The following is a 115,343-nucleotide window of genomic DNA, read 5'->3' as shown; positions in this document are numbered from 1 at the left end:
TGGACTCGACAGCTTGAGCCTGGTGACCTGTTTTGGCTGGACCGAAGCTGAATTTCAGCAAAAAATGGCGGGGAGCGCGATCTACCGCATAGGCTACACGCAGTGGTTGCGCAATATTGCCGTCGGCTTGGGTAATGCGCCGACGTCGATGGCGGTGATTGCAGCACTGAAGCCACGGGCACAAGACGAAAATGCCTTGGTGCGGGAGCATGTAGCCTGGGCACTGGCGCAACACCAGGCGCACGCGCATGAAGGGTTATGCTGAGCGGGTGGTGGACTCGGCCAGCAAGGCAGCACCCAACATGCCCGCAATATCGCCAGAACGAGATAGATGAACCACGATCTTGCCTCTGAGTACCGGGATCAAGTCAGCTTCTAGCCGTTGATAAAACGCCTCAGACATCAGCGACCATGCGGCAACCACGCCACCGCCAATCAAAACGGTGCCAACATCAACCACCTTGAGTACACTCGCCAGCATTTGCGCCAGTTTGCGACCAACATCCGCGTAGACTGCGCGCGCATGTTCATCGCCCTGCTCCGCAGCCAGCGCAATCTCCAAAGCACTCCTTGTCTGGCCAGTCAACTCGGCATAGCCTTTGCTGATGCCGGTGGCAGAAGCATATTGCTCGACGCAGCCGTGGTTACCACAGCCACACAAGCGGCCTTGATGCTCGACAATAATATGCCCAGCCTCGAGCGCATAACCATGCTGCCCGGCCCAAACATGACCATTCACGACCAAGCCGGCACCCACTCCGGTGCCCAGGCCCAGATAAAGCAAGCCACCAGCAGGCTGACCAAGCAGGCTAAATTCCCCAAAGGCTGCAGCATTGGCATCGTTCTCGACCCGGATATTGAAACCAAGCCGGGCACCCAGATCGTGGCCCAGATTCACGTTCAACAAGCCCGGTAAATTGGGCGATTGCGCCAGGATGCCCGTGTGCGGATCAATAAAGCCGGGAAAACCAATGCCTATACTCTGAATCGCCGGATATTTTTCAAGCAATGGCTGGATGGCTTCTGCCGTAACCGCAATAATCTTTTGCCAGGCCTGTGCTGGCGAGTGCTGCTTGCAAATGGCAGAATAGTTTGCCTCAAAACGCGTTTCTTCAATCAGGCGCAGATCAGAAAACACTCCTAAACGCAGATTGGTCCCGCCCACATCCAGACCCAAACGATAAACCGGAGTCACATCACGCATGGAAGCGGCCACTTTCTTCAACACTGTGTCTAAAAGACAATAATTTCTCTTCACTCAGTTGCGACCATTGCATGCGCCAACACCAGTTACCTTCTATGGTGCCTGGTGTGTTCATGCGCGCCTGGCTATCCAGCGCGAGAATGTCTTGCATGGGGATAATTGCCAGCTTGGCCTGGCTCTCCAGGGTCAGTTTAATCAGGGCGGCGGGCATTTGCGGAGGATGTTGATTCAGGTAATCATGTAAATGATTACGCACATGCTCTGGCGCGGTGAGGTACCAGCCCAGGGTGGTATCGTTATCATGCGTGCCGGTATAAGCGACGCTGTTTTGTTCTATGTTTTCTGGCAAGTAAGGATTATCCTCACCGCCACCAAACGCAAACTGTAAAATTTTCATGCCAGGCAAGTCGAATCCATGGCGCAAGGCATCCACTTCTGCGGTGATAATGCCCAAGTCCTCAGCCACCAGACTCAGCTCCGGGAAGGTCTCGGTGATGGCGTTTAACAGCGCTTCACCTGGTGCCTCTTGCCAAGTCCCGTTAATGGCAGTAGGCTCTTCTGCGGGGATTTCCCAAGCGGCCTGCAAGCCCCTGAAGTGATCAATCCGTAGCACATCAAACAGCTGTGCCTGCGTATCGATACGCCCCAGCCACCATGAAAACCCATCTTTTTGCATGGCCAGCCAGTCGTAATGCGGATTCCCCCAGCGTTGTCCGGTTTCAGAGAAATAGTCTGGCGGCACACCCGCTACTACGGTCATGTTGAGGGTGTCATCCAGCTTGAACCATGCGGGATGCGCCCAGACATCGGCACTGTCGTAAGCGACAAAAATCGGGATATCGCCAAACAAGCGAATGCCGCGCTGATTGGCGTAACGCTTGAGCTGCGCCCATTGCTGAAAAAACACATACTGCGTAAATTTAATCAGCGTCAACGGCTCCTGGTGCGTGGTCCGATAAGCTTGCAAGGCTTGTGGATCATGCTTGCGGTAAGCTTGTGGCCATTGCTGCCAGCTTTGATTATGGTGCTGCTCACGCAAGCAGCCAAACAAGGCAAAATCTTCCAGCCAGTATTGCTGCGTCTGACAGAATCTCGCAAACCCTGACCACGACAGACCATGGCCTTCGCCATGTGTGGGGGCGCTGCCTGACTGCACGCGCGCCATGACTTTGGCCATCAATGCAGGCAAACTCAGCGTGAGCTCATTGGGCAGACACCAGCCATCAAGCTGTAATTGCTGCGCGCTGATCATGCCGCTATGTCCGGCATGCGCGGAGACACTTTGATAGGGCGACTGGTCTCCATGTGGCTGGTTGACCGGCAAGGTCTGCCACACCGATACGCCCATTTTGACCAGGGTGTCTACAAAACGATAGGCCTCTGGGCCGAGATTGCCCTCAGGCAATGAAGTGATGTGCATCAGCACACCCGCTTGTCTATGTTGCGTCATGGATTGGCATTCAAATCAGTTGAAAGAATCAGGCGTTGCCCCGGCGCATTGTGCCTGCATTTTCGGCATCGCCACCGCCCAGACTGATGGGTTGTAACAAATGTGCAGGGGCTGTCAGGCCAAGTAATTTGTAGAGGTTGCTCAAATTACGGCGATAGAGTTGGTCAAAACTTTGTACGCTTTGGGCGCTGTTGTAATCGCCAAACCACCAGAACCAGTCCGAGCCTTCGCACAGGGCCAATTGCTGCTGGCATTTTTGTTTCTGTTCGGCTGAAAGTTGGTGTATCTGTTGATCATAATGCCGCTTGGCTTCGCACAACAGATCCCAGGCACGGTTTTTGGCCGGTTCCCCAATCCAGGTACTAAAGGTGCCATAGACCCAACTCCCGGCGCAAATATCATCCAGCAAGCGTGGCGCTGGCAATGCTTGTTTCTGCTGCAAGGCGAGAATATCGCTAAAAGTCGTCATCTGGATATCCGGATGCTGCGCCAGCGCCTGATAGAGCTCGTGCAAGAAATAATAACCGTTGTATGGATAGTATTCCCAGGCATTCTCGCCATCCAGAATCACGCTAACCACCGGCGTCTCTTCACTGTTGGCCAGGATATGCTCCAGCGACTGAATAAAGTCATGCACCGCTTCGCTTGCGTATTGCTTGGAATACTCAAAGCCGATTTTGTCAGACAGATGATCGTCACGGAAAAAGCACACAATATCCTGCTGACCATTGGTGATTTTATAAGGCTGATACAGGTATTGCGATGGCGTGTCGTGCGGCAGACCGAGTTTACGCAAGCTGTTGGCCAGCACACCCTGGCCAGTGGCCGCCCAGGCCACGCCCTGCTCTGCCAGCAACGATAGTGCAGGATGTGAGACCGCGCCTTCAGCAGGCCACATGCCATTGGCGGGCTGACCAAATATTTTTTCATGATAGCGCTGTGCCGCCTGCACATGAGCAATCGCACGCGGATAACCGTCTGGATAGGTGGCTGACTGCGGCAACGGCGCATCGGGCATGGCGTCACGCGCACTTTCCAAATCAATGAGCAATGGCAAGATGGGATGGTAGTAAGGCGTGGTGGTCATTTCAATGCGGCCTTTTTTCAGCAAGGCCTGATAGCGCGGCAAAATGCCTTGCAAGGTCTCGCTGATCACGTCTAATAGCGCTTGCCTGTCTTCCAGGGTAAACAGCACGCCTTTTTGCATCAGGGTTTGCACAGTTTTGTTTTTGCGGCGCAAGCTCTCCCCCGTCCATGCCAGGTGGTACCAGACCAGCAAGTCCGCTTTATATTGCGCCGAGAGATAATGAAACTGGCCGTTTTGCATGATAGGCGCCACCAGTTCATACAGCTTGAGCAAGCGCTGATAATGCGGAAAAGGACTCAACATTTTTTCATGGTGTGCCTTAAAACAGCTGTCCACAATCAGGCGACACTCTTCATCCGTGATGTTTTCCAGATTGGGATTTGCCAGCAAACGCAGTAATGGGTCGCGCCACTGTCCGGACCGTGACTGCTCAGCATAATCTTCGAGCTGCTCCACCAGAATAGGTACAAAATTGAAGGTTACCCTGGCGTTTGGATTTTGCTCCAGGTGAAAGGCCATATCACTGTAATCCTTGAGCGCATGCAAATACGTCCATGGCAGCACAAACTCGCCTGTCACCAGATCACGGTAATCCGGTTGGTGCATGTGCCAATATAAATTTAAGAGCAACTTTTTATCGGACATCCTTCAACCTCTTTCACTCACTCAAAGACTTTTAAACTACTTCACACGGTATAAATCTTGGCCCAGCATGTCGGGTGTGACCAGTACGATGCCTTTTTCAGAGACATGAAAGCGCTTTCTATCGCGCTCCAGATCGACACCGATCTGCATGCCAGCAGGAATCTCGCAGCCGCGGTCTATCACTGCGTTGCGCATGATGACCCCCTCGTTAATTTTGACCTTGGGCAGCACTACAGCGCCATCCAGATCGGAATAATCCGCTACATGCACGCCGGAAAAAAGCACTGAGTTAGACACGCAAGAACCACTGATCAGGCAGCCCCCTGACACCAGCGAGTCTGTCGCCTTGCCCGTACGGCCTTCATCCTTGAATACAAATTTGGCCGGCGGCAGTTGTTCCTGATAAGTCCAGATCGGCCATTCACTGTCATACAGATTGAGCTCTGGAATCACCTTGGTCAGCTCCATATTGGCTTCCCAGTAGGCATCTATGGTTCCCACATCCCGCCAGTAAAAGTTGTTGCCTTGTGCACCGACGCAACTATCGGTAAATCGGTGCGCCTGTACCCGGTATTTTTTGATGATGTAAGGAATAATGTCCTGCCCAAAGTCGTGGTGTGACTTGCGGTCATAAGCATCCCGGATCAATTGTTCGTACAAAAACTTGGCATTGAAGATATAAATACCCATGCTGGCAAAAGCCACCTCGGGATTGTTCGGGCTAGGCTTGGGATGCGCTGGCTTTTCATCAAAGGCGATCACGCGGTCGGTGGCGTCCACCTCTAATACCCCAAACCCTTTGGCGTCTTCGAGCGGCACATTGATGCAGGCAATGGTCATATCGGCATTGCTGCGCGCATGCGTCGCCAGCATTTTGCCGTAGTCCATTTTATAGATATGGTCGCCGGCCAAGACCAGAATATATTCGCCGCCATTCTCTCGCAGCAAATCAATATTCTGATAGACCGCATCAGCCGTGCCTTTGTACCACTCCTCGCCCAGACGCTGCTGGGCAGGAATAATGTTGACGTATTCGTTAAACTCCCCACGCAAAAAGCCCCAGCCGCGCTGAACATGCTGAATCAGGCTTTGCGCTTTGTATTGGGTCGCCACATTAATGCGGCGGATGCCAGAGTTAATGCAATTAGACAAGGGGAAGTCGATAATGCGGAATTTGCCACCAAACTGTACAGCCGGTTTGGCCCGCCAGTCTGTGAGGTTTTTTAACCGGCTGCCACGACCACCCGCCAGGATAATGGCAACGGTATTTTTCGTCAGGTTACTGATAAACCGGTCGGAGGGACGTTCTTGCCGCCGGTTGGCTTTACGACGTTCAACAAACTCTGCTACTTGAGACATGATGCTATTCCTGTTTTTCCTGATCCTGGGAACCAGCCTACAGTCATTATTGTCAGCGTTGCGCGTTTCAGCAGAGACGACACAAGGCTTTGCATCTGCAGGTCTGACATCCACAGTCTGCATGATAATTGGGGTAAAGACAACGAAATTCCGGGGGCGAATGACGTAAATCTTAACTTTTTTTGATAGCATGGAATCTGCTTAACCGGATACCGACAGCATGACTGCCAAAGCTTCTCATCAAATTGCCACCGACAATCATCATTTGCAACGGATTTTAGACGCTACCCATCATAATCCCTTTGAATATTTGGGGTCGCATCAGAATGCGAAAACCAAACGCTGGCAGGTGCGTGTGTTCATACCAACGGCAGAACAAGTATGGCTCAACAATGGCAAAAATTGGCAGCCCATGCAGCAGGCGCATGCCCAGGGCTTGTTTATTTACGAGTCAGACAGTCCTGTTTCAACCCCTGCCCCACTGCAAATTCAGCCCAAGGGGCAAGCTAGCCGTTACGAAACCCTGGATGTCTATGGTTTTGACAGCACCGTGTCTGCCGATGACCTGTATCTGTTTGCTGAAGGTCGTTTTTACCAGGCCTACAATACCCTGGGCGCGGTCCCCATGCAGGTGAATGGGGTGGCGGGCGTCCGGTTTGCTGTCTGGGCGCCCAATGCGTCACGGGTCAGTGTGGTCGGCAACTTTAACCAGTGGGATGGCCGTATCCATGCCATGCGTGTCATTGGTAGCACCGGTGTTTGGGAGTTATTTATTCCCCACCTGACCGAACATGATTTATACAAATTTGAGATCCGCAACCGAGAGCATGGCTATGTCATGCTCAAGGCCGACCCCTATGGCAGAGCCTTTGAGCCTAGACCCGGCACGGCCAATCGCATCTGCCATAGCGAGTACACCTGGCAAGATGATGGCTGGTTGCAGCAACGCCAGCAGCATGACTGGCTGCATGCACCCTTTAACTGTTATGAAGTGCATTTAGGCAGTTGGCAACGAGACCCAAACGGCCACTTTATGGGCTATCGCGCCATGGCAGAGGCACTGATTCCACATTTGTTAGAGATGGGCTATACCCATATCGAGCTGTTACCAATTGCCGAACATCCGCTGAATGAATCCTGGGGTTATCAGGTGACGGGCTACTTTGCCCCCACCCAGCGCTATGGCAGTCCGGATGATCTTAAGTATTTTATTGACCGCTGTCATGCCGCCAATATCGGCGTCATTCTGGACTGGGTCCCTGGTCACTTCCCCAAAGATGACTGGGCGCTGGCGCGTTTTGATGGCACGGCGCTGTATGAACATGCAGACCCCCGCCTGGGCGAACATATGGACTGGGGCACCTATATCTTCAATTATGGCCGCAATGAAGTGCGCAGCTTTTTACTCAGCAATGCTTATTACTGGCTGCAAGAGTTTCACATTGACGGCTTGCGTGTGGATGCCGTGGCGTCCATGCTTTACCTGGATTACTCGCGCAAAGATGGAGAATGGTTGCCTAATGTCTATGGCGGACGTGAAAACCTGGACGTGATCGAGTTTCTCAAGCAACTGAACGTGATGGTGGGCGAACGCTTCCCCGGCGCATTGACGATAGCCGAGGAATCAACGGCCTGGCCCGCCGTTTCGCGACCGGTCTATGCCGGGGGCCTGGGGTTCAGTATGAAATGGAATATGGGCTGGATGAATGATGTCCTGACCTACATGCAACTGGATCCGGTCTACCGCCAATACCACCATAATCGCCTGACCTTTGGTCAGATGTACGCTTATTCCGAGAACTTTGTCCTGCCGTTCTCGCACGACGAAGTGGTCCACGGCAAAAAGTCCTTACTCGAAAAAATGCCTGGGGATGATTGGCAAAAATTCGCCAACTTGCGTCTGTTGATGACCTTGCAAATGACCATGCCAGGTAAAAAGCTCAACTTTATGGGCAATGAAATTGCCCAGCGCCGTGAGTGGCGTGTCAACCAAAGCCTGGACTGGCATTTACTTGAAGACACTGCTGCTGACCATGACCTGCATCGAGGTATACAGCGCGTTTGCAAGGACCTCAACTGGCTCTATCGCCATCAAAGCGCACTCCATGCCCATGACTTTGATGCACAGGGCTTTCAATGGATAGACTGCGAAGATGCCGCGCAATCAATATTAAGCTACGTCAGACGCGGCAAAGACCATAGTTTTGTTATAATCCTACTTAATTTCACACCGGTACCGCGCCATCAATACCGTTTGGGCGTACCACAATCGGGTTACTATCAGGAATTGTTTAACAGTGACGCCGCTTGTTATGGTGGCAGCAATGTTGGTAATGGTTCCGGCTGTCCTAGTGACCCCGTGCCATGGATGAACCAGCCAGCCTCCATCAGCCTAAACTTGCCGCCACTTGGGGGTGTCATACTTCAGTTACAATAACTGGTTACACTGACTATATGATGTAGCCTGGCAGTAAAGATTTTTGGCCAGACAAGAAAATTCAGAGATTGCCTTGTCTGGCCCCGTAAATTTAATTGACTTGAAAAACGATAGTAACAACACGACATGGCAAAACTAACCACACATCCGAGCTGGCATGCGCTGAACCAGCATCAAATTGAAATGCGCGATGTTCAAATGCGCGATCTGTTTAACCAAAACCCCAAACGCTTCGAAGAATTCAGTTTAACGGTGGACGACATCCTGCTGGACTACTCCAAGCACCGTATCACTAAAGAAACCCTGTCCCAGTTATTCCAGTTAGCGCGCGACTCAAATATTGAGCAATGGCGCAGCCGCATGTTCAGCGGCGAAAAAATCAACATTACCGAAAAGCGTGCAGTGCTGCACACCGCCCTGCGTAACCGCAGTAATACACCGGTGTATGTGGATGGCAAGGATGTGATGCCAGAAGTGAACGCCGTACTGGCGCAAATGCGGGCCTTTACCGAGCAAGTACGCAACGGCCAATGGACAGGATTCACCGGCAAACGGATTACCGATATCGTAAATATCGGTATTGGTGGCTCAGACCTCGGTCCAGTCATGGCATGTGATGCGTTAAAACCCTACGCCAGCCCCAACTTGAAAGCCCACTTTGTTTCCAACATTGATGGCGCGCACTTGATGCGTGTGCTGGAAGTCTGCGACCCTGAAACCACCCTGTTCATCGTTGCCTCCAAAACCTTTACCACCCAGGAAACCATGACCAACGCGCACTCAGCGCGCCGCTGGTTCCTGCAAGCAGCTAAACAAGATCAGCATGTGGCCAAACATTTTGTCGCGCTGTCCACCAATGCCAAGGCCGTGCAGGCATTCGGCATAGACACCAACAACATGTTTGCTTTCTGGGACTGGGTAGGTGGTCGTTACTCCCTGTGGTCAGCCATCGGTCTGTCCATTGCGCTCTATGTCGGCATGGACAACTTTGAACAGTTGCTGGCAGGCGGTCACGCCATGGATCAGCACTTCTTGTCGGCGCCACTGGAACAGAACATGCCTGTCATCATGGCCTTGCTGGGTGTCTGGTACAACAATTTCTTCCATGTTGATACGCACGCGATTTTGCCTTATGACCAGGGCATGTCTCGCTTTGCGGCCTATCTGCAACAAGCAGACATGGAAAGTAATGGCAAATTTATTTGCCGTGACGGTAGCCGCGTCAGCTACAAAACGGGCCCGGTCATCTGGGGCGAAGCTGGCACCAATGGCCAGCATGCGTTTTACCAGTTGATTCACCAGGGCACACAAATGGTTCCGGCAGACTTTTTGATGCCAGCCAACAGCCATTACAAAGTGGGTAGCCCAGACGATCAGCACCATAAAATCCTGCTGGCTAACTTCCTGGCACAAACCCAAGCCTTGATGTTGGGCAAAACCCGTGAAGAAGCACGTGCCGAACTGGAAGCACAAGGCATGAGCGGCCAGGCACTGGAAGATCTGCTGCCGCATAAAGTGTTTGAAGGCAACCGCCCAACCACGTCTATCCTGTTTAAACAGCTCACACCCTTTACCTTGGGTAAACTGATTGCGCTTTATGAGCACAAGATTTTTGTGCAAGGCATGATCTGGGACATTAACAGCTATGACCAGTGGGGTGTGGAATATGGTAAGCAGATTGCGAGCCAAATTCTGCCACAGCTGAATACCAACGAGCCGGTAAACAGCTTTGATAGCTCAACCAACGGCTTAATCAATTACGCGAAGAAAATTTCATAGCATATTGATTAATATTAAAAAAGGCCTCTATTGAGGCCTTTTTTTATTGTGCGGTGCTATCTCAAGCGCCCCTAAACCAATTGGTTCTTGATGGCGTAATGGGTGATATCGGCATTATGTTTAAGATGCATTTTTTCGAGCAGCCGCGTCCGGTACATGCTGACCGTTTTCACCGACAATGCGAGTTTATCTGCAATCTCACTGACTGACTGCCCGGAAGCAATCATGCGCATGACCTGAAACTCGCGATCTGAAAGGGTTTCGTGCAAGGCCACCGCATAATCATTCCCCACCTGCTCGGCCAGAATCTCTGCCACGTTGGGGGTAATGTATTTTTTGCCTTTGGCCAGCGTGTGTATGGCGGTGAGCAATTCTTCTGACGCCGTATGCTTGCACAGGTAGCCAGAAGCGCCAGAACGAATGGAGCGCACGGCATACTGCTCTTCCATGTACATGGAAAGCATCAAGATGTTGAGCGCAGCATTTTCTCGCTTGATGAGCTTTAAGGCTTCTATGCCAGTTTTATCCGGCAACGAAATGTCCAGTAGCATGACATCGGCAGCCACTTCACGTACACATTTAATCGCCTGCGCAACATTCTCCGCCTCACCGACGACATCAATATCCCCACTCGCAAGCAATATTTGCTTGATGCCAGAACGTAAGATGGCATGGTCATCTACGATAATGACTTTTATTTTTTGTATATCCAACCTGACCCCTCTGTTTTGCTGGTTGCACCATGGCTAATCCAGAAACTGCGCTGTTGATTGTAAATCGGATCAGCCATTCTGTCACGACTCTGCGGGCTTGAACGGTGCTTGCACCCGGATACAAGTGCCAGACGCGGCGCTGGAAGATTCAATCTGGCACTCGCCCCCCAGTGCCGCGGCCCTTTCCTGCATACCTCTCAGGCCAAATGCGTTCGATTTGATCTTGTCGGCAGGGGCAATGCCGATGCCATTATCCGTGATGTTCATGAATAACAGCTGATCCTTGAGGCTGAGCTCCACTTCGACCGCATTGGCCTGCGCATATTTGGCGATGTTCGAGAGCGCCTCCTGACAAATCCGGAACAACGCCATGGATTGGTCGGGATCACACTCCAAATCATGACAATTGGTGAGAAATTTTGCCGAGATGCCTAATTGTTTTTTGAACTGGCTCACCTGCCACTCCAGCGCATCCACCAGCCCCAGATCGAGAATGTTGGGTCGCAAATTGCCAGAAATACGATGTACGGAATCAAACGTCTGGTTGATGATCCCTTGCAACAAATGCGCTTGCTCGAGGTTGACCGGCTCACCGGCCTCAATTTGCTGGATGATGGTCGACAAGCCCAGCTTCATCGCGGTCAGGTTGCCGCCGAGGTCATCATGAATTTCACGCGCAATCGACACGCGCTCCTGCTCTTTGACCTGGTTCAAGTGCGCCGTCAGTGCCTGCAGATCTTGCCTGGCTTGCTCGATCTCCTGTTTTTCATGCTTGCTCTGGCTAATATTGAGCATAATGCCATCCCATTGCACCGCGCCCTGCCCCAAGTCTTGCACGGTAGCCCGGATATTGACCCATTTCATGTCTTGCCAGTCGGCAATCCAGATTTGTCCTTCCCAATCCAGGCGCTTGTGTTGCCGGGCGGATTTTTGCAAGTTTTGCTTGAACAGATGGGCGGAAGGTTGATCCATGGCATCAAACAGGGTGTTGGCATCCTTGAGCAATGCTGCGGCCGGGATACCCAGCAAGGCTTCGCAGCCCTCACTCACATAAGTAAAAACCACTTGAGCATCTGCAGTCATATGCATCTGGAACACGAGTCCAGGAATGCTGGAAACAATGGCGGAGAATCTGCGCTCGCTTTCATGCAAGGCGTGTTGGACACTATCAATAGGAAAATGGCTGGCTGGCGTAGACACATGGCACCTCAATCAAGATGCCAGCTAGCATATCATGCCAACCCACGGCTGGATATGACAGTCAGTGATCCCGGATAAAACCGCTGTCGATCAACAAAGTGCTGACCAAGCGCACAAGCTAGGGATTGACGCTGCCAACTAGATCAGTTTCAGTCATCACCCGGTTTTTACCGCTTTTTTTGGCCAGGTACATGGCCTGATCTGCGCGCAACAAAATGGCACTGACATCGTCCTCTTTCTGGAACAAGGCGACGCCTGCACTAAAGGTGATGAGCAGCTTTTGGTTATTACCCATGAAGTACTCTTTGGTCAGTGATCGCTGCAAGCGCGACATAATGATCACCGCCTCTTGCAAGTCGGTCTTGGGCAGAATGACAACAAACTCTTCGCCGCCCATTCTGGTCACAATATCCGTCGGCCTCACCGCACGTTTAACCACTGAAGCCAGATGTTTGAGCGCAGCATCCCCGGCGGCATGCCCATGCTGGTCATTAAGCGATTTAAAATTATCGATGTCGAGCAAAGCCACACTAAATGACTCACCGCTACGCTGAAAACGCGCAATCTCGGCCTGGAAGGCATCGTCCATACCGCGGCGATTGAGCACGCCGGTGAGTTGGTCAATTCTGACGACCTCACTCAACTGCTGCAACTCCAGTTGCAATTGATCAATACGGTCTTGCGTATCCGTTGCCTTGCGCTGTTGGATAAGCAAGTCATCGCGCGAACGCAGGATGTCGGTCTGCATGACAGAAGTATCGCGCATCAACTGGTTGACCAGCTCATTAATTTTAATCAAATCATCAGTTTGAGAGAGCTCTTTGGCATAGGTCTCGATTTTGCCACTGTAGAGTTCGCTGGCTTCACCCATATATTTGAGCTTATCAATAAAAGTACTGATTAAGGTTTTAAATGAGTTCCTCGCCTCAATCAGACTGTGCTTGACCAGTCCTTGCTTGTAAATAACCTCTTTGAGGCTTTTTTCGGCTTGTTTAAGCTTGGTTCTATCCAGCGGACCGGTAATAATCGACTGTACAGCATAGACCTGACCACTCAGCCAGCTATCTTCAGCCACCAGTTCACCGATATTTTCCAGTAGCAAATGCAACAAGTCGATAATGTCGCCGCGCACGTCATCTTCTTGCGCGCCAATCACCTCGACCCGCATCAATAACGCTTTGAGTGACTTGGCCAAAGCCTCCCACTCTTTCAGCTTTTTGGCGCGCTCGGCAGATTCCTGCAAGGCCACCGCTTCCGCCTGCAAGTCTGGATACCCTTGCAAACGGGGAATCAAGCCCAGGTAAAGTGTTTGCTTCAACAAGGTCTGCAAAATGGTAAAAGCGCCATGGAACTGCTGTACTTCAGAGGGCAAACCTTGTTCACTGGATATATCCAAGACAGGTTGCGACGTCGATGCTGTGGCCGCGTCAGCCGCATCAGTCAAGGCAATCCCCTCAACCCGGGCTTCAGAAGGCAACCACATATTCGCCATGCCGATCAACTTGTCGGACAGGCTCTCGTCATCACCAAAATTAATGAGCACACGTTCCAGCGTCTCACGCTTTCTGGCAGTATCTATGCCACTGCGCTTGTCGTCCCAGGCTTGCAATAAAACACGAATCGCCTTGGGCCATTTGGTGGAATGACTAAGCTGCTGTTGCATGGCCTCAGTCAGCAATTCCCCCAATCCTTGCCAGTTATCCTGTTTCAGGACTTTTTCCCAGCGGTTAATCCAGTTGGTTTGCTCCAGGGTGTCGTGGGGCAACTGCTTCAGTGCCTTGCGCAACGCACTGGCAGCATCCTCCTTCACCGGTTTACCTGCAATCTCATAGTAAATTTGCATGTAATTGTCCGGTGTCGGTTCGACACGCCTGACAGCCATTTGCTTGATGGTTTCACGTGCAACTTCTGAAGCTGTCATGGATGATCCGTTTGCTGCCATCGTTTTCTGCCAAATCACACTAAAATTAATAGGATGCAAATATTATGCGGGGCGATGATTGGAATTTATTGGTGTATAAGAAGGTAAATAATTGTTTATTTCAGAAGCTTTACCTCTGCAGGTGAAATGGGGCACGGCGAAAATAAGGCGGTAAAAAAACGTTTTTGCGTTACAATAGCGTCCGCGGGCCTCCCCGCATTGTAAGGTAGCCAACCTGGTCAGGTGCGGAAGCAAGCAGCCACAACTATCGAGCAAGTGCCGGGGGTTGGGCTCGCCCCTTCTCTCCAGCCCTTCTGTTTGTCATGCCAGCGTTGATCTCAATGTTATGGTTTGTGGCAAGCATGAGTCGGCAAATTAGGCTAAAGTACAGGTTTGCCTTATTGCTTTTAATCAGTAGAGTGCGCGATGTCTTACCAAGTGTTGGCGCGTAAATGGCGCCCCAAATCTTTTGCCAGTCTGGTGGGCCAGGACCATGTAGTCCAGGCCCTGAGCAATGCTCTGAGCCAACAGCGCCTGCATCATGCTTACCTGTTTACCGGCACCCGTGGCGTCGGCAAGACCACCCTATCCCGTATTCTGGCAAAATCGCTGAACTGTGCGACCGGCATCACCGCAACGCCTTGCGGCGAATGCGAAGCATGCCGTGCGATTGATATCGGCCGTTATGTAGATTATGTGGAAATGGATGCAGCCTCTAACCGTGGCATCGCAGACATGGTGAGCTTGCTGGAGCAGGCGATCTACGCACCGTCTTCCGGCCGTTTCAAGGTCTACATGATAGACGAAGTGCATATGCTGACCAAAGAGGCGTTTAATGCCATGCTGAAAACGCTGGAGGAGCCGCCTGCCCACGTCAAATTCATTCTGGCGACCACAGATCCACAAAAAGTCCCGGTCACCATTTTGTCGCGCTGCCTGCAATTCAATCTGCGCCAAATGGCCAGCAGTACCATTACCGCCCATTTGCAAGACATTCTGAGCCAGGAGCAAATTCCATTTGAGGCGCCCGCATTACAGCTGATAGCGCGTGCGGCCAATGGCAGTATGCGTGACGCGCTCTCACTGACCGACCAGGCAATTGCTTATGGCAACCAGTCCGTCCGTGAAAGCGATGTGCGTAGCATGCTGGGGGCGATTGACCAGAGCTACCTGTATGATTTGTTGCGGGCGTTGATCGCACAAGATGCAGCCAGCCTGCTCAATATCGCACAGCAAATGGAGTCGCGCAGCATTGGCTTTGAAAGTGCCCTGAACGACCTTGCAGCTTTGTTGCATGTGCTAGCTGTCGCGCAATACGCGCCGCAATCGATTGCGGACGATCACCCCGAGCGGCAGAACTTGCTGGAACTTGCTGCAGCCTTGCCCGCAGAAACGCTGCAGCTGTATTATCAGATTGCTATTTTAGGTCACCGCGATATTGGCCTGGCCCCGGATGCTTATGCAGGCTTTACCATGACGCTGTTGCGTATGCTGGCATTTAAAGCCGATGCAACGGCTACCACACCCGCGCCCCCGTCAAGCACAGAAGGTCATGGCCGTGGCAGCGCTCCGAGTATTGGCAGCGCGCGCGCCGCCTTGGCGCAAAGTTATCAAGCCAGCAGCGCAACCAACCCTGCAACAGCGGATCATGCGATGCGCAAGCGTGCGGTGGAACAGGCTCCCGAAAGTGCTACTGAACCAGGCGCATCTTTCACCACTGCCCCCCTGGCAGAAATGTCGCAGCCAGCGCTTTCGGCCCCAGCACCGACAGCCGTTGCCAGTGAAGCAGTACATGTTGCAATGCCTGAGACGCAAGAAACAAGCGCTGCATTGGACTGGGATGGCAACTGGCGCGCGCTGGTAGAGAACCATTTGAGCAAATTGGGCCTGGTACGCGCACTGGCACAAAATTGCGAGCTGGTCCAGTTTGAGGACGATGCCATGACATTGCGGATTAGCGAGTCACATAAACACCTGGCCAGTGCCAATTATCTCGAAAAACTCAATGCTGCTTTAAACAGCCATTTTGGCCGCCGCTTGCAACTGATCATCACCACCAGCCAGGAAGCCAATACGCCCGCCAGACAGCTGGCCGTCGAAAAAGCAGAATTACAGGATCAGGCTACACAAGCGATTATGAGTGACCGCTTTGTGCAAGGCCTGATGCAGGAAATGGGCGCAACGATAGTGCCAAATTCCATTAAACCCTTACATTAACCACACGTAACTTCAGGAGCAGACAATGATGAAAGGTGGCATGGGCAATATGATGAAACAGGCCCAAATGATGCAAGCCAATATGCAAAAAGCCCAGGCAGAACTGGCAAACACTGAGGTGGAAGGTATTGCCAGCAATGGCATGGTCAAAGTGACCATGACCTGTAGCAATGATGTGAAACGCGTACAGATTGATGACGCGGCCATGGATGACAAAGAAACACTGGAAGACTTGCTTATGATTGCGTTGAAAGATGCGAAAGCGAAAGCCGAAGCGACCAGTTCAGCGAAAATGAGTGGCCTGATGCCACCAGGCTTCAAGTTGCCGTTCTAGTGCCTGACGCCCACCCATATTATCGTCGACGCGGAGACCAGGCGTGAATCACCCGGCAGTTCTGGATCAGCTGATCAGTGCCCTGCGCTGTCTGCCGGGCGTGGGGCCTAAATCCTCCACGCGGATGGCCTATCACTTGCTGCAACGTGACCGTGAAGGTGCACAAAAGCTGGCAGCCAGTCTACAACAGGCGCTGGATAAGCTGGCGCATTGCGATTATTGCAACAACTTCAGCGAGCATCGCGTATGCAGCGTGTGCCAGGATACCCACAGAGACAAATCCACGCTATGTGTGGTGGAGATGCCGACCGACCTCATGATGCTGGAGAATACGCGTAGCTATCAGGGCCAATATTTTGTATTAATGGGAAAACTCTCGCCCATGGATGGCATTGGGCCCAAAGACATTCACCTGGATAAACTGCTCAAACGTGCACAGGACAGCGCGATAAACGAAGTGATTATTGCCACCAACTTTACCTCCGAGGGTGAAGCCACTGCACACTATATTGGGCAGATGCTCAAATCGCGTGGCATTCGCGTCAGCCGGATTGCGCGTGGGCTGCCGATGGGTGGTGAGATTGAGTATGTGGACAGTGGCACGCTGTCTACCGCGTTGCTGGAAAGAAAAGCCGTCACTTAACAGCAAAGCAATCGTCAAGCAGTCAAGATGACTGCCAGATTTGATGCCCTTGTGCCAAGACCTTAACAAGTTTTTAAGCAGACTTGTCTTTTATCTTCGTTTTCTCTCTTCATAAACACGCTGTCCTGTCGTTATACAAATGACGCCCTCCCGGTTGTTAATCAGGCGAGTCGTCATTATCGTGAGCTAATAAAAATAAAAGCAAGGTCGTATTCCATGGAATTATTTCTGCATACTTTTGACGCCAATAGTCATACCAACTCTGAAAGTCCGCATTTTTCAGGCATCAACACCGCATCTTTCAGTTATGAGACTGAAGCAGAACTACTGCAGATTTTAGACCGTATCATTGCCGAGGAGCCTGCACATACACTCAGAGATACCTGGGTGCTGGTGTCACAGGACAAGCAGGCCATGCATCCAATGGAAGCCTTGCAGGCCACCATGCCATTCAATACCTTTTATGCTAGGCATAAATACCCGTGGCTGCTGTCTGAGCTGACGCCACATGTGCAAATGCATTATCAACCGATTGTCGACTTTGGCCAGAGTGGCAAAGTGTTTGGCTTTGAAGCCTTGTGCAGACTGAAAACACCAGAAGGCAAGTGGCTCAACGGCATGGAGGCTTTCGCCCTTGCCACTGAGGTTAAACGCAGCCACGAGTTAGACCTGGCCTGCCAACAGTTGGCGCTGATGGGCAAGTCACAATCAATTTCTGTGGACAAGCCCCTCTTTATTAATGTGCTGCCACAAACAATCATGAGTCCGGGCTGGCTCAATTTTATTTTAAACCTCTTGAACCAGCAGCAGATTGATCGACGGGATATCGTCATCGAAATTGTTGAGAGTGAAAAAACCAATCCCGAAGTACTGGCGCGTTACTGTGATGAAATCCGTATGCATGGTCTGCGCATCGCACTAGATGACATGGGTTCCGGTTTTAACGGTTTGCGCATCCTGGCTGAGGTACGGGCTGACTTTATCAAGATAGACCGTGCCATTGTGCATGAAGCACAAGGCAGCCGTGTGAGGACAGTGTTACTTGAGGCGATTATTTCGATGGCGCAACGACTGGGATGCACCATTATCGCTGAAGGGCTGGAGCGCGTAGAGGATATTACCTATTGCCAGGATTTAGGCCTGCATTATGCCCAGGGCCATTATTTTGCCCAGCCACAAAGCACGCCGAGCGACAAGGTGGCGGCACTGCCCGTACGGGATGAAGCCCACCGTTCGCATATTCCTGATGATTTTCATATTGGTGAATATATTAGTCACGGCTTGACAATTGATGTCAGCAGCACGCTGGCTGAAGCCAGACGCTTGTTTAACGCGCATGCCGATATTGCAACGGCGGTGGTGCTGGACGGGCAAAAACCGCTGGGGGTATTGCGGCGGGGCAAAGTATTCTCCAAGAAACCCACAGGCCTGGGTGCTTGTTGCGACCCCTTGCCCAAGGTCATCAACCATAAACTGCCCTCTTCGGTGTTGGCGCGCATTTTTTATCTGGAGCGTGGCAATATCGACATCTGGATCACCGTCAATGACGAAGGCGGCTATGTCGGTATCTTGCAGCCGATGGAAATCATGGCTCAGTTGATCAGCCGCAAAACTGCTACCGGCAATCTTCACCCCTTAAGCCATCTGACGACAGGCCCGACACTCCGGCAAACCCTGGATAACAGCTTGCGTAACAATCCCAATACGCAACTGATCTACATAGATCTGGATCATTTCAAGGCCTATAACGACCGCTACGGTTTTATCCGTGGCGATGCCATGATACGACTCCTCTCCGAAATCATCCGACAGGAGTTTCAGGATAAAGCGGGCGTGATGGTAGGCCATATTGGTGGCGATGACTTTGTGCTGATCTATGATCATAAGGTGCCTACCCTTAATGACACCTTATTGCATATCATTAGCCAGTGTCAGGCCCTGGCCGTGCATCTGTATGACGCAACAGATCTGGAACGAGGATTTTTCACCACTGAAGATGGTAAGGATCACCCGGTCGCCAGTGTCTCGATTGCGGTGGTGAATGGCAAACAAGGCAAGCTCGAAAACAGCGTCATTGCCGCGGAACGCGCAGCGCTGCTTAAAAAGATAGGCAAAGCCAATATTGGCAGCATTGTGGTTGTAGAAGATACGCCGCCACAAACCATCCTGCCAAAAAAAGAATTTTATTCAGACTGGCAGCAAAAAGCACTGTCCGCCTTACAGTCGCTGCTACACACGCAACGCTCGACAGGCGCCCATGATTTGGACAGCTGCTTTGCCGAATTCCCCTTCTTTGAGGTGATCTTTGAGTTAGAGCCAAACGGTGTACAGCGCTATGCCAACTGGATAAATCCCAACATGTATGGAAAAATCAAGGCTGGCGGTGCAGGCATAGACCGGAGCCAACAAGCCTATTATCGTCGCGTGGCAGAAACTCAGGCGCCTTATATTTCAAGCATTTATCTGTCTACCGCAACCGAAGACTTCTGCCTCACGGTCTCTTTGCCTATTTTGGGTGAGGACGGCCAGCTGGCTAGTATTTTAGTCGCAGATATTAATATTGCGGCGATGGCGGTACTCAGCAGCAAGCGCAATTAGCTGAGCGGCAAGCGCAATGATAAATTGGCGCGGAATCTGCTCAGTTATAAATACGCCAGCAAGTCCTGGGGCTGCTGGATACAGCCATCCGCACCCCATGCCTCAGGCCGATCCATGTCTGACAGGTAGCCAAACAAAGCCACCAGCGTTGTCATGCCCGCTGCATTACCGGCCTGCACATCTCGCTCGGCATCGCCAACATACACCACCTGTTCAGGATCAAGCTGCATACGTTCACAGGCCAATAACAGTGTTTGGGGCGCCGGCTTGGGCTGGGGCGCATCATCCCCGCTGATGACCGCACCCGCGCGGCTATCCAGCGCCATGTGTGTAATCATAGGCAAGGTAAACCGGCGTGGCTTATTGGTGACAATGCCCCAGCGGAGCCCCCGCTGCTCAATCTCCTGTAACACCTCTGCCATGCCGTCAAACAATTGTGGCTGACGGGTCATGACTTTGGTGTATAACTCCAGATATTCAGTGCGCATCTGTTCAAACTCAGCATGATCCGGTAACAGACCAAATCCGACTTCCAGCAGCCCTCGAGACCCATGCGAGGCATAGGGGCGAATCGTCACTTCTGGTAAAAAGGGCAATCCATGCCGTTCACGCTGCAAATTAAGTGCATATGCCAAATCTGGAGCGGTATCTACCAACGTCCCATCCAGATCAAATAATACGGCTTGCATGCGCTCAATCCTCTTTGACCGCATGTAGCATGTAGTTGACGTTGGTATCTGTTGTCAATTTATATTGTTTACTGAAAGGGTCATAAGTGACGCCAGTCTGATGCTGTAACTCCAGTCCAGATTGACGTAACCAGCTCGCTAACTCAGACGGCTTGATAAACTTGCTGTAATCATGTGTGCCTTTGGGAAGCAGATTGAGGACATACTCAGCCCCGACCACCGCCATCAGGTATGCCTTGGCATTGCGATTAAGCGTGGAAAAAAACAATTGCCCCCCCGGCTTGACCAGTGCAGCGCAAGCACGCACCACGCTGGATGGGTCGGGAACATGCTCCAGCATTTCCATGCAGGTCACCACATCAAACTGCTCCGGCATTTCTGCAGCCAGCGCTTCCACGGCAATACAGCGATACGAAACCTGGGCCCCTGCCTCAAGCGCATGTAATTGCGCCACCTGCAGCGACTTGTCTGCCATATCAATCCCCATCACGTGGGCACCACGTTGTGCCATGGACTCGCTCAGAATACCGCCACCACAGCCGACATCGAGCACCTGTTTGCCCTTAAGCAACGCGCGACTGTCAATATAATTTAAACGTATTGGGTTCAACTGATGTAAAGGTTTGAAGACACCTTGCTGGTCCCACCACTGGTGTGCCAGTTCAGCAAATTTGTTTACTTCTGCAATTTCGACATTGGCCATGATGTTTTCCTAAACAAAATTAATCTGCGGGCTGTTGCATCTTGAGCTGCCACTGCAAAGCGATAGACCGTAATGCCTCGGTCTCAATGCCTGCAAATTGTGGCTGGCCATCTGGTAAGCGCTGATACCGTAATTGACCATTGACCCAGGTATGGGTGACCTGCTCGCGGCTAGCCACATACACCAGATGAGAAATCGGGTCAAAACAAGGCAAGCTATTCAGCTCATCCAGACGAACCGCAATCAGATCAGCCTGCTTACCGACGCTAATGCTGCCAATCTGTGCTTGCAACCCCAGTGCCGTGGCTCCATTAATGGTTGCCATCTGTAGCGCCTGATAAGCTGGCACAGCCTCTGCCTGTTGCGCTGATACCTTGGCAAGCAAGGCCGCTGTGCGCATTTCCTGCCACAAATCGAGCCGGTTATTACTGGCGGCACCATCAGTGCCTAAACCGATATTGATCCCCGAACGCAACGCAGATGCCACCGGCGCAATCCCACTCGCCAATTTCAGATTAGAACTTGGACAATGCGCGATATGCGCGCCTAACGTTGCTAGGGTCTCCTGTTCATACTTTTCAAGGTGTACTCCATGCGCCAATACGGTGCTGGGACCAATTACCCCCAGCGCTTGCAAACGCTGCAACGGCCGTACACCAAATTGCTCCTGACTTTGCGCGATTTCCGCCTGGGTTTCATGCAAATGCGTATGAATCCCCAGATTCAACTGTTCGGCAAGTGTGACAACGTCGGTAAAGGTTTGATCACTCACCGTATAGGGAGCATGCGGCGCAAAAGAAAAACTGATAGAGGACTCGGATTTATACTGATCGCGCACTTCTGTGCCCAAGCGGATATATTCACTGGCAGTTGCCGCATAATTACTGGGAAACTCCATGATAGTTAAGCCAATATGTGCGCGCATTCCTGTGCGTTTAGCAGCCTCTATGGTCGCTTGCGGAAAAAAATACATATCGTTAAATGTGGTGATTCCGCCTGCCAGCATTTCCGCACAAGCCAGCAAGCTGCCATCCTGTACGAAAGCGGGTGAGACCCATCTCTTTTCTGCTGGCCAGATATGCTCATTCAACCACGGCATCAACGCATAATCATCAGCATACCCCTTTAACAGGTTCATACTGCTATGAGTATGCAAATTGATCAGCCCTGGCATCACGACATGTTGTGAACAATCAACGACGGGCCAGTCAACCGCCCAATCCGGGATATCGGATTTGGGTACAATCGCCTTGATTTTTCCAGCATCCACAAGAATTGCATGCTGCTCCCGCACTTGTGGCCCTTCATCCATAGTAACGAGCCAGCGTGGTTTGATGATAAATTGGGATTCACTCATGCTTGGATTATAACTGAGGCAGGCTGGCAAATTGAAAGTCCGCCTGCGTGCAGCAACAAAAAAGCCACGCAATTGCGTGGCTTTTTTAAACTCACAAGTCAGTGCTTATTGGCAACCTTCTTGTTTCGTACCTTCTGCACGGATTTCAACGCGGCGGTTAGGTTGCAGGCAAGAGATCAATTTCTTGCTTACTTTTTTACCTTCGCACTGAACCACTGGCTCAGATTTACCTTTACCTTCAGCAGTGATCAAGCTGCTGTCTACACCTTGAGCAACCAAGTAGTCCGCCACTTGTTTTGCACGGCGCTCAGACAACTTCTGGTTGTAAGCTTCAGAACCGATACGGTCTGTGTGACCAGTGACGATCACAGCTTTGATTTCAGGATTTTCTTTGATCTTGGCAGCAACTGCATCCAGTGTAACGCGGCCTTTTTCTTTCAGGTTAGCCTTGTCAAAACCAAACAACTCTTCAGCAGAAACAGTCACTGTTTCGTTGACTGGCTTGCAAACAGGTGCTGGCGCTGGTGCAGGAGCTGGTGCCGGTGCTGGCTCAGCTGCAGCCACTGGAGCTGGTGCTGGCTCTGGCGTTGGCTCTTCAACCACTGGCGCTGGTGCGCCAAAGCGGAAGATACCACCCAAATTAACCAAGGTGTTGTTGATTGTACCATCGGCATCCACTGTGCCAGCAGCATTACGCGCATCAGCACGGCTCCACTGGTGACGTACATCTGCCTGAACACCAAATTTGTCGTTAAACAAATATTGAGCACCCAAACCAACGTTTGCCATCCAAGAAGTGTTTGATTTGTCAGTCAAACCAACATTGCTGTAGTCAACATTGTTGCGAGCTGCGCCAATCCCAGCTAACAAAAATGGACGGAATTTTTCGCGGCTAAACATATACAACGCATCCAAGCCTAAAGTTGTTTGCTTGTATTTACCACTTGCACCTGGAATACCAGTATCTTCATCAGCACGGTTATAACCCAGACGACCTTGAATGTCCCAGTGCTCGCTCAGCTCTTTACCAATGGACAAGAAACCACCACGGGCATTATCTGCATCCAGATCACTGTCAGTGTGCATGTAGCTGGCACCTGGCACAACATACCAAGCACCGCGGTACATGTCTTCAGCTTGCGCAGCTTGCGATGCAAAAACAAATGCAGAAGCAATTGCCAAGCCTAAAAAACTTTTTTTCATTCATTGACTCCTTTGTTATTGGGCATTTTCGCCACATCTTTGAAAATACTTACAAACCCAACTATACGCAAACAGTGCAAGGGGCGCAAGCCTAGAGAGCTACAAGCCCAAGTATTTATTGGTTTAGGCGCTCATTTTGCAACAGTTTCCTGACACCTGCCTGACAACGCTCACAATCGATTCAGCCAATAGGTTTGATTGCCTTAACCCTTTTTCACATAAACCACTACGAAAACCCAAAAAGTCCGCCTCTAGCGAACGCAATTGCGCCAAATATGCCGGTCTGAGTCCGCCGGCCACCCCGACCATTAACTGCAAGCGTCTGGCTATCTCGGTAAATTTCTGAATATGCGATATAGAAACGCAGTCCAAGACTGAGCTAGACTTGTCTATCGTGTCGACCATAACCCCAACATACCCTTGTCTGGCGAGCTTGTTCAAGCGCAACTCAAGCGTAGATGCTTGCAATAAACTATCTGGGCAAAACACCGCAACCATCTGCGTGCCTGCCGCAAGTAGTTGGCTAATCACCGTTGCATACAGAGGATGATCCCAAATGGCCTCCGGTAGCTTGATAATGTCCACGCCAATCTCAAGACGGGATTGGATCAACTCCAGCAATGCAGCCACGGATTCAGCAGTATCGCCCACGGTGGCACTGACCAGAATGTCCGCATGAGCATGTTGCTTTTTGTAACCATTCACTGCCTGCATGATGGCAACTGACTGCGACATACTTAATGCAGAGAGCGCACCATGACTGGTGTCTTTCAAATCAATCAAGCTGACTCCAGCGGCCAGTACCAACTGCGCCTCGACAACCGAATTTACACTGACTAATATGCGCATAGATATCCTTATGCCTGCTGCATGCCGGTTTGCTGTGCCTGGTGGTTGTTAACGCAATCCACCAGCCATTGCCAGGCTTCAAGCTCGTTGGGGCCAGCAGTTTTATCAATCGCAATTTGTAAATACTGCATTTCTTGCGTAATTTTCTCAGCAGGCAACAGATGCAGCCTGCTGACAAGCACGGCCAATTCAACCACTGCCGCCTGGGCACGGTTAAAGCCCATAAATGGCGCATGTGTCTGACTTTCAACCACTTTCATCCATAATTTTGGTCGATTTTCATCCGGCTCGACTGTATCGAGGCTTAATACATGATGCGCCAGACAGTCACTGAGCCGCACGCTGTGGCCATGCCCGACTGGCAAGGTGGAAAACATTTTTTTTCTGGCAATAGCGGCAGCAAAAACACGAACATCATCGGTCAAATTTAAGACGGCCGACTTGGTCTGTAAAATATTATTCAAGGTGGTTGAGGGCTGGTAAGGCATGATGAGCACGCGCCCTGCCTGCCATTGGATCCCAAACGGCGCAATATGCACCTCACCTTCAGGAGAGCACGTGGTGATGATGGTTTCGTAAATCATTCTTTGTTTTCCGGGCTGGTTGAATTTCCAACGTGCTCTTTCGCTGATGCGTGAACCGTGGCACCACTGGCTTGATCAGGTTTGACCGTTTCCTGACGCTCTTTGATAGACGCCTCACGATGCGCGACTTTAGCTTGCTTGTTTTGGGCGACCGAGGCAACGCCCCATTCCAGCATTTCATCCTGCACATAGCGTTTTTTCAGTTGCCAGGCAATTTGCGCGCGAGCCAGCTCTACCCCCAAATAAAACGCATGCGAGGCATCGTCTTGCACCTGCAGTTCTGGATAAAAAACATAGGGATCCGTCGCCTGCTGCAGACCATCCCGATTGTAGACATGTACGCCCGCTTCGCTCACCATGATGCGAAAACTGGGGTCCTTGATTTGCCTGGCCATCTCAGCAATTTCCGCCGCACTGTAAGGAAACGGCTTGCGATCATGCAGGCCAAGCAAGCCGGCATCATAGCCACGGGGCAACCGTTTGTCCTGTTTGGCGCGGTACATGACACGGCGGGCAATATCAGCCTCAGCCACAGCCTCGCAGGCATGCGCGCTGACCGAGGTCGCCAGCACAGCGTTGATATTCAGCTCACTGATCATCCCGAACAGCATGGCGTTAATCCCGGTGGTGTCGGCATCTGTCAATTCGGTCAGATTGCCCACGCCCATCATGATCGCGATATCCGGATATTTTTTGCGTAGCTTGTGATAACGTACAATCGATTCGGTGAAACCAAAATGGATGGGATCCAAAATAGGATCGGCAATAAACGCAAGCTCCCGTTTAAGGCAGTGCTCGATGGCACGTTGCAAGCTGGGCATGCTACCAGGCTTGGCTGGAATCAACACGGGGGTAGAAGCGACTTCTTCTGCAATCCAGAGACTGTTTTCATGCAGACTTAAGAGGTAATCGGCACCGGCTTTACCCGCTGCCAGCAGATCGTCTTCACGCATGGAATCTACACTTACCTGAAAACCTGCTGACTTGAGCGCACACACGCTCTCTGTCATATGCGCAAATGCTTTTCCCGGCAGGCAGCCGAGGTCGATGACATCCGCCCCCTGCTGTTTGAAATGCTGCGCTTTGGCGATGATTTGCTCAACCGTCAGATCTGGTGCATCGACAATTTCAGCAAAAATCAGCACACTATGCTGGCTTAAATCGGGCACTTTTCCTTGCTGACCAAAATATTGTGGCAAATCCTTCAAGTCTTTAGGTCCTCGCTCTACCGGCACACCCCACTGCGACTCCAGCAGGCCGAGATCGCCCTGACAGAGACCAGGTAAAATGACTTTATCAATATTCTCGACTTTGGGTAAGCGGCGGGCGATCAGGGGCGGCGTCATCAATGCCGCAACAGACACCCCGATCTGTTTCACTTCATATTCAAACGGAGACTGTTTACTGTCGGCCTGTATCGCTTGTAATACCTGATGCAGACTGTGTTCTGCCAGTTTTCCGGTAAGAAACAGCAGTCGATTCATGGTGTTAGTCGTGAGTGTGCTCTACCTGTACGCCCTGATGCAAATGCAACTCATGCACGGCTGCCAGACGCGCCATGATCGCATGCTGCAAACCAGCCATGTCTTCAACGACCGTGGTATCCGCAAAGCGTTTTAACTGGGCCACATTATCCAGATCGATCTGGCGTGGATAGACCTTGACCACGTTGTCTCTGGGTGCTTCCGACTCCAACTCTGGCGCCGTATCACATGCAAACACAATGCTTTGGATCCGCGTTTTACCTGCTTGCGCAAACAGGTTGGTGACCAGGCTATCAGAAAAACCATACGCCATTTTGGCTATGGTATTGGAAGTCGCCGGCGAGATCACCAAGGTGTGATACACCCCCTCGTAAAATCGCTCCACCGGCACGCTGCTGGCAGTCTTGTCCTGATAGACTTTATGCCCTGTCGCCTCTAAAGCAGCCTGAAAACCGTATTGCTGAATAATTTCTGCCGCCGCACGGCTCAGGTAAATATCGACCTCCTGCAAGGTTTGCAGAATGGCCAATGACTCCCGCAGATAATGGCCGGAACCGGTAATAGCCCATGCCAATCGTTGTGCACGCATGTCAAGTCACCTTGCTCAGGCGAAAGGATGTTGCAACACGATGGTTTCATCCCGCTCCGGGCCAGTGGAGACAATGGCAATTGGCACGCCACAGACCGCTTCCAGTCGCTTGAGGTAATGCTGGGCATTTTTGGGTAATGCATCCCAGGTTTTGACACCGAAGGTGGTTTCGCTCCAGCCTGGCACGGTTTCATAAATCGGCTCGCAACGGGCGACGTCATCCGCACCGACCGGCAGCATATCAACCACTTTGCCATCCAGCTTGTAACCCGTGCAAATATCCAGTGACTCTATGCCATCCAGCACATCCAGCTTGGTGATACACAAGCCAGTCAAGCCATTGATTCGCGCAGAGCGACGCAAGGCTGCAGCATCAAACCAGCCACAGCGGCGTTTACGTTTGGTCACAGTCCCGATTTCCTGTCCCTTGTGAGACATCTGGTAACCTGGTGCGCCTTCTGTTTCAATATCCAGCTCGCTTGGGAAGGGGCCGCCACCCACACGCGTCGTGTAGGCTTTGGTAATACCAAGCACATAGTGCAGCATGTTGGCACCAACACCTGTCCCTGCTGAGGCTTGGCCAGCGATACAGTTGCTGGAAGTCACATAGGGGTAAGTGCCATGATCCACATCCAGCAAGGTGCCTTGTGCGCCTTCAAACAACAAGTGTTCGCCACGGGCATTGGCTTCATATAACGCCGCAGAAATATCAGCCACCATCGGCTTCAACGCCACAGCGTGCTGCATGCTAGCATCGTATTGCTGCTGGAAATCTACCGCAGCAGCCCCCAGATAATTGGTCAATACAAAATTGTGATAATCCATGACTTCGCGCAGCTTTTCGGCGAAGCGCTCAGGGTGGAACAAATCATAGACACGCAAGGCGCGGCGTGCGACCTTGTCTTCATAGGCAGGGCCAATGCCCTTGCCTGTAGTGCCAATTTTTTTCTCGGCGCTGCGCTTGGCTTCACGTGCCAAATCAACCGCAACGTGATGAGACAAAATCAATGGACAGCCAGGACTGACTTTGAGCCGGTTTTTAACATCGAGCCCGCCTTGTTCCAGCGTGGAAATCTCATGCAGCAAATGAGTGGTATCCAGCACCACGCCATTGCCGATATAGCAATTGACGCCATCGCGCACAATACCAGAAGGCACCAGGTTTAACTTGTAGACTTTTTGCGCATCCCCTTGGCCGACGACCAGGGTATGACCCGCATTGTGACCACCCTGAAAACGCACCACGCCTTGCGCATGGTCGGTCAGCCAGTCAACAATTTTACCTTTACCTTCGTCGCCCCATTGGGTGCCAATCACAACGACGTTCTTTGCTTGCTTAAATTGTGTCATGTTCAATCAATATCTTGTCTATACAAATTTAAAGAGGCGGCGTATTACACAGCCACCACTTGCCAGCGACCATCCACCTTTTGCAACAGACGGTCACAGGCCAATTCAGAATAATCCACCTGCGCATCAGGCAAGGCTTCAACCACCACCTGACCTTGCGCGCGTAAGGTCTCTATCAGGGCCACCAAGTCAGCATCCTGCGTTGCAGGCGCCAAAATCCCTTTGTCCATGGTCGCAGGGCCCAAGGCGAGTAAAGCACCACGCAGATCCAGGCTAAAGCCTGTCGCCGGACGTGCCCGGCCAAAGGCAGCCCCCACCTCATCATAGCGGCCACCCAGTGCAATGGGACCAGCATAGCCTTTGGCATAGGCCGCGAAGACGATGCCGCTATGGTAGTGATATCCACGCAACTCACTTAAATCAATGGTCACCGTCACATTACGATCACCAAGCGCTTTCGCGACTGCCTCCAACTCAAGCAAAGCCTGTTCAATCTCTTCTGAGTCAGGCAATACTTCACGCGCCTGATCCAACACCTCAATGCCACCATTGAGTTGGGCCAGGGCAATAAAAGCTTGCCTGGATTTTTCGGGCAGATTCACCACCAGTTGCTCTACCAATGAAATGTCTTTGGCTTGCAAAGCCGCTTGCAGGGCTTGTTCTTGCGGCAGGCCCAATTGCGCGGTATGCGACAGGCTGGCGAAAATCGCTGCATGACTCAGGTCCACAAACAAGGTTTGCATGCCTAACAACTGCAAGGCTTTGACCATCAGCCGCTGCACTTCAATATCGCTGGCAATGCCGGCATGACCATACAATTCTGCCCCGAGTTGCAAAGGCTCACGAGTGCGCGCCAGGCCATCCGGCTTGGTTCTCAAAACGGTCCCGGCATAACACAAGCGCGAGACACCGGCATGATTGAGCATATGCGCATCAATGCGCGCGGCCTGTGGCGTCGTATCAGCGCGCAAGCCCATCAAGCGCCCGGTCAGTTGATCTACCACTTTAAAGGTGGCGATATCCAGATCGTGACCGGTCCCGGTGAGCAGGGATTCAACATATTCCATCATGGGCGGCATCACATACTGGTAGCCATGGACACGGAACAAATCCAGCAGTTGCCGACGGTAGGACTCAAGCCGTGCTGCTTCAGCAGGCAGCACATCTTCAATATATTCAGGGAGTAACCAATTATGCATCCCGCCATTATACCTGCAAACCCCTGCCTAAAGCACGGCTTTAGCAACCTGCCAGCAAGTCGCGTCAGCCTTGCACTCCGTTAAAATCCAAACAAAAAAGCACACGCAAGGTGTGCTTTTTTTAAAACGCTTAACCATATCAGCTTGGTGACATTCACCCGTTAACGATTTAACCAGAGAATGAACAAACCAAACAGCATGGAAATAAAGCCAATGAAACGGATTTGACCATCCCGCAGTTGTAGCATTCGCTCAAAAGTATTGCGCCAGGCTTTGGTCAATAACAGCGGCATCAAGCCTTCAATCAGCAACACGCCGCCCAGCACACTCCACCACCAGTTCATGGCGCAAGTATTACTTTTTACCGCTGCTACGCATGTATTTGAAGAAGTCTGAACTTTGGTCAATCACCATCACGTCAGACTTGCTCTTGAAGCTGTTTTTGTAAGCTTCCTGGCTGCGGTAGAAGGCATAAAACTCAGGATTTTTACCAAACGCCTGTGCATAGACTTCTGAGGCTTTGGCATCGCCCTCGCCTTTAATTTTCTGCGCATCGCGATAGGCTTCGGCAATAATCACTTCACGCTGCTTGTCAGCATCGGCACGAATTTTTTCTGCCGCCGCTGCACCTTGTGAGCGCAACTCATTGGCCACCGATTTACGCTCGGCCTCCATGCGTTGATACACGGATTCGCTGACTTCTTTCGGCAAGTCTACGCGGCGCAAGCGCACGTCCATAATCTGGATGCCCATTTGACGGCTTTCCTTGTCTGCACGCTGACGCAGGATTTCCATGATCTGCGAACGCTCGCCAGAGACGACATCGTGGATGGTGTGTTTACCAAACTCAGCGCGCAAGCCGTCATTGACCATCTGCGACAAACGACGCTCGGCCTGCACTTCATCGCCACGCACAGAAACGTAGTATTTGGCCGGGTCGATAATCCGCCATTTCACAAACGAATCCACCAGTACGTTTTTCTTTTCACTGGTGATAAAGCGGTCTGGCTCTTCCCAGTTCAGCGTCAGAATACGCTTGTCGTAATAGCGGATGTTCTCCACCATAGGCATCTTGAAATAAAGACCAGGGTCTTTTTTCACCGAGACAATTTCGCCCAGACGGAAGACCAGCGCATATTCACGCTGATCGACCGTATATGCTGATGATGTCACCAAGACCAGCAAGACAAACACCCCAATTAACAAACTTCCAATATTTCTCATCATGTATTTTCCTTGAGGGGCAGACTAGCGATATTCGCGATCACGACTACGCATGGCATCCCTGGAGCGGTCTAGCACACTCGCGTCAGCCGGTGGCTCGATGGCTGGCTTATCCGCCGGGACGGCAGACCCAGCTGCGGCATTACTGCCTGCACCACTCATGCTCATGAGTTTATCCAGTGGCAAATACAGCATGCTGTTGCCATTTTTCTGATCAACCAGCACTTTGCTGGTATTGGCCAAAATATGTTCCTGCGTATCCAGATACAAACGCTGGCGGGTCACTTCAGGCGCTTTGTTGTACTGCGCCAGAATCTGCTCGAAACGGTCTGCATTGCCCTTGGCTTCGTTCTCCACCCGCAGCTTGTAACCCGCGGCCTCTTCGGCCAACCGCGACGCCGTACCGCGTGCTTTAGGAATCACATCATTGGCATAGGCCTGACCTTCATTTTTCTGGCGTTCCAGATCCTGCTTGGCCTTGACTGCATCATCAAATGCCGCCTGTACCTGTTCTGGCGGCTGTGCATTCTGCATGGTGACGTTAACAATATTGACGCCGGATTGATATCTGTCCAGCATGTCCTGCATGAGTTTTTTCGCTTTAGCAGCCACATCATCCCGGCCTTCATACAGCACGAAGTCCATCTTGCTCTTGCCTACCACTTCGCGGATGGCTGTTTCTGCCACACCACGCACGCTTTCTTCTGTGGAGCGGTTGCTAAACTGATAATCTTCCACCGACTTCAGGTTGTATTGCACAGCCACCTGCAAATCAATAATGTTTTCATCATCGGTCAACATTAAAGACTCTTTCAGCTCTTTGCTACGGCCAGATTCGCCCTCATAAGAACGGTAGCCCATTTCAATGGTACGCACCTGCTCGAGGTTCACGTTTTCCACGGTCTCAATCGGAAATGGCAAATGCCAGCGCGGGCCAGGCATGGTGGTTTCCACATGTTTGCCAAAACGTAACACCACACCGCGAGAGCCCTGATCAACAATATAAAAGCCAGAGCCCAGCCAGATCAGCGCCACCAACCCTAAAATCGGGGCCACTGGCAAGGATTGTGGCGCAGGTGCTAATCCACGCGGACCACCCTGCCCGCCTTTATTGTTGCCAAATAACCGGTTCAGCTTTTGATTTAAATCCTTGAACACCTCGTCTAGATCGGGCGGGCCTTCATTGTTTTTATTCCAAAAGCCTGGAAATTTTTTCATGCGTGTACTCCGTATGTTTTGATCTTTTTAAACGTAAGCACTTTCTTCGGTGCTGAGTTTTTTCAGGTATTGCTGATGCTCTAACAGCGCCTGGCGTAAATCCTCTATGCCTATGCCATCCCTGGCTGACACACGAACAGTTCGGATATTACCATACTCGTCGCGGTCGATTCCGGGCGGCATGCCCATGCGGTCAATCTGGTTAAGCACCAGAATCTGTGGGACCCTAGCAGCACCAATCTCGTTCAATACGATATTGACTTGTTCGATTTGCGCATCACGGTTCGGGCTGGCCACATCAACCACATGCAGTAATAAATCGGCCTGCGCGGCCTCTTCAAGCGTAGCACCAAAGGCTTCAATCAAAGTCGTAGGCAAATGCTTGATAAAGCCGACCGTATCTGACAACACCACCGGATAACCTTCCGGCAGGTGCATTTTACGAGAGGTGGTATCCAGTGTGGCAAACAGCTGATCCGCCGCATAGACACCCGAGTGTGTCAGGCGATTAAACAAGGTGGATTTACCCGCGTTGGTATAGCCGACCAGAGACACGGTCATCAGGTTGGAGCGTTTGCGCGCACGGCGTTGCATGCCACGTTGCTGCTTGAGTTTATCCAGCTTTTCACGCAACTGCTTGACTCGCACGCGCAGCATGCGTCTGTCCAGCTCGAGCTGGGTTTCACCAGGGCCGCCTCGCACGCCAATCCCGCCCTTTTGTCGTTCAAGGTGGGTCCAGCCACGCACCAACCGCGTAGACAAATGCTCCAGTTGGGCAAGCTCGACTTGCAGCTTACCTTCGTGCGATTGCGCACGTTGGGCAAAGATATCCAGAATCAGGCCGGTGCGGTCTACCACACGTGCTTCAAGCAACTTTTCAAGGTTGCGCTGTTGCGAGGGGCTCAAGTCGTGATTGAAAGCCGCGACTTTGCTGTGATAGGCGGCCATCAAGGCCTTTAACTCATCTGCCTTGCCAGAGCCGATAAAGTATTTGGGATCAGGCGCATGACGCTTGCCTTCCAGCGTCGCTGAGATATTGAGGCCAGCAGTTCCGGCCAGGTGGCGGAGTTCTTGCAAACTTTCTGCGTAGTCAGCATCACCAAAGTTGACGCTGACCAGAACGACGGCATCTCCGCCGCTTGGTCTATCAAACATGCATTAAGATTCTTGTGCGGCGTCGTGCGATCCGAGGCTGACTGGACGTGCAGGAACGATGGTGGAAATGGCGTGCTTGTACACCATTTGTGTCACGGTGTTTTTTAACAAAATGACATATTGATCAAAAGAATCGACCTGCCCTTGCAATTTAATGCCGTTTACCAGGTAAATGGACACTTGAACGTGCTCTTTTCTGAGTGCATTCAAAAACGGATCTTGCAGCATTTGGCCTTTATTATTCATGGAATTGCTCCTTGTTTGTTTTAATCGTATTGGAGTTTTATTATCTTGAACACCAATCCCTCATAGTGACTATGATTGTACTAATTTGTTCCTTTTTCAATCCCCGCGCTTTACTTTTTTGGAAATAAAGCGCGGATGCGCTGCAGACATGCCTCTTTACCCAGAATTGACATCACCTGATCAATGCTAGGCGACTGTGCTATGCCGATCAAAGCTACCCGCAAAGGCATCGCCAGCTTGGGGAACTTGATCTGCTGCTCAGTGACCACCTGATTTAGCGCATCGTGAAGCATATCGGCAGTCCAGTCAGAATCTTGAGTTTTTTCTAAAAAAAGTTCGATATAGCCGGCGGTTTCCGGCAACACATGTTTGGTTTTATCCGCCTCGTTGATTTCAGGCATCTGGTAGAAGAAGGCAATTTCCCTGGCCAGTTGATTGAGGTTATTGGCACGCTCACGGTATAAATTCAATACTGCCAGCAAATCTGGCGACTGTGTTTCTGTGACGCCTAATGCAGTCAAACGGGGTTTGACTTCATCGGCAATTCGCTCCAAGGGCAAGGTTTTAATGTAATGCGCATTGAGCCAGTTGAGTTTTTCAGTATTGAACTGTGCGGCGGACGGCGTGATATGGTCCAGATCAAACCACTCACAGAACTGCGCCATGCTGAACACTTCATCATCGCCATGCGACCAGCCCAGGCGCGCCAGGTAGTTGAGTACCGCCTCACGCAAATAACCGTCTTCATGGTATTGCATGACGCTCACGGCACCATGGCGCTTGGACAGCTTCTGACCATCATCGCCCAAAATCATGGACAAGTGCGCATACTGCGGCACCTGTGCACCCAGTGCCTTGAGCATATTGATCTGGCGCGGAGTGTTGTTGACATGATCATCGCCGCGAATTACTTGCGTAACGCCCATTTCCCAGTCATCCACCACCACACAGAAGTTATAGGTTGGCGTACCGTCAGCCCGCGCAATAATCAGGTCATCCAGCTCGGCATTGGCAATCTCAATGCGACCCTTGACCATATCCTCCCAGGCCACCACGCCTTCGGTCGGGTTTTTGAAACGCACGACCGGTGGCACATCCTTAGGCGGCTCAGGCAACACTTTATCGGGCTCAGGCCGCCAGCGGCCATCGTAACGCGGCTTCAAACCCTGCTGCATCTGGCTTTCACGCAAGGCATCCAGCTCTTCTTTGCTGCAATAGCAATAATAAGCATGGCCAGCATCCAGCATCTGCTGGATCATTTTTTTGTAAGTCTCCATGCGCTGCATCTGGTAAAACGGGCCTTCGTCATGATCCAGCTGCAACCAGGCCATGCCATCCAGAATGGCCTGCACGGCTTCCGGCGTGGAGCGTGCAACATCCGTATCTTCAATACGCAAAATAAACTTGCCGCCATGGCGCTTGGCATACGCCCATGAGAACAAGGCGGTACGCGCACCGCCAATATGCAGATAACCGGTAGGACTGGGGGCAAAACGGGTTTTAACAGCTTGCATGATGACTCTTGAAATTAAAACAGGCGTGCATTTTAACATGCCGCCTGTCAACACCGTGTTTAGTCTGGTTAAGATTGAAGCCGTGGGCGCAGAGGACGCATTGAAGCTGGTTTAAAATCACGCTAAGATGCGCGTATGCAAACTGCGCCATTAGATACAAACTTGGAAATTCATGTAGGCGAGCTCTATGGCAAGCCAGACGCCGATGGCCACATTGCCGTCTTGTATCACGTGCTGGCTGTTCACAAACAGGGCATCACCTTGCAAAATATGGACAATCCACTCAGTCAGTTTGAGACCACAGCCGGCAAGCTGCTGCAATCCGGCTACATCCGCCTGAGTCAAACACCTTACGTCAACTTGCAACAGGCCAACAAACGCAAAAAAAATGCGGCCACCAAGCTCACACGCTGTCCGTTTACCACGGATATTTTTGCTGAACGCGCGGATAGCGAACGGCCACAGCTCGCCATTTAAAAAGACGATAGGCTAGGCCGTTGCCTGCCCAAGCTGAAACGCGTCAACCTTTTTCTCTCAACGCTGATTGACCACCATTAAAGCGATGCACTTAAAAACCTGTCTGATTTAAAGTGGCCTGAATTAACGCCTTGGCCTAGCAGCCCTAAAACTCCGGTGGCGCCCCGATCAAATCATGGCCTTGCGCATCGATAATCTGTACATCCACAAAATCACCCGGGTTCAAGCCATCTGCATCTTGTAGATAAACAATGCCATCAATTTCGGGCGCATCTGCCTTGGTACGGGCAATACCGATGATGTTTCCATCGTCATCTTCAGTGAGTTCATCCACTAGCACGGTTTGCAGGCTGCCGATTTTAGCCGCCACCTTGGCGGCACTAATGCGCTCTTGCACTTCCATAAAGCGGCTCAGGCGCTCCTGTTTGATTTCTTCAGCCACCGGATTAGGCAAATGGTTGGCCGTAGCCCCATCCACTGCCGAATAGGCAAAGCAGCCGACGCGGTCCAGCTGCGCTTCTTCCATAAAGTCGAGCAGCATTTTAAAGTCATCTTCAGTCTCGCCGGGGAAGCCGACAATAAAGGTACTACGGATAGCGATTTCCGGGCAAATCTCACGCCAGGCCTTGATCCGGGCCAGATTGTTTTCACTGCTGGCCGGACGCTTCATGGCTTTAAGCACCGCCGGGCTGGCATGTTGGAACGGCACATCCAGGTACGGCAAAATCGCCCCGTCTGCCATCAATGGGATCACGTCATCAACATGTGGGTAGGGATACACATAGTGCAAGCGCACCCAAACGCCCAGCTCGCCCAAGGCTTTACTGAGTTCGGTCATGTGCGTTCTAACTGGCCTGCCGTTCCAGAAGCCTTTGCGGAATTTCATGTCCACGCCATAGGCAGAGGTATCCTGCGAAATGACCAAAATTTCGGAGACACCAGCATTCACCAAGCTCTCAGCCTCATTGAGCACGTCACCAATCGGACGGCTGACCAAGTCGCCGCGCATGCTGGGGATAATGCAGAAACTACAACGGTGGTTACAGCCTTCGGAAATTTTAAGGTAAGCATAATGCTTGGGCGTGAGACGAATGCCTTGCGGCGGCACCAGGTCGGTGTAGGGATCGTGCGGTTTGGGCAGGTGTGTATGTACATGCCCCATCACCTCTTCCAGGGCATGCGGGCCAGTCACGGCCAACACGCTGGGGTGTGCGTCCGTGACCACGTCTTTTTTCGCACCCAGGCAACCGGTCACAATCACCTTGCCGTTTTTGTTGAGCGCCTCGCCAATCGCATCCAGCGACTCTTGCACCGCAGAGTCAATAAAACCACAGGTATTCACCACCACCAGGTCAGACTGCTCGTAACTGTTGCTGATTTCATAGCCTTCGGCCCGCAATTGGGTCAGGATACGCTCGGAATCGGAGCCTGCTTTGGGGCAACCCAATGAGACGAAACCAACTTTAGGTGAACTTTGCATGATGCTTCCCTCTTAACCTTCTACCAACCATTTGGTCAGGGCAACTGAAGCCACCCCCAACACAATTAACAATAACTGATTCATGGTATCGCGCAATGCAGTACGCTTGTGCAAGCCTGGAATCAGATCCGCCACCGCCACATAGAGCATGCTGGCTGCGGCAAGACTCAAGATATATGGCACCCAGTGCTGCACCGCATGCAGCGCAAAATACGCAATGATACCGCCAAGCACGGTGGCCAGGCTGGAGCCGATATTGAACAAAAAGGCTTTTTGTTTACTGTAACCGGAATGTAACAAAATCAGAAAGTCGCCGACTTCCTGCGGAATCTCATGGGCGATAATCGCCAGTGCAGTCACTACGCCCACCTGCATATCCACCATAAATGCCGCGCAGATCAGGATGCCATCAACAAAATTGTGAAAGGTATCGCCTACCATGATCATCAAACCACTGCGGCCACCATCATGGCCGTGCGCGTGACCATGTAAATGAGGATGCCCTATCATCTGGCTAGGCTGCGCCGCGGGCAATCTGAACTTGATTGCGCCTTGCGGCTTTTTGGTAGCAGGCTGGCCTGGATGTAACTCGGGGCAATGGGCCTCGTCATGCATGGCATGTATTTCACAGTGCTCGCCATGACAATGCCGCCACAGCACCAGTTTTTCCAGCGTAAAAAACAGTAGCACGCCAAACAGCATGGTACCGGTCATTGCCTCGATATTGGGGCTGCTTTCAATCGCGTGCGGCAAAATCTCAAGAAACACCGCGGCCAGCAAAGCGCCAATCGCATAACTCACCAACAAAGGCACCCAATGCTTTTGAGCATTGAGCGCAAACAGGGCTGCGACACACACACTGAGCACGCCCCCTAGCAAACAGGCCAGCATCATGCCGGTAAAAGGCGAAATATCAGTCAACAAAGGGGTCAAAGCAAGCATGCCGAGTGATTAAAGGAAGCCGCGCATTATACGTGAGTTATCAAAAAAACAAAGCATAAACAATTAGTTAACGCGTGCAGATGCCAGGTCACCTGACTCAAATAAACTGCGCAATGATGTAGCCAATCACAATGCCGATCAGCAAGGCCATGGTCAATCCGCGGTAGGTCAACACATCCCGTGAGTAACCACGACGAATGGCAATGTAAGACATCAGGTAACCTACGGCATTGAGCAGCCAGATAAAGCCAAAGCTGAGCACCTTGACAATGAAGGGGCCAATCAATGGCACCAGACCGATCACGCCGACCAGCCACACCAGCAACCCTGACAACAGGCCGAACAACAGTGTGACCGCCGCCAGTACCCGCGTATCCCAATGGAAATGCTGCCCCAGTAAAAACAAGCAAAGCAAAGCCACCGCGAACAATACCATTTGTGGCCAGGCGCGCAATGTACTACGCGTAGCACTCACCTCCCCCGGTGTATTTGCCGGGTGCCGTCTGGCGCGCAATCTTTTCATCATAAGGCATTATCCACGCATAGCCCGGCCACCAGGGCAGGCAAGTCAGGCACAGCGTCGCAGCACTGCCAATGCGGTTGACGCAAGGCCACATCGCCGGCATAGCCCCAGGTCACCAGCACGAAGTCCATCAGGTTGGCCTCGGCCGACTGGCCATCTTCAAGACGGTCGCCGATATAGAGGCAATCCTGAATTTTTAAATCATGCTCGGCGACCACGCGCCCTATCATATGCGCCTTAGACTTCAATGCCGGGCTGAAATAATCCAGTGCATAGACGCCCGCAAAAAAGTCCTGCCAGCCCAGATAGGCCATGATTTTTTCAGTCGGATCAAAGCGTTTATTGGTCGCAATATACAGCGCATAGCCCTCTGCCTTGAGTTGCTGCAGCATGGCCGGAACACCATCAAATACCACTGACTGCTGATAACCCGTGCTGTCATAATGCTGCTTGAAAGCTGCGGCCAAGGTATTCAACACAGCCGCATCTTCGCTGCCAGACAGCCGTTTAAGCGTTTCCATGAGCGGCGGGCCAATCACCTCATTGCCTAACGCCATCCTGAGTGGCGTATTGGTCGAACGAAAAGCCAACTCAAAACAATGCAGAATACTGGGTGCGGAATCGATGAGCGTGCCATCGAGGTCAAAAATCAGATGTTTTTTCATTATTTAAATAATATATTGGGTTGAGCCAGAGAGCACTCAGAGATCAATCTCTATCAACCAGCTTGCAATAGCGCAATATTCACATAATCCAGCGTATCAATCCTCGTGAGGATCCAATACGTTCGTGCCTGACGCTGCATCCACTATGGCGAAATACACTACTCCAGCCAAATCAAGCTGGCCATACGCCCGGTATCGCCATCACGCCTAAAGCTGAAAAACGTCTCTGGCTCACCATAAGTACAGCGTCCACCGCCATAGACCTGCGTCACTCCTAGCCTGGAAAGCCGTTGTCGCGCAATCGCATACAAGTCTCCCAGCCATTTTTCACCATGCGCCTGAAATGCATGTTCTGCCTGCGCATCTTGCGCCATAAATTGCGCGCGCACTTCACTCCCCACTTCAAACGCTTGCGGGCCAATGGCCGGACCTAACCAGGCCATGAGCGTGGCGGGCTCAACCGGCATGGCTTTTACCGTCGCTTCTATCACCCCGTCACACAAACTGCGCCAACCAGCATGCACAGCCGCCACCACACTCCCCGCCTGATCACAGAGTAATACTGGCAGGCAATCGGCGGTCATGGTGACGCAGACCACCTGTTTGCGGGTGCTAAAACTGGCATCTGCGCTTTCCAGACATGAAGATAACGCAGCATCAATTACGCGCACCCCATGCACCTGGTTAAGCCACACCGGCTCACTCGGCAAATAAGGACTCAGTAATTGTCTGTTGGCCGCCACATGCTGAGGCAAATCCTTCACATGATCCCCCAGGTTCAGACTGGCATAGCTGCCCTGACTAACACCGCCAAGACGTGTGGTTTGCAAAGCCTTCACGCAAGCAGGCGCGGGCCAATCAGGCAAAATAACAGGCAAATCAGCCATTATGCCTCATCCTCTTCGCCTTCTTCATCCCAGGCATCCTCATCCAGCTCAGCATCGAGATCTTCGTCAAAATCTTCATCGCCCCAGTCTTCGTCATCTTCACCAATGAACAAGCCGTTTTCATCCACATTGAAATCGACAGGCGCCAGCGGCTCATCGGGCAAGTCGGTCGTGCGCATAGCGTCTAATAGTTCACGCATGTCATCAGCAAGCTCAATCTGCCATTCCATGGGCGCATTCGTCACCGGATGAATCAAGCCGAGCTTGATCGCATGCAAGGCCTGACGCTTGAAATTGCCGATGACCTCACGCAATTCCGGCGTCATCATCTTGTGCGGAATAATATTGCCTATGCCATACAGCGGATCACCGACCATAGGCGCTTTCAGATGCTGCAAATGCACGCGGATCTGGTGGGTACGACCGGTTTCCAGGTTGCAGCGCAAATAGGTATTGGTGCCAAACCGCTCAAGGATCTCGTAATGCGTGATGGCGGTTTTACCTCGTCGCACCACCGCCATTTTGGTTCTGTGGTGCGGATGGCGGCCTATCGGCTGATCCACCTTACCATTACGCCACAACTGGCCCCAAACGATGGCCCGGTACTCACGTTTAACCGTGCGCGCCTGCAATTGACGCACCAGGCTGGTCTGTGCTTCCAGCGTTTTCGCAACCACCAGCAAACCGCTGGTATCCTTGTCCAGCCGGTGCACAATACCGGCACGTGGCACCTCTTTGAGCGCCGGCCAGTGAAACAACAAAGCATTGAGCAAGGTGCCGCTCCAGTTGCCGGCCGCCGGATGCACTACCAGACCAGCAGGCTTGTTAATAATGATCAGCGCATCGTCTTCGTATACGACATCCAGTGCAATGTCTTCTGGCTCAAACGCATTGTCCTGCGCATTTTTAGGGGGAGTCACTACCAGTCGCTCGCCTCCCCATACCTTGGTTTTGGCCGTGGGCGCCTTACCATCGAGCAAGACCAGACCTTCTTTAATCCAGGCTTGCAGGCGGCTGCGAGAATGGTCTGGCAACATCTGCTGCAAGGCCAGGTCCAGGCGCTGCCCGCCAAGGTTGCTAGGGACGACCAGCTGTAAGGAGGTGCTTTCTTTCATATTTTCAAACAGCATCAGTTATAATGCTTTGAGTTCCCTTGATAAAACAACATAAATCAACATGCTTCGCATTTTACCGCTTAACACCCTGTTCACGCGTGCTTTTATTTTGATCGGCGCGCTGGCCTTGAGTGCCTGTGCCATTTTCGGCAATCCGAATCCCCCTGACGAAACCAAAGGCTGGAGCGAACAACGCCTTTATGCCACGGGCCAGGAAAAAATGGTTGACCGTAACTATGACAAGGCGATTGAGTACTTCCAGAAGCTGGAGGCACGTTATCCGCATGGTGCGTATGCGACACAGTCCCAACTCGAAGTTGCTTATGCCTACTACAAAAAATCAGAACCGATTCTTTGCCTGTCTGCGATAGACCGCTTTATCAAGCTCCACCCTAATCACCCCAACCTCGATTACGCCTACTATCTCAAGGGCCTGGCCACCTTTAACGAGCGCGGCGTCATTGAAAAATATACCAAGCAAGAAATTAACGACCGCGACCCCAAAACTCTGCGTATTTCGTTTAACGCTTTTAAAGAACTGGTTGAACGGTTCCCTACCAGCCGCTATAAAAACGACGCCACCCAGCGCATGATTTACCTGGTCAACACACTGGCACTGCACGAAATGCATGTCGCGCGTTATTACATGCAACGCAAAGCCTATGTGGCCGCACTCAACCGTGCTCGCTATGTGCTTGAGACCTATCCCAATTCCAGCGCCATCGAAGATGCGCTGGTCATGGAGATCAGTGCTTACGATGCCATGGACATGACAGATCTGAAAAATGAAGCGCTGCGTGTTTTAAAAACCAACTATCCTGATAATCCTATGATTGCCGGTAAGGTTCAGGAAGAAGAAAAAGTCTGGTGGAAATTCTGGGAAAGCTTGTATTAAGCGCCTTCCATCCTCTAAAAAAACGCCAGTCTGCTGGCGTTTTTTATTGCCCATTCGTGATCACCGCCTGCGGCAAGCGCTTAAAGTGACGGCATTCAGCGGCCACGGCTGCCTTTTCAAACGGATGATCGTGATAGACATGGCGTCCGCGTAACAGCTGCCACAGTCCAGCCAGCAAATAGGCCGGAATAAAAAACAGGCCCCAGCATTCAGCTTGCCGCACATGCGTATGCTCATGTACGCGCAACTGCTGCAAAGCATGCGCGGAATAGCCAAGCACCACGTGACCGAATGTTATCGCAGCAAAGCCGCTATACCGGGCCAAGCGGCTGGCCAGCCAACCGCCAGAGACTTCCAACACGCCCTCCACTTGTTGCATTCGCGCGCCCGTCAGCATGAGCAGGCTGGCAAAGAGCAATCCAAGTACGGTATTAGGTGCGGCCCACAGATAGCGCAAACAATCCACGATAAATTTAGGCATAGGGCAGGAAATTGCGCAAAGAATGAAAAGATACCGGGTTAAGGGAGCCGATTTAAGCGCGATTGACGCCAGTACAGCAGCATGCCAACCAGCATATTTAGTGTCCCCTGCCAGACGGGCAAAAACAGGAAAATCAGGCCGCCCTGCGCATCGGGATACATGACCACAGTCTGGAAATATAGCCAGGCGACGACAGCCACTTCAATCACGCTAAAGCTCAACCATTGTTTTTGTATGCGCGGATGCTCAAAAAAATAATAGCCTGCATGCAGCGTCAGATAAGGGATTATCGTCCATAAAGTGATCAGCAAACCGCTCGCGCTTTCCAAAAAAGCAAATCCGCGCGCAGCATATAGCTCAAAGCCAACTGCCAACAGGGCACCTATCATGGCCGTAATCATGAGCGCTGATTTGAACATGCGCTCACCTCACCATCCACTGCATAGCACCCACGATGTTTATAGCTCGTCACCGCTATCATTTTGCCCCTCCTGGTTTCCCTGGTCCGTGCTATTTGGACTCAGGCGGCTCCTGCTCGGAAATCAGTAATTGATTGTGGTCGGTTTTAAGATAAAACGTCCCATTCTGGTCAATTTGGATGGCACGAATCCGGTATCCACTTAACACAGGTTCGGCATACACCAGGGTCGTGCCCTCCTTGCGCACGCGATACAGCGTAGTATTACCCATGCCAGCCACAAACAAATCATGGTCCCAAAAATCATTGCGGCCAGTGGCCGGATACTTCACTAGCGGGCCGATGCCGATGGAAGGTACAAACGTCATGGCCGGTTTTTCATAGCCTTCGTGGCTGTTAAACTTGTTGCCATAATAGCCACTCATACCGTCGCGCTCGTAAATAGTGCCATAACTGACAATCGGCCAGCCATAATTTTTGCCGCGTTTGATCAGGTTGATTTCGTCGCCGCCCCTGGGGCCATGATCCGTCAACCATAACTCATTGCTGTCGCGGTCAAAATACAAGCCGCCAGAGGGGGAGCGGAAACCACTGGCATACACCTCTGCATTCAAGCGCTGCAAGTCTATACGAATCACTTTGCCAACCGAGGTGGTCTTGTCCTGCACACGGTCCGGTTTGGAAAAATCGCCTATGCTCAGGTACAAGGTCCGCTCGTTTTCGCCCAGCGCCAGTTTGCCACCCACCTGATGTCCGAGTATCGGCTCTTTCATCGCCGGCCGGCTAATATAAATTTCGCGGTTAAAACTGACTTCGCTGTTCTCTACGTCGACCTCAAATTCGCTGACAGCCAGTCGTACGCCGTTATTGGCCTGATCCCAGGCGGTATAAGCCACATACAGGGTCTTACCCACCAGTAATGAATCCTTGACACCCGACAGTTCACGGCAATACACCAGCGATTTACTGCTACTTTCATCGGCAGAAGTTTCTTCACCCGGAATAAACTTCGCCAGCGGCTTGCCCGGCTTCACAAGCTCCATGGTTTCATTCTGGCGAACAAAATAAACCTCGCCACACTTGCTGATAAACAGGAATAGTTTTTTATCCAGGCGCTCAAACGGGCCAGTCGGGTATTGATCCTCAAATGGTAATTTATACTCTTTGAGGGCTTGCGTCCCAAACACGGACACAATCTTTGGTGTCTCCGGCTCCTGCTTTGCCTCTTTGTCGGCTTGGGCAGCATCACTGCCGGAGAGCAATAACTTGGGCACTGTCGCATCCTCTGCCTGCACCTGGCCCAACCACCCGGACAACAACAAAACAAAGACAACATGAATCAAAGATACGCGCGAGGCACGGCTCGCGCTTGTGAGTGAATAATGCAATGAAGGCTCCCTATTAGTTTATTTTTTCGAGTAGCCTTTGCTAAAAAAGTTTAAAAATAAAATTAAAAGTTATTTTTAAACAATATATTATTTATTTTTATTAAAGTAATTTGTGATATAAATTTTAAGCAAGAGTCCGGCGATCAGTACGCCCCAAGCGATCAAGGTGAGCTGAATAAAGGCGGCAAATGCGTCCTGCTGGCAAACCCCTTGCAAGGCGGCAAAAGACGCATCGCACCCAAATGCAACCACGGCAAAGGCAAAGCCTGGACCTAAATGCAAAATGGTTAACCCGTAAATTAAGCCTCGCAACACAGCGTCACCCAATCCCAAATACTTAAAGCCAGCATTGTAAAGTGGGCTGCACGGATAGACTACTGCATGCCTTTAAAAATCTGGTAAGTGCCGCCCGTATAATTGCCCTGAAACGAAGTCGCCCGCATGCCTGCCACTAACTCCATTTCCAGTGGGACATGTTCGTAGGAATAAAGCGCGTGCCCTTTTTGAGTGCAGCGCGGACAAGCAATATTGTCATAGCTGTATACGTCCACCTGCACCTCATCCAGCCCGACGATACGTTGCGTGTGATAAGCCCCCAGGATGACTTTCTGAATCACCACGCCCGGCGCCAGCTGAATATGCCAGGTGACAGGCTCATAAGCCATCAGGCCGAGAATCATGGGTTTGCTATCGTCAGTGATATTTACAGTGACTATGCGCTGATCTCGACCCGCCAGTAAAAACGCATCGCATTCACCTGGCACAAGTGGCCCCAACTTGCCCGCTGCCGCCCTGGCTGCCTGACATTGCGCCCACCAGGGTCGCTGGTCTGCCTCTGGTGGCAATGTGCCTTGGTAAACGCCAATGACATGCAAAGCCACGCTAGATTCCGCGGCAGATTTGAGGGGGATAGGCTGGGTAATGCTGGTCGGCTTTGGCGTACAACATCCAGCCAGCCACAAGGCCAGGGTGACGGCAAAAGCACGGTAAAAGGACAGTGAAGATGGCATGCTGAATACTTTCAACGCTGGTTTGTTGGCTAGGCATCACGTCATCAAGCATAAAAAAGCTTCATTCGCCGTGATCACCGCATGCATTTATCAATAAATTCACAGCGCAAGCAATAGCCATTTGGGGCTATCAGCCCTGGGTAAAACTAACGCTTCAAGGCCAGCAGCAACACGCCTGCGGCAACCAGTGCCAAGCCCAACCACTCGCGCAAAGACAAGCGCTCACCCAAAAACAGACAGGCAAATAGCGCAACCAGCACCAGACTGAATTTATCCACCGGTGCCACTTTCGACGCATCACCCAATTGCAGGGCACGGAAGTAACACAGCCAGGAAGCGCCCGTCGCCAACGCTGACAAGCTCAAAAACAGCCAGGCACGTCCCGGCAAACTCAAGGGATTACTCCACTTACCGGCCAGCCAGACAAAGGGCGCCAGCACCAGCGTAATCAGCACGGTACGAATCAATGTTGCAAAGTCTGAGTCTATGCCCTGAATACCGACCTTGGCAAAAATTGCCGTTAAGGCGGCAAAACAGGCCGACAGCGCCGCCCAGAAAAACCAATCGCCCGTCATTTACACCCTCCCCGTCCTATATAAACTTAAAGCGACCTAATCCACATTCTGGCCGATGCGCCACAACACGCCAGAAGGATCTGTCAGACAAAAATCGCGCATCCCCCATGGCTGCAACTGTATCGGCCAGAGCTTGACACCATATTTTTGCACGATACCCGTTTGCTCAATCTGCTGCCACCAGGCATCCACATCCGGGACCAGCAAATGCATCATAAAGTTTTCAGCCAGATTTTCTGCACAAAAATCCTGCAACAAAAAACTCACATGCTCAAAGTGGAAATAAGCCACCCCGCCACCCTCCGAGGCCATCTTGAAGCCTAAATCAAGATAAAACTGCTTGGATAACGCAAAGTCTTTGCTAGGCACAAACGCCTTGATTTCAGTGACCTGGAGAGTTGACATCTCAGCCCCTTTCGCTATCTAACCAGTAAATAGATCATCGCGATGGTTGTTGTCGCAGATAACCCCAACGACAAAAACAACATGGTCTTGTATGTCGTTACCTGTGTTCTGGCCTCCTCAGCGGCGTCTTCCAGAGCGAGGATCGCCTGCTGCATTTTTTCTGCCAGCAAGTGAATAGACTCGGCATTCTGCAAAGTCGCTGTCTGCAACTCCTCAATCTGCTTGGTCAATACAGGATCAACCTTTTCCGCCTCAGGCTTGGCGGTAAATGCCGGAATGGCAGCCGTTGCCACCTGTGCCAGATATGGCGCAACGGCTTTAAGAATGGGTAAAAACTGAATGGCCACGTGTATCCTTTCTGCCTTAACGCAATACATTGATGCTCATGGTAAAGGCTATACTTGCACCCGTCCAGCATGGATTTCCCGAACTCACGACCACACCCACGTAAGTTTCAGGCTAAGGTTACGGTTTAAATAACCAACTTTTGCGCATTAACACAGCAATCACAAAAGGCCAAAAGAGCGTATTAATCACATCATGCAAACTGGCATTCCAGCGCCAATATCCCAAGCTATGCAGGTCATCCCGCATATCCAGCACTTCACCGCAGCAGGCCACGATAAACACAGCGAGTAAGGGCATAAAACAATGCCCCTGCCTACGAAAAATGCGCATCGCAGCAAAAAATACCACCAACCCAACGTAAATATGCAATGCGTCTTTTGAAAGGCCCGTGACACTCACAATCGCCAATTTGATCGCTTGAAATGTTGAAACCGCCATACGCCCCTCATACTCTGGCGCGATCCGCAGCCACTAGTTGATGACTTTTGCTGAAACCTGATTGCATATTGCCAAGCCTCACTCAGATGTTGCGACAAGATCAAACTGACTTGCTATTGCTGCAATAACCTCTACCGGCCCCTCAATGCGCCATTCATCACAGGGATCCCACTCACATTTAAGCTTTATGCCAGCGCGTTTTAAGCGGATGCAGTCGTAATCAATGCCCGCATCAAAGCCACCGTAACGCGCATAAACTTTCCACCCCATCTGCTCAAGCTGGGGCAAAACACAGTCAAACTCTTGAGACCCGATATTGGCAATGGCTGAAAAATCTCTCCTCCGAAACGGCCACATTACCAACCGGCGCATCAAATTGACGAACAGCTGCATAACGTCTTGGAAAGAAGTCTGGATTCTAACGTGTACCCTGGGTGCCCTTAGACAGGGCCTAAACGGAGCGCCGCAAAAAGCCAGCTACTTTTGATTTGAGCGCTCTTTTTCATACTCTTCATAGGTTTTCTTGTTCAAATTCTCTAAACAACGGTCAACCTCACTCGGGGGTTGATTGCGGCAATTGTTCTCAGCGCCACGCTTGACACCCTCATACCAAGACTGGGAAGTGCAGCCTGAAATTGCCATGATCCAAAAAGAAAATGAGACAAAGGCGATATATTGTTTTGTTTTTACGGGCAGATTCATATTTAGGTGCTCAATAATTGTTGTGTTGGTTTCACAAGTGATTGTAAGGGACTTTACTAATTTTTAATTAATAGAGCAAACGGGGAGCTGTTCAGAATCGCAGCTGAACTGCCAGGCCTTGATGTGTAGCGGGTTGAGCCCGCGCCGGGGAGCCTGATTAACTCTAGGGGAGCTGATATACCCGACTAACGAATGAGGCCCCGACGCGCGTCTTTCACCAGGGGTCCGGGCCAATCATGCCCAATATGCCCGGTTGTAGTACCGCAGTCCTTCACCTTCTTGCTTAACACTGGCTACAGCAAAAGGTACTTATGCGTTGAAAAACTTAAAACACACAAAAACATTGCAGATAGCTATTGCTTAAAATGGGGAAGCCCTTGTAGTTTGAATTAAGGGGCTGGCTTTTGCCAATCCCGCTTGAATGATGGGTTAGACGGTTTTAAGTAACGTGATAAAACAACGAAACTTACAAACCAACTAAGAGTAAATGATACTGCTGCAAAGTGCCAAATTGGAGCAAAGAATTGATTGTATGGAACTGGTTTAAAAAGCAGCGAGATAAGAGGAACGAAAAAAGTAATGATTGGAGTAGGAACTGGTGCAACTACTATTGAGGTTAATAAAGATAAACCCAAAACGTAAACACCAGAAGATAGTAGTTTTTTGCGCATATATTTAGCAATAAAAAAACTAATGGCAAGAAATGGTGAAGCAAATACAGTCCATAAAACCGAGAAAAGCAGAACAGCTAATATGGCTTCAAGGATAAACATTGGTTTTGCCGTCTAACATAGAGCTAACCAGCACTGCGCGGCTTTATCGCGCAGCGTCCAGCGACCGAAGGGAGCGAGGTTGAGCGCCGGATTAGCAGTCATATTGGGTCTGGCGTGAAGCCACTGGGAAATTGAGAGGCGACTTGGGTATTGAGTACTGAGCCAACTGTCCTCTCGAACCCCAAGGCTGATTCATTGACGTGCGGAAAACCGCGCTCGAGTTGACGCCACATCTCTCGTGCAAGGGGGCGAAGTTCTAGACGTACGCCAGCTCGGGCGGTGTGCAGCCATACCAAGAGTGCGGCTGCGTCTTGCATTCGACCCTGTTTCTGGGCTTCGGCAATAGTTCGCGATAGAAATAGCGGGAAACCGACGTTTTGCCCAGTATAAATTATCGGATCCATTACGTTGTGACCTTCAGATTCAAGTGCGCGACGCATGTGGGTAGCGATGGCGACAACATGTCCAAGCTCTGGCCCATCCATTGCGCGAAGCATTTCGACAAAATGTGCCATCTCTTCGCGCTGCTTGTCCGATGACCAGCTATTGATTTTATTCATGAGCCAACCCATTGCGCACGCTCCTAGACGGCTAACGTTAATTAGACCCCAAAACGAACCTAAATTTTTATTCAGGACGGAGCCATAAAATTAATGAAATAATTTATTATAATTAAATCAATTATTAGTTGTTTTTTATAACACCTTGAAAAAAGGATCGCAGTATGGAAAACACACCTGAGGTAAAACCGGCTCCAAAGTTGTTTCCTTTAATCGTAGAGCGATTACGTTCACAAAATTACAGCAACCGCACCGAAGAAGCTTATATACAGTGGATTAAACGCTTTATTTTGTTTCATGACAAGCGCCACCCCAGAGACATGGGCACGGCTGAAATTGAGGCGTTTTTGAACCATCTGGCGGTAGAGAAAAAGGTGGCGGCTAGCACTCAAAGTCAGGCGAAAAGCGCCCTGCTGTTTTTGTATGATGAGGTGTTGGAGCGGAATCTCCCCAAACTTGAAAACTTGACCAAGCTCCCGGCAAAGAAAGAGTTGCCTGTGGTATTGAGCAAGCAGGAGGTACAGGCCGTGCTTTCTGGATTAGAGGGGACGATGTGGTTGATGGTGAGCTTGCTATACGGTAGCGGCTTGCGGGTGATGGAGTGCTTGCGCTTGCGGGTGGCGGATATTGATTTTGATCGGCTAGAAATTTTGGTGCGCGACCCGCAGGGTTATAAAAACCGTACGACATTATTGCCAGGAACGTTGGTGCATCCTTTAAAAACACATTTGGCGTCTATTGAGGCATTACATGCCGAGGATTTGAGTAAAGGTTTAGGGGAAGTCTGGATGCCTGAGGGGTTGGCTAAACGCTACCCCAATGCGGGTAAGGATTGGCAGTGGCAATATGTGTTTCCCTCCAGCCGCTTATCGGTTGCGCAGCAATCAGGCGGAGTTTACCGCCACCATGCGGATGAAAAACCAATACAGCGGGCGGTGAAAAATGTGGCCAAGCAATTAGGCATTAAAAAAACCGTGACGCCGAATACACTTAGGCACAGCTTTGCCACACACTTGCTGGAAGGTGGCCACGACTTGCAGACCGTGCAGCGCTTATTGGGTCATGCCAATGAGGCAAACACCAAAGTCTATGCGCAACTGGTCAACACTGGCGGGAGCGGTGTGTCCAGTCCGCTTGATGTGATCAAACCAATTGTGTAATCAAGTCCCGCTAAGGCGTTTGCTTTATCATCGAGAGATTTTCACAGCCGATTAATTGGGAAAATTGATCCGCAGGCATGGGTTTGCCAAACAAATACCCCTGCCCTTCTTCGCATTGTTTGCTTTTAAGGTATTGATATTGTTCTGCCGTTTCTATGCCTTCGGCAATCGACTGTAAATCAAAGCCATGGGCAATATCCAGGGTAGCGCACACCACAGAGTCGTCTTCTTTGTGTTGCAGCATACCATTGACAAAGGTGCGATCGATTTTAATGCGAGTGAGGGGATAAGTCTTGAGCAGGCTGAGCGAGGCGTAACCGGTCCCAAAATCGTCAAAGGCAATACCGACGCCGTGCTGCTTGAGTTTGCGTAGCGTGGCTAGCACAATCTCATCTTGATCCAGCGCGATATTTTCGGTAATTTCGAGTTCCAGCGCTTGCGCGGGTAGGCCATGTTTTGCCAACACCAGCATGACCTCATCGACCAACTCGCCGGTATGAAACTGCGCGCTAAATAAATTCACCCCTACCTGCAAATGCTCAGCACCTTGGCGGCGCCAAAATGCCAACTGGCTACAGGCTTCATCAAGTACCCAGCTGCCCACCGTGGCGGCCAGTGGCCCGCTCTCTAGTGCGGATAAAAAAGTAATAGGTGGCAGAAGACCGCGCAGTGGATGATTCCAGCGGATCAAGGCCTCGGCGCCAGTGATAAGGCCAGTTTGCAGGTTCACTTGAGGCTGGTAATACAACAAAAACTCGCCTTCATCGACAGCACGATGCAATTCAAGTGCATGTTGGCGGCGCGATACCGCGGCCTGGCGCAACTCAGGCACAAACAAACAGGCGCGGCCACGTCCTTGTGCCTTGGCTTTGAATAAAGCAAGGTCGGCATTGCTGACTAACTCTAAGGCTTCAAGCGTATGCAAGGGCGAAAGCGCAACTCCGCAACTGGCAATCACCCTCACAGACTGGCCTTGCATTTGCATCGGTTGCTCAATGCCATCAATCAGTTGCTGCGCAAACTGAGTGGCATCAGTTGGCACTTGCAGGCCGGGCACGACGACCGCAAACTCATCCCCACCCATACGCGCCACCAGACCATGCGCAGGGACAATCCGTAATAACCGTTGCGCGATTTCTCTCAATACGGCATCGCCAACGGTCCCCCCCATGGTGTTATTGATATCTTTAAAACCATCCAGATCTATCATAAACACCGCGGCAGCATGTGGCTGGCTGAGTGTTTCTTCAACAAAACGGTAAAAGCGGACCCGGTTATACAGGCCGGTGAGTGTATCGAGCAACGACTGCTTGCTTTCTGCTTGCAGCGTGGCTGCAGTGGCTGGCACGGGCTTGAGCACTGCTTCGAATTGCAGCTGGCCTTCAGCTTGCCAGGAAAATAACGATAGATTGACCAGAAAGCTCGTCCCCTCTTTATGAAGCCCTGTGAGCTCACACGAACTCGCCACACGGTCTAGTGACCGAGACTGCAATATGGTGTCTATTTTCTCTTGTAAAAGCGCAGCATCCGAGCTGGAAAACAATGTTTGCAGTGGGCGGCCCTCACCCTCGATGAGACGGTAACCAAACATATTGGCCGCGGCCTGATTCCAGGCAATGATCTGCTTGGCGGCATTAAACCAGACGATAGGGGTCGCAGCATGCGCCGCATATTCTTCAAAGTTTGGCCGGGTACGGCTGGCTGAAATTTCAATGCGGCGTAATTCAAGCCGGTCAGATACCATTTGCGCCAGCGCCCTCAATCTGGCCTGGTCTTCTAAAGAAAAATCAAAATGAGGTTGGTGGTCGACAATACACAGGGCGCCTAAGGCCAGGCCTTCTGGTGAAAGCAACCTGACCCCAGCATAAAAACGAATATTCGCCTCACCCGTGACCAGCGGATTGTCATGGAAGCGCTCATCCAGCAAGGCGTCTGGGACGACCATGACCTGGTTTTCGTTGATAGCATGGGCACAAAATGAAACATCACGGCGCATATCCATTTCGCCAGCGCCGACGGCGGCGGCGAAGAACACATGGTCGCTACCTATCATATTGACGGCCGCAATTGGCATGCGGAACATGCGCGCTGCAATGTCCACCACCGGCTCCAGATTGGCAATGACTTCTGGCTGATGCAGGCCATGGTCAAATAGCGCTTGCAACCTTTGCGGTTCATTAGCAAGTATTACTGGGCATTTCATCACACCCCCCTAGGCAAAGAGCATAGATGAATGACATGTCAATTTGCTTTTATGTCAATTCATAAAATTAAATTTTTTCTAACACTACTAATTTTACGCCATCAGTGCAAGCGCGCTGATCAAAGGGTTATTGACTGTCGCCGATGTGATTTTGGCCGCGCAATCTGGCCAGCTTCACCTGCTTTTGACGCTCACGCAAAGACTCTTTCTTTTCTGCGGTCAATTTGTCGTAGCAATAAGGGCAAGAAATACCGGCTTCATATTGCTCACTTTGCATTTCTTCTGCAGTGAGTGGCATGCGGCAGGCATAACACTGGTCATGATCCCCTACTTCCAGGCCATGCTTGACCGCCACGCGCTGGTCAAAGACAAAACACTCGCCTTCCCACAGGCTTTGCTCTTTGGGCACGGTTTCCAGATATTTAAGGATGCCGCCTTGCAGGTGATACACCTCTTCAAACCCTTGTTGCTTCATGAAAGAAGAGGCTTTTTCGCAGCGAATGCCACCGGTACAGAACATGGCGACTTTTTTGTGCTTGGTTTTATCCAGGTTCTCGGCTACGTATTTGGGAAACTCGCGGAAAGTGGTGGTTTTAGGATCTACCGCACCTTTAAAAGTCCCAATGTGTACTTCATAATCATTGCGGGTATCGAGCACGATCACGTCGGGATCAGAAATAATGGCGTTCCAGTCTTCGGGTTTTACATAGGTGCCTACCACTAAATTCGGATCTACCTCAGGCACGCCCATGGTGACGATCTCTTTTTTGAGCTTGACCTTCATGCGGTAAAACGGGTGAGAATCGGCCCAGGATTCTTTATGTTCCAGATCAGCCAAACGTGGGTCCTGGCGTAAATAGCTGAGCACGGCCCGGATATCTTCCGGTTTCCCGGCAATGGTGCCATTAATGCCCTCATGCGCCAGCAGCAAGGTCCCTTTAATGTGATGTTGCTGGCAGGTCTCTAAAATCGGTTGTTGCAGGTCTTTGTAATTATCCAGCGTGACAAATTTGTAGAGGGCAGCGGTGAGGTATTGACTCATGTGAAGACAGCTTTAATTTCAAAAGCGCGATTTTACCACTGTAAGCTACTGATGCAAAAAGAAAAACGGGCACCGGGCCCGTTAATCTCGAATCGCTAAATCTGGCAGCTAAGACTGGATGACCAGGATTTCAGCCTTGCCCAGGCCGCCCATATCGCCCATCCAGCGTTGTACGCGCTGGCTGCTGATCTGCGCAAAGCGGCTATCTAGCAGCTTGAAGGATTTATACAGAATATTGAGGAAAGGCAGTTTGTGCAAACCACAGTCTATCCAGGTCGCCTGCGGCGCTGGCGATTGTGCCAATAATAAAGTCCCGCGTTTCATGCCGTAACCCAGATAGACACCTGTGCTGCCCAGTACGCCCAGCGTCCCCGCCATCATGTCCGAGCCGCAATAGTCACCGGCATTACCTTCAATCAACAGCATACCGCGACGCATACGGTCGCCTACACGTGCGCCAGCGTTGCCTTTGCAAATGAGAATCCCGTTTTGCAGTTGCGCCCCTAAAAAGTCACCCGCACTCCCCTCGACTACCAGCTGGCCAGCCGTCATGCCGAAGCCGATGTATTGGTGCGAAGAAGTTGTGTTTTTGAAAGTCAGCTTAGTTGCCTCTGTGGCTGTGTCCACGCTCACATCAAACGCGTCGGCAACAGACAAATTGGCGGCCAGTTTGATGGTGCCGATTTCGGTCTCAGTTTTGCCTTGCAAGGCCAGCGGCAATAAGGCACGGCAATCGACCGTGCGCGAGAGTGGCTTGGCGGTTAATACGATATGGCTCATGCGGTCACCTCCCCGCTTAAAATTGGACGCAGTTTAAAGTGATGCTGGCCCAGCTTGCCGCCGTAGTTACCGGCAGAAATACGCAAGATGCCATTTTCTTTACCCAGGCTACAGGCCGCTTCAATCCCAGCTTTCATCGAAACAGCAATATCTTCAAAAGTCAGGCCATTGACCACAATTTCCATCACGCTTTCTACCCGTGGATCGAGCTCGCTCTTAACCACGCCTTTAAGGGTTGGGCAGAATGCATCGTTGGTACTGGCAAACATTTTGGGGTACTTGCTGCCCACCTTGGAACCAGAGCGCACCACCCCGCCCGGGAAAGGCATAATCACATTGGGCAGTTTGCGCATGGCATCAATGGCGGCTTCACAGGCCGTCAGCACTTGTGCCTGACTGGCCCCCAAGACCAGAAAGTTACCGCCGCCAATGGCACGTACCATGCCTGTGGTTTCTTCGGTTAAAAACTCGCCATCCATCACCGGAATACGCCAGTAGCGCTTAAGCTTGCCCGTGGCATCGGGGATTTGTTTGGACACCTGATAACCATCGCCAAAAAAGCGCAAATGTTTACCGAGACTAATCATGTCTTCTGACTCAATCCCGGCAAAGGCCGCTGCGGTGGGGCAAGTGAGAATACATTGGCCCATGCGCGTTTCGAGCTGTTGCATCAGCACTTTGCTGCCCATGGCAAACATGAGCACACTAACGCCCGGACGGCCGTCCGGGGTTTCATCCTCGGACAACTCCCGCTCTATGCCCGCCTCGACGCCACAGCCAATCACACTGGTGGCAAAACCCGTCATGGCATTGGCGGCGTTATATGCCCAGCGCAAATTTTGCGCGGTAATCAGGATACGCGTGCCGCGCATATTAAATGCTTCAGCAAAGGTATCGTCTATGTCTACGCCATTTAACTGCATATTCACCCCTGGCTATGGTTAATGACATGGTTGCGGCCATCTTCCGCAATCTGGTCATCCGAAATTTTAAAGTTGTGCATTTGCATGGTGTGGTAACGGTCAAAATACTGCTTGATGTCTTTCTCCACACCCAGATCAAAGGCTGGTTTGGCGGTATGTGTTGCGCCCCACACCACCTTGACCACTTTGCCCTCTTTCACTACCAGCTCGCCGTCTTTAAACACCAGGTCTGGCTTGGCGAACATCGCCTCCTTGTCAGCCTGATCGGTATAGACGGTAATATCAGCCGCAGCGCCCACGCCCAAATGGCCACGGTCGTGCAGGCCAATCAACTTGGCCGGGGCTGAGCGGGTCATAGTGGCGATTTCATACAAGTTATATTCGCGCTCCAATGATTTCAGGTTACTCATGGCTTGCGCATCGAGGTTGAGCTTGTCAAACGCATCATTACGGAAGGTTTTATCCATGAGCAAACGGATCAAATGCGGATAGCTGGTAAACGGCGCACCGTTCGGGTGATCTGTAGTCAGGAAAATGCGCCAGGGGTCATCCACACTGAGGAATACCTCGAGGCCAATCGCCCATTGCAAGGCGTTGACATAGTTCTGGTCGCGGTATTTGAACGGCACCACGCCACAACCTGCGTCGCATTCAATGTCCATGATCACCGATTTTTTCGGGTTGGCCACTTTGGCGTTTAAGTGCTGCATCATGTTGTCGCCAGACGCGGTCACGGTCTGTCCAAACAGAATCTGGCCGACATCCGCAGTGATGTGTTTGTTGTTGTTGATCGCTTCGGCGATATTGGCGGCGGCAGAAGAAAATTTCTTGTCACCCTCGGTGCCATAACTGTGAAACTGGATATGGGTCAAATGCATGGGGATGCCATCGCTGGCGCCCATGGTATCCAGCGTGGTCTGAAAGTTACCAGCCACGCCCAGGTTATTACAGTGCACATGCAAAGGTTTGGCAATACCTATCTCATTTACGGCACGGCTCAAAGCCTGCAAAATGCGGCGCGGCGTGATGTTGTAATAACTGTGCAGTTGATCGAGGTCCTGGCGGCGCTCATTGAATTTAAACGCGGAAATGCCGCCCGGATTGACCACTTTAATGCCTATGGTTTGCGTCGCATGCAGAGTCCACGCCACATAGTCATTAATGGTTTTCTGGTCAGCATTCTGGCTCAGCAAACGCAGCAGGTAATCATCGTTACCCAGCATGGCGTAGCCGCCTTTATCAATCATCGGCGTGTCACCCATTTCCATATGCGCCTGACGCGCATTGACGGCGAGCACGGCCGGCTCAAAGGCAGCGGTATAGCCCATCTCGATATAGCGCATGCCGGTATCGGTGGTATTCGGTGTCGCATGGTGGCTGCAGTTGGCGCCGCAGATGTGAGCTTCAGGCTCCTCCAGCTTGCGCATGGCTTGGTATTCAGGCAACAGCATGCGCGCAATATTGACCTTGCCGCCACCGATATGGCTATGCATATCAATCGCCCCGGCCATCACGATCTTGCCATTCAGGTCGAACACCTGCGCAATTTTTTCACTGTCGGCCGGTTTGGCAATAATGCGGCCATCGCGGATATAAATATCCTGCACCACACCATCCTTGCCGTGCGCGGGGTCAATCACTTTAGCGTTCTTGAGTACGGTAATCATGCCGCCACTCCTTTAAGTTCTGTTTCTATCATGGCGATCACTTGTGACAAGGTGGGCAGGTCAGAAGGCTTGGCTGCGCTGAGCGGCAAGGTAACCGAGCCATCGACACGGAATTGCTGGCCATTGCAGTCCAGCCCTGGCGTCGCAACGGGGATAAACACTGCTGGCGTCTCTTCAAATTGGCTGTCAGCAGCACCGAGCACAATCACGGGTTTAGTGCCTGCAGGCGGCATCGCATCCGGGCTGTAACTATTCACCCATACCACCGCGTCATGGCTTTCCCAGTCTGGCGTATCAATAATCACGCCATTGAGCCAGGTATGTGCGTAGTTGACGCTGGTATCGCCATCACTGCCGCCAAGCGACAAACCCATGGCGCGGCTCTTCTGGTTCAAGGCGACCACGGTTTCAGTGATATTTTCAATGGTTAATTCGGCATGCGCATAGTGCAGGTCTTTGGACACCCACACCAAGGTGGCGTACTTGGCTGCCTTCAGGGTCTCAGCCACGGTTCTCAAACGGCTCACATCGACGCCGGCCACCTTGTCCACCGTCACAGGCTTGTCCATGACCAACGCACGCAGCGTGGCAACCACTTCCGGCAATTGTTCGCTTGCACAAGGGATCACTTCAGGCGCGCGTCCATCGGGAGAGACGCCAGGCTTGGTATTCAGCTCATCGCCGCCCAGGTAGATGATCTTGCGGGCAGCAGACTCGGTAAACATGGCCTCAGGCACCCACACCACGCGCTCGAAAAAACGGGTATTGTGGCTCACCACATCAGTGCCTATCATCAGGATCACATCTGCGCGGTTGCGTACTTCGGTCAAGGTGGTGGTCTGCCAGCCGCGATGCTGTAATACCTGCATGTTGCGCAGCGTGCTGCTGGCATTGAGATGCGTCATCGACGCATGCGTGTGATGCGAAAGGCTGACCAGAGCACGCGCACCGTGGACATCGGTACTGCTGCCGGCGATCAATGGCGTTTTGGCTTGCTTGAGCAGTTCGACGGCGGTATGTACGGCCTGGGTCAGCGACACGGGTTGCCCCGCCACCCGAGGTTGCGCACCATTACTCGTTCGAGCATAGAACTTTGCGGCTTTGCCACACGAAAACTGCTGTTTGGCAATGGCCTCCCCCGAAATGTCGTCACATAGCAAGCCACAAGCCGGGCATGCATGCATACTGTTTTGTTGATTTGTCATGGCTTTATAGTCTCTCGTTTTGATCTTTATGTATTCAATCCTGAATATCCACCTGACCGTGGGAAACCATCACATCATAAAACATCTGCTGACAATAGATAAAAAAAATAAAGCAATGAATGCCTGCTATTTAACGCAATAAAAGCCTGTCATCCGTATCTAAGGTTTATCAATCACAGTAAAAATAGTAGAATAGTCGTTTGTTTTTCTTGTTCATTACTTTATTTGGAGTTCTCATGGCTTTAGAGCGTACACTCAGCATCATCAAACCAGACGCCGTTGCAAAAAACGTGATTGGTCAAATCTACACCCGTTTTGAAAACGCCGGTTTGAAAATTGTTGCAGCTAAAATGACCCACCTGACTCAAGCTGAAGCTGAAGGCTTCTACGCTGTGCACAAAGAGCGTCCTTTCTTCAACGACCTGGTTAAATTCATGATCTCTGGTCCAGTGATGATCCAGGCTTTGGAAGGCGAAAACGCGGTTTTGAAAAACCGTGAACTGATGGGTGCAACTAACCCTAAAGACGCAGCCCCTGGCACCATTCGTGCTGACTTCGCTGAAAGCATTGATGCTAACGCCGTGCACGGTTCCGACTCTTTGGAAAATGCGGCCATCGAAATCAAATACTTCTTCGGTTAATCTCACACTTCGTCACTTAAAGACGATCACATTGATACCGAACATAGGAATACACTTGGTTAACTTACTGAATTTTAACCAATCGCAACTCGCCGAGTACTTCACCAGTCTCGGCGAGAAGCCTTTCCGCGCCAAACAATTGATGCGCTGGATGCATCATTTCGGGGTGCTTGACCTCGACCAGATGACCGATATTGCCAAAACTCTGCGCGAAAAACTGCGTCAGGAAACCGAATTTGCGCTGCCAGACGTGCAGTTGGAACAAGTGTCAGATGATGGCACCCGCAAATGGCTGATCGGCACTAATAACTTAAGAGACGGCACGTCTAACAGTGTGGAAACCGTCTTTATCCCTGAAGATGACCGCGGTACGCTGTGTATCTCCAGCCAGGTAGGCTGTGCACTCGAATGCACATTCTGCAGCACCGGTCGCCAGGGCTTCAACCGCAATCTTAACGTCTCCGAAATTATCGGCCAACTATGGATTGCCAATCACGCCCTGCGCCAGGCGCCTGGCTATGACTTGCTGCCACCCGGTGAGCGCATTATCTCCAACGTGGTGATGATGGGCATGGGTGAGCCACTGGCCAACTATGACAACGTCGTCACGGCCATGCAAATCATGCTGGATGACAGCGCTTATGGCTTAAGTCGCCGCCGCGTCACCTTGTCGACCAGCGGCATGGTGCCAGCGATGGACAGACTCAAGGAAGATTGCCCCGTCGCCTTGGCGGTGTCGTTGCATGCGCCGAATGATGCGCTACGTGATGAGATCGTCCCAATTAATAAAAAATATCCAATTAAAGATTTGATGGCCGCTTGCGAGCGCTACCTAGTCAAAGCACCACGTGATTTCGTGACGTTTGAATATGTCATGCTGGACGGCGTCAATGACACCCTGGAACACGCCAAGCAACTGATGAATATCGTGCGCGATGTTCCGTGCAAATTTAACCTGATCCCATTCAACCCGTTCCCTAACAGTGGTTACGGAACGTCCAAGCCCATGCAGGTGCGTGCGTTTCGTGATATGTTAATGCAGGCAGGCTTTGTGGTCACCGTGCGTAAAACCCGCGGAGACGACATTGATGCGGCCTGCGGACAACTGGCAGGCAAAGTGCTCGATAAAACCCGCCGCACCGAGAAAACCATAGCGATACACCCGGAACAGTAAGTGATGACAGCCCCCTTGTATAAGCCTTTCGTGGTCATCTCTGCAGTGACCTTGTTACTGTGGCTGTCAGGGTGTGCGCAAAACCCTTCTTCCAACGCTCAAGCTCAACCTTATGACCAGCAGCCTATCGGACGCGAAAGCGGCGATATGGAATCTGCCCGCGTGCATACTGAACTTGGCGCGGAATATTTCCGTCTCAAACGCTACGATGTGGCGCTTGAAGAGTTTAATACCGCGCTTGAACGCAGCGCGACCTATGCCCTGGCCTACAACGGTTTAGGCCTGGTCTATGCGGCCCTCGGTGAAAAAGCACGGGCAGAAGCCGCATTCAAGCGGGCGATTCAACTGCAACCAGCTAACTCGGAGTCACACAACAACTATGGCCGTTTTTTGTGCGACCAAGGCCAATACGATGCCTCACAAAAAGAATTTTTGCTGGCGGTGAAGAATCCGTTGTATAAAACACCGCAAATTGCGCTGTATAACGCCGGCGTCTGTGCCTTGCGTGCCCAGCAAAAAACACAGGCTGAGCAGTACTTTTATCAGGCACTGCAAGTGGACCCATTGGCCCACGCCAGTGCTTATCAATTGGCCAACCTGCAATTTGCACGCGGCGAGGCACAACTGGCACTCAACACCGTGCAAAATAGTGTGAACGTTGCCCCGACACCAGAGTCCCTCTTTTTGGCAGTCCGAATTTGCCGGTCCTTACAATTGGCCGATGATGCAAATTATTACAGTGTGCAACTGCACAAACTGTTCCCGAATGCCAATGAAACCAAACAATTGCTGAAAACGGAGTAAATGCACGTGACGTCAGAAGATACCACCAACGTCAATCCTGCACCGGCAGAAAAACCCAGACGTGGCCGTCGGCCCAAGAATGCTGCCACCACGCAGACGGCAGCCAGCCAGGCGCCCACAACAGAGACTGCGGTGAGCCTGGAGCAAACGCCTGCAGCAGTTTCGGTTGCGCAAGCAGCGGCCGCAGAAGCTTCGCTAATGGATACCACACCTGACGATACTAGCAATCTCAATCCAGCACCTACTGATGCGCCTGAAGAGTACGGTGCCGCCATGGGCTTGGAAAGCATCCCGCAGCAAGCAGTGAACACGTCCATCGCTTATGGTTCTGGCTGCGGCAATGTCCTCAAAGCGGCACGAGAGGCACAGGGCTTGAGTATCCACGAAGTGTCTGGCCAATTGCGCCTGGGCGTCAAGCAAATCCAGGCCATTGAGCAGGATGACTTTGATAAGTTGCCACAACCAAGCATTGTGCGCGGCTTTATCCGTAACTACGCACGCTTGCTCAATATTGATGTGGCGCCCATCATCGAGGCCTATCAACGCATCGTGCCTAACAAGACCCCGCTGCCCTTGAGTGTCCGCTCGAATGCCAGCCGTTCGGTGATTGATAAACCGGTGCGCGTCTTGCGTCCGCAACGCTTGCTCACCTTGCTGATCTTTTTGATATTAGCCGCGATTGCCGCCTATTTTTATATCAACCATATCAAGCCGCACACACTCAAAGATGCTTCACTGGCGCTGGATGTGGAAGAAATCAGTGAAACAACGGGTCAGCAAATCGAAATTCCAGTGCCTCCGGCAACTGCGACCGCCCCCGAAGCAAGCAACAGTGCGCCCGTAGAATCCGGCAATACTGCGAGTACAGCCTCGGTAGAGGCGCCCGCCGAAGCCAATCTAGCCATGCAACCGGCCGCAGGCATGCCGCCAGCGAGCCCGGCTGATACGGTTGCCAGCACGCCTACCATCGTTAGCACACCGACACCGGCGGCTGGTCAGTCGCTTGAAACGACCATGCTCAAAGCCGTGGATCCGCAGAAGGCAAACTTGAGCTTTAAAGTGACTGAAGACTCCTGGGTGCGCATTGAAGATATGCAAGGCAAAAAATTATTTAGTGAGGTACTCCCGGCCGGTTCAGAACGTCAGGTAGTGACAGACAAACCGGTCAATATCACGGTCGGGCATGCCGCCGGTACTCAGCTCACAATTGATAACCAGCCTTACGATTTAACCCAAGCCACACGTGGTCGTGTTGCGCGTATTCAATTGAAATAATCATGATATCCCGTAGACATACCCGTCAGGTCATGGTCGGACACGTTGCGGTCGGCGGTGGCTTATATGGTACACAGGTGTCGCCTGTGGTCGTGCAAAGCATGACCAATACCGATACCGCCGATGCGGCTGCCACCATCGCGCAGGTCTATGCCTTATGGCAGGCCGGCTCTGAAGTGGTCAGGATCACGGTCAACAGCGCCGAAGCTGCCGCGCAAGTCGCCACCATCCGCAAAGGCCTGGATGCCATGGGGTGCTCTGTGCCACTGGTGGGTGACTTTCACTTTAACGGCCACAAGCTGCTGCAAGCTTACCCGGATTGCGCCGAAGCACTGGCCAAGTATCGGATCAACCCCGGTAATGTCGGCAAAGGCAGCAAGCGTGACGAACAGTTTGCGGCGATGATAGAAGCCGCCATCCAGTACAAAAAAGCCGTCCGCATCGGCGTGAACTGGGGCAGCCTGGATCAAGCCAAAATGGCACAAATGATGGATGAGAATGGCAAGTCTGCCAACCCGCTCTCGGCAGATGAATTGATGCGCGAAGCCCTGATTCAATCCGCGCTCGAAAGTGCCCAGCAAGCCGTCGATTTAGGCTTAAACCCCGATCAAATCATCATTTCTTGCAAGGTTAGCAACGTGCAGGATCTGGTACTGGTCTATCAGGCGCTGGCGCAACGCTGTGATTATCCCCTGCATTTGGGACTGACTGAAGCGGGCATGGGCTCCAAGGGCATTGTTGCCTCCACTGCCGCACTGGCGATTCTGTTACAGCAAGGCATAGGCGACACCATCCGCGTCTCACTGACCCCCGAGCCGAATGAGTCCCGCACCAAAGAAGTCGTGGTCGCCCAAGAAATCCTGCAAACCATGGGTATCCGCTCATTTACGCCCTTGGTGACCGCCTGCCCTGGCTGCGGCCGGACCACCAGCACCTATTTCCAGGAGCTGGCCATGCAAATCCAGAGCTGGTTACGCAACCAGATGCCAATCTGGCGTAGCCAATATCCCGGCGTGGAAACCCTCAATGTGGCAGTCATGGGCTGCGTGGTCAATGGCCCTGGCGAGTCCAAATTAGCCAATATCGGCATTAGCCTGCCGGGCACAGGCGAAACGCCGGTGGCGCCAGTGTTTGTTGATGGTGAAAAAACCGTCACCCTTAAAGGCGACCATATTGCTGAAGAGTTTCAACAGATCGTGGATGAGTATGTGCGCACGCATTATGCCGAAGGTGGCAAATTGCGCACAAACAAAGCGCCCGTGATCCCGATTGTGGCCGTATAAGCCATCCACCTTCCCCATTCGTACAAGATGAGTCAAACATTTCAATCCATTAAAGGTTTTTACGACATCCTGCCAGAAGCCACGCCCTTGTGGTTCAAGCTTGAAGATACGGCACGCCGGATCTTGAGCCAGTATGGTTACAACAATATCCGCATGCCACTGGTCGAGCCGACCGAGTTGTTTGTGCGCAGCGTAGGCGAGCATACAGATATCGTAGAAAAAGAAATGTACGCCTGGGAAGACAAGCTCAATGGCGACAAACTGACGTTGCGCCCGGAAGGCACGGCAGGTTGCGTACGTGCCGTGGTGGAACACAATCTCACTTACAATGGCCCGCAACGCCTGTGGTACATGGGCCCCATGTTCCGTCATGAAAACGTACAAAAAGGCCGTCAGCGCCAGTTTCACCAAATCGGCGTGGAAGCCTTTGGCTTTGAAGGGCCCGATGTGGATGCCGAGCAAATCGTCTTGCTGGCCCGACTGTGGCAAGCGCTGGGCATTGCCGACGTTGAATTACAGTTAAATAGCATTGGTGATGCCGAGGAGCGCGCGCAATATCGCCAAACCTTGATTGCCTATTTTGAGCAACACATGGACTTGCTGGATGAAGACGCAAAACGTCGTCTGCATAGCAATCCCCTGCGCATTCTGGATACGAAAAACCCACGCATGCAGACCATGTGTGAGGCGGCCCCCAAGCTGATGGATTGCCTGGGTGAAACATCCAAGCAGCATTTTGCCCAATTGTGCACCCTGCTTGATCAGGCTGGCATTGCTTATACCATTAACCACAGACTGGTGCGTGGTCTGGACTATTACAACCGCACGGTCTTTGAATGGGTGACCACCAAACTTGGCGCGCAAGGCACCATTGCCGGCGGCGGACGCTACGACACGCTGGTAGAACGTATTGGTGGGAGTGCGACTCCGGCTTGCGGCTTTGGCATTGGTCTGGAACGCGTATTCCTGTTGATGCAGGAATATGGCGTCACCGCCCAGAACCAACCCGATATTTACCTGGTCAATGTGGGCGAGTTGGCGACACAAAAAGCCTTTACGCTGGCCGAAAGACTGCGTAGCATGGGACTCAAGGTGGTCTTGCACGCCGGTGGCGGTAGCTTCAAATCACAAATGAAAAAGGCCGACCGCAGTGGTGCGCGCTTTGCCGGCATTTTTGGGGATGATGAAGCAGCCGTTGACGAACTCACCTTAAAACCCATGCTGGGTCAAGGCGAACAAGCACGTGTCAGCTTTGATCAAGTCGCCTCCATCGTTAATGCGGGCTGATTGGCGGCAGTGTTCTGTTTGAATGATGACTGGTCTGAATAGCAAGGCTGGTAAATATCAACAACGGTCGCTGGCATGGCGATAAATCCGTAATTTTGTGAATCTGGTGATTGATCTATCAACATGAGCGAAATCTTAAATATCCAGGACCTCAATATTTACCCGGCAAATGCGCCAGGGCGCTACTTGGTCAAACAGGCCTCGCTCAGCCTCGCCCGTGGCAAGACTACTTGTATCGTTGGTGAGTCTGGGAGTGGCAAAAGCCTCACTGCGCTCAGTATCATGAGGCTACTTTCCCCGCAATTGCGCATGCAAGGCCGCGTGGTGTTTCAAGGCCAGGATCTCAGCCAATTAAGCGAGCGAGAAATGCAAGCCATCCGTGGTCGACAAATCGGCATGATTTTTCAGGAGCCCATGACCTCGTTAAACCCGGTACTCACCATCGGCTTTCAGATCGGTGAGCCACTGCAAACGCATTTAGCGCTTAAAGGTGCCGCACTTAAACAAAAAGTCGCTGAATTACTAACGCAAGTGGGCATTGATCCCACGCGCGCCAACAGTTATCCCGACGAACTTTCAGGCGGGCAACGTCAGCGTGTCATGATAGCCATGAGCATTGCCTGTCAACCTGCCCTGCTGATTGCCGATGAGCCGACAACTGCACTAGATGTCACCGTGCAAGCACAGGTGCTGCGCTTGCTCGATGAACTCAAGCAAAGGCTGAATATGGCGATGCTGTTTATTACCCATGACTTCGGTGTGGTCGCTGATATTGCCGACGATGTCATCGTCATGTTCAGAGGTGAAATCGTAGAAGCTGGCCCGGTCAGCCAGGTATTGGATGCGCCACAGCATCCATATACCCGCGCGTTGCTCGCTTGCGTGCCCGATGCCGAGGGCAAAAAAGTGTTGCAGCCCATCCGCTATGACTGGCTGACGCCTGCGTGAGGTCGATATGACGGATTTCCTGTTACAAGCCCATCATCTAAGCAAAAGTTACCGTCAGCGGACCGGCACGCTCGGGCTGAATACCCAGACCATACATGCCCTCGACGATGTCAGCCTGCAACTCAAACGCGGCAGTACGCTGGCTGTGGTCGGCGAATCTGGCAGCGGAAAATCGACACTGGCTCGCGGCATTTTGCGCCTGTTGCCGCTAGACCAAGGCCAGGTGCTGTTCGATGGTCAGGACTTTCTCGCGCTAGACCAAAGCAGCCTGCGTCATGCACGCCGCCATATGCAAATGGTGTTTCAGGACCCATTTGCTTCACTCAACCCTAGAATGCGTGTGGGTGAAATCATTGCCGAGGGCCTGGTGATCCATGGCGTCGGCGATAAAAAACAACAACAAAACAGCGTCTTTGAGATGCTGGAAAAAGTCGGGCTAAAAGCTGAAGATGCCAGCAAATATCCGCACCAGTTTTCAGGCGGCCAACGCCAGCGTATCGGCATCGCGCGTGCCCTGATTCTGCAGCCCAAGCTGGTCATCTGCGATGAGCCGGTGTCGGCGCTAGATGTATCAGTGCAGGCGCAAATCCTCCTATTACTCAAGCAACTGCAACAAGAAATGGGGCTCAGTTACCTGTTTATCACGCATGATTTACGCGTGGTCAGACATATTGCCGATGATGTTCTGGTCATGCAAAAAGGCAAAGTAATTGAGCAAGGAAGCGTAGAAACCATTTATAATGCTCCCCAACAAAAATATACCCAACAGCTGCTCAGCGCAATTCCTGGTCAAGGCCTGCGCGGGGCTGCCGCATAATTAAGATCCTAATACAAGAATACGCAGGAAATTCAATGGCATACGATTTGGAAGAACAGGAACAACTAGACGAGTTTAAAGCCTGGTGGAACAAAAACGGTAAACTGGTCACCCGCCTGGTGATTGCAGCGGTCGTCGTCTATGGCGGCTGGCAAGGATACCAGTCTTACATGAATAGCAAGGCCACTGCCGCCTCTACCGCCTATCAGACCTTGATCAGCAGCTCATTGCTGGATGTTGATAGCAAAAAAGCCGAGCAAATTAGCAAAGAAGCCCAAGCCATTGAGCAAGACTACAGCATGACCCCTTATGCAGGCCGTGCCGCCCTGTTTGCAGCGCGCGCATTGCATGAAGCCAAGCAGTCCGAAGCCGCTGAAAAGCAATTGCGCTGGGCGATGGCTGAAGCAAAAGAACCCGCCATTAAACAGATGGCCGCCATTGAAATTGCCGGCTTGCAAATTGAGCGCAATGCACTGGACGATGCCAAGAAAACCTTGGAAGGCATCAATGACCCAGGCTTTGATGGCATTAAAAACAGTTTGCTTGGCGATATCCTGATGGCGAAAAAACAGGAAAAAGAAGCGAAACAAGCCTATACCAAAGCATTGCAAGCGCTTGATCCTGAAGGAAAATTGTTTTACCTGACCCAGCAAAAGCTGGATGCTTTAGGATAATTGCTGATGAAGTTGAATGTTGCCGCCATGCCTGTCCCGTCTCACCGTCTCAAACAATGGACACTGGTTGCCCTGTGTTTCATCGGGAGCAGTTTGACTGCGTGTACGGCATTCAACGATGTTAAAACCAATTTAAGTGAAAGTATTTTTGGCGCCGAGCCTGCCAACCCGCCTGTAGAGCTTGAGGAAATCAAATCCTCTTACGAGACACGCGTACAGTGGTCCACCGATGTGGGCGAGGCAGGCCGTTTCAGCTACGTGCCCGTCCTGGCTGATAACATGGTATATGCCGTCAATGCTGAAGGCAGCGTCATGCAGCTTTCTGCAGAAAATGGCAAAACGCTGTGGCAAACAGAATTAGGCGAGCCCATCAGCAGTGGCGCAGGACTGGGCGGTGGCCTGGTATTGGTCGGGACCAGCAAAGGCCACGTCTATGCACTCAACTTGAATGGCAGAAAGCTGTGGAGCGCCGTGCTCTCCAGTGAAATACAAGGCTCCCCGCGCTATTATGATGGTACGGTGATTGTGCGTACCACCGATCACCACATTTACGGCATTGATGCGGCGGATGGCCGACGCAAATGGTCTTATGAACGTGCCACCCCTTCCCTCTCGCTCAAAACGCATGCGGGCATCGTCGTGGATGGCGGCGCCATTTATGCAGGCTTCCCTGGCGGGAAACTGGTGGCGATTCGTGCCGACAATGGCAAACTGATTTGGGAAGCAACGGTTGCCCAACCCAAAGGCGTGACCGAAATCGAACGGATTGCCGACATCACCAGCCTGCCGTTTGTCGATGGCCCGCTGGTGTATGTGGTAGCTTATCAGGGCAAAGTCGCCGCGGTTGACCGTCAGCGTGGACAAGTGGTGTGGAGCCGCGATATTTCAAGCTATGTCGGCCTGACCGCAGAGAATAACAAAGTGTACCTGAGCCACACCATCGGCTCAGTCTACTCACTGGATGCCAGCAATGGCAAAACCTTTTGGCGCCAGGGCAACCTGGGCTACCGTAACCTGACCGTGCCTCTGCCACTCAGCAATATTGTGGCTGTTGGTGACCTGGAAGGCTATGTCCATTTACTGAGCCAGGATGACGGCAGCTTTGTTGGTCGTCTGCAATTAGGTTCCAAACCCCTTATGGCATTGATCGCAGGCACCAATGCCAACCAGTTTCTTGCACAATCGCGTGACGGTCACCTTTACGCAGTGACATATAAATAATGCTACCTACCATCGTGCTTGTTGGCCGACCCAATGTCGGCAAATCTACTTTATTCAATCGTTTGACCAAATCGCGAGATGCGCTGGTCGCCGATTTGCCTGGTCTCACGCGTGACCGGCACTACGGCCGAGGCCTGGGCGCCAGCCAGCCCTATCTGGTCATTGATACCGGCGGCTTTGAGCCCACCGCAGATACGGGTATCTTGAAAGAAATGGCCAAGCAAACCTTGCTTGCCATTGATGAAGCCGATGTCATTATTTTCCTGGTCGACGCCCGTGCAGGCCTGACACCGCAAGAATTTACCATTGCGCAAACCTTGCGCAAGGCCCAGCGGCCGGTGCTGCTGGCAGTGAACAAAACCGAAGGCATGCGCAAAGCCATCGTCAGCGCTGACTTTCATGAACTGGGCATGGGTGAACCCCTGTCCATCTCTTCCGCGCATGGCGAAGGGGTCAGAGACTTGATTGAACTGGCGCTGGAAACCATCGCCGATAAGGAAATCGAAGCTTCCGAGCCTGTGAATCCGGACAATCCCCGCATTGCAATTGTTGGCCGCCCTAACGTAGGCAAATCGACACTGGTGAATGCGCTGCTGGGAGAAGACCGCGTGATTGCCTTTGACCAGCCAGGCACGACTCGCGACTCGATTGAAATCGCGCTCGAAAAGAACGGCAAGCACTATACGATTATTGACACTGCGGGCGTACGCAAGCGCGGCAAGGTCTTTGAAGCGGTTGAAAAATTCTCCGTGATCAAAACCATGCAAGCGATTGAAGACGCCAACGTGGCTATTTTGGTGGTGGATGCCCAAGAGGGCATTACCGAGCAGGATGCACACGTTGCGGCCTATATTGTCGATGCCGGACGTGCTCTGGTCGTCGCCATTAACAAATGGGATGGCTTGCAGGATGATGAGCGAGAATGGATCAAACGCGAAATCGACCGTAAACTGCAATTCCTCGACTTTGCCAAATTCCACTATATCTCGGCGCTGCGTAAAAAAGGCCTGAATGAGTTACTGGACTCAGTTGATGTTGCCTTTAAGGCGGCCATGGCCAAGTTAGCCACGCCACAACTGACGCGTGTGCTTGGCGAGGCCACCACCCAGCATCAACCACCCATCAGCCGTGGTATTCGCCCCAAACTGCGCTATGCACACCAGGGCGGCAGCAACCCACCGATTGTGGTGGTACACGGCAACCACATTGATGGCGTCAAAGCGAGCTATACGCGTTTTCTCGAAGGGGTGTTCCGTAAAGCCTTTCAATTGGTAGGCACACCGCTACGCGTGCAATACCATCAGGGTGAAAACCCGTTTGATAGAGAAGACGAGCGCAAAAAAGGCGAAGGCCTGGTCACCATGCGTAGACGTAAAAATGAAATGCGCGCCAAGCTGAAAGCGCGCAACGAGCAAAATAAAACCAAAAAATAATTGCTTGGGCGCTCAGGATGGGCTTTTACTTTATTCCATCCTGCGCGGTCAAGCTTACACGCACAGGCAGCACGCCTCTTGAGTGCTCAACTTGAAATCAGACTTATTTCAAGCTGATTTCATAGGTTTGCCAGCCTTGTATGCCTTGCCAGCTTATCATCGCAGGCACATGCCAGCTGGTTATCCTCAGCAGCCACCCAACGGATCACCGACCATCCCTGCAGTTGTCCAATCTGCACCACTGCCTTGATCAAAGCGGTGCCAACACCCTGCCCTCTGACCGCGGATGCTACAAACAAATCATCGAGATAACCGCCCATGCTCGCCGCCAAGGGTCTAACAAAAGCACGATAATGTGCAAATCCAATCAGGCGCCCCTGCGCATCTACTGCCACCAAAGCAAATATGGCGGGAGACGGCTGGTGTAAGCACTGCCAGACCTGTTCCCGCTTGGCGACAGACTGATTCACAGCATAAAACCTGGCGTAGTCAGCATACAAGGCTGACCACTCGGCATGATCTTCACCAGCGATTGGACGAATATGGAAACGGGATGGTTGTGTCATGGGAGTTCTTCAGTCATACGGCAAACAAAAAAAGGGACCTTGCGGTCCCTTTGCATCCCTTTCAAAGGTTTATCGCAAGGTGGGCAACAGATTTTTTGCGCTCACGCCCAGCTCTTGTGCCATGCTGGCCCCCAACTTCTTGGCAAAGCGATCCACAACCGTCTCCTGGTAGGTGAAATCAACGATTTCAGCCTGCTTGATCACTTCACGGGCGACGTATTCTGCGCTGCCTTGCGCATCCGCCAGACCCAGCTTGATACTTTCTTCGCCGTTCCAGAACAGGCCACTAAAGGTGTCTGCATCTTCCTTGAGGCGGCTACCGCGGCCTTCACGCACCACGGTGATAAATTGCTGGTGGATTTGATTGAGCATGCTTTGCGCAAACGCCTGCTGCTTTGGATTGACCGGTGAGAATGGATCCAGCATGCCTTTGTTTTCGCCGGCAGTCATCAAACGGCGCTCTACCCCCACTTTTTTCATGGCTTCAGTAAAGCCGTAGCCATCCATCAGCACGCCGATAGAGCCAACGATACTGGCTTTATCGACAAATATTTTGTCCGCTGCGACGGCAATGTAATAGCCTCCCGAAGCGCAGATATCTTCAACCACGGCATAGACAGGAATTTCCGGGTGCAATTTGCGCTGACGGTGGATTTCATCATTGATGATGCCTGCTTGTACCGGACTGCCACCTGGACTGTTGATACGCAAGATAATACCCTTGGTGCCCTTGTTGTCGTAAGCATCATTGAGGCTGCTGATCACCGCATCGGCATTGACTTGGCCACCGGCCTCAATCACGCCGGAAATGTCGATCAGCGCAGTGTGTGCAATAGAGGTGCTTTTGCTTTGCCCAACCCAGCCCAACAACATCATGAGCAGGAAGAACAGATAGATAAACGTCAGCGACTTGAACAACACAGACCAGCGTCTGGCTGTTTTTTGCTCCTGCAATCCGGCCAGTGCAATTTTTTCTACCGTGCGCAAAGCCCAATCCTGCGAGGCAGGGCTGGGTTGTGTGTCTGAGGATGGCGTATGGTTTTCTTGCATCATTCAACTTTCGTCTATTAATTTTTAGCTATTCTAGCAATATTTGTGTGCTCGCCGTTGGCTATTTAAGAGGCTGTCACACGGACGAATCCTCATCACTAAAACTGATCGAGATGGACCGTGATCATGCCATCGGCTTCAGTAACAGGGATGGATGACAGGCGCTTGCCCTGGCATGGCCCCACCACACAATAGCCGGTTTCTGGCGCGTACATGGCTCCATGCGTCGCACAGATCAACCACTCTTGTGTCATGTTAAAAAATTTACCATGCTCCCAGTCCAGCTCCACCGGCACATGCGCACAGCGATTAACATACGCATAGGGCTTGCCCTCAAAGCGGACGACAAAGCCGGTGGCATGCGGACCGAGCGCCGGGATATCAAAGCGTAACCCATCGCCTTTTTCAGGCAAGGCGGCACTGTCAAAAGTGACGGCGTTCAGGCTCATGTCTGCTCCAATAACCAGGCGCTTAATGTTGCCACATCATGAAACAGGTAATCCGGGGAATACTGCTGTAAATGCTCAGCTGTTTGCGACCCATAACTGACCGCAGCCGTGATCACCCCTGCGTTTTTGCCCATTTGCATATCATATTGTGAGTCGCCTATCATCAAGGTACGCTCTGGCATCACCACCAGTTCGTCCATGAGCGCATCCAGCATTTGCGGATGCGGTTTCGAAAAACACTCATCCACGGTTTTGGTGGCATTAAAGCACCTGGCCAGGCCCGATTGTTGCAAAGCAGTATTTAAGCCACGCCGCCCTTTGCCTGTCGCGACCGCCTGCTTGCAACCTTTGCGGTCGATGGCAATAATCGTTTCGGCAATGCCTTCAAACAATACAATATTGTTTTCATTGTTGTAATAGTTACGGTTGTAATTGGAGACCAGGGCCTGTGCCTGAAACTCTGGAATATCACCAAACAGTACTTCTATGGATTCGCGCAGTCCCAGGCCGATAATGCTACGCGCACGTGCTTCGGTCAGGCCGGGTAGGCCTGCCTGTTCTGCGGCCTTAATCAGCGCCTGAGAAATCAAACCGGTAGAATCTGCAATGGTGCCATCCCAATCCCAGACAATTAAATCAAACTGTTTCACTAAATCAGACTTCTTCACTCAGCAAACTTTCTTTAAAACTCAACATTGATGCGGCCAGAACACACGACCAACTTTATTTTACGGCCTGAAGTTGACGTTGTTGTTGCAAAAAGCTTTCTAATTCTGCCGGCAACGGTGCCACCAAATGCAAGGGCTCTCCCGTCAGCGGATGGGCAATCCGCGTCTCGCTGGAATGCAAAAACATGCGTTTCAAGCCCTGCTTGCTTAATTGCTTGTTCAAGGCAAAGTCACCATATTTATCGTCACCCAGAATCGGGAAGCCCAAATGAGACAACTGCACCCGCAACTGGTGCGTACGTCCGGTGATTAATTTGGCTTGTAAAAAACTGTACTGTCCCAACACGGATTGCAGGTAAAACCAGGTTTCAGAGATTTGCGTTTCCACCTCAAACTTGCCTTTGGCCGCATGTCGCTTGGCGGTCAAGCCACTTGCCTTGAGTGACTTTCTGCCGCCCGCTTCGTGATTGAGCAAAGGTTCATCCACGACTTGCACCCTGCGCTCACCACTTTCTGTCACGTATTTCTGCAAATCCAGGGTGACTTTCTTTTTCGCCTCTGTCCACTGCCCCTGCACCAGGATTAAATAGCGTTTATCCATATGATGATGGCGCATGGCTTCGTGCAAGGCAGTCAAAGCCGAGCGTTTTTTGGCAATCATCAATACGCCAGAGGTTTCACGGTCCAGACGGTGCACCAGCTCGAGAAATTTGGCTTGCGGCCGCTCCAGGCGCAATTGCTCAATCACGCCCAGACTGATACCACTGCCACCATGGACCGCCATCCCGGCCGGTTTATTCAGTGCCAGCATAGCATCATCCTCATAAATCACTTGCTCGGCCAACTTGGCCTTGACCGTTGGAGCGGCAGGCTTGGCTGCCGCTTCCGCAAGGCGAATGGGCGGCACGCGCACTTCATCGCCCATTTGCAATCGGTATTCCGCATCAACGCGCTTCTTATTGACGCGGACTTCGCCACTGCGCAAAATCCGGTAAATATGGCTCTTAGGCACGCCTTTGAGCACCTTGGTCAGAAAGTTATCTACCCGCTGTGTTTCAGACGCCTCGTCCACCATCAAGAATGTGACGCGATCACTGGCGGGCCTGAGCTCGGAATCGAGGCTGGAAGCCATTGCGGCCGTCGCGGATGTGGATGATCGTAATTGTGAGCTCATAGTTGCAGGTCGTGCTTTGCTTTATCAGGACTTATGGATATACTGTCGAGATTCTGAATCAATGGTTTACCGGCAAAAGCGACAACATTGCCATGCCGATTTCGAGATGACAAACTGTTTTCATCTCTGACCTGAGAGCCCTGATATCCGGACTCGCCAGATTTTGGGTCTCGTCAATGCATTCAGAATCAAAAAAATTTTGGTGAATACCGCTCGCCATCAAGTAGCGATAATTAATTAGAAATGTTTTAACGCGAAGCTCACGCAGAATAACCAAAGAAATGAGCTCGGCGTTAGCCAACCCGAATTTTAACGAAATTGCCCTCTGTTTAGGGTTTTATTTTTGCAGTCTATCGCGCTGGACAATACAGGTCACACACTCCTGCCACGCACACACTGCCCCTTGCAGAAACCGAGTCTTCAGCCACATTCAGTGTTGGCTGCACTCAAGTGCATATTGATGCCTGCCTGCTGCGCTGACAATCTTGTAGCGCACCTCGCAAAAGCCATTGCACATCCCCGGTGACATCTTGGTCACTTCGTTAAGTTCTGGTGGTTGTTTACGACCACGGCCCGCCCTGCGCACATCTCTATTCTGTGGCTTCGTCTAGGAGCCCTGCATGAAAAGAATGTTGTTTAACGCAACGCAATCAGAAGAATTGCGCGTTGCGATCGTCGATGGACAAAAACTCATCGATCTGGATATTGAACACGCTGGTAAAGAACAGCGCAAAAGTAATATCTACAAAGGGGTGATCACCCGTATTGAACCGTCTCTCGAAGCCGCATTTGTCGACTACGGCACTGACAGACACGGCTTTTTGCCGTTCAAGGAAATTGCCCGCAGTTACTTCCAGGAAAAACCGGATCAAGGACGAGCCCGTATTCAGGACGTGATCAAAGAAGGTCAGGAAGTCATTGTGCAGGTAGACAAAGACGAGCGCGGCAGCAAAGGCGCTGCGCTGACTACCTTTATCTCGCTGGCTGGCCGTTACCTGGTCTTGATGCCCAACAATCCACGCGGAGGCGGTGTCTCGCGTCGCGTGGAGGGTGAAGATCGCAATGAGTTGCGCGACACCATGGCGCAACTGGAAGTGCCTAACGGCATGAGCATCATTGCCCGCACCGCTGGCATTGGCCGCAATGCAGAAGAGCTGCAATGGGATTTGAATTACCTGACCCAATTGTGGCAAGCGATTGAAGATGCCTCCAATTTCCAGCCTGGCGCTTACCTGATTTACCAGGAAAGCAGCCTGGTGATCCGCGCCATCCGTGACTACTTCAGTGCTGATATCGGCGAGATCCTGATTGATACCGCTGACGTACACGAGCAAGCCTTGCAGTTCATGAACCACGTGATGCCAGGCAATGTGACCCGCGTCAAACTGTATCAGGACGAAATTCCGCTGTTCTCCCGCTTCCAGATCGAACATCAGATCGAATCTGCGTTTGCGCGTGAAGTACGTCTGCCTTCCGGTGGCGCCATCGTGATCGACCACACCGAAGCACTGGTGTCCATCGACGTCAACTCTGGCCGCTCCATCAAAGGCGCAGATATTGAACAAACCGCGTTTAATACCAACCTTGAAGCGGCCGAAGAAGTGGCACGTCAGATGCGTCTGCGTGACCTGGGTGGCCTGGTGGTCATTGACTTTATTGACATGGAAAACCAGCGCAACCAGCGTGATGTCGAGAACGCCCTGCGCGACGCCTTGCATCACGACCGCGCACGCGTGCAAATGGGCAAGATTTCACGCTTTGGCCTGTTGGAAATGTCCCGCCAGCGCCTGCGTCCTAGCCTGGGCGAAACCAACCACATGACCTGTCCTCGTTGTAACGGTACCGGTCATATCCGCGGTATCGAATCCACGGCCTTGCATATCCTGCGCATCACGCAGGAAGAGGCCATGAAGGACAACAGCGCCATCATTCAGGTACAGTTGCCGGTTGAAGCCGCCACTTTCCTGCTCAATGAAAAACGTGCCGACATCCACAAGATTGAGCAACGCACCGGCGTGGAAGTGATCCTGATTCCTAACATCCATATGGAAACGCCAAATTACAACATCTTGCGTATCCGCCATGATGATGTGAACGAAGAAACCACGCAAGCCAGCTACAAGATGGTGGACTTGCCAAGCGAGTCTGATTACCAGCATCGCCTGGAACAGGCTGCAGCCCCTGCCAAAGCAGAAGCTTTAGTCAAAGGCATTACGCCTGCGACATCGGCCCCGATTGTAGAAGAGAAACCTGCGCCTGCGCCGGTACAAGTGACTGAGCAGAAAAAGTCATTCTTTGGCGTGATCAAGTCCTGGCTTGGTCTGGACGAAAAAGAAGTGGTGCCCTCAGAACCTGAAAAACCAGCGCGCGAAAGCAAAGAGCATGGCCGTGACCGGAACAAAAACCGTAACCGTCGTGACCGTCAGCGTGACCGCGGCCAAGAGCGTAATGAGCGTCCAGCCAATGAACGTGCAGGCAAAGAGCAACAGGAAACGCAGCATGGTAGCAAACCTCGCCAGGAGCGTCCGGCACAGGAAAAACCTGCGCAGAGAGAACGTCAAGAGCGCCAAGCCAATCAAGAAGTCAAAGCAGAGACCAATCAGCCCGCATTGACCGCGCAATCAGGCGACAATAAGCAGGAACGTGGTGAGCGCGGCAACCGCCGTAACCGTCATGGCCGCCGTGATCGCCGTAACCGTGATGAAGCGCCCAACCAGAACGTTGTAGAGTCTGAAAACAGTGTGGTGACTGAAACTGCTGCATCCGTCAATCTTGCCGCTGCACCAGTTGTTGCTGACACAGTGCCTACGTTTGCGGTGACAGAAACAACTGCCGCAGTTAGCCCAGTAGAAGTAGTGGCTGCCGCACCAATCGTAGAGAACCCTGCTGCCACAGTGGAAACGCCCGTTGAAGACACCGCCATCCAAAGCGCAGATGACAATCAGACTGAAGCGCCCAAGGCACAAAAACCTGCGCGCAATCGTTCAAGAGCAGGCAAGCCAGCAGGAAAAGCCAAAGCGAAACAGGCTGATCAGGCAGTAGACACCAGCGGGATTGAATTGGTGGAAACCGCTGCAACGTCCTCCCCTGTCGTGACTGAGGCTACAGAAGCCCCAGCGGAAGCGAAAAAGAAACCGGCCCGTAAACGCAAACCGTCCGCGGCAAAAACTACAGAAACCCAGGCGGACAGTGGTATTCAACTGGTTGAAACCAAAGCAGAAGTGGTGAATACAGGTGTTGAAGCCACCCAGAAAACCAAAAAGCCACGTAATGCGGCTAAATGGAAAAAAGACGAAGCCAGCACCGGTGAAGATGGACTGGTCATGGTAGAGACGCAGAAGTAATCAAACTGAGTCTGATAAAAAAAGAGGGCCTGTCAGGCCCTCTTTTTTTATGGCATCAACCGCATTACCAACTGGAGTGCCAACGCACGATACTCCAATAGCCGACTATTGTCAGCAAGATAGAGACCACAACATGCGAGGTGACATAAAGCAACATTCCACCGTAATTTTGCTTTTGTAACAAGCTGAAAGCTTCTGCCGAAAAGGTAGAGAAAGTGGTTAACCCGCCCAAAAAACCGGTTGTCATCAACAAGCGCCACTCCATAGACAGGGTTGGAATCACCTGCAAGATACCCAACGCAATGCCCATTAACAGGCCCCCAATGGCATTGGCGAGAAAAGTGCCGAACGGGATCAGTCCACCTTGATTCAAGCTCAATGCCAGGCCCCATCTGATCCATGCACCAACACTGGCACCGAATGCGACTGCTAGCCATGATTTCATTTGAATATCCTTCTAAAACGTGAACAGGCAATGTATCATAAGTTTAAAAACATTCAGCTTCAACCGCCCGTTGATTTAAAGAGATTGCCTTGCGTTTACTATTCGTTACTTCAGAAGTTTTCCCGTTAATCAAAACAGGTGGTTTGGCAGATGTCAGTGGTGCACTCCCCACCGCCCTCGCTAGCAGTGACACAGAGATTCAAATTCTGTTACCGGCTTATCGTGGCATGCTGGCGCAATGTAGTTCACCCAAACACTTGGGCAGCTTACAGCCCTTCCATGATATCCGCTGCGAGCTCTACAAAACTTTATTACCAGGTACCAATATCCCCTTGCTGCTCATAGACTGCCCTGCGCTCTATGACCGGGATGGCGGCCCTTACCATCACCCGCTCCATGGGGAGTGGGAAGATAACCCGTTGCGGTTTGGGGTGTTGTCAAAAGTGGCAGCCATGTTGGCGATGCCTAACATGCTGCAGGCCTGGCAGCCAGAGATCGTCCATTGCAATGACTGGCAAACTGGATTAACGCCCTACTACCTCAAGCAAATGGGCAGCCAGGCCAAGTCCGTGTTCAGCATCCACAACCTGGCCTTCCAAGGCAACTTTCATGCTGACTGGCGCTATCGATTAACCCTCAACCTTGAGGACTATCAGGCAGAAGGCTACGAGTTTTATGGCCAGGTCTCATTCATGAAATCCGGTCTGTTTTACGCCGATGCTTTATCAACCGTCAGCCCAACCTATGCCCGAGAAATTCAAACCGATCAGTTTGGTTTTGGTTTTCAAGGCTTGCTGCAGCATCGTGCGGCAGATTTAACCGGGATTTTGAATGGCATCGATACCGAAATCTGGAATCCCGCACAAGACCCTTATTTGCCAGCACACTACACTGCCAGTGCGTTATCCGGCAAGCAAGCGATCAAGCAAGCCTTGCAGGCAGAATTAGGACTGCGTCAGCAAGCAGATACGCCACTGTTGGGGGTCGTTAGTCGCCTCACCTATCAAAAAGGGCTGGATATGCTGATCGAGATTGCTGACGTACTGCTTGGCAGCGGCTGTCAATTAGCCGTGCTTGGCAGTGGTGAGGCCAGCATGCAACGGCAGTATCTGAGTTTAATGCAACGCTATCCTGGACAAGTGGCCGTGACCATCGGCTATAACGAGCCACTCTCGCACCGTATCATGGCCGGTACCGATATTTTCGTCATGCCCTCGCGGTTTGAGCCCTGCGGGCTGAACCAGATGTATGGCTTGCGATATGGCACGATTCCCGTAGTCGCCAATACTGGTGGACTGGCAGACTCAGTGCATGGCGGCGAAATCAATGCCCAAGGGGTTCCCGGCACGATGACTGGATGGGTCATGGCTGACAATGACGCATCGACACTTTTGGTCACATTACAAACTGCGATGCAGGTTTATGCCAATTCTGGTCAGTGGCAACAGCTGCAACGGCAAGCGATGCAACAGGATGTGAGCTGGGAAACCAGCGCCCAACACTATCAAACACTGTACCAAAACGTGCTTTCAAGCCCAAAAGCCTGATTTTTAAAGCCAGAGAGACAAAAAGGAGAAGTTGGCACGGAAGCTGCTTATTACTAATCAAGCTTCTCCAAAGCTAACTTCTCCTCCCTCAAGACGCCGAATAGGCGTCTTTTTTTTGCCTGAATTCAGACTCAGTCGCTTATTCAGCGGCCGCAGGTGGTGTCATATTCAAAAAGTGTTCGCGGTAATACTTAAGCTCATCAATCGACTCATAAATATCCGCCAGGGCTTCATGACGGCTGGCTTTTTTAAATCCCGCATAAATATCCGGGCGCCAGCGACGTGATAACTCTTTAAACACGCTTACATCAAGATTGCGGTAATGGAAAAATGACTCCAGGCGTGGCATGTAACGCGCCATAAAGCGCCTGTCTTGACAAATTGAATTGCCACACATCGGCGACTTGCCTGCAGGCACATGCTCTTTCAAGAATGCCAGCATGGCATCTGTTGCTGCTTCTTCATCCAGGGTCGATGCCTTGACCTTATCGATCAAGCCACTCCGGCCATGCGTGCCTTTATTCCAGGCATCCATGCCATCGAGTACCGCGTCAGACTGATGAATGACCAGCACAGGGGACTCTGCAATCACATTTAATTGTGCATCGGTGACGACGGCAGCTAATTCCAGAATGCGGTCCGTGTCAGGCAGTAAACCGCTCATCTCCATATCCAGCCAGATTAAATTGTCCTGATTAGTTGCCAATTGTGTGCCTCTCGTCATGATTTCCATTAAAATGAAACATTATATTCAGTTCAGTGAACAAGGTGGAGTTAAATCCATCAAAATAGCTAACTGAAATCATTCATCATCATTACTGTTATGTCCGGATTATTTACTCAAATTTTTGTCGCTGTGATTGTAATCAGCTTGGCAGTACGTGTCTGGCTGGGCTTGCGCCATATTCGCCATATCCAGCAACATCGTGCACAAGTGCCTGCTGCCTTTAGTCAAACAATCAGCCTGGAGGCACATCAACGCGCTGCAGACTATACGACCGCCAAGGTAAAACTGCGCTTGAGTGAAACCGTCATGGAGTCATTGATTTTGCTGGCACTCACGCTAGGCGGCGTTTTACAACTGCTGGATCAGGCCTGGCAACAATGGCTGCCTGACCATGAAATCATTCGTGGTGCACTGGTCATTTGCTCGGCCATGTTGATCTCGGGTGCAGCCACCCTGCCGTTTGATTACATTCAGACTTTTAAAGTCGATGAGAAATTTGGCTTTAACAAGATGTCACGCAGCATGTTTTTTAGTGACCTGGTTAAACACACCGTTGTTGGCTTAATGCTAGGCGGACCAATCTTGTTTGTCGCGCTCTGGCTCATGCAAGGTGCTGGCGATTTATGGTGGCTCTACCTGTGGCTGATCTGGAGTGCCTTTAATCTGTTTATGCTGGCCGTCTATCCCATCTGGATTGCGCCACTGTTTAACAAGTTTACGCCCATGCAGGATCAATCCCTCAAGGCACGTATTGAGGCCCTGTTGCAAAAATGCGGCTTTGCCAGCCAAGGCTTGTTTGTGATGGATGGATCCACTCGCTCTGGTCATGGCAATGCCTACTTCACCGGATTTGGCAAAAACAAACGTGTTGTGTTCTTTGACACCTTGCTGGAAAAGCTTAGTGCCGATGAAATTGAAGCGGTGTTGGCCCATGAGCTTGGTCACTTCAAACACCAGCATGTCATTAAACGCATTATCATGATGTTTGGATTAAGCCTGTTAGGACTGGCGTTATTGGGTTACCTGATCAAACAGGAATGGTTCTTTACAGGGCTGGGGATTTCGGCACCGAGTAACCACATGGCTTTGCTGTTGTTCGTGCTGGTCTCGCCCGTCTTCATGTTTATTCTGCGTCCAGTCATGGCGGCTTACTCCCGAACCAATGAGTTTGAAGCCGACCACTACGCGGCACAACAATCCAGACCACAGTTTCTGATTGATGCACTGGTCAAGCTGTATCGTGACAATGCGTCTACGTTGACGCCGGATCCACTCCACTCTGCATTCTATGACTCGCATCCACCGGCGAGCCTGCGGATTGCCAAGTTACAAACGTACGCATGAAAGCGCTCCTGCTGATCAGTTGGTCTTTATTGCTCGCCAGCCATGATGCAAGCGCAACTGAAGCCCAGCTGCAAGCAGGAAAAAAACTGGTCGACACCCATTGCATCAGTTGTCATGCCAGCAGCTATGGCGGCGATGGTAGCGGCATTTATACACGTGACTACCGCAAAGTGCGCTCTTTCAATGGATTAAAAGCTCAAGTCACCAACTGTAATACCATGCTCAACCTTAAATGGTTCGATGATGAAGAGCAGCAAGTGGTACAGTACTTGAATCACACCTACTATCATTTCTAGCATGTCGCATCCAGGCCTGATTGTCGCTGCCTATGGCAAGCGCTATAACGTAGAATTGCCCGATGGGCGAATTCTTAGCTGTGTCACGCGTGGCAAAAAAGTCGATAATGCGGCAGGTGACCGCGTCACAGTGACCCTCACCGCCAACAATGAAGGCGTCATCGAGAAAACTGCAGAACGGACCACCCTGCTCTATCGCAGCAATGCTTATAAAAGCAAAGTGCTGGCAGCCAATGTCACCCAGATATTGATTGTGCTGGCAACGCAGCCCAGCTTTTATGAAGACCTGCTTAACCGTTGCCTGGTCGCTGCAGAAGCCGCTGGCATTCGGGCCGTGATTCTCCTCAACAAATGTGACTTGCCTAACCCGCAAGCCCTACAAAAGCTGGAGCAATATGCAGCGCTTGGCTACCTCACTTTGCAACTCAATGCACGGCAATCGGTAGAGGTGCTCAAACCGTTGCTGGCAGGTCATACCAGCGTGCTGGTAGGACAATCCGGCATGGGAAAATCTACGATTATCAATAGCCTACTCCCTGAAGCTCGCAGCAAAACACAGGAAATCAGTACCACACTAGATAGTGGCAAACACACCACGACAGCCACCCATCTCTACCATCTTGATCAGGACAGTGCCATTATTGACTCGCCAGGCCTGCAGGAGTTTGGGCTGTATCATATTAATGAGACCGAGCTTGAATATGCATTTGTCGAGTTCAGGCCTTTTATTGGTCACTGCAAATTCAATAATTGCACGCATACGCACGAACCAGACTGCGCAATTCTGAAGGCTGTCCAAGCAGGCAGCATCCCCCCCGAACGCTTACAAATATTCCAGCAAATCCGTAGCGAAAATAGCGTACAAGTCTACGGTTAACTCCCCCCGTTTTTAATTCATTTTTCAGTATTGAGAGACAAAAAAACACCCTGCCGAAGCAGGGTGTTTAGTCTGTTTAACCGATCAATGACTTGATCGGTTATAAGCTGTGCTTGATTACAGTGCGAACACGCTCAATGCACCGCCGCCAGGCGCAGCGTTGTACTTGGTCAACTCTTTGTAACCACCAGCAGCACCCAGTGCGTCTGTGTCAGTCGTCATGCCCAAGTTCATCGCAACACCAGCCCAACCACCGATACCAGACAAGATACCCACGTATTGCTTGCCTTTGTTACCGTAGGTGAATGCGTTACCAATCGCGCCGGAACCCACTTGGAATTTCCACAGTTCTTTACCGGTTTTCGCGTCAACCGCCTTGAACCAACGATCCAATGTACCGTAGAACACGATGTCTGAAGCCGTTGTCAGTGCACCACTCCACGCAGAGAACTTCTCTTTGTTGTACCAAACTTTTTTGTTGGTCATTGGGTCGTAAGCACCGAAACCACCCATTACGCCGTCTGGACCAGCAAACATGGTCAGTGTCGCACCAACCCATGGTTGACCAGCAACGTATTTGGACTCAACTGGCTCGTATGTCATACATACGTGGTTCAGTGGAGAGTACATCAAACCGGTTTTTGGTGAGTAGGCTGCTGGCTGTTGGTCTTTAGTCCCCAAAGCTGCTGGGCAGATACCCTTAGCATTGTAATCCTGGTGTGTTGAGTAACGGCCATCTTTGCTTGGCACACCTGTTTTCAGGTCTACATCATTTGCCCAGTTAACGAATGGATGTACTTTTTCAGCGGCAATTAAAGTACCTGTCAGTGCGTTCCAGGTATAAGCAAAACCGTTACGGTCATGGTGCCATGCGTATGTTTTGCCACCTTTGTCGAACAGGATCACTTCGTTCACACCGTCGTAGTCCCACTCATCGTGTGGTGTCATTTGCATTGCCCACTTAGCAACACCAGTATCCAGATCACGTGCAGTCACAGTCATAGACCATTTGTTGTCGCCTGGACGTACATCTGGGTTCCAAACGGATGGGTTGCCCGCACCGTAGTAAACCAGGTTTGTACGCGCGTCATATGGCCACCAGCCCCATACGGAACCGCCACCATGTTGCCAGCCGTCTTTAATCGCTTGTGGTTTCAACCAGGTACGTGTACCCAACTCTTTTTCGCCGCCTTTGATTTGGTCAGCTGACAAGCGCTTGAAAGAACCGCCTTCTTTGTTACCACCATTCACGTCTTGATAAACAGACAGTGCGTTGTAAAGCGGGTTGTCTTTGTTAGTGTTAGCGTCGTGCAGTGTTTCAGCGTCAGGACCTGTAGAATAGGCTTTCCATGCCAGAGAACCGTCTTTCAGGTTGTATGCAGCGATAAAGCAACGTACGCCGAACTCAGCACCTGAGCAACCGGTCAGTACTTTGTCTTTGATCACATGTGGTGCGTTGGTGTTAGTTGCACCGACTTTTGGATCAGTGTTTTTAACGTCCCAAACTTTAGCACCGGTTTTTGCATCCAAAGCAACCAGCATGCCGTCGTTTTGTTGCAAGAAGATTTTACCGTCACCAAAACCCAGACCACGCGTCACGTTGTCACAGCACAATACTGCTTGTACGCTTGGGTCTTGTTTAGGAAAATAGGTCCAAACGATTTTCTGGTTGTCGTTCAGGTCAAGTGCGTATACGTTGTTTGGGAAAGCAGTCACGATATACATCATGTTGCCAACAACGACTGGAGAGCCTTCGTGACCACGGTTTACACCAGTCGCGAATGTCCACGCCATTTTCAGGTTTTTAACGTTGCCCTTGTTGATTTGTGCCAAAGCGCTGTAGCCTTGGTTATTATGTTGACCACGTGGATGTGCCCAGTTGTTGGGATCTTTCATCGCAGCTTCTTGATCAGCAGCAGCGAATGCGAGCATTGGCATGGCAAGCGCAACGCTGGCAGCAATACCAAAAGCAGTTTTGATTTTCATGATAGTTATATCTCCGAGATAATCACAAGGTAGCAATTGTTAACATCAATTGCGCGGTGCTTAAGTTGCCACTGGCACTAGGATTTCCAGAGCTGAAACATCCTGTAACGGATATATGTCACTTTATTAAGCGCTTGTAACTGTAATATAAATAACCGCCCATGACAGCCAGCCAGTTTGAGGTTTTATTCATGGGCCAGAGCGGGAATTTTTCCGAAAACTTTATTGAATTGCTTTTTTTTTGTATCATCTGGTAACGGAAGGCCATGTCCTAGTGTGCCCTTCAGGTAAGCGTGCCCAATGTGATGTGCAGGCACCCTTTTCTTGAACATAAGGCAAACGCAGACGTGCTGAGACCCTGGTATTACTCACTGGTATTAGATAAGGATTCCCCTTCCTCCATACATCAGCAACTCATAGATCACTTCAGGTCTATGATAGAAGCAGGTGACTGGTTAGGCGGTAGTCCCTTGCCCAGCTCACGCGATATTGCGCAACGCCTGGGGATCAACCGAAAAACGGTTTCACGCGTGTACGAAGAGCTTTCTGCACAAGGACTGATCTACACTCAACCCAAGCGCGGCACTTTTGTGGCCGAGACCACCAAGCGTGCCAGCTCAGCAGACAAAGTGATGGCGGGCCAGAGCCAGCCATCTCCCGCACCACTCACCGAAACCAGCAACATAGAAAGCCTGATCCAAAAAAGTAGTATTCATCATCTGCGCCGGGCAGCATTGCATCTGCACAAATTGCGGCAAGCAGATTACGATGTCACGGGCTTGCATCATCTCAAGCATTTGCTGGCAAATTTGCTAGCACATGAACGGCGCTATCTGGTGCCGCCGGAACATATTGCCTGTGGCGCGCGGCATGGCCTGCAACAGGCGATCCTCTGCAATCTGGATGCAGCCCATGGTTATGTATTAATTGATGCCGAAGTCGGGACCGGGTTGGAGCGCGCGTTGAAAAAGCACGGTATTCCAGTCATGAAACTGCCTGAAATGGCATGTAACCAGACTCAGCAGTTTATTGATCAGGTTGAAAAATACTGCATCAATTTTCCGGTATCCGCAGTGTGGTGTGATAGCAGCAAGATTGTGTCACCAGACCACCTGGAAGCCGAACACACCCTGATTGCACAAAAATTGTCCGATTATGGCCTGCTGCTCATTGATGACCAGCGTAGCCGCCTCCCCCTGGGCCTTGAGCATCAACCGCCACTAGCAGCAAAGTACGCACGCAGCCTGCTACTCGGCAGCCTGTATGGTACCTTTTGCGAGATGTTCAACATTTGCTATGTGGCGAGCAATCTAGGATTCACAGACAAGTTCTTGAATGAAATGGATGCCCATTCACAATCTCCGCTGCTCTTGAATATGCTGGCGCAAAGTGACCTGATTAAACGCGGTGAGTATAAAAAACTGGTGACCACAATACATCGCACCATGGCTTAAACAAAAACGCACACTAAGCAATCAGCCACGCACCAAATTGGTTGAAAGGAACCAAACAAAGGCGAAAATCGGCTATTAATAACCACCAAATTTTCGGGAAAAAATCCTATTTACTTTAAAAATAGATTTTTAAAACATTGAGTTAAATTGAATTTATAGAGTTGGCATGAGAAATGCTAAGTTCAAGCCGGGAGTGAGCTATCACTAGGACCGATACCAGCAGACTGCATATCCGCCGGTATCGGGGTAGACACTCCCAAACTTGCATATTGATCTTAGTCAGAATAAAAAAGGCAACGCAATTGCGCTGCCTTTTTTATTCTGCCTTTGAGACTGGATCTGCCTCACGGAGAGACAGACACAACCCAATTACTCTTGACCGATTTGGTACACTTCGTAGCTGGTTTCCACAATCTTACCGGTTGTCGCATCAACTTCAACTTTGACTTCTTCGTTGTCTGCTTCGAGGATATCAAATTCGTAAGAGGCTTTGCCATCTGGTTCAAGCTCATACTCCACTTCAACCACTTTACCGGCATGCGCCGCCAGAGCTGTGGCTTTGGCATCGGCTTCTGAAACTTTAGCCAAGGCTTTGAATTTCTCGTCATCCGCGGTCACTTCTTGCTCTACTTCTGTGACTTTACCTGTTTTGGCGCTACACTCGATATCCCAAGCAGTGCCGTCTTTGGACTGCACATCAAACTCGTATACCAATTGCTTGCGCTCAGATTTGGCTTCGACTTTTACAATTTTGCCATCATGCACAGACAAGGCCGCTTTTACGCACTTACCCAGGCTGTCGTAGGCTTTTGGTTTGATAGTTTCATGGTCAGCGAATGCTGGCGCTGACAATACACCGCATACAGCGGCAATGATGAATGACGCTTTGATTTGCATAATGATCTCCTAAGATTAAGTCATGAACTCATCGTGCAAGACTGCGCTAGGGACGCATCTTGACACATTCACAACGATGCAAAGGATATCAAAAACAAACAGGGGTTTTGCAAATATTACACCTTATTAACAAAATGGTTTAAATCAACCATTTCACGCCCTTCACCAGCCTCTTTAGACCGCAACTGGCGCCTTGATAGCAGGATAAGGATCGTAGTTTTCCAATGTGAAATCTTCAAACTTAAAGGCAAAAATATCATTAACTGCCGGGTTAATGCGCATGTTAGGCAAGGCACGTGGTGTGCGTGCAAGCTGCTCTTTGACTTGCTCCATATGGTTGCTGTATATGTGGGCATCGCCCAGCGTATGCACAAAATCCCCCAGCTGCAAATCACACACCTGCGCGACCATCATGGTCAACAAAGCATATGAGGCAATGTTAAACGGCACGCCGAGGAAATTCTAACCACCATGAATGTGTTCATTACATACACATATCAATACCAACTCATCAGACTATCATTGTACAAAATATATAAAAATTGTACAAAACATAGACTCTTATAATTCCTATTCAAATTTGAAATAATGATTCTATAATTTCTGCCGTAAATGTTGAGAATTCCAGAGTTGGTATAATGATCAACCTGGCGATAGGCCTCTTAATTTAAATCAGCAACTTCCCCTTAAGGTTTTCAAATGAAGCAATATTTAGACTTGGCAAAAAATATTATTGACAATGGGGTTTGGGTGCAAAATGAACGTACAGGCAAAAGATGCCTTACATTAATTAATGCGGACTTAACTTATGACGTTGATGAAGGAAAGTTTCCTTTAATAACCACTCGAAAAAGCTATTACAAATCCGCAATTGCTGAAATGCTCGGCTATATTCGCGGCTATGACAATGCTGCGCAGTTTAGAGCCATCGGTACGAAAACATGGGATGCAAACGCTAATGAGAATAGTGCTTGGCTTTCCTCACCTTTCAGAAAAGGAGAGGATGATTGTGGATTTATTTACGGAAAAATAGGACGGAATTTCCCTAAACCAGACGGCGGTAGCATAGACCTCCTTAGAAAGATATACAACGACTTAAGAGCTGGTTTAGATGATCGCGGTGAAATCTATACTTTTTATCATCCAGGAGCTTTTCATATGGGTTGTTTGCGCCCATGTATGTATAGTCATCACTTCTCGTTACTTGGAGACACACTGTACCTCAATAGCACTCAAAGAAGCTGCGATGTTCCATTAGGACTGAATTTCAACATGGTTCAGGTATATTTTTTCTTAGCAATTATGGCTCAAATCACTGGCCACAAGCCCGGTAAGGCCTATCATAAAATCGTTAATGCACACATATATGAAGATCAATTAGATCTAATGCAAAATGTACAATTAAAACGTGAACCATTTGACTCCCCAACACTAAAAATAAATCCAAATATAAAAACTTTAGAAGACCTGGAAACATGGGTAACAGTAGATGATTTCGAAGTTATTGGATACCAATACCATGACCCAATTTCGTATCCTTTCTCTGTCTAAGACTTGTGGTTAAACACAAAGTCGAAACTAGGTTAAATCAGCCCCCTCGATAAACCCGTGATTTTCTGTGAGTTATAACATTTTAGAGAATAATAAAGCCCTCAATGAGGGTTTTAAAAACAACAACTCCTACACGCTCGTGGCATTGAAGGTGAATTCAGAAGCGAATTAACCGGCTTGTAGATTCTGCAGAATACCCACAAAAACAGCTACCGGTTATCCTCAGTTTGGTCATTCTGCCCATTGCTCGTTAGCAAAAAGTTAAGCGTGAACTTGATATTCATAAATAGCCAATAGTGAGGTTATTGAGCATCGCATAAAGCTTCTTACCTCACGTTGTTGTTGAAGCCATAGTGATTTTGTTAAACCATCCTGTCGGCTTATTGCTCTACTACCCACCCTTTTTCAATTAAAGCACTCAAGGTTTGTGGGGCTATACGTGTCTCATTCACTGCAAGACAGAGAAAGTGCGTTGGGCGAGACATTGCAACATACAAATTCCTGAGTTGACCTCGCTGCAATTTACTAAGGCTAGCTGGATTTTTCTTAATCCCTGCAACATATGGAAGTGCCATTTCCAAATCAAACTTCTTACTATTACCACCATAAGATTCCATTACTAACGAGGCAATGTGGGTTTCACCCTTCATGCTTGCCACTGTCCCTATTGTGTAATTTATATCTCGACCCATATGAGAAACTGCACAAAGATTTGGAAGTTGTGCTGGGTTTAACAAGAAAAAGGCCTGATCAAATGTGGACAGATTTTTGAAGGATTGAAGCAGAGTTCCCGTTGGAAGATAAGATTTTAAACGCGTATAAATGTAATCTATCAAAACATCGCGCGCTGCAGGAGTGGCATATAAATCAGGTTTTAGTATAAGATCTTGAACTAATAGATGTATGGGTAATGCAGTTCCAGTTTGCTCAGTGACTGCCTTTATTAAAGCATTACTATCTCTGATGCTCTCAACGATTGGAGAGCCGGCTTCCCGCATGATTAGCAATATTGCTCGTCGAACTTGAGCTACCCTTCCGAAAAGAATAGATTCATTATTGTGGTTAGGTGGGGGCAAGAGAGCCTGCCAGAAATTATCATTTGAATTAGTTGCCCCCGTCTGAGTTTGCGCAAACGCGGGCCAGTAATCACCTAAGTGTCGTCCAGGAACCACGTCTCCACTTCCGACTTTACGCGTGCACATGCCACGGACTGATTTTTTCTCCAACTCTAGGTCAGTAAAACGATCAATTACTAACTGACCAAATTTGGTTAGCACTTTCTCAACGTCAGCAGTCTTATATAGCAATAATACTGGCGGCATTTCTTGATTTGCTTCTCCAATCACAGGAAGCTGGGATAAGCGAACACTGGCTACTGCTTCAGCAATTTTGTTGCCAAATCGTTTACTAGTACTAATTACTTTATGACCTGCCCGGGGGAATGTGCAATTAACAATGCCTTCATCGTCCGTGAGGATTTTCTGATCAATATCTCCAAATCGTTGAACAGTGGATTTGTTTTCAAAGATGCTATTTAGAATACTTTCCTGTGCCCAGGAGGTATCTTGCATCTCATCAATAAATACTAGTGGAAAACGTCGGAAAATTACGTCCAGAAGATTCGGGTTACTTTTTAAAGCGCTCTCAGCAAAGGCAAACATATCTCGGTGCCGAAAGATTCCTGCGTCTAAAAGTGAATATTTCAGTTCTCGTACTTGTTTCCCAGATGGAGTGGTAGCGTTGGTCAGAGTTCCACTTTCGGTCGATATTTCCAATTCACTACCTTTAAAGTAGAGTGTATTGATTAATTCGTCTGCATTTTCCTGGTATTTTAGCCAACCCCGTAGTGTCTTAAATTTGTATTGCTGAAGAAGTTTCTGCGCTTTTTTTGCAAATGCATCGTCATCAATAATCTCAACTTTGATGCCCGCACTTCGGAGTGCCGGTAAAGCTATATATTGGTTCACAAAGCCGTGAATCGTCCCGATATAATGTGGGTAGGTTAAAAGTTTTTGGCCGTCGGCATTTAATTTTAAACGCCTAGTGATTTCTTCTCGAGCAACGTTTGTATGACTGAGTACGCAGAGCCCCTTCTTCTGCTGATTCCATTTTCTTGCAATTAGTAAAAGTTTTGCTGCAAGCAGTGATGTTTTACCACTTCCTGGGACGGCATTGAAGTCCCGTGAAGTTGTTTCTAGAATAGCTTCTTGTCTCTCAGTATCGCTAAAGTCCAAATCTGGACTGACTTCCTTTAACCACAAAAGATCAGCAGTGTTTAAATCAATAACTGACATAATTTAATTCACCGCCGTTGTCTCGGTTTTTGTTGCTGGTTTACTTTTATCCCCGGTTAGATGTATGAATGCCTTTTTTAGATACGGCGGAAGGCGATTGAAAAGTTCATCACCAGAACCAAACTCACCAGACAACAAAAGCTCTGCAGCATATTGGGCTACGATTGCCTTCGAAGCTTCTTTATTGTACAGAGGCTTGAAGATTTGATTTGCCAACTCCTCCTCAGTCAAACCTTTGGTTTCTAATTCCTCCCAAGATTCTTTTGCTGCTTCCTTGGCTTTAGTTTCATCAGCATCCTCTAACCTTTCACCTTTAGTTTTAGCTTTCCTTCCGAGCTGGATGGCGTAATACATGAGTTTTGCGCACCCAAAATAAGCGAGATCATATTCAAGCGTCCATTTGTCGGAAATACACACGATAGTGCTGCCTCCCTGCGCCCGATTACTCTTGTCTAGTAAAAACTTTGCAAGCTCTTCTTCGTTATAATCAGAAGTGAAACGTTTCTTTCCTTCCCCGGGGGCAGAAACAAATGTTTTAGCCGATTCAGGAACAATATCTCGATCAGTTAAGCAGACCACAGGAATTTTTAGCTCTGGTCCAGCACCTTCAACCTGCAAAATTCGAGCATAGTGAAAAAGCCCCGTATGACCTACATTTACCAGTGAAACACCATGTTTGGACAATGAGCGATCACAGACTTCTGCTAAGGTTGGAAGTAGGATAGCTTCAGCCGGACCTTCCACCATCATGACCCCTCTTGCAAAGAAGAGATTGGCTTTCGTCGCTTCTATAAATCTACGTAAGAATGAGTAGTCAGTTTTTTTCAGTTTAGTATTGCCAGCGGATAACGGGAAGGTCTGAGCCTTATGCACTAAGGTCATGTTCTCTATGTCTGTATGGGAAACTAATGATGGGCTGTGAGTAGTCATCACTACTTGTACTTGTCTTTCATCAGTTTCTTTGGTTTTAGAGTGATTTTCAAGCAAGTCCATTACTCTATATTGCAATTGCGGGTGCAAATGAGCTTCAGGCTCTTCAATTAATAACAGCGCAAGATCATCACCTTCTCTCAGCAAAACTAGTTCAGTTGCCATAAATAACGCATTGTTATATCCCAACCCGCGAGCACATCTGGCATTTGGATCCACATCACCTCCTGGCAACAAAGCTAATTCAAATTTTTCCAAGATTGGTGTCAGTGATAAATCTGGAGTGATACGAATCCGAGACTGCAACTTTTCACTCTCAAATGAAAACTCTTCTAAATAGTTTTGGTTGATGTCCTGTTCAACGCTTTTGATCACTGTATGCTCACCAATATGGTGCTGAGAAAATGCCATTAAACCTACAATATTCTTTGGAACGTCATTAGGATTGGCTGTTTGGAAGTCGTTGACTTCCTGTCCATCAATATTTTTGTGTGCTGCAAGTATTTGCGACAAGCGGGATTGTCTGCCGGGGCGCAGCTCCGCTTCAGCATCCCTTAATGGTCGCAGATAGGTTGCACGGATTAGCTCACGAACTGTGCTGCCTATTTCTTGGCCAATTCCCTCTTTCCCTGCACGTACAGAAAACTCAACTCGCGCGCGTTTGTTTGGCTGTGGAGGAATCCACCTTGCACTGAGGTGGATAATTAGTGAACAAGATCCATCGCTCTCATGAGTTAACCATTCAAGAACACTAGCTTGTTGTTCGCTCGATAGATCACATAAAGTAGCCTCAATCCAAAGGCTAGTCGCACGTTCTGTTCCATGTATATGAAAATCATGTTCATAGAGCCGGATGTTTTCGTAACTGGTAGTAAGAAGTATTTGCCTTATAGCATCGACTATTGTTGTTTTGCCAGCATCGTTTTCACCCACCAAAATATTAAGACCAGGCCTTAAAGCCCAATCCAGTGCAGGAGCCTTTTTACCATCTCCAAATGCTCGAAAATTATTGGCTCGAATGTGCTTTAGATACATATATCTCTCTTATTTTGTTATTAATTTTTTATTTAAGCTATGGACAAAAAATAGCCATTTTTTAATAATAAATCATAGTCAATGCAAATTATCTTCAAACGGTCTAAACATTCAGGGAAAAACTCGACTTAGGATTATTTTGGCATTTCATAACTAATATCCGAACATTACTAAATCACATCAAGATGTCACTCCCAATAGTCAATACTTGTATTACTCTGCTTCAATTATTTTCAGCGCTGTTTCTGATTTCTGATGCTTATCTACCAGAACAGAAAAGTGCTGATTAAGATAAACATGTTCTAAAGTTATTTGGTAATTTTCGGGACTCTTAAAAAACCATCTCAGCCTCATCAATATATTCTTGCGATTCCCATTCTGCTATGGTTTGGCTAAGGCATCGAAGGGACCAATCTATGCATTTGGATTTCTTCTTTTAGTTTTTTCTCATCTGATAAAACTGCTTATGGAGTATTTCAAATAGGCAGCCCTAATTTAACGTTGAGAGTGATATGAGTGACATTAGAAAGTTAGCATCTAAAATTGATTTAGCTTGTGATAGAAATGATCACGAGACTCTCAACGAAACACTTGATGAGATTGGCAAAATTAATCTAAAGCCTCTCTCTCCAGTGGAATGCGCTACCCTAAACTACTTTATCGCCAATGCCCACTCCGGGATAAGACGATCTGTAAAACAAAAACAAAACTGGTTAGGCGATCAACACCACCGAGAAAAGGAAATTCTACATTTAAGATTAGCGCTTTCTGACTTAGGCGAACTTACTGATGAAGAAATTCGAACAGACCTCAAATCTCGGATAACCACCAATCTTGCAAATGCTTTAAACAATATTGGCAGATTCGTAGAAGCCATTCAGCTTTGGGATCAAACATTAATAAGCTATCCATATTTCCCAATGGCAATGGGAAATAAAGCTTCAACAATGTTCGAATATGCAAGATATGCCAGCAAAGGTTACGTTCAAGCCATATTTCTCCAAGAAAGCTATAAATTGCTCAAATCAGCTTTGGAAATTGGTGTAGAGAAACAGGCGAGAAATGAGATGTCTGCTTTAGCTGACCACATAAACACCTTTGGAGACTGGGATTGGAACAAAGTTGAAATTCCCCTGCCAGCCTATCGTAAAGGGCGTACCAAGAAAGAAAAAACATATAGAAAGTGGTGCGTTGAGAATCAACTCTATCTTGATTTCTTGAATGACGTTTCTAGAGACTGGACCTCATTAGAAGATACTCTAACCTTGCCCAATATGGTTCAAGACATCTTGGAAGAGGATGTTTATTTACCTGCCCCATATGCTATTTTCAATCAGCTCAAGCAAGAGTACGTTTCTGCAAGGTTTTTAATTTTCGAAGCAATACAAGAAAAAGATAAACCGCTACATTTTTCAGATAGATGTGTAAAACTGTATGACGCTCTTGATTACAGGTATTACAGATTATGGGTTGAAAGACTAAAAATGTCGTTCCTTTCAATCTTTGCTATTTTCGACAAAATTGCATACTTGGTGAATGATTACTGGAAACTTGAGATACCCGTTAGAAACTTAAGCTTTCAGTCAGTATGGTTTGAGGACAGAGGTTTAACTAAAATCCGGGAGCAATTTTTGATTTCAGAAAATAAGCCTCTGCAGGGCTTATTTTGGTTGAGCAAAGATTTATATTACCGATCAAAAGATGTGCAATTGATTAGCCCTGAAGCCAAGACTCTAACTGATATCCGCAATCATATTGCTCATAAGTACTTGCGGGTCCATGATCACTATTTAAACAATCCCGCTCAAGAACGTAAAACTAAAGGAAAGGAATTAAGTTTCCCTGTCAGTGATATAGAGTTGGTTGAAGAAAGTATTAGATTATTAAAGCTTGCTAGGAGCGCGTTAATCTACTTAACCACTGCGATTACCTATGAAGAAAGTAAAAAGAGTGCGGACTCAAACTCAGAATACACTTTTCCAATGACAATACACTCAGTAAATGACAATAGTCGATTATGACCTTACAGGTTTAAATCAAGCCTTACTATAATATTTGATTGGATTAAGTCGACTTGCCAAAAGGGCCAATGGATTTAGTTATATCTCATTTATGCCCTGCTGTGGCCAGCATACTGTTTTGGCTGAAAAAAACCACACCGGAATAGCAATATCAGCAAGAGTAATTGACGCCAAAAGTGACAACACAATGACTATCTGGCAAGCAATCATCCGATACCTTGCATATTACTTGTCTGGAGCTGCACTAGGATTAGGGTTGTTTTGGATTGAATTTGATAGGCGCAAAACAAGGCTAGCAGGATAAGTTGGCTGGCACAGTTGTAGTTATAGCTAAAACCAGTGGATCGGGCTAGCTTACGTTTAAAAGTAACAATTACTGACTTTAGAGTTGGCTACAAAAACGGCAAATGCTGCCATTAGCAGAAAACTCTAGTTGCAGGTGACTTTCTTATGGCGTCCAATAAAAATCAACATTTTGTACCTCGTTGCTACCTTCGGCCATTTTCCCAGAATGAGGGTAAAACAATAAGCTTATATAACATTGACCGAGACAAAGCGATATTTGATTCCGCTTTGAAAAACCAATGTTCAAGAGATTATTTCTATGGAAAAGATGACAACCTAGAAAGAGCCATTCAGCAAGTCGAACGCCTTTACGCCAGTCTACTGCCGCACCTACTTCAACCTGGCTTCGTTTTGAATACGGACGCATCCAGCATTCTTTTCAGATTCTGGCTGCTACAACATCATAGGACGGAAGCTGCATCAATTCGTATGGCTCAAATGACTAATGAGGCAAATGGATTGCTTGGGGATCCAGGAATGTCTGTTGCTATAGAAATTAAGCAGGCAGTACAAATCTCAATGCAGACCTTTGCAGATTATATGTATTCGCTTGATGATCTAAAAATAGTGCTAATAGAGAACAAGACTGATACACCATTTATCACATCTGATGATCCAGCTGTGATGGTCAACCGTTTTGCTGACAGTAGGCGATTTGATGAGCGAAGTTATGGCTTGAATGCAGCTGGACTGATTTGTTTACTCCCACTGTCCCCTAAAGTCTGTTGTATGTTTTACGATGACTCTGTTTATAGCATTAAAAGTAAAAACAACTGGACATCGATAAAATCAACTATGGATGTAGACTCGCTTAATGCAACCCAATACTTAAATTGTTTTGCAAATCTATATTTCAAAGAAAAAGATGATTCCGGTATTTTCTCTAATTTACGAAATACAAATCGAAATATTAGGCCAGTCGAACGTTACCGAATTCATTATGCTATTAAAACCAAGACTGAAAATGACCACGAAGTTTTCACTGTAGTTGATAAAAAGAACATCCCAGCTCACACGCATGCATTACTACATCTGCTAGCTGTTCATATCAAACCACGAAATTGGCCAGGTTTCCTAAGATGGAGACCAGGTGGATATTATTATTCAAACAAGTTTGGGAGGGTATGTGTACGTAAAGCGCATGTTGTCAGTAGAGACTCGTATCCTTATATGAAAGTCAAAACTGGCCAGTAAACTCCACATTGTGTATTGCATTCATTTTGAGCAGTCGTTCCAGTTCTAATGATCAGCCCATATAACTCCTGCTAAATATGTTTTATTGCAGTTAAAGACTCAAATCTTTATTATGCTGCAAGGTTCTATAGAACCTACTTAAGTAACTAGCTGTTCATGCTTCTTCAACTTGAAACACATTAAACATGTTCAAAAAGGGAGTTTTGCTATGAAGGGGATTATTGCTGTACTCATTATTGTTTGCTCAAGCCTTGCCCATGCTCACTCTGGCGGTACAGATAAAAATGGCTGTCATCATGATCGCCAAACGGGTACATATCACTGTCATTAATTTGGAGGGTATATGGCTACTTTTAAAATTAAGGCACCCAAACCTCCTAAGCCACCAAAACCACCGGATCGATTACAAAATTTACAAACGGTACGCCCGCTCGGTAAAACAAAATGGGTTAAAGCACATTGGCGTTGGAATTATGGAACGCACCAATGGGAATGGGTACTAGGCCATTGGAGTAAATAACAAAAACGACTTGCAAATGTGCAAGCCGTTTTTGTTTTAGTTAAGGCCAGAGGCCGATCACTTCACTAATGACCAGAATGGTTAATCGGCTTCCTGACATTGACCTCCAACTCACCGTCAACGTGAGGCTTTTGACGTTCAATCTTAGTTAGATCCACTTCAACTATATGTGCTACCGTGCCGCTTGGATGTTTATAATCACCAGGATTTTTATAGTCATTTCGGGCAAGTCCGTCTCTCACTTTCACTGTCGTGAACATTCCACCCATCTCAAGTGATCCAAATTGTCCGTTGCCCATCATCATTGGCAATGTATTTTTAGGTAATGGCATATCCATCATCTCAGACATATCAGTCATTTCAGACATGCCCGTTTCACCCATAGGCATGTAGTCAGGGACGAGGTTGGTGATCTTTTTCATCAGATCACCCTGTTTCACACCTATCATGGTGGGGAAACTGTGCCCCATGGCATTCATGGTGTGATGGCTTTTGTGACAGTGAAATGCCCAATCGCCAGGCTCGTTTGCAACAAACTCAATGGCACGCATTTGACCAACGGCAACATCAGTCGTTACTTCTGGCCAACGTGCGGTTTTTGGCACCCAACCACCATCTGTCCCTGTGACTTCGAACTCATGCCCATGTAAATGGATGGGATGATTCGTCATGGTCAGGTTCCCTACGCGGATGCGTACACGATCATTTTTACGAACAACGAGAGGATCAATGCCTGGGAATGCGCGACTGTTCCAAGTCCATAAGTTGAAATCGAGCATGGTGTTCACTTTAGGGGTGAAGCTGCCAGGCTCGATGTCATAGGCATTAAGCAGAAATACAAAATCACGATCCACAGGCATAAACTTCGGGTTCTTGGGGTGAGTAATCCAACTGCCCATCATGCCCATAGCCATTTGCAGCATTTCATCCGCGTGAGGGTGATACATAAACGTGCCTGGTCGTTTGGCCTCGAACTCATAAACAAAGGTTTTGCCAGGCTCAATAGCCGGTTGCGTTAATCCACTGACACCATCCATACCATTAGGCAAGCGCTGACCATGCCAGTGAACACTGGTTTTCTCGGGCAAGCGGTTTGTCACAAAGATACGGACGCGATCACCTTCAACGACTTCAATGGTTGGGCCCGGGCTTTGACCATTGTAGCCCCAGAGATTTGCTTTCATACCCGGTGCAATCTCTCTTACGACAGGCTCCGCAACAAGGTGAAATTCTTTGACACCATTGTTCATCTTCCAGGGAAGGCTCCAGCCATTCAAAGTGACTACCGGCTGATATGGGCGTCCTGTATCTGGGTAAAGTGGCTCTTGTGTATTAGCCACCTCAGAGGTAATGATTTCCGGAATAGCAGCTAATGCAACCTTGCTGACCGCACTAACGGCAACGCCAGCCATGCCTAGTCCAGCATATTTAAAAAAGTTTCTTCTATCCATAGTTGTCATCTTATTGACCTTCCATCAAACGAGGACTGGCGACTAAAGTAGCTTGCAATTCAGCATCAGCTAACCAAAAGTCACGTAATGATTCGATATAGCCTTTGACGCTTTGCACTTGCGCCCTGGCATCGCCAAATAATTCAAATGGGCTTGTGAGCATGCCGTTATAGCGTAATTGATCTTCGTACAGTATGCGTTTGCGTAATGGCACAATCTCATCGCGAATGTGGCGTGTGACATCATGTTTGGTGCGATAGGTGTTATACCGCTCGCGTATCTCAGATTGCGCATTAGTCACCAACTGTGCAGTTTCCTGTACGGATTGCATATAAATGGACTCTGCTCGCGGCACCTTGGCCTGACCCCAGTCAAACAACGGGATCTCGAAAGCGATATCGATACCTTTCTTGTATGGCTCGCTTCTTCTGCCTTCCAATACTCTTGCCGGGCCTAACTCGATCACATTGATGAACCGCGTGGTTTTGGTCAGTCCTAGCTGCTTAGCCAAAGCATCCATTTCAGAGCGCTTAACCAGCAGGTCCAACCGTTGTTCGTAGGCGTTCTGTTCAAAGGCCTGTAACTCTGAAAGAGACTTAGGCAGGTCAGGTAATCGAGATTGGATTTTGAGTTGTGCAGCTTTCACACCTAATTGCCTGGCCAAAGCCTCATATGCCCTAACCTCAGCATTCTTCGCATTAGCATATTCGAGTGCGGCATCTGCATAGAAGCTTTGCTCACGTGACTGCTCCAAACGATTCCAGTTGCCAGTTTCATGCAGACGTTTAGCCAACACAGCACTGGCCTCTGCAGACTCTTTCACTTGTGCGCTATATCTCGCCAATTCAGTCGCGGCAACCGCATTGAAATAAGCTGTACGTGTCTGATAGGCAAGCTTCAGGACCTCAATAGCAGTAGAGGCTTGTGTCTGGGCAAAACGTCTTTTCTCAACCTCTACAGCTTTAGGCATCGTGATCAATGAGAAGACGTTGAACGTGAATGCCTGCTCAATCTTATACTCACCACCATTCCGTGCATAAAGCATAGAGAAGCGCGGATTAGGCAAGCGGCCTGCCTGGACAAGATCTGCTTCGGAGATTCCCAGCTCGTAGAATGAAGCCTGTAGTCCCTTGTTGTTATAAAGAGCGACCTGTACGGCACCTTCTACATCCAAAGGTTGTGCCAGCAATGCCTGTGTCTTGTCCTGCAGGGACTTTTTAGACTCCTCTGTCTTAGCCCATTCATACGCTTGCTTCAGGTGCGGTTGAGTTTGTTTTTGTACTTCATCCATGCCGCCATCTTTTGAGAAGGTCGCGCACCCACCTAATAACAAGCTTACGGCAACAAGAATGACACTGCGTGCTCTGAGATTTACAATATTAGTGCTCATGTGCACTCCCTTCAGATGATTCATGTTGATGATCTGAATGACTGTCTTGAGACGGTATTGCTGAGTCAATTGCTTCCCCATGATGGTGTCCCGCATGATGATGGCCACCAGATGCAGGTAAAGATAGAACACCAATGCCATGACGATAAACTACTTCACCACCCAGCCATGCCGTTGCCGCGACAGACAGGGATAAACCCGCCAGGCAAACTAATACAGGAATAGACATCGGGCTGTCCTGACGGGATTTCAACGAGTGCCAGATTGCAAGGAGCACCAATCCAACAGCAGTAGGGATTGCCCAGGCTCGATGCAACAACATGGCAGCATGGCCAGCGTCATCGTGATTCATGGTTGAGTTGAATGCCAGCCAACCAAAACCAACGGCAGCCACAGCACTTACACCGGCTAGCATCAATGCGTAATATCCTGCGGCGGCCAATGCCGTGGATGATGCAGATTGGCGGAACAGGCGGGCAGCAAGGCCTAAAATGAAAGCCACCATAGTCAATGCAATTGGGAAATGCACCACTGCCGGATGCAGGTTTGGAATAATTTGGAAGCCGGTGTGTTCTGAGGGCGCTACTGGTTTAGCAGCTTCTGAAGGCTCATGGATATGGCTTGAGTGATCTTCTTCCGCAAGTTCACCCACCGCATTTCCATGCTCATGGGGCGTTGATACAACCTCTTCACTATCACCTTCTGAATGATTCATATTTTGCATGGCGTGATGATCCATACCCGCATGGTTCATCATTGCATGGTCGTGTATGTGTCCCGACATTTCAGGGGAAGATGATTTGTGATCCATGCTCGCCATACTGCCGCCCATATCCTCAGCCTGACTATTCATGTCATGCATTTTGCTATGGTCCATTCCCGGCATGCTGTGATGGTCCATGCCTTTCATATTGCCGTGATCCATGGGGGGGATCTGAGACTTTGAGTCATGTGAAGCATGCGTATCGCCATGAGAGATACTATGTCCCATCGCTTCATGATTCATTGGTTGATCAGAGGAGTGCTGCATCCCCGACATTTGATGTCCTTGGTCTGCAATCGAAGAGTCTAGTGATGTCCAATCTGTTTGATTGTCACTATTTGTCGCCTTGTAATCTTCAAACGTGGACTGGTAAGGCGCGGAGCTTTCTTCCGCAAATGATGCGCTAATACCCAATGCTAATGTCATTGCAAGACACAATAAGTATTGATAGAGGGAGGCAAGCCTGACTCTCTTTAAGGTAGGAAATTTCATATAAACCTCTCATTTAGAATTCCCAACATCTATTGGAAACTCATTCTTTTGCTTGCCGCAAGCAGGCAAAAGCATAAGTGTAGTGGCTAAAGACCTGATAGGACTTTAGCCAATAACATACTAATGAGGGTAAAGCGCGGAGGTCGCTCAGGACCGGAGGATATGTGGCTAGTGAAATCTGGAACGATAAAACCGATGGCTGTACCTGCAACAATCAAATGATGCTTCAGCCCATCACTCGAAGTTGCAAAGGCGAAACCTGAGCAACAGACTGAACATTTGGAGCAATGGTTACAAGCGTGTTTAGTATCATCTTGATGTTTGTGAGCATGACTCTCCACAGCACCTTCGTGATGTTCATGGCTATGACCACTTACACCTTCATGACTGTGCTGGCTTTGTGGCTTCTCGCAATTCATCATGCTGACCGCTGCAATTCCCTGCACCGGTAGAATGATTGCGATGAGCCAAATAGCGAAGATTTGAATGAGCTTTCTCACGATGAGCTTATGATACCCCTAAATTAAAAATGATTCAGTGCCAAACTGAAATTTTCCTGTTATGAAATATCCTATGTTTGATTAAGCGCAAGTTGCTCCAAGATGGGGCACTCTGGGCGATCATCTCCATGACAGCAATGTACAAGCTTTTGTAGCTCTGACTTAATCGACATCAGGCTTTGAATCTTTTGGTCTAAGGCCTCAACATGGGCATTTGCCAATTCTTTCACTTTACTGCTTGGCCGATGCGGGTCTTGCCATAAGCTTAATAATTCCTCAATTTGCTTGATAGAAAAGCCTAAGTCGCGGGAGTGTCGAATAAAACTCAGCGTATGGATCTCTTTTTCAGAATATTGACGATATCCAGAAAAGGTTCTTGAAGCAGCAGGCAATAAACCAACGCTTTCATAATGTCGGATCATTTTGGTCGATATGCCTGACGCCTTAGCGGCTTGTCCAATGTTAAATAAACTCATCGTTCATACCCAAATGATAAACAAAAAAGCCTGCTGATCTAGCTCAGCAGGCAGAAGAGCGTTATTCACTCGCAGGTGGAAACCCTGCATCAACAAGCGCTGCAACGATCTCATCTTTTGCGACGCTGGTTTCAACCTTGACTGTCCTGGTTGGGGGATCCGTTGTAATGCTTGCTTCTGGATCGATTGCTTTGATTGCGCTTGTGACACCTCTTGCACATCCACCGCAGGTCATGTTTTCAATATGAAACTCCATCATCAACTCCTTAAAGAGTAATTGGTAGTGATACAAGCTTAAAGGTTCCAATAATGGTAAGGTCAAGCATTATTTAGCCATTAATTTTAACGGCTGTTTAATTCGACGAATGATGGCTTGAATGTGCGTAAGCGCAAGGCGTTACCTAAAACGAACACGCTCGACAAGGCCATTGCTGCTGCAGAAAATACTGGTGAAAGTAATAAACCCCAGGCAGGATAAAGCGCACCTGCAGCTACCGGAATCAAAACCGTGTTATAGGCAAATGCCCAGAACAGGTTTTGATGAATATTGCCTATTGTAGCTTTGGATAAAGCAATCGCATCTGGCACGCCTTGCAGATTGCCAGACATCAAGACGACATCTGCTGACTCTACAGCGATATCTGTACCGGTCCCGATTGCCAGGCCTACATCTGCTTCTGCCAAAGCGGGGGCATCATTGATGCCATCCCCTACAAAAGCGATCTGCCCGTAAGTCGCTTTCAAGCGGCGTACAGCGTTAACTTTTCCCTCTGGCATGACCTCAGCAATCACTTCATCAATGCCAAGCTGGCGGGCGATTGCGTGCGCGGTCTTGGCATTATCCCCAGTAATCATAGCCACTTTGAGACCTAACTGATGCAGTGCGGCAATCGCTCCCGGTGTCGAAGTTTTTATAGGGTCGGCGACTGCAATAATGCCAGCTAGCTGACCATTAATAGCGGCGTATAAGGGTGACTTACCTTCTTGACCTAATCGCTCAGCAGTTTGCGCAAAGACTTTCAAATCTAACCCCAGTTGTCGCATGAATCGATCAGCGCCCACTTCAACGAGACTCCCCTCCACAAGTGCCCTTACGCCCATGCCGGTCACAGACTCAAAGTCTGTTAAAGACGGTAGCGATTGTCCATTTTCAGTAGCAGCGGCCACAATAGCGCGGGCAATCGGATGCTCAGATTTAGATTCAACCGCCCCGACTTTTGCTAAAAGGCTGTCACGCTCAAAGCCCTCCGCAACGTCAAGGTCGGTCAGCACTGGCCGTCCCTCTGTTAGCGTACCGGTCTTGTCAACTGCAACGACCTTGGCATCCTTGAGTAACTGTAATGCTTCGCCTCTTCTAAACAATACGCCTAGCTCGGCACCTCGCCCCGTTCCAACCATGATTGAAGTTGGTGTGGCTAGCCCCATGGCACACGGACACGCAATGATCAACACGGAGACTGCATTTACTAGTGCGAAGGTCAACGCAGGAGATGGACCAAAGATCATCCAGCTGATAAATGTGAGCAATGCTGCGCCCATGACAGCAGGTACAAACCACATGGTCACTTTATCTACGAGCGCCTGTATTGGTAGTTTAGACCCTTGTGCCTGTTCCACCATACGTATGATTTGAGCCAGCATGGTTTGATTGCCAACTGCTGTGGCACGCATCTCCAACATCCCGTTCTGATTGACCGTACCACCTACTACGGAACTACCTAGAATTTTCTCAACAGGGATGGGTTCTCCAGTGATCATCGATTCATCAACGAAGCTTTTACCATTGGTGACGACCCCGTCTACCGGCACTCTTTCACCAGGTCGTACTTCGAGTACATCATTAAGGACCACTTCATTGATCGGAACATCCCAAAAGCGATGATTACGCATGACATGCGCTTCTTTGACCTGCATTTTTGCTAGGCGCTTGATTGCTTCGGAAGTACGCCCCTTGGCACGTGCCTCCAAAAAACGGCCAAGTAATATCAAAACGACGATGACTGCAGCCGCCTCATAATAGACATTGACAGTTCCTTCCGGTAACAGTCCGGAGGCGAAGGTCGCGACGATGGAATATCCAAAGGCCGCAGCAGTACCTACCGCGACGAGTGAGTTCATGTCAGGGGCAAGCCTAAGTAGCGCAGGAAAGCCTTTCTGGTAAAAGCGTCTACCAGGGAAAGCCAGTACCAGAGCAGTCAACACAAACTGCATGTACCAACTAGGTTTCATGCCGATAGTGTCCATAATTAACTCGTGCACACCTGGTATCAAATGCGCACCCATTTCCATGAGAAATACTGGTAACGACAGTGCTGCTGCCAGTATGAGGTCTCGCTTCAATTTGAGCAGTTCAACTTCTTTTTGACTCTCGGCTACACCTTGTAAGGAGGATAGAGAGTCAATGATCTTAGCTTCGTAACCAATACGCTCAATCGCGGAAATCAATTCTGCGGGGCCGACAGAACCAATAATTGATGCACGCTCAGTGGCCAAGTTAACTGTTGCTTCAAAAACTCCCGGTACAGATCTGAGGGCTTTCTCAACACGACCAACACATGACGCACAGGTCATGCCAATCACATTGAGTTCTATCTTGGATGTTGGAACTTCATAACCAGTTTTATGAACAGCTTCGATCAAGGCAGTGGGATCAACACCTTCGGTAGCTTGAATCGTCGCTCGCTCGGTTGTGAGGTTAACTGAGACATTTTTTACCCCAGGAACTTTTGTTAAGGCGGCTTCAACACGCCCCACGCAACTGGCACATGTCATCCCTTCGATGGGTAGGGAGATATTTTGAATGGCATCACTTAAAGTCTTTTTAGGCATGCTCATAATCCGAAACTTGTATTAGATATAAATCAGTCTAAAGCTTCCAACAATTGGAAGGTCAACTGATTTTATTCTAAATTAAAGAATCAGGTCAGTTTAGGCTTTAAGCTAGATCAAACAACGCCTCCGTTGTGGGCCGCATGGTGACAAGAAGTGCACAATGGAATGAGATCTCCTATTTGAAAAATTATAATCTTAGCCAAGGCAGGCAGCTAAAAATGAAAAAACTAGCGTTCGCTGGCTTTCCCCCAAAGGTCAGAGTGGTCAAGCCACTATATACTATGGGTCAGTTGTTATCAGAAAAATATTGGGTTTACTTCGTTCAGTCAAGTTGGCTTGAAATTGAATATCATAATCGCCTATTAAAGCGGTGAAGTCCAATATTTGGATTGAGTTCAGGGTAGCATTTCACATTATCGTACTATTTGATCTAGAAATTAGTGCTTATGTTGATGATGCATATCTGGAAAATGCGGGTGACTATGACTTAAGTTCTTATGCTCATGTGGGTGCACATGTGGTTCGCCTCCATCCCAATCGAACTCATGAGTGTGATGATGGTGTTCATCGTGAAAATGACTATGTTGATGTAGTAATTCTTCGTGATGATGCAGATGAGCATGATGCTCGGTTAAATGGAGCCAAACTCCAATCAGCATTAAACAGGTAGCCAACCAGAACAAGGTATCAGGTTGCTCATGAAGCAATAGAAAAGAGCAAGCTACACCAACAAATGGAGCAACAGAAAAATATGCTCCTGTTCTGGCAGTGCCAATGAGCCGCAAAGACATAACAAATAATACGAGACTAACCCCATAGCTGAGAAAGCCTATCGCGGCGGCACTCATACCTACGGTAAAGACAGGTAAAGCATTACCAAGGCTTAATGCAATTCCCAGATTAATCAAACCAGCCACTAACCCTTTGATACAAGCAATTAGAAGGGCATCATTTGCTGCAATCTTCCTGGTAAGGTTATTATCAATCGCCCAGCAAGCGCAGGCACCCACGATGGCCAAGGTGTCAAATGGAAAAGCTGAACTGAGCTGTTTAGGCCATGATAACAATAGGCTGCCCACCAAAATGCAAGTCATCCCAATCAAAATTCGCCGATCAAAGTGCTCCTTGAATATGAGCCAGGCCATCAGCGCAGTGAAAACACTTTCCAGATTAAGTAATAGTGACGCCATAGAGGCGGGTGTAGCGCGCAAACCCTGCATAAGCAACAAAGGTGCAAGTACGCCACCAAATAAAATACCCCCTGATAGCCAGGATAGATCTGATGCCTGTATAGAGAGGTGTTCACTATTATTTTGTTTAAACAAGCGAATTAGCGCATATAGGAGTAATAGGCCAATCCCACTCCCTGAATACAATAATCCAGCCAACATTTGTGGTGAAACATCACCAATTAGAAGCTTGGCGACAGGCGTCGCCAAACCAAATAAAATGGCAGCTAGTATGGCAAATATTGCTTCCGGATGTATTTTGAGAGAGGGCACATTAGCCATTTATGTTATCCCTTTATCTTATGGTTAGCGGCAAACTTACGAGCCATTGCCATTAATTGCAGCCATCACTTCTTTAAGTTTGTCCGTCACAAAAGTTAACCCGGCTTCATAGCGAATTCCATTGTCCACATAGGCATTTCGTTCAACATCCATGTCTACCGTATTACCATCTACAGAGCCTTGTACTAAAGAACGGTATAGGGTATCTCCCGAATTGGTTTTCACCGCGTTTAAATGTGATTCATTAGTCTGCTGCAACAGGCCTGCATGTTGGCCTATTGGATTTTTACCTGACATTTGCTGCATCGCAGATTGCATTGCCGCTTTAAAATCTATGTCTTTCGCTTTATATTGTGGTGTATCGGCATTTGCAATGTTAGAAGCAAGTAACTCTTGGCGCTGACTACGTATCCGTAAAGCAGCCTGCTGCAAATTCAATTCTTCATCCAACTTTTTGAGCAACATCTTTTCTCTCCCTAAAATGCTTCGACAAATGATTAGCTGTGAATATCATTAGCAATTATTTCCGAAATCAGCTTTTTGACTTAGGTTTGAAAGTAATCAGTCGCAAGCCATTAAACACCACTATCAAACTTGCTCCCATATCCGCAAATACGGCCATCCACATGGATGCATTTTCAAATAAAGCTAAAAACAAAAATACAAACTTGATGCCTAAGGCGAGTACGATGTTCTGCCAAAGAATGGCGTGCGTTTGTTTTGAGAGTCGAATAGTTTCAGGTAGCCTACGTAAATCATCATTCATAACTAAAATATCCGCTGCTTCCATCGCGGTGTGCGTGCCAGCAGCGCCCATTGCAAAACCGATGTCTGCCCTTGCTAAAGATGGGGCGTCATTGATTCCATCACCGGTCATGGCGGTCACACCGAATTGTTTCTGAAGAGATTCAATTTCCTTCAATTTATCTTCTGGTAAAAGATTACCTTTTACCTCAGTAATACCCGCCTGGACACCGACCGTTTTTGCTGTGGCCGCATTATCCCCGGTCAACATAATTGGCGTGACACCAAGTAATATTAGTTCTGAAACTGCTGCTTTGGAGGAGGCTTTGATCGTATCGGCAACCGCACAAACTGCCAGCACCTTTTCGGTAGTAGCTAACAAACTGACTGTACGACCAGTGTTTTCCAATATTGATAATTGAGCTTCAATTTCTGGAGTGCAGAGTTCAAGCTCTTCAATCCATCGATGATTACCCAGGAAGTAAGTAGTATCTGCTATTCGGCCTTGGACGCCGCGTCCTGCAATAGCTTTGAAGTTTTTTACCTCCTTTGCCTGCGCAGATAAACCTTCTGCAATCGCTTTGGAGACCGGATGGTCAGACCTGCTTGCCAAGCTTTTTGCAATGCCCTTCAATTCGGCTGAGTCAGCCTGCAAATCGAATACTTCGAAATTAGATAACTTAGGCTTCCCTTCGGTAATTGTGCCGGTCTTGTCCAGTGCGACTGCTTTGATCTTGCGTGCCTCTTCAAGATACACGCCACCTTTGATGAGTATTCCTCTCCTCGCTGCCGCAGCAAGACCACTCACTACAGTCACTGGGGTGGATATCACTAATGCACATGGGCAAGCGATCACCAGTAAGACCAAGGCTTTGTAGATTGACTTCATCCATGTCCATTCCAGCAAGAATGGCATCCAGAGGGCTACGATGAGTGCAAGCACAAAGACCGCCGGGGTATAGAATGCCGCGAATGCATCTACAAATCTTTGTGTAGGTGCACGGGCCCCTTGGGCTTCCTCGACCGCATTGATGATTCTGGAGATTGTGCTATTCGAAGCAAGTGAAGTGATTCGAATCTCTAGTTCTGCGGCCTGGTTGATTGTCCCTGCAAATACCTCGTCATTGGGAGATTTATCAACCGGTAAGCTTTCACCAGTAACAGGCGACTGATCTATTGCACTTTGACCAGAGATAACGATGCCATCCAGTGGAATACGCTCCCCCGGTCGAATGCGTACCTTTGCATCGATAGGGATGTCTTTGACTAATTCACGCTTCCAAGCCCCATCCGGTTGCAAAACTTCGGCATCCTCTGGCGTTAATTCCATCAAACTCTTAATCGCATTCCTGGCTCTATCCACGGCCTTGGCTTCAATTGCTTCTGCAATGGCATATAGCGCCATGACCATTGCGGCCTCTGGCCATTGACCAATGAGGAAGGCGCCTGTGACAGCAACTGTCATTAATGCATTGATGTTTAAGCGGCCATCACCGAAGGCTTTTAGGCCTTTTACGTAGACATCCAGTCCAGCGAGTATGATGGATATGCTGGCTAAAGCCATTCCAAGATATTTAATTTCTTGAATATCCGGATATGCAAACTCAAGGACTTCAGCAATCACAGCCAAGATTAGACCGCTGATTGGCCTGCCCCATGTATTCCAGAATCCTTTTGATAGCTCTGAACCGCTTTCAAAACTCTCTGCATCAGAAATTAACTCTGAATTGAAACCTGCCTTTTTGATTGCCTCGACGGCAAGTTGGATGCTGTCAGCGTCGGCATTAATGATTAACTCCCGCGCCCCCAGATTAAATCTTAAGCTTTTAATTCCATCAATCTTAGCGAGTGCACGCCTGATTTCAGACTCCTCTGAGGCACAGTCCATGGAAGGTATACGAAATCTTGCGGCATTATCGTCTGCAGAAACTGAGTGGAGTGATGAGTCCTCTGAGATTCCAGCTACCTTTGTTGATCCTTTATCCATGCAGTCCGGGCACGGCACATTTTCATTTTTATGATTTTTAGAACTATTCACGATGTTCTCCTAGATGGAATCATGAAACATGTGTTTAAGATTACCAGGCTGCCCAAACGGCAACCTGGCACAAGCGATTGATTAACCAAAACTCCAAATCAATTGGTGATTTTGGCTTCGTTGAGCTCCCTTCTTGTTTCCATCCAGTCGTATGCAACTGGCAGGAAAACCAGAGTTAATGCAGTGGCTGTTAACAGACCTCCGATGACTACAACAGCAAGTGGTCTGAGGATTTCTGAGCCCACACCGGTTGCCAGTAGGAATGGAATTAGACCGAAAATCTCAACCATCGCTGTCATCATCACCGGCCTTAGTCGGAGGGTTGTACCTTCCAGTACAGCTTCATCTACGGTTTTACCTTCTTCACGCAACCCGTTGATAAACTCCACCAAAACAATACCGTTCAGCATGGCAACCCCGAATACGGCGATGAATCCAATCGCCGCAGGCACTGAAAGGTACTGCCCGGCAATCGCCAGCGAGAAAATTCCGCCGATAGCTGCAAAAGGTACGTTGGCAATAATCAGCCCGGCATAACGGAGTGAATGGAAGGCTGTATATAGCAGCACGAATATCAAGCCAATCGTGAGCGGCACAATAATTGCCAGCTTAGTCATGGCTCTTTGCTGGTTCTCAAATGCACCGCCCCATTGAATCCAGTATCCACTTGGCAGTTTTACTTGCTGTTCGATCGCGACCTGGGCTTCTTTAACGAAACCATCAATATCACGCCCTTGAACATCCATTTGGATGACGGCGTAACGTTGCAATTGCTCACGCCTGACGAATGAGTAGCCTTCCTCCACATCGACACTTGCTACTTGCGACAGCGGAATCAATGCACCTTGAGCTGTAGAGATAGGAATATCGTTAATCGCTCTGATATCGCTGCGATACTCAGGCTGCAGCCATACTTGTATGGCAAATCGTTTAACACCATCAATCAAGGTAGAGACTGGCTTGCCACCAATCCCGGATTGCACGACCTGGAGTACGTCATCAGCATTGATGCCATAACGAGCAATGGCCTCACGATCAACATTAATAATGAGTTGAGGTTTGCCTATATTGGCCTCCAAAGCCAAATCAGTGACGCCGTTAACCTTGGAGACCACTGCTCTTACTTGGTTAGCGATGCGATCAATGGTTGCAAGATCTTCGCCATAGACTTTAGCTGATAATGTCGCCCTTACCCCTGAAATCAGCTCTTCTACACGCGACTGGATAGGTTGTGATGCTGAAATGACAGCTTCAGGTACATCTTTCTCAACTTGCTCCTGGAGCTGCTGTGCGAGATCGCCATAAGTGATTTGTTCTGGCCATGCGTCTACAGGTTTTAAATGCACCAGAATTTCCATGTAGTTCACATCAGCGGTTTCACCTTTCTCGGCACGCCCAATCATCGCCAGGCTGCTTTGCACCTGAGGCATTTTCTTCAGGCTTTTGGCCACACGGTCAGAGACCGAAATAGACTGCTCAAGCGATGTGGAAGGAATACCTGTCACTCTAAAAAGGATGTCTTGCTCCTGTAGGTTAGGCATAAACTCTTTACCCAAGAATGGAAACATCGCTAACGCGGCTATGAAGGCAATACCAGTTGAGCCGACGACTAATTTTTTATGTGACAAACACCACTTTAACAGTGAGACATACTTCGGCTTTATCAAGCGTATCAGCCAAGGGTCTCTCTCCTCTTTTGGTTTCAATGCCAGAGAGCACAACACCGGGATCAGTGTAAGCGTCAGAATCATTGAGCCAATCATGGCGAAAGTCATATTGATGGCGAGCGGCTTAAACAGCTTCCCTTCCAAGCCAGTCAAGGAAAATATAGGCAGGAAAACAACGGTAATGATCAGTACACCGAAAGTGATGGGATTGATCACCTCACGTGAAGCATCCAGTACGATTCTGGATCTATCCACCTTCTGACCAGCGAAGTGCGCCAGGCGCCTGAAGCAATTCTCAACAAGTACTAACGGCCCATCAATGGTCATACCCAAGCCAATGATGAGGCCGCCTAATGACATCAAATTTGCTGAGATGCCATATTTCTCCATAAAGATAAAAGCAATCAGACGACCCATAGGAATGGCGACAACCACGACCAGAGCGGAGCGGACTTCGCCAAGCAGCATGAATAACACGGCAATCACTAGTAATGCGCCTTCAATCATGGCACGGTCTGCCATACGAATGGCTTTGTCGATAATCGCGGTGCGATCATAAACCGTTTCCAGCGTCACGCCTTTAGGCAAGGTGGCCTTAACCAGATTCAGCTTCTCTTTAGCGGCGTCAACAACTTGTTGAGCATTCTCACCAATCCTGGCAAGCACCATTCCCATCACGACCTCTTTGCCATCTTGCGTGACAGCACCGAAACGAGGGCCTGCGCCTTCAACGACTTTGGCAATATTTTCTACATAGACTGGGGTCCCTTGATTTTCAGAGACAACAATACGCTGAATGTCACGGCTATTCTTCACGAGCCCTAAACCTCGAACCAAGAACTGCTCTTGGCCTATGTTGACATACTGTCCTCCGACTTGATGGTTATTAGCGACTAAGCGCTCAATGACTTCAGAAAATGTCAGGCCATATTTGAATAGCTTTTGCGGATCAATTTGCACCTGAAATTGCTTTTCATTACCACCCCAGGAAGTGATGTCATCTACGCCAGGGACGGTCCGCATCACCATACGCACATTCCAGTCATGCAATGTGCGCAGATCCATGGTGGATTGCTTGTCAGACTTCAAGGTGTACCAAAGTACCTGGCCTAGCCCAGAAGTGTTAGGTCCTAGCGTTGGTTCGCCATATCCTGCCGGCATTCTGGAGCGGGCGTCAGCAAGTTTCTCACCCACCAAGAAACGTGCCTGTTGGATATCTGTGGTGTCAGAAAAATACACACTGACATACGACAATCCAAACAATGACACTGAACGAATTTCCTCAATGCCTTTGAGGCCTGCCAGTGAACTCTCTACCGGGAAGGTAATGAGTTTTTCAACATCTTCAGAAGCAAGACCGGGAGATTCTGTATATACGTTTACCTGTACAGGGGTCACATCCGGGAAAGCATCTAAAGGGACTTCCTGCCATGCCTTTGCACCGAAAAAAACCACGACCACAAATGCCAGAATGACCAGCAGCTTGTATTTAAGAGCAGCATCTAATATCCAATTCAACATGCTGTTCTCCTAGTGCTCATCACTGATTTGTGATTTGAGTTGCCGAGCTTTAAGTGCGTATACACCGGTCTGAACGATACTTTCATCCTCAGTCAGCCCTGTCTTAATTTCGACGTACTCGTTATATCGAGCACCAAGTTCGACCGCCCTTGCTTTGAAACCACCTTCCACGCTAACGTAAACATTGGGTATGCCCTGGACCATCACAACGGAAGTATTAGGCGCGACCAGAACTTCCTTGGTACCAGAATGATTCAGAACAACTTTGGCGAACATATCAATGCGGAGTTTTTGATCTGCATTTGGGAGCTCGATACGTGCCTTCACCGTACGCGTGGTTTTGTCTACGACACTGGATAGATAACTTACTTTACCGGTAAAGACCTCATCAGGATAAGCGGTCACGGTTACACTCGCTGTTTTGCCAACCTCAAGATATTGCAAGTCTCGCTCGGGGACATCAGCATCAATCCAGACAGTGGACATATCGGCAATCGTGAAGATAGTATCTGCTGGATTAGCCAACTCACCAATGACCGCATTTTTCTCAATCACAATGCCGTTGAATGGTGCTTTCAAGACGTAAGTAGAACCACTCGGCTGCCCCAGCCCGCCATACATTCTCAATCTTTCGGAATCTGCATAAAGTGCCGATTTAGCTCGCTCCAATGCTGACTGTGATTCGATAAATTGCTTTTGTGGAACAACCTTATCCTCATACAGCTTGGATATACGGTCGAAGTTTGCTTGGGCGAGCGCTAGATCAGTTTTAGAGCTTCTGAATTGGGCACGCGCTTCACCCATCTGGATACTGTCAATTTCAGCCAGAGTCTGGCCTGTTTTGACATGATCCCCAAGATTGGCAATGACTTTAGACAGCTTGCCTTCAATACGGGGCGTCACGTGCGCCAGCTTGTTCTGATTGGCCAGAATATTAGCCGTAAAACTGAGTTGATCCTGTATGGGTTGTTTGGTGACTTTAGCAATAGTGACACCGCTTTGCTGAATCTCTGAGTTGCTCAGTTTGATTAAGTCTTCGTCAGTCTTGGCCTCTGTGGCAACTGTTGAAGGTTCTGTTTTTGCTCCTTCAGCTTGGTTGCTTTTCGAGCTGCACCCGCTTAAAAGTATAAAGAAAATGATGACTGAGCATGCCAGCGCTACGACGTATAAATTTTTGAAGAACTTTAGCATTTTTATTTCCTAGTTTTGATTGGCCGCAGCGATAGGGGATAACCAGCCAGAGATATATTCCAGTTCAATCTGCACAAGACGAAGCTCCCTCTGAGCGTCAATAATGTCCCGCTGTGCATCAACAACTTGTCTTTGAACAATTAACAACTGAGGCAGACCAATTTCACCGTTTTCAAACGCTAATTTAGATAGATTCAGATTCTCTTCGAGCTTTGGATATACCTCGCTATCCAAACGTCTGACACGGTCTTTGATGTTTTCACGCCGCAGCCATGCCGCCTCTACAGTCGCTTTTGCATTACGAGTGCCAGAGGCACGATTGATTTCAGATTGAGTGAGTTCAGCCGACGCCCGACCAATACCTGCTGCATTTCGGCGGAAAATAGGCAAAGGCATAGATACACCAATGGAAGAGATATTGTCGCTACCTGCCAGGCTGGCCTCGGTCGTATTGATCAGACTGACTGTTAAGTCTGGGTAACGCATGCTCTTTTGCAGTTCTAAACGAGAACGTGCAGAAGCCTCTTTACTGGTAAGTGCCTGGATGCCTGGCCGTGTATCTAGCTTATTGAAAAGATCTTGCAGCGTATATTGCGTTTGATTTGGCGTTAACTCGCCCATGACTTCAGGAAAGTCATTTGCATTAAGCTGTAGTGTTGCAGCCAGTTGAGTTCTGGCACGCAATAGTTGCTCATTGAGGGAGATTAGCTGATTTCTTGCACGTTCTGCGTCCACGATGGCCAGATTGCCATCAAGCAAACTATCCTCGCCGGCACTAACTCGCTTACGTGAGAGTGAGGTGTTCTGCTCGATGAGTTTGAGAATGCGCTTTTCAACGTCTATACGCTTTTGTACGGCAAGCACGTTAATGAACTGCTCTTCTAATTGTGCATGCAAGAGCCGGTACTCTTCAGCGATATCCTGACTAATGGCCGTTTTGCTTTCTTCGGCCGCTTGTCTACGGAAGCCTTGTTGGCCTGCAATCTCAAAGGTTTGTGAAACACCAATACCATACTCGCCGCGATATGGGTCTGAACCACCTGTTTGCGCAATTCGGCGCGTTCTGGCTTCCAAACTCAGTGTTGGGTTGTAATAAAGTGGACCGGATGCGTCCTGGAATTCGCCGGCAGGAATACTCTGGTTGGCGATCAAGCGCTTCAGATCTGGGTTGTTCTGGGCAGCGATATTCCAAGCTGCGTCCAGTGTTAATGGTTCAGCCTGTATAGATGGGGCTGACAAGAAAGCTATTGAAACCAATAGCCATCTTCTAAAAGATGATTCAAACACGGTAAGACCTCTCTCGTTAGATCAATGATCAAGACGCCGAATAAATCGGCATCTTAGAAAAATTGATTAAGCGAGCGCAGGAGGTCGGTAGAGACTTTTCAGAACAGGATTGGTGAATTGATCTTTAGATTCGATTTTGAAAATCGTTGTATCTAATTCTGGTAGTGAATTAATAATTTCACTGGTTTCAATGGCCGTCATATGTGCAGAGATATGGCAAGCATGATTACAGAACTGCTCCGGCATTGGCACATTCTCATTATCCGAAATGGAATTAACATGCGACTTATTAATCAAGTGCACATCTTGCATCACGGCTTGAGACGTCGTTGCATCATCAAACAAAACTTCTGGCGAAAAAGCCCACACTGATGAACTCATCACTGAGATCAGCGCAAGAAAAACCATAAACTTTCTGAAAATTTGATACATGCTTTTTTAAATCTAACAATAACTTATTGATTAGTCAATTTTTTCAGTGTAACCAAATGTACGAGAATCCAATTGAGGGGTAATGCGTGGAGTCTCTACCTCAATGATGTTAAATCTGCAGAGTTTGCAGTCTCAGGATCGTCCTTCTGCAAAAAATGCATAATATGCAATATAAAAAATGGAATAAATACTTAAAATCAATGGGTTAAAAAATGGCATCCGAATTGCTTATTGGGAACGATAATCATTAGAAGATACATACAATGCTCATAAGTACTTTCAAAACAGGGATTGGAAAATACTTTTCTGTACCAGAAACACAAACCAGGTGGATATTTGCGATTTCATTATTCATCATGGTCACTGGCAACCTTTCCTTTTGTCAAAACCTGCTGAAAACTTATCCGTTAAGTTTCCATAACCTACCATTCTTAGTTTCTCTGGTAATTTTCTTCTTTGCTACAATCGCTATCGTCTTTCAGATTCTAAGCATAGGCAGACCAGCAAGATGGGTTTTAGCCGCATTGATCATCGTCGCTTCCACTAACGCTTACTTTATGGATAGCTTTGGTGTGGTTATTGATCACACAATGATGGATAACGTAGCGCAAACTGACCTCAAAGAAATGCAGGGATTGCTCAGCTTCGAGCTATTGTTCAGATTCGTTGCGCTTGGCTTGATTCCAGCCTACTTGGTCATAAAGTTCTTTCCAAAGAGTGCATCACTCAAACAAGAACTTAAAGGTAGACTAAAAGCGATTTCC

At 49.6% G+C, this 115,343-nt stretch carries 106 protein-coding genes, 1 other RNA gene and 1 pseudogene (2 of these 108 cut by a window edge); 34 read left to right on the top strand and 74 right to left on the bottom strand.

Going from position 1 to position 115,343, the window contains the following annotated elements; all coding sequences use genetic code 11:
• On the top strand, window positions 1–265 hold the final stretch of the coding sequence (queG, locus tag ACFQ1T_RS09800) for a tRNA epoxyqueuosine(34) reductase QueG (RefSeq protein WP_379076084.1). It extends 848 nt beyond the left edge of the window; only the last 265 of its 1,113 coding nucleotides appear in the window; its start codon lies beyond the left edge, outside the window; the stop codon is at window positions 263–265.
• Here queG and ACFQ1T_RS09795 read toward each other — a convergent pair.
• Genes ACFQ1T_RS09795 through glgC form a run of 4 tightly spaced genes read right to left on the bottom strand, consistent with a single transcriptional unit; the run spans window position 257 to window position 5,745 of the window.
• On the bottom strand, window positions 257–1,204 hold the full coding sequence (locus ACFQ1T_RS09795) for an ROK family protein (protein ID WP_379076081.1): 948 nt from the start codon (window positions 1,202–1,204) through the stop codon (window positions 257–259). The genes queG and ACFQ1T_RS09795 overlap by 9 nt on opposite strands.
• Window positions 1,197–2,654 carry a 4-alpha-glucanotransferase gene (gene malQ, locus ACFQ1T_RS09790; RefSeq protein WP_379076078.1) on the bottom strand — a complete coding sequence of 486 codons (1,458 nt, stop codon included), beginning with the start codon at window positions 2,652–2,654 and terminating at the stop codon, window positions 1,197–1,199. Before malQ ends, ACFQ1T_RS09795 begins: the two co-directional genes overlap by 8 nt.
• A gap of 28 nt (window positions 2,655–2,682) precedes the next feature.
• Window positions 2,683–4,386, bottom strand: a complete 1,704-nt coding sequence (locus ACFQ1T_RS09785; RefSeq protein ID WP_379076075.1) for a glycoside hydrolase — start codon at window positions 4,384–4,386, stop codon at window positions 2,683–2,685.
• Between the two features lie 36 nt (window positions 4,387–4,422).
• Window positions 4,423–5,745: a glucose-1-phosphate adenylyltransferase gene (gene glgC / locus ACFQ1T_RS09780; protein WP_194747711.1), complete on the bottom strand. Its 1,323-nt coding sequence runs from the start codon at window positions 5,743–5,745 to the stop codon at window positions 4,423–4,425.
• Between the two features lie 220 nt (window positions 5,746–5,965).
• Here glgC and glgB point away from each other — a divergent pair, with 220 nt between their 5' ends.
• The gene (gene glgB, locus ACFQ1T_RS09775; protein WP_338654299.1) at window positions 5,966–8,182 is read left to right on the top strand and encodes a 1,4-alpha-glucan branching protein GlgB; all 2,217 of its coding nucleotides are present in this window, start codon (window positions 5,966–5,968) and stop codon (window positions 8,180–8,182) included.
• Between the two features lie 126 nt (window positions 8,183–8,308).
• Window positions 8,309–9,961, top strand: coding sequence for a glucose-6-phosphate isomerase (gene pgi, locus ACFQ1T_RS09770; RefSeq protein WP_275355392.1), 1,653 nt, complete (start codon window positions 8,309–8,311; stop codon window positions 9,959–9,961).
• A gap of 71 nt (window positions 9,962–10,032) precedes the next feature.
• Here pgi and ACFQ1T_RS09765 read toward each other — a convergent pair whose 3' ends face one another.
• From ACFQ1T_RS09765 to ACFQ1T_RS09755, 3 genes are all read right to left on the bottom strand, one after another.
• Window positions 10,033–10,674: a response regulator gene (locus ACFQ1T_RS09765; RefSeq protein ID WP_275355394.1), complete on the bottom strand. Its 642-nt coding sequence runs from the start codon at window positions 10,672–10,674 to the stop codon at window positions 10,033–10,035.
• An 81-nt stretch (window positions 10,675–10,755) separates the two neighbouring features.
• Complete coding sequence (locus ACFQ1T_RS09760; protein ID WP_338654301.1) at window positions 10,756–11,874, bottom strand: PAS domain-containing sensor histidine kinase; 1,119 nt, start codon at window positions 11,872–11,874, stop codon at window positions 10,756–10,758.
• A 118-nt stretch (window positions 11,875–11,992) separates the two neighbouring features.
• Window positions 11,993–13,795 carry a GGDEF domain-containing protein gene (locus ACFQ1T_RS09755; RefSeq protein ID WP_379076069.1) on the bottom strand — a complete coding sequence of 601 codons (1,803 nt, stop codon included), beginning with the start codon at window positions 13,793–13,795 and terminating at the stop codon, window positions 11,993–11,995.
• Window positions 13,796–13,998: 203 nt separating this feature from the next.
• On the opposite strand from ACFQ1T_RS09755, the gene ffs reads away from it, so the two are divergent.
• From ffs to ACFQ1T_RS09730, 5 genes are all read left to right on the top strand, one after another.
• Window positions 13,999–14,095, top strand: an RNA gene (gene ffs, locus ACFQ1T_RS09750) — signal recognition particle sRNA small type.
• 126 nt (window positions 14,096–14,221) lie between these two features.
• Complete coding sequence (gene dnaX, locus ACFQ1T_RS09745) at window positions 14,222–16,012, top strand: DNA polymerase III subunit gamma/tau (RefSeq protein ID WP_379076066.1); 1,791 nt, start codon at window positions 14,222–14,224, stop codon at window positions 16,010–16,012.
• A 25-nt stretch (window positions 16,013–16,037) separates the two neighbouring features.
• Entirely contained in the window at window positions 16,038–16,346 is a 309-nt protein-coding gene (locus ACFQ1T_RS09740; protein WP_194747725.1) for a YbaB/EbfC family nucleoid-associated protein, read from the top strand.
• A gap of 43 nt (window positions 16,347–16,389) precedes the next feature.
• Window positions 16,390–16,989 (top strand): recombination mediator RecR, encoded by a 600-nt coding sequence (recR, locus tag ACFQ1T_RS09735; protein WP_194747727.1) that lies wholly within the window; start codon window positions 16,390–16,392, stop codon window positions 16,987–16,989.
• A gap of 216 nt (window positions 16,990–17,205) precedes the next feature.
• Window positions 17,206–19,587, top strand: coding sequence for an EAL domain-containing protein (locus ACFQ1T_RS09730; protein ID WP_379076061.1), 2,382 nt, complete (start codon window positions 17,206–17,208; stop codon window positions 19,585–19,587).
• 44 nt (window positions 19,588–19,631) lie between these two features.
• Here the strand turns inward: ACFQ1T_RS09730 and ACFQ1T_RS09725 are convergent, their stop codons facing one another.
• The 16 genes from ACFQ1T_RS09725 to gltX all read right to left on the bottom strand — a co-directional run bounded on the left by ACFQ1T_RS09725 (window position 19,632) and on the right by gltX (window position 34,951).
• Complete coding sequence (locus ACFQ1T_RS09725; RefSeq protein ID WP_379076058.1) at window positions 19,632–20,276, bottom strand: HAD family hydrolase; 645 nt, start codon at window positions 20,274–20,276, stop codon at window positions 19,632–19,634.
• A 4-nt stretch (window positions 20,277–20,280) separates the two neighbouring features.
• The gene (ubiG, locus tag ACFQ1T_RS09720) at window positions 20,281–20,979 is read right to left on the bottom strand and encodes a bifunctional 2-polyprenyl-6-hydroxyphenol methylase/3-demethylubiquinol 3-O-methyltransferase UbiG (RefSeq protein WP_338654308.1); all 699 of its coding nucleotides are present in this window, start codon (window positions 20,977–20,979) and stop codon (window positions 20,281–20,283) included.
• 19 nt (window positions 20,980–20,998) lie between these two features.
• Window positions 20,999–22,336: a TRZ/ATZ family hydrolase gene (locus ACFQ1T_RS09715; RefSeq protein ID WP_379076055.1), complete on the bottom strand. Its 1,338-nt coding sequence runs from the start codon at window positions 22,334–22,336 to the stop codon at window positions 20,999–21,001.
• Between the two features lie 105 nt (window positions 22,337–22,441).
• Window positions 22,442–23,539 (bottom strand): OmpA family protein, encoded by a 1,098-nt coding sequence (locus ACFQ1T_RS09710; protein WP_379076052.1) that lies wholly within the window; start codon window positions 23,537–23,539, stop codon window positions 22,442–22,444.
• A gap of 123 nt (window positions 23,540–23,662) precedes the next feature.
• Window positions 23,663–24,388: a (5-formylfuran-3-yl)methyl phosphate synthase gene (locus ACFQ1T_RS09705; protein ID WP_379076049.1), complete on the bottom strand. Its 726-nt coding sequence runs from the start codon at window positions 24,386–24,388 to the stop codon at window positions 23,663–23,665.
• A gap of 8 nt (window positions 24,389–24,396) precedes the next feature.
• Window positions 24,397–24,972, bottom strand: a complete 576-nt coding sequence (locus tag ACFQ1T_RS09700) for a DUF447 domain-containing protein (RefSeq protein WP_379076046.1) — start codon at window positions 24,970–24,972, stop codon at window positions 24,397–24,399.
• The gene (locus ACFQ1T_RS09695; protein WP_379076044.1) at window positions 24,969–26,456 is read right to left on the bottom strand and encodes a DUF6513 domain-containing protein; all 1,488 of its coding nucleotides are present in this window, start codon (window positions 26,454–26,456) and stop codon (window positions 24,969–24,971) included. Before ACFQ1T_RS09695 ends, ACFQ1T_RS09700 begins: the two co-directional genes overlap by 4 nt.
• Before the next feature lie 4 nt (window positions 26,457–26,460).
• A complete protein-coding gene (locus ACFQ1T_RS09690; protein WP_379076041.1) occupies window positions 26,461–27,045 on the bottom strand; it encodes a flavoprotein in 585 nt (194 codons plus the stop codon).
• 15 nt (window positions 27,046–27,060) lie between these two features.
• Window positions 27,061–28,395 (bottom strand): adenylosuccinate synthase, encoded by a 1,335-nt coding sequence (locus ACFQ1T_RS09685; protein WP_194747738.1) that lies wholly within the window; start codon window positions 28,393–28,395, stop codon window positions 27,061–27,063.
• A 44-nt stretch (window positions 28,396–28,439) separates the two neighbouring features.
• A complete protein-coding gene (locus tag ACFQ1T_RS09680; RefSeq protein ID WP_194747740.1) occupies window positions 28,440–29,594 on the bottom strand; it encodes an ATP phosphoribosyltransferase regulatory subunit in 1,155 nt (384 codons plus the stop codon).
• Between the two features lie 161 nt (window positions 29,595–29,755).
• A complete protein-coding gene (locus ACFQ1T_RS09675) occupies window positions 29,756–29,938 on the bottom strand; it encodes a DUF2065 domain-containing protein (protein WP_194747741.1) in 183 nt (60 codons plus the stop codon).
• Between the two features lie 10 nt (window positions 29,939–29,948).
• Window positions 29,949–30,818, bottom strand: coding sequence for a protease modulator HflC (gene hflC / locus ACFQ1T_RS09670; protein ID WP_194748434.1), 870 nt, complete (start codon window positions 30,816–30,818; stop codon window positions 29,949–29,951).
• A 24-nt stretch (window positions 30,819–30,842) separates the two neighbouring features.
• Window positions 30,843–32,036, bottom strand: coding sequence for an FtsH protease activity modulator HflK (hflK, locus tag ACFQ1T_RS09665; protein WP_379076036.1), 1,194 nt, complete (start codon window positions 32,034–32,036; stop codon window positions 30,843–30,845).
• A gap of 27 nt (window positions 32,037–32,063) precedes the next feature.
• Window positions 32,064–33,191 (bottom strand): GTPase HflX, encoded by a 1,128-nt coding sequence (gene hflX / locus ACFQ1T_RS09660; RefSeq protein ID WP_313987771.1) that lies wholly within the window; start codon window positions 33,189–33,191, stop codon window positions 32,064–32,066.
• Between the two features lie 3 nt (window positions 33,192–33,194).
• Complete coding sequence (gene hfq / locus ACFQ1T_RS09655) at window positions 33,195–33,437, bottom strand: RNA chaperone Hfq (RefSeq protein ID WP_194747747.1); 243 nt, start codon at window positions 33,435–33,437, stop codon at window positions 33,195–33,197.
• Between the two features lie 110 nt (window positions 33,438–33,547).
• On the bottom strand, window positions 33,548–34,951 hold the full coding sequence (gene gltX / locus ACFQ1T_RS09650; protein ID WP_379076032.1) for a glutamate--tRNA ligase: 1,404 nt from the start codon (window positions 34,949–34,951) through the stop codon (window positions 33,548–33,550).
• A gap of 135 nt (window positions 34,952–35,086) precedes the next feature.
• Here gltX and ACFQ1T_RS09645 point away from each other — a divergent pair, with 135 nt between their 5' ends.
• Window positions 35,087–35,428, top strand: coding sequence for a hypothetical protein (locus ACFQ1T_RS09645; protein ID WP_275355430.1), 342 nt, complete (start codon window positions 35,087–35,089; stop codon window positions 35,426–35,428).
• A 145-nt stretch (window positions 35,429–35,573) separates the two neighbouring features.
• Here the strand turns inward: ACFQ1T_RS09645 and rimO are convergent, their stop codons facing one another.
• From rimO to rluD, 6 genes are all read right to left on the bottom strand, one after another.
• The gene (gene rimO, locus ACFQ1T_RS09640) at window positions 35,574–36,908 is read right to left on the bottom strand and encodes a 30S ribosomal protein S12 methylthiotransferase RimO (protein WP_379076028.1); all 1,335 of its coding nucleotides are present in this window, start codon (window positions 36,906–36,908) and stop codon (window positions 35,574–35,576) included.
• Between the two features lie 12 nt (window positions 36,909–36,920).
• Window positions 36,921–37,850, bottom strand: coding sequence for a ZIP family metal transporter (locus tag ACFQ1T_RS09635; RefSeq protein ID WP_379076025.1), 930 nt, complete (start codon window positions 37,848–37,850; stop codon window positions 36,921–36,923).
• A gap of 97 nt (window positions 37,851–37,947) precedes the next feature.
• On the bottom strand, window positions 37,948–38,376 hold the full coding sequence (locus ACFQ1T_RS09630) for a hypothetical protein (protein WP_379076022.1): 429 nt from the start codon (window positions 38,374–38,376) through the stop codon (window positions 37,948–37,950).
• Window positions 38,373–39,038, bottom strand: a complete 666-nt coding sequence (locus ACFQ1T_RS09625; RefSeq protein WP_379076019.1) for an HAD family hydrolase — start codon at window positions 39,036–39,038, stop codon at window positions 38,373–38,375. The genes ACFQ1T_RS09630 and ACFQ1T_RS09625 overlap by 4 nt, the downstream gene beginning before the upstream one ends.
• Before the next feature lie 158 nt (window positions 39,039–39,196).
• The gene (gene pgeF, locus ACFQ1T_RS09620) at window positions 39,197–39,925 is read right to left on the bottom strand and encodes a peptidoglycan editing factor PgeF (RefSeq protein WP_379076016.1); all 729 of its coding nucleotides are present in this window, start codon (window positions 39,923–39,925) and stop codon (window positions 39,197–39,199) included.
• Window positions 39,925–41,055, bottom strand: coding sequence for a 23S rRNA pseudouridine(1911/1915/1917) synthase RluD (gene rluD / locus ACFQ1T_RS09615; protein WP_379076012.1), 1,131 nt, complete (start codon window positions 41,053–41,055; stop codon window positions 39,925–39,927). Before rluD ends, pgeF begins: the two co-directional genes overlap by 1 nt.
• Before the next feature lie 46 nt (window positions 41,056–41,101).
• Here rluD and ACFQ1T_RS09610 point away from each other — a divergent pair, with 46 nt between their 5' ends.
• On the top strand, window positions 41,102–41,935 hold the full coding sequence (locus tag ACFQ1T_RS09610; protein WP_338654338.1) for an outer membrane protein assembly factor BamD: 834 nt from the start codon (window positions 41,102–41,104) through the stop codon (window positions 41,933–41,935).
• A 43-nt stretch (window positions 41,936–41,978) separates the two neighbouring features.
• On the opposite strand, the gene ACFQ1T_RS09605 is transcribed toward ACFQ1T_RS09610, so the two are convergent.
• The 13 genes from ACFQ1T_RS09605 to ACFQ1T_RS09545 all read right to left on the bottom strand — a co-directional run bounded on the left by ACFQ1T_RS09605 (window position 41,979) and on the right by ACFQ1T_RS09545 (window position 49,033).
• A complete protein-coding gene (locus ACFQ1T_RS09605) occupies window positions 41,979–42,416 on the bottom strand; it encodes a hypothetical protein (protein WP_379076009.1) in 438 nt (145 codons plus the stop codon).
• Window positions 42,417–42,454: 38 nt separating this feature from the next.
• Window positions 42,455–42,835 (bottom strand): hypothetical protein, encoded by a 381-nt coding sequence (locus ACFQ1T_RS09600; RefSeq protein WP_379076006.1) that lies wholly within the window; start codon window positions 42,833–42,835, stop codon window positions 42,455–42,457.
• Between the two features lie 91 nt (window positions 42,836–42,926).
• A complete protein-coding gene (locus ACFQ1T_RS09595) occupies window positions 42,927–44,150 on the bottom strand; it encodes a PQQ-dependent sugar dehydrogenase (protein ID WP_228518735.1) in 1,224 nt (407 codons plus the stop codon).
• Between the two features lie 159 nt (window positions 44,151–44,309).
• Entirely contained in the window at window positions 44,310–44,537 is a 228-nt protein-coding gene (locus tag ACFQ1T_RS09590) for a hypothetical protein (protein ID WP_275355444.1), read from the bottom strand.
• A gap of 59 nt (window positions 44,538–44,596) precedes the next feature.
• A complete protein-coding gene (locus ACFQ1T_RS09585; protein WP_379076003.1) occupies window positions 44,597–45,232 on the bottom strand; it encodes a hypothetical protein in 636 nt (211 codons plus the stop codon).
• 146 nt (window positions 45,233–45,378) lie between these two features.
• Window positions 45,379–45,807, bottom strand: a complete 429-nt coding sequence (locus tag ACFQ1T_RS09580; protein WP_194747765.1) for an EamA family transporter — start codon at window positions 45,805–45,807, stop codon at window positions 45,379–45,381.
• A 36-nt stretch (window positions 45,808–45,843) separates the two neighbouring features.
• A complete protein-coding gene (locus ACFQ1T_RS09575; RefSeq protein ID WP_379076000.1) occupies window positions 45,844–46,212 on the bottom strand; it encodes a VOC family protein in 369 nt (122 codons plus the stop codon).
• A gap of 14 nt (window positions 46,213–46,226) precedes the next feature.
• Complete coding sequence (locus ACFQ1T_RS09570) at window positions 46,227–46,559, bottom strand: hypothetical protein (RefSeq protein WP_194747769.1); 333 nt, start codon at window positions 46,557–46,559, stop codon at window positions 46,227–46,229.
• 118 nt (window positions 46,560–46,677) lie between these two features.
• Complete coding sequence (locus tag ACFQ1T_RS09565) at window positions 46,678–46,998, bottom strand: hypothetical protein (RefSeq protein ID WP_379075995.1); 321 nt, start codon at window positions 46,996–46,998, stop codon at window positions 46,678–46,680.
• Between the two features lie 78 nt (window positions 46,999–47,076).
• Window positions 47,077–47,391 carry a hypothetical protein gene (locus ACFQ1T_RS09560; RefSeq protein WP_379075992.1) on the bottom strand — a complete coding sequence of 105 codons (315 nt, stop codon included), beginning with the start codon at window positions 47,389–47,391 and terminating at the stop codon, window positions 47,077–47,079.
• Window positions 47,392–47,475: 84 nt separating this feature from the next.
• Window positions 47,476–47,700 carry a hypothetical protein gene (locus ACFQ1T_RS09555; protein ID WP_275355452.1) on the bottom strand — a complete coding sequence of 75 codons (225 nt, stop codon included), beginning with the start codon at window positions 47,698–47,700 and terminating at the stop codon, window positions 47,476–47,478.
• A 389-nt stretch (window positions 47,701–48,089) separates the two neighbouring features.
• Window positions 48,090–48,473: a hypothetical protein gene (locus ACFQ1T_RS09550; RefSeq protein WP_379075989.1), complete on the bottom strand. Its 384-nt coding sequence runs from the start codon at window positions 48,471–48,473 to the stop codon at window positions 48,090–48,092.
• A gap of 98 nt (window positions 48,474–48,571) precedes the next feature.
• Window positions 48,572–49,033, bottom strand: coding sequence for a hypothetical protein (locus ACFQ1T_RS09545; RefSeq protein ID WP_379075986.1), 462 nt, complete (start codon window positions 49,031–49,033; stop codon window positions 48,572–48,574).
• A 164-nt stretch (window positions 49,034–49,197) separates the two neighbouring features.
• Between ACFQ1T_RS09545 and ACFQ1T_RS09540 the strand changes: the two genes are divergently transcribed.
• On the top strand, window positions 49,198–50,193 hold the full coding sequence (locus ACFQ1T_RS09540) for an integron integrase (RefSeq protein WP_379075983.1): 996 nt from the start codon (window positions 49,198–49,200) through the stop codon (window positions 50,191–50,193).
• A gap of 10 nt (window positions 50,194–50,203) precedes the next feature.
• On the opposite strand, the gene ACFQ1T_RS09535 is transcribed toward ACFQ1T_RS09540, so the two are convergent.
• The 6 genes from ACFQ1T_RS09535 to ACFQ1T_RS09510 form a co-directional block, all read right to left on the bottom strand.
• On the bottom strand, window positions 50,204–52,396 hold the full coding sequence (locus ACFQ1T_RS09535) for a putative bifunctional diguanylate cyclase/phosphodiesterase (RefSeq protein ID WP_379075980.1): 2,193 nt from the start codon (window positions 52,394–52,396) through the stop codon (window positions 50,204–50,206).
• Between the two features lie 127 nt (window positions 52,397–52,523).
• Window positions 52,524–53,438: an oxygen-dependent tRNA uridine(34) hydroxylase TrhO gene (gene trhO, locus ACFQ1T_RS09530; protein ID WP_379075977.1), complete on the bottom strand. Its 915-nt coding sequence runs from the start codon at window positions 53,436–53,438 to the stop codon at window positions 52,524–52,526.
• A 108-nt stretch (window positions 53,439–53,546) separates the two neighbouring features.
• A complete protein-coding gene (locus tag ACFQ1T_RS09525) occupies window positions 53,547–54,218 on the bottom strand; it encodes a GltB/FmdC/FwdC-like GXGXG domain-containing protein (RefSeq protein ID WP_379075974.1) in 672 nt (223 codons plus the stop codon).
• Window positions 54,215–55,141 carry a formylmethanofuran--tetrahydromethanopterin N-formyltransferase gene (fhcD, locus tag ACFQ1T_RS09520; protein ID WP_338654361.1) on the bottom strand — a complete coding sequence of 309 codons (927 nt, stop codon included), beginning with the start codon at window positions 55,139–55,141 and terminating at the stop codon, window positions 54,215–54,217. Before fhcD ends, ACFQ1T_RS09525 begins: the two co-directional genes overlap by 4 nt.
• Before the next feature lie 2 nt (window positions 55,142–55,143).
• The gene (locus ACFQ1T_RS09515) at window positions 55,144–56,808 is read right to left on the bottom strand and encodes a formylmethanofuran dehydrogenase subunit A (protein ID WP_379075971.1); all 1,665 of its coding nucleotides are present in this window, start codon (window positions 56,806–56,808) and stop codon (window positions 55,144–55,146) included.
• Window positions 56,805–58,013: a formylmethanofuran dehydrogenase gene (locus ACFQ1T_RS09510; RefSeq protein WP_379075968.1), complete on the bottom strand. Its 1,209-nt coding sequence runs from the start codon at window positions 58,011–58,013 to the stop codon at window positions 56,805–56,807. The genes ACFQ1T_RS09515 and ACFQ1T_RS09510 overlap by 4 nt, the downstream gene beginning before the upstream one ends.
• A gap of 236 nt (window positions 58,014–58,249) precedes the next feature.
• On the opposite strand from ACFQ1T_RS09510, the gene ndk reads away from it, so the two are divergent.
• The 11 genes from ndk to der all read left to right on the top strand — a co-directional run bounded on the left by ndk (window position 58,250) and on the right by der (window position 69,570).
• A complete protein-coding gene (gene ndk / locus ACFQ1T_RS09505) occupies window positions 58,250–58,654 on the top strand; it encodes a nucleoside-diphosphate kinase (RefSeq protein WP_194748437.1) in 405 nt (134 codons plus the stop codon).
• A gap of 55 nt (window positions 58,655–58,709) precedes the next feature.
• Window positions 58,710–59,828, top strand: a complete 1,119-nt coding sequence (gene rlmN, locus ACFQ1T_RS09500; protein WP_194747785.1) for a 23S rRNA (adenine(2503)-C(2))-methyltransferase RlmN — start codon at window positions 58,710–58,712, stop codon at window positions 59,826–59,828.
• Between the two features lie 3 nt (window positions 59,829–59,831).
• On the top strand, window positions 59,832–60,632 hold the full coding sequence (gene pilW / locus ACFQ1T_RS09495) for a type IV pilus biogenesis/stability protein PilW (RefSeq protein WP_275356379.1): 801 nt from the start codon (window positions 59,832–59,834) through the stop codon (window positions 60,630–60,632).
• Entirely contained in the window at window positions 60,633–61,907 is a 1,275-nt protein-coding gene (locus ACFQ1T_RS09490; protein WP_379075963.1) for a helix-turn-helix domain-containing protein, read from the top strand.
• 2 nt (window positions 61,908–61,909) lie between these two features.
• Entirely contained in the window at window positions 61,910–63,190 is a 1,281-nt protein-coding gene (gene ispG, locus ACFQ1T_RS09485) for a flavodoxin-dependent (E)-4-hydroxy-3-methylbut-2-enyl-diphosphate synthase (protein WP_379075960.1), read from the top strand.
• A 27-nt stretch (window positions 63,191–63,217) separates the two neighbouring features.
• The gene (hisS, locus tag ACFQ1T_RS09480) at window positions 63,218–64,477 is read left to right on the top strand and encodes a histidine--tRNA ligase (protein WP_379075957.1); all 1,260 of its coding nucleotides are present in this window, start codon (window positions 63,218–63,220) and stop codon (window positions 64,475–64,477) included.
• Between the two features lie 123 nt (window positions 64,478–64,600).
• On the top strand, window positions 64,601–65,425 hold the full coding sequence (locus ACFQ1T_RS09475) for an ATP-binding cassette domain-containing protein (protein WP_379075954.1): 825 nt from the start codon (window positions 64,601–64,603) through the stop codon (window positions 65,423–65,425).
• 7 nt (window positions 65,426–65,432) lie between these two features.
• Window positions 65,433–66,242, top strand: coding sequence for an ATP-binding cassette domain-containing protein (locus tag ACFQ1T_RS09470; protein WP_379075951.1), 810 nt, complete (start codon window positions 65,433–65,435; stop codon window positions 66,240–66,242).
• Window positions 66,243–66,277: 35 nt separating this feature from the next.
• Complete coding sequence (locus ACFQ1T_RS09465; RefSeq protein WP_194747799.1) at window positions 66,278–66,916, top strand: YfgM family protein; 639 nt, start codon at window positions 66,278–66,280, stop codon at window positions 66,914–66,916.
• 6 nt (window positions 66,917–66,922) lie between these two features.
• Window positions 66,923–68,137: an outer membrane protein assembly factor BamB gene (gene bamB / locus ACFQ1T_RS09460; RefSeq protein WP_379075947.1), complete on the top strand. Its 1,215-nt coding sequence runs from the start codon at window positions 66,923–66,925 to the stop codon at window positions 68,135–68,137.
• Window positions 68,137–69,570 (top strand): ribosome biogenesis GTPase Der, encoded by a 1,434-nt coding sequence (der, locus tag ACFQ1T_RS09455; RefSeq protein WP_379075944.1) that lies wholly within the window; start codon window positions 68,137–68,139, stop codon window positions 69,568–69,570. The genes bamB and der overlap by 1 nt, the downstream gene beginning before the upstream one ends.
• A gap of 119 nt (window positions 69,571–69,689) precedes the next feature.
• Here the strand turns inward: der and ACFQ1T_RS09450 are convergent, their stop codons facing one another.
• The 5 genes from ACFQ1T_RS09450 to ACFQ1T_RS09430 all read right to left on the bottom strand — a co-directional run bounded on the left by ACFQ1T_RS09450 (window position 69,690) and on the right by ACFQ1T_RS09430 (window position 73,435).
• Complete coding sequence (locus tag ACFQ1T_RS09450; protein WP_379075941.1) at window positions 69,690–70,136, bottom strand: GNAT family N-acetyltransferase; 447 nt, start codon at window positions 70,134–70,136, stop codon at window positions 69,690–69,692.
• 69 nt (window positions 70,137–70,205) lie between these two features.
• On the bottom strand, window positions 70,206–71,186 hold the full coding sequence (locus ACFQ1T_RS09445) for a S49 family peptidase (RefSeq protein ID WP_194748439.1): 981 nt from the start codon (window positions 71,184–71,186) through the stop codon (window positions 70,206–70,208).
• Between the two features lie 98 nt (window positions 71,187–71,284).
• On the bottom strand, window positions 71,285–71,635 hold the full coding sequence (locus ACFQ1T_RS09440; protein ID WP_313987870.1) for a Rieske (2Fe-2S) protein: 351 nt from the start codon (window positions 71,633–71,635) through the stop codon (window positions 71,285–71,287).
• The gene (locus tag ACFQ1T_RS09435) at window positions 71,632–72,285 is read right to left on the bottom strand and encodes an HAD family hydrolase (protein WP_194748440.1); all 654 of its coding nucleotides are present in this window, start codon (window positions 72,283–72,285) and stop codon (window positions 71,632–71,634) included. The genes ACFQ1T_RS09440 and ACFQ1T_RS09435 overlap by 4 nt, the downstream gene beginning before the upstream one ends.
• A 73-nt stretch (window positions 72,286–72,358) precedes the next feature.
• Window positions 72,359–73,435 (bottom strand): pseudouridine synthase, encoded by a 1,077-nt coding sequence (locus ACFQ1T_RS09430; protein WP_379076917.1) that lies wholly within the window; start codon window positions 73,433–73,435, stop codon window positions 72,359–72,361.
• A gap of 662 nt (window positions 73,436–74,097) precedes the next feature.
• On the opposite strand from ACFQ1T_RS09430, the gene ACFQ1T_RS09425 reads away from it, so the two are divergent.
• Entirely contained in the window at window positions 74,098–76,821 is a 2,724-nt protein-coding gene (locus ACFQ1T_RS09425) for an Rne/Rng family ribonuclease (protein WP_379075937.1), read from the top strand.
• Window positions 76,822–76,885: 64 nt separating this feature from the next.
• Here the strand turns inward: ACFQ1T_RS09425 and crcB are convergent, their stop codons facing one another.
• A complete protein-coding gene (gene crcB, locus ACFQ1T_RS09420; RefSeq protein ID WP_379075934.1) occupies window positions 76,886–77,266 on the bottom strand; it encodes a fluoride efflux transporter CrcB in 381 nt (126 codons plus the stop codon).
• Window positions 77,267–77,355: 89 nt separating this feature from the next.
• On the opposite strand from crcB, the gene glgA reads away from it, so the two are divergent.
• Window positions 77,356–78,813 carry a glycogen synthase GlgA gene (gene glgA, locus ACFQ1T_RS09415; RefSeq protein WP_379075931.1) on the top strand — a complete coding sequence of 486 codons (1,458 nt, stop codon included), beginning with the start codon at window positions 77,356–77,358 and terminating at the stop codon, window positions 78,811–78,813.
• A 139-nt stretch (window positions 78,814–78,952) separates the two neighbouring features.
• On the opposite strand, the gene orn is transcribed toward glgA, so the two are convergent.
• Complete coding sequence (orn, locus tag ACFQ1T_RS09410; protein WP_275355495.1) at window positions 78,953–79,537, bottom strand: oligoribonuclease; 585 nt, start codon at window positions 79,535–79,537, stop codon at window positions 78,953–78,955.
• A gap of 99 nt (window positions 79,538–79,636) precedes the next feature.
• Here orn and ACFQ1T_RS09405 point away from each other — a divergent pair, with 99 nt between their 5' ends.
• Genes ACFQ1T_RS09405 through rsgA form a run of 3 tightly spaced genes read left to right on the top strand, consistent with a single transcriptional unit; the run spans window position 79,637 to window position 82,057 of the window.
• A complete protein-coding gene (locus ACFQ1T_RS09405) occupies window positions 79,637–80,884 on the top strand; it encodes a M48 family metallopeptidase (RefSeq protein ID WP_275355496.1) in 1,248 nt (415 codons plus the stop codon).
• Window positions 80,881–81,180, top strand: a complete 300-nt coding sequence (locus ACFQ1T_RS09400) for a c-type cytochrome (protein ID WP_194747813.1) — start codon at window positions 80,881–80,883, stop codon at window positions 81,178–81,180. Before ACFQ1T_RS09405 ends, ACFQ1T_RS09400 begins: the two co-directional genes overlap by 4 nt.
• Window position 81,181: 1 nt before the next feature.
• Window positions 81,182–82,057 (top strand): ribosome small subunit-dependent GTPase A, encoded by an 876-nt coding sequence (gene rsgA, locus ACFQ1T_RS09395; RefSeq protein WP_379075926.1) that lies wholly within the window; start codon window positions 81,182–81,184, stop codon window positions 82,055–82,057.
• 117 nt (window positions 82,058–82,174) lie between these two features.
• Here rsgA and ACFQ1T_RS09390 read toward each other — a convergent pair whose 3' ends face one another.
• Window positions 82,175–84,043 (bottom strand): PQQ-dependent dehydrogenase, methanol/ethanol family, encoded by a 1,869-nt coding sequence (locus ACFQ1T_RS09390; RefSeq protein ID WP_305076186.1) that lies wholly within the window; start codon window positions 84,041–84,043, stop codon window positions 82,175–82,177.
• Window positions 84,044–84,390: 347 nt separating this feature from the next.
• On the opposite strand from ACFQ1T_RS09390, the gene ACFQ1T_RS09385 reads away from it, so the two are divergent.
• On the top strand, window positions 84,391–85,497 hold the full coding sequence (locus ACFQ1T_RS09385) for a GntR family transcriptional regulator (RefSeq protein ID WP_338654398.1): 1,107 nt from the start codon (window positions 84,391–84,393) through the stop codon (window positions 85,495–85,497).
• A 369-nt stretch (window positions 85,498–85,866) separates the two neighbouring features.
• Here the strand turns inward: ACFQ1T_RS09385 and ACFQ1T_RS09380 are convergent, their stop codons facing one another.
• Both ACFQ1T_RS09380 and thyA read right to left on the bottom strand, forming a co-directional pair.
• Entirely contained in the window at window positions 85,867–86,394 is a 528-nt protein-coding gene (locus tag ACFQ1T_RS09380) for a PepSY domain-containing protein (protein WP_194747819.1), read from the bottom strand.
• Window positions 86,395–86,568: 174 nt separating this feature from the next.
• Window positions 86,569–86,853 (bottom strand): annotated as a pseudogene (gene thyA, locus ACFQ1T_RS09375) (thymidylate synthase); the annotation flags it as partial.
• 240 nt (window positions 86,854–87,093) lie between these two features.
• Between thyA and ACFQ1T_RS09370 the strand changes: the two are divergent.
• Window positions 87,094–87,945, top strand: a complete 852-nt coding sequence (locus tag ACFQ1T_RS09370; RefSeq protein ID WP_194741784.1) for a thymidylate synthase — start codon at window positions 87,094–87,096, stop codon at window positions 87,943–87,945.
• A 380-nt stretch (window positions 87,946–88,325) separates the two neighbouring features.
• On the opposite strand, the gene ACFQ1T_RS09365 is transcribed toward ACFQ1T_RS09370, so the two are convergent.
• Together ACFQ1T_RS09365 and ACFQ1T_RS09360 are read right to left on the bottom strand one after the other, a co-directional pair.
• Window positions 88,326–90,239, bottom strand: coding sequence for a UvrD-helicase domain-containing protein (locus ACFQ1T_RS09365; protein WP_194741783.1), 1,914 nt, complete (start codon window positions 90,237–90,239; stop codon window positions 88,326–88,328).
• Window positions 90,240–90,242: 3 nt separating this feature from the next.
• A complete protein-coding gene (locus tag ACFQ1T_RS09360; protein WP_194741782.1) occupies window positions 90,243–92,204 on the bottom strand; it encodes an ATP-dependent nuclease in 1,962 nt (653 codons plus the stop codon).
• 512 nt (window positions 92,205–92,716) lie between these two features.
• Between ACFQ1T_RS09360 and ACFQ1T_RS09355 the strand changes: the two genes are divergently transcribed.
• From ACFQ1T_RS09355 to ACFQ1T_RS09340, 4 genes are all read left to right on the top strand, one after another.
• A complete protein-coding gene (locus tag ACFQ1T_RS09355) occupies window positions 92,717–94,225 on the top strand; it encodes an LA2681 family HEPN domain-containing protein (protein WP_194741781.1) in 1,509 nt (502 codons plus the stop codon).
• Between the two features lie 450 nt (window positions 94,226–94,675).
• Window positions 94,676–95,764, top strand: coding sequence for a DUF4238 domain-containing protein (locus ACFQ1T_RS09350; RefSeq protein ID WP_194741780.1), 1,089 nt, complete (start codon window positions 94,676–94,678; stop codon window positions 95,762–95,764).
• Window positions 95,765–95,972: 208 nt separating this feature from the next.
• On the top strand, window positions 95,973–96,095 hold the full coding sequence (locus ACFQ1T_RS09345) for a YHYH domain-containing protein (protein WP_194741779.1): 123 nt from the start codon (window positions 95,973–95,975) through the stop codon (window positions 96,093–96,095).
• 12 nt (window positions 96,096–96,107) lie between these two features.
• Complete coding sequence (locus ACFQ1T_RS09340; RefSeq protein ID WP_194741778.1) at window positions 96,108–96,284, top strand: hypothetical protein; 177 nt, start codon at window positions 96,108–96,110, stop codon at window positions 96,282–96,284.
• 65 nt (window positions 96,285–96,349) lie between these two features.
• Here the strand turns inward: ACFQ1T_RS09340 and ACFQ1T_RS09335 are convergent, their stop codons facing one another.
• The 14 genes from ACFQ1T_RS09335 to ACFQ1T_RS09270 all read right to left on the bottom strand — a co-directional run bounded on the left by ACFQ1T_RS09335 (window position 96,350) and on the right by ACFQ1T_RS09270 (window position 114,579).
• Window positions 96,350–97,744 carry a multicopper oxidase family protein gene (locus tag ACFQ1T_RS09335; RefSeq protein WP_194753422.1) on the bottom strand — a complete coding sequence of 465 codons (1,395 nt, stop codon included), beginning with the start codon at window positions 97,742–97,744 and terminating at the stop codon, window positions 96,350–96,352.
• Between the two features lies 1 nt (window position 97,745).
• Window positions 97,746–99,125, bottom strand: a complete 1,380-nt coding sequence (locus ACFQ1T_RS09330) for a TolC family protein (protein WP_194753906.1) — start codon at window positions 99,123–99,125, stop codon at window positions 97,746–97,748.
• A complete protein-coding gene (locus tag ACFQ1T_RS09325) occupies window positions 99,115–100,380 on the bottom strand; it encodes a DUF2231 domain-containing protein (RefSeq protein WP_194753421.1) in 1,266 nt (421 codons plus the stop codon). The genes ACFQ1T_RS09330 and ACFQ1T_RS09325 overlap by 11 nt, the downstream gene beginning before the upstream one ends.
• Before the next feature lie 86 nt (window positions 100,381–100,466).
• Window positions 100,467–100,880 (bottom strand): hypothetical protein, encoded by a 414-nt coding sequence (locus tag ACFQ1T_RS09320; RefSeq protein WP_194753420.1) that lies wholly within the window; start codon window positions 100,878–100,880, stop codon window positions 100,467–100,469.
• 71 nt (window positions 100,881–100,951) lie between these two features.
• The gene (gene cueR, locus ACFQ1T_RS09315; RefSeq protein ID WP_194753419.1) at window positions 100,952–101,356 is read right to left on the bottom strand and encodes a Cu(I)-responsive transcriptional regulator; all 405 of its coding nucleotides are present in this window, start codon (window positions 101,354–101,356) and stop codon (window positions 100,952–100,954) included.
• A gap of 61 nt (window positions 101,357–101,417) precedes the next feature.
• Window positions 101,418–101,612 (bottom strand): heavy-metal-associated domain-containing protein, encoded by a 195-nt coding sequence (locus tag ACFQ1T_RS09310; RefSeq protein WP_194753904.1) that lies wholly within the window; start codon window positions 101,610–101,612, stop codon window positions 101,418–101,420.
• Window positions 101,613–101,698: 86 nt separating this feature from the next.
• The gene (locus ACFQ1T_RS09305) at window positions 101,699–104,185 is read right to left on the bottom strand and encodes a heavy metal translocating P-type ATPase (RefSeq protein WP_449288983.1); all 2,487 of its coding nucleotides are present in this window, start codon (window positions 104,183–104,185) and stop codon (window positions 101,699–101,701) included.
• A gap of 440 nt (window positions 104,186–104,625) precedes the next feature.
• Window positions 104,626–105,699 carry a DMT family transporter gene (locus ACFQ1T_RS09300; protein ID WP_194741770.1) on the bottom strand — a complete coding sequence of 358 codons (1,074 nt, stop codon included), beginning with the start codon at window positions 105,697–105,699 and terminating at the stop codon, window positions 104,626–104,628.
• Window positions 105,700–105,735: 36 nt separating this feature from the next.
• A complete protein-coding gene (gene flgB / locus ACFQ1T_RS09295; RefSeq protein WP_379075909.1) occupies window positions 105,736–106,164 on the bottom strand; it encodes a flagellar basal body rod protein FlgB in 429 nt (142 codons plus the stop codon).
• A gap of 67 nt (window positions 106,165–106,231) precedes the next feature.
• A complete protein-coding gene (locus ACFQ1T_RS09290) occupies window positions 106,232–108,481 on the bottom strand; it encodes a heavy metal translocating P-type ATPase (RefSeq protein ID WP_368667978.1) in 2,250 nt (749 codons plus the stop codon).
• A gap of 98 nt (window positions 108,482–108,579) precedes the next feature.
• Window positions 108,580–111,669 carry an efflux RND transporter permease subunit gene (locus ACFQ1T_RS09285; RefSeq protein ID WP_194753417.1) on the bottom strand — a complete coding sequence of 1,030 codons (3,090 nt, stop codon included), beginning with the start codon at window positions 111,667–111,669 and terminating at the stop codon, window positions 108,580–108,582.
• A gap of 9 nt (window positions 111,670–111,678) precedes the next feature.
• Window positions 111,679–112,860: an efflux RND transporter periplasmic adaptor subunit gene (locus ACFQ1T_RS09280; RefSeq protein ID WP_194741767.1), complete on the bottom strand. Its 1,182-nt coding sequence runs from the start codon at window positions 112,858–112,860 to the stop codon at window positions 111,679–111,681.
• 9 nt (window positions 112,861–112,869) lie between these two features.
• The gene (locus ACFQ1T_RS09275; RefSeq protein ID WP_368667977.1) at window positions 112,870–114,147 is read right to left on the bottom strand and encodes a TolC family protein; all 1,278 of its coding nucleotides are present in this window, start codon (window positions 114,145–114,147) and stop codon (window positions 112,870–112,872) included.
• A 66-nt stretch (window positions 114,148–114,213) separates the two neighbouring features.
• A complete protein-coding gene (locus tag ACFQ1T_RS09270; RefSeq protein ID WP_194753416.1) occupies window positions 114,214–114,579 on the bottom strand; it encodes a hypothetical protein in 366 nt (121 codons plus the stop codon).
• A 263-nt stretch (window positions 114,580–114,842) separates the two neighbouring features.
• On the opposite strand from ACFQ1T_RS09270, the gene ACFQ1T_RS09265 reads away from it, so the two are divergent.
• Window positions 114,843–115,343, top strand: the beginning of a protein-coding gene (locus ACFQ1T_RS09265; RefSeq protein WP_194753415.1) for a phosphoethanolamine transferase. It continues 1,188 nt past the right edge of the window; 501 of the gene's 1,689 nt are visible here — the first part of the coding sequence; the start codon lies at window positions 114,843–114,845; its stop codon lies off the right edge, out of view.

It is taken from the genome of Methylophilus glucosoxydans (assembly GCF_042676145.1).
GTDB lineage: Bacteria > Pseudomonadota > Gammaproteobacteria > Burkholderiales > Methylophilaceae > Methylophilus > Methylophilus glucosoxydans.
The sequence above is the reverse complement of the archived record's forward strand: the minus strand, read 5'-3'. Positions and strand labels throughout refer to the sequence as shown.

Coding starts and splice junctions, on each gene's coding strand:
- ACFQ1T_RS09795 (WP_379076081.1), bottom strand. CDS start 1,204: ATGCGTGATGTGACTCCGGTTTATCGTTTGGGTCTGGATGTGGGCGGG.
- malQ (WP_379076078.1), bottom strand. CDS start 2,654: ATGACGCAACATAGACAAGCGGGTGTGCTGATGCACATCACTTCATTG.
- ACFQ1T_RS09785 (WP_379076075.1), bottom strand. CDS start 4,386: ATGTCCGATAAAAAGTTGCTCTTAAATTTATATTGGCACATGCACCAA.
- glgC (WP_194747711.1), bottom strand. CDS start 5,745: ATGTCTCAAGTAGCAGAGTTTGTTGAACGTCGTAAAGCCAACCGGCGG.
- glgB (WP_338654299.1), top strand. CDS start 5,966: ATGACTGCCAAAGCTTCTCATCAAATTGCCACCGACAATCATCATTTG.
- pgi (WP_275355392.1), top strand. CDS start 8,309: ATGGCAAAACTAACCACACATCCGAGCTGGCATGCGCTGAACCAGCAT.
- ACFQ1T_RS09755 (WP_379076069.1), bottom strand. CDS start 13,795: ATGACAGCTTCAGAAGTTGCACGTGAAACCATCAAGCAAATGGCTGTC.
- dnaX (WP_379076066.1), top strand. CDS start 14,222: ATGTCTTACCAAGTGTTGGCGCGTAAATGGCGCCCCAAATCTTTTGCC.
- ACFQ1T_RS09740 (WP_194747725.1), top strand. CDS start 16,038: ATGATGAAAGGTGGCATGGGCAATATGATGAAACAGGCCCAAATGATG.
- ACFQ1T_RS09730 (WP_379076061.1), top strand. CDS start 17,206: ATGGAATTATTTCTGCATACTTTTGACGCCAATAGTCATACCAACTCT.
- ACFQ1T_RS09725 (WP_379076058.1), bottom strand. CDS start 20,276: ATGCAAGCCGTATTATTTGATCTGGATGGGACGTTGGTAGATACCGCT.
- ubiG (WP_338654308.1), bottom strand. CDS start 20,979: ATGGCCAATGTCGAAATTGCAGAAGTAAACAAATTTGCTGAACTGGCA.
- ACFQ1T_RS09715 (WP_379076055.1), bottom strand. CDS start 22,336: ATGAGTGAATCCCAATTTATCATCAAACCACGCTGGCTCGTTACTATG.
- ACFQ1T_RS09710 (WP_379076052.1), bottom strand. CDS start 23,539: ATGAAAAAAAGTTTTTTAGGCTTGGCAATTGCTTCTGCATTTGTTTTT.
- ACFQ1T_RS09705 (WP_379076049.1), bottom strand. CDS start 24,388: ATGCGCATATTAGTCAGTGTAAATTCGGTTGTCGAGGCGCAGTTGGTA.
- ACFQ1T_RS09700 (WP_379076046.1), bottom strand. CDS start 24,972: ATGATTTACGAAACCATCATCACCACGTGCTCTCCTGAAGGTGAGGTG.
- ACFQ1T_RS09695 (WP_379076044.1), bottom strand. CDS start 26,456: ATGAATCGACTGCTGTTTCTTACCGGAAAACTGGCAGAACACAGTCTG.
- ACFQ1T_RS09690 (WP_379076041.1), bottom strand. CDS start 27,045: ATGCGTGCACAACGATTGGCATGGGCTATTACCGGTTCCGGCCATTAT.
- ACFQ1T_RS09685 (WP_194747738.1), bottom strand. CDS start 28,395: ATGACACAATTTAAGCAAGCAAAGAACGTCGTTGTGATTGGCACCCAA.
- ACFQ1T_RS09680 (WP_194747740.1), bottom strand. CDS start 29,594: ATGCATAATTGGTTACTCCCTGAATATATTGAAGATGTGCTGCCTGCT.
- ACFQ1T_RS09675 (WP_194747741.1), bottom strand. CDS start 29,938: ATGAACTGGTGGTGGAGTGTGCTGGGCGGCGTGTTGCTGATTGAAGGC.
- hflC (WP_194748434.1), bottom strand. CDS start 30,818: ATGAGAAATATTGGAAGTTTGTTAATTGGGGTGTTTGTCTTGCTGGTC.
- hflK (WP_379076036.1), bottom strand. CDS start 32,036: ATGAAAAAATTTCCAGGCTTTTGGAATAAAAACAATGAAGGCCCGCCC.
- hflX (WP_313987771.1), bottom strand. CDS start 33,191: ATGTTTGATAGACCAAGCGGCGGAGATGCCGTCGTTCTGGTCAGCGTC.
- hfq (WP_194747747.1), bottom strand. CDS start 33,437: ATGAATAATAAAGGCCAAATGCTGCAAGATCCGTTTTTGAATGCACTC.
- gltX (WP_379076032.1), bottom strand. CDS start 34,951: ATGCAAGCTGTTAAAACCCGTTTTGCCCCCAGTCCTACCGGTTATCTG.
- ACFQ1T_RS09645 (WP_275355430.1), top strand. CDS start 35,087: ATGCAAACTGCGCCATTAGATACAAACTTGGAAATTCATGTAGGCGAG.
- rimO (WP_379076028.1), bottom strand. CDS start 36,908: ATGCAAAGTTCACCTAAAGTTGGTTTCGTCTCATTGGGTTGCCCCAAA.
- ACFQ1T_RS09635 (WP_379076025.1), bottom strand. CDS start 37,850: ATGCTTGCTTTGACCCCTTTGTTGACTGATATTTCGCCTTTTACCGGC.
- ACFQ1T_RS09630 (WP_379076022.1), bottom strand. CDS start 38,376: ATGATGAAAAGATTGCGCGCCAGACGGCACCCGGCAAATACACCGGGG.
- ACFQ1T_RS09625 (WP_379076019.1), bottom strand. CDS start 39,038: ATGAAAAAACATCTGATTTTTGACCTCGATGGCACGCTCATCGATTCC.
- pgeF (WP_379076016.1), bottom strand. CDS start 39,925: ATGGCTGATTTGCCTGTTATTTTGCCTGATTGGCCCGCGCCTGCTTGC.
- rluD (WP_379076012.1), bottom strand. CDS start 41,055: ATGCTGTTTGAAAATATGAAAGAAAGCACCTCCTTACAGCTGGTCGTC.
- ACFQ1T_RS09610 (WP_338654338.1), top strand. CDS start 41,102: ATGCTTCGCATTTTACCGCTTAACACCCTGTTCACGCGTGCTTTTATT.
- ACFQ1T_RS09605 (WP_379076009.1), bottom strand. CDS start 42,416: ATGCCTAAATTTATCGTGGATTGTTTGCGCTATCTGTGGGCCGCACCT.
- ACFQ1T_RS09600 (WP_379076006.1), bottom strand. CDS start 42,835: ATGTTCAAATCAGCGCTCATGATTACGGCCATGATAGGTGCCCTGTTG.
- ACFQ1T_RS09585 (WP_379076003.1), bottom strand. CDS start 45,232: ATGCCATCTTCACTGTCCTTTTACCGTGCTTTTGCCGTCACCCTGGCC.
- ACFQ1T_RS09580 (WP_194747765.1), bottom strand. CDS start 45,807: ATGACGGGCGATTGGTTTTTCTGGGCGGCGCTGTCGGCCTGTTTTGCC.
- ACFQ1T_RS09575 (WP_379076000.1), bottom strand. CDS start 46,212: ATGTCAACTCTCCAGGTCACTGAAATCAAGGCGTTTGTGCCTAGCAAA.
- ACFQ1T_RS09565 (WP_379075995.1), bottom strand. CDS start 46,998: ATGGCGGTTTCAACATTTCAAGCGATCAAATTGGCGATTGTGAGTGTC.
- ACFQ1T_RS09560 (WP_379075992.1), bottom strand. CDS start 47,391: ATGCAGCTGTTCGTCAATTTGATGCGCCGGTTGGTAATGTGGCCGTTT.
- ACFQ1T_RS09555 (WP_275355452.1), bottom strand. CDS start 47,700: ATGAATCTGCCCGTAAAAACAAAACAATATATCGCCTTTGTCTCATTT.
- ACFQ1T_RS09550 (WP_379075989.1), bottom strand. CDS start 48,473: ATGTTTATCCTTGAAGCCATATTAGCTGTTCTGCTTTTCTCGGTTTTA.
- ACFQ1T_RS09545 (WP_379075986.1), bottom strand. CDS start 49,033: ATGAATAAAATCAATAGCTGGTCATCGGACAAGCAGCGCGAAGAGATG.
- ACFQ1T_RS09540 (WP_379075983.1), top strand. CDS start 49,198: ATGGAAAACACACCTGAGGTAAAACCGGCTCCAAAGTTGTTTCCTTTA.
- ACFQ1T_RS09535 (WP_379075980.1), bottom strand. CDS start 52,396: ATGAAATGCCCAGTAATACTTGCTAATGAACCGCAAAGGTTGCAAGCG.
- trhO (WP_379075977.1), bottom strand. CDS start 53,438: ATGAGTCAATACCTCACCGCTGCCCTCTACAAATTTGTCACGCTGGAT.
- ACFQ1T_RS09525 (WP_379075974.1), bottom strand. CDS start 54,218: ATGAGCCATATCGTATTAACCGCCAAGCCACTCTCGCGCACGGTCGAT.
- fhcD (WP_338654361.1), bottom strand. CDS start 55,141: ATGCAGTTAAATGGCGTAGACATAGACGATACCTTTGCTGAAGCATTT.
- ACFQ1T_RS09515 (WP_379075971.1), bottom strand. CDS start 56,808: ATGATTACCGTACTCAAGAACGCTAAAGTGATTGACCCCGCGCACGGC.
- ACFQ1T_RS09510 (WP_379075968.1), bottom strand. CDS start 58,013: ATGACAAATCAACAAAACAGTATGCATGCATGCCCGGCTTGTGGCTTG.
- ndk (WP_194748437.1), top strand. CDS start 58,250: ATGGCTTTAGAGCGTACACTCAGCATCATCAAACCAGACGCCGTTGCA.
- pilW (WP_275356379.1), top strand. CDS start 59,832: ATGACAGCCCCCTTGTATAAGCCTTTCGTGGTCATCTCTGCAGTGACC.
- ACFQ1T_RS09490 (WP_379075963.1), top strand. CDS start 60,633: ATGCACGTGACGTCAGAAGATACCACCAACGTCAATCCTGCACCGGCA.
- ispG (WP_379075960.1), top strand. CDS start 61,910: ATGATATCCCGTAGACATACCCGTCAGGTCATGGTCGGACACGTTGCG.
- hisS (WP_379075957.1), top strand. CDS start 63,218: ATGAGTCAAACATTTCAATCCATTAAAGGTTTTTACGACATCCTGCCA.
- ACFQ1T_RS09475 (WP_379075954.1), top strand. CDS start 64,601: ATGAGCGAAATCTTAAATATCCAGGACCTCAATATTTACCCGGCAAAT.
- ACFQ1T_RS09470 (WP_379075951.1), top strand. CDS start 65,433: ATGACGGATTTCCTGTTACAAGCCCATCATCTAAGCAAAAGTTACCGT.
- ACFQ1T_RS09465 (WP_194747799.1), top strand. CDS start 66,278: ATGGCATACGATTTGGAAGAACAGGAACAACTAGACGAGTTTAAAGCC.
- bamB (WP_379075947.1), top strand. CDS start 66,923: ATGAAGTTGAATGTTGCCGCCATGCCTGTCCCGTCTCACCGTCTCAAA.
- der (WP_379075944.1), top strand. CDS start 68,137: ATGCTACCTACCATCGTGCTTGTTGGCCGACCCAATGTCGGCAAATCT.
- ACFQ1T_RS09450 (WP_379075941.1), bottom strand. CDS start 70,136: ATGACACAACCATCCCGTTTCCATATTCGTCCAATCGCTGGTGAAGAT.
- ACFQ1T_RS09445 (WP_194748439.1), bottom strand. CDS start 71,186: ATGCAAGAAAACCATACGCCATCCTCAGACACACAACCCAGCCCTGCC.
- ACFQ1T_RS09440 (WP_313987870.1), bottom strand. CDS start 71,635: ATGAGCCTGAACGCCGTCACTTTTGACAGTGCCGCCTTGCCTGAAAAA.
- ACFQ1T_RS09430 (WP_379076917.1), bottom strand. CDS start 73,435: ATGGCTTCCAGCCTCGATTCCGAGCTCAGGCCCGCCAGTGATCGCGTC.
- ACFQ1T_RS09425 (WP_379075937.1), top strand. CDS start 74,098: ATGAAAAGAATGTTGTTTAACGCAACGCAATCAGAAGAATTGCGCGTT.
- crcB (WP_379075934.1), bottom strand. CDS start 77,266: ATGAAATCATGGCTAGCAGTCGCATTCGGTGCCAGTGTTGGTGCATGG.
- orn (WP_275355495.1), bottom strand. CDS start 79,537: ATGACGAGAGGCACACAATTGGCAACTAATCAGGACAATTTAATCTGG.
- ACFQ1T_RS09405 (WP_275355496.1), top strand. CDS start 79,637: ATGTCCGGATTATTTACTCAAATTTTTGTCGCTGTGATTGTAATCAGC.
- ACFQ1T_RS09400 (WP_194747813.1), top strand. CDS start 80,881: ATGAAAGCGCTCCTGCTGATCAGTTGGTCTTTATTGCTCGCCAGCCAT.
- rsgA (WP_379075926.1), top strand. CDS start 81,182: ATGTCGCATCCAGGCCTGATTGTCGCTGCCTATGGCAAGCGCTATAAC.
- ACFQ1T_RS09390 (WP_305076186.1), bottom strand. CDS start 84,043: ATGAAAATCAAAACTGCTTTTGGTATTGCTGCCAGCGTTGCGCTTGCC.
- ACFQ1T_RS09380 (WP_194747819.1), bottom strand. CDS start 86,394: ATGCAAATCAAAGCGTCATTCATCATTGCCGCTGTATGCGGTGTATTG.
- ACFQ1T_RS09370 (WP_194741784.1), top strand. CDS start 87,094: ATGAAGCAATATTTAGACTTGGCAAAAAATATTATTGACAATGGGGTT.
- ACFQ1T_RS09365 (WP_194741783.1), bottom strand. CDS start 90,239: ATGTCAGTTATTGATTTAAACACTGCTGATCTTTTGTGGTTAAAGGAA.
- ACFQ1T_RS09360 (WP_194741782.1), bottom strand. CDS start 92,204: ATGTATCTAAAGCACATTCGAGCCAATAATTTTCGAGCATTTGGAGAT.
- ACFQ1T_RS09355 (WP_194741781.1), top strand. CDS start 92,717: ATGAGTGACATTAGAAAGTTAGCATCTAAAATTGATTTAGCTTGTGAT.
- ACFQ1T_RS09350 (WP_194741780.1), top strand. CDS start 94,676: ATGGCGTCCAATAAAAATCAACATTTTGTACCTCGTTGCTACCTTCGG.
- ACFQ1T_RS09345 (WP_194741779.1), top strand. CDS start 95,973: ATGAAGGGGATTATTGCTGTACTCATTATTGTTTGCTCAAGCCTTGCC.
- ACFQ1T_RS09340 (WP_194741778.1), top strand. CDS start 96,108: ATGGCTACTTTTAAAATTAAGGCACCCAAACCTCCTAAGCCACCAAAA.
- ACFQ1T_RS09335 (WP_194753422.1), bottom strand. CDS start 97,744: ATGACAACTATGGATAGAAGAAACTTTTTTAAATATGCTGGACTAGGC.
- ACFQ1T_RS09330 (WP_194753906.1), bottom strand. CDS start 99,125: ATGAGCACTAATATTGTAAATCTCAGAGCACGCAGTGTCATTCTTGTT.
- ACFQ1T_RS09325 (WP_194753421.1), bottom strand. CDS start 100,380: ATGAAATTTCCTACCTTAAAGAGAGTCAGGCTTGCCTCCCTCTATCAA.
- cueR (WP_194753419.1), bottom strand. CDS start 101,356: ATGAGTTTATTTAACATTGGACAAGCCGCTAAGGCGTCAGGCATATCG.
- ACFQ1T_RS09310 (WP_194753904.1), bottom strand. CDS start 101,612: ATGGAGTTTCATATTGAAAACATGACCTGCGGTGGATGTGCAAGAGGT.
- ACFQ1T_RS09305 (WP_449288983.1), bottom strand. CDS start 104,185: ATGCCTAAAAAGACTTTAAGTGATGCCATTCAAAATATCTCCCTACCC.
- ACFQ1T_RS09300 (WP_194741770.1), bottom strand. CDS start 105,699: ATGGCTAATGTGCCCTCTCTCAAAATACATCCGGAAGCAATATTTGCC.
- flgB (WP_379075909.1), bottom strand. CDS start 106,164: ATGTTGCTCAAAAAGTTGGATGAAGAATTGAATTTGCAGCAGGCTGCT.
- ACFQ1T_RS09285 (WP_194753417.1), bottom strand. CDS start 111,669: ATGTTGAATTGGATATTAGATGCTGCTCTTAAATACAAGCTGCTGGTC.
- ACFQ1T_RS09280 (WP_194741767.1), bottom strand. CDS start 112,860: ATGCTAAAGTTCTTCAAAAATTTATACGTCGTAGCGCTGGCATGCTCA.
- ACFQ1T_RS09270 (WP_194753416.1), bottom strand. CDS start 114,579: ATGTATCAAATTTTCAGAAAGTTTATGGTTTTTCTTGCGCTGATCTCA.